Raw genomic sequence first — 111,594 nt, forward strand, 5'->3', positions numbered from 1 at the left:
GCCGCGGCCTGGGCATCGCCGTCGAGGCCTACAGCCCGCTGGGGCAGGGCGGGGACCTCAACGGAAACGCGGTTACCGAAATTGCCGCTGCCCACAATGCCAGCACGGCCCAGGTGGTGCTCGCCTGGCACCTCGCCAATGGAAACATCGTCATTCCCAAGTCCGCGAACCCTGACCGCATCCGCGAGAACTTTGCGGCCTCGTCCCTGACGCTGTCCCAGGACGAACTGGCTGCCATCACGGCGCTGGAGTCCGGTGCCCGCATTGGTTCCGATCCCGCCGTCGCCTCCTTTACCCAGATGTAGGTTCCAGCAGGCCCAACCAGCGGTTGGCAGGCTTCCCCATTGAAAGGATTTTCCATGCAGTACACCCATCTGGGCCGCTCCGGCCTGAAAGTCTCCCGCCTTTGCCTGGGCACCATGAACTTCGGGCCGCAGACGGAGGAAGCGGACGCCCACAGCATCATGGACTCCGCCCATGAGGCCGGCATCAACTTCTTCGACACGGCCAACGTGTACGGCGGCGCTGACCACCGCGGCTGGACCGAGGAGATCATTGGGCGCTGGTTCGCCAAGGGCGGCGAGCGCCGCGAACACACAGTCCTGGCCACCAAGCTCTACGGCACCATGACGGACCGGCCCAACGAGTCCAAGCTTTCGGCACTGAACATCCGCCGTGCGCTGGACGCGAGCCTCAAGCGTCTGCAGACGGACTACATCGACGTGTACCAGTTCCACCACGTGGACCGCGATACGCCATGGGACGAGATCTGGCAGGCCATCGAGGTTGCCGTACAGCAGGGCAAGATCCTGTACTCGGGCAGCAGCAACTTCGCCGGCTGGCACATCGCCCAGGCACAGGAAGCAGCACGGCGCCGGAACTACACCGGCCTGGTCAGCGAGCAGTCCATCTACAACCTGTTCATGCGCCAGGTGGAGCTGGAAGTCATCCCGGCTGCCCAGCAGTACGGCTTGGGCCTCATTCCGTGGTCGCCGCTGCAGGGCGGCCTGTTGGGCGGCGTGCTCAAGAAGGAACGCGAAGGGGTCCGCCGCACGGAGGGCCGGGCCGCGGAGACGCTGAAGAAGCACCAGGACCAGATCCGCCAGTACGAGGACTTCGCCGACGAGTTGGGGCACGAACCCGGCGACGTCGCACTGGCCTGGCTCCTGCACCAGCCCGCGGTGACCGCGCCGATCGTGGGGCCGCGCACCCAGGAACAGCTCGATGCCGCCATCCGCGCCCTGGACGTCTCCCTCGATGAAGACGCGCTCAAACGGCTGGACGACATCTTCCCGGGCCACCGTACGGCACCGGAAGACTACGCGTGGTAACGCCACAACCGGCAGATACGGTGGCGCCGAGGAGCATCCTTTTCATCGGCGGCACCGGGGTCATCAGCGCGGCGGCAGCAGAACGTGCCGTCGCGCTGGGCCACCGGCTGACCATCGTGAACCGGGGCCAGTCCACCCGGCCCATCCCGGAGGGGACGGAAGTGCTGCACGCCGACGTCCGTGATGCAGCGGCTGTGCGGGAGGTGCTGGGCGGCAGGGAGTTCGACGCCGTTGCGGACTTTATCTCCTACACCCCGGACCAGGCGCAAACCAGCATGGAGCTGTTCAGCGGGCGGACCGGACAGTACGTCTTCATCAGCTCCGCCTCCGCGTACCAGAAGCCGCCCACCCGGCTTCCAATCCGCGAGTCCACGCCGTTGAAGAACCCCTTCTGGCAGTACTCACGGGACAAGATCGCGTGCGAGGAGCTGCTGTTCCGGGCCTACCGTGAGGACGACTTTCCCCTGACGGTGATCCGGCCGTCGCACACCTACGACCGCACCAAGATCGCCATGGTGGGCGGCTGGACGGACATCCACCGGATGCGCAACGGACTTCCGGTCATGGTCCACGGCGACGGCACCTCACTGTGGACGCTCACGCACAGCAGGGACTTCGCCAAGGCCTTCGTCGGCCTGCTCGGAAGGCCGCAGGCAGTGGGCGAGAGCTACACCATCACCTCCGACGAGTACCTGCCTTGGAACCAGATCTACCAACTCTTCGCAAGGGCCGCGGGGGTCCGGGAACCGGAACTGGTCCATGTGGCGTCCGAAACCATCGCCGCCCACGACCAGGAACTGGGGTCCAACCTTCTGGGCGACCGGTCCCATTCGGTGGTCTTTGACAACACCAAGATCAAGTCCCTGGTCCCGGACTACGCCGCTACCATCCCCTTTGCCGACGGTGCCCGGGAGATCGTGGAGTGGTACGACAGCCACCCGGAGCTGCAGCAGGTGACGGAGTCCTACATGCAGCTTTCCGACAAGCTCACCAGCTGGTCGCGGCAAGGCGCCTGACCTGCCGTCTCCAATAGGGCTGGCCTGCCGCTGCACGGCGCCAGGCCAGCCCTCAGGCTAGCTGCTGTGCTACATTTCGGCGCATGACTTCGCCCCCTTCCAGCCGTCCCGTCGACGGACATCCCGCCGACGGGCCGGTTGCGGCAGCCATTGGCCTCCTGGCCAGGCAGGGTTTCGATGCGACGTCCGTTGAAGAACTCGCGGAAGCTTCCGGCATGAGCCGCAGCACGTTCTTCCGCAGGTTCGGGTCCAAGGAGGACGTGGTATTCGCCGATCACGAGCGGATCCTGCACCAGGTCAAGGAACGGCTCGCGGAATCCAGGCTCGAGCCGCTCGCCGCCGTGACGGACGCCGCCATGCTGGTCTTCGAGCACCACCTGCGGAATCCCGAAACCTCCCGCGCCCGCTATGGGCTGCTGCAAGCGGTCCCGGCGCTGCGGGACCGGGAGCTGGTCACTTCACACCGCTACGAGCGGGCGTTCCTGCACTACCTGACCGACAAGCTGCCCCGGGAGGGCCGGCGTGAATACATGGCCGTCGCCTTCGCGGCAGCCGTGGTGGCAGTGCACAATGCCTTCCTCCGGAAGTGGCTGCGCGCAGCTACTGGGCCCGGGGACACGGCGGCGACGGACCCGACGCGGGCAACGGCACTTGCCAGCGAACTCCAGGCATTGTCCGAAACGTTCCGGACCGCACTCCTCGGTGTCCAAGCCACCGCCCAACCCGCGCCGACCGTCGTCGTGACCGTCCTTTCGGGCCCCGCCGACAAGGACGCTATTGCCCAGGCGGTCCGGGACGCGCTGCCTTAGGCGCAGCCGTGCAGGCTTGGTACGCAGTTTCTTGACGTGGAACTGCGTTTCATTGCATCCTTAGACCGTGTGGTGCAAGCCACACCGTCCCGGCCTCCGCCGCCGCTGATTCAAAGGATGCAGATACATGACGACGACGTCGCCAAGCCTCGTGCCCACCCGCACCGGAGACCCCACCGGCTTTCCCGCCGGCACCGTTGAGCCGGACTACGTTTTGACCGAGGCCCTCGGGACAGACCCGGCGTCCATCCTGGCCGGCATCGGCAACGAGGACCGGGCGTACTGGGACCGCGCCCGCAGCTTCGTCCAGGATGAGATCCTCCCCGTCATTGACGGCTACTGGGAACGCGGCGAATACCCGCTGCACCTCCTCCGCCGCCTCGGCGAGCTCGACCTGCTCCGCGATGGCGTGCCCGTAGAGGGTTTCACACCCATGAGCAGCATGGCCGCCGGCCTGGTGAACATGGAGATCAGCCGGGGCGATGGTTCCGTGGCCACGATGATTGCGGTCCAGGGCGGCCTGGCCCTGCGTTCCGTGGCCGAATGTGGGTCCGCGGCCCAGAAGGAGCGCTGGCTGCCGGCGATTGCCACGGGCACGGAATACGCGGCGTTCGCCCTTACGGAGCCCACCCACGGCTCCGACTCGGTGGCCCTGGAAACCATGGCGATCCCTGCGGAGGGAGGGTTCGTGCTGAACGGTGAAAAGAAGTGGATCGGCAACGGCTCCGTGGGCGGCGTCAGCATCGTATGGGCCCGGGGCGGGGACGGCCAGGTCCACGGTTACCTGGTTCCGCAGGACTCCCCCGGCTACACCGCAACCAAAATTGAAGGCAAACTGGCCCTCCGCGCCATTTGGCAGGCCCATATCCGGCTCGAGGACGTCTTCGTCCCTGAAGCGAACGTCCTGCCCGGCGCCCGCACCTTCAAGGACACCGCCCGTGTCCTGCTGGCGACCCGGCTGGGCGTGGCCTGGTCCGCCGTCGGCCATGCAACGGCCTGCTACGAAACCGCCGTCCAGTACGCCAAGCAGCGCAAGCAGTTCGGCCGGCCGCTGGCCGCGTCCCAGATCGTCCAGGAACGGCTGGCCCGGATGCTCAGCGAGCTGGCCACCATGCAGTTGATGGTGGTGCAGATGACGCAGCTGGATGAGGCCGGAACCCTCACTCCCGAACAGGCCTCCCTTGCCAAGTTCACCTGCACCCGGACCGCACGGGGAATCGCCTCCAACGCCCGCGACCTGCTGGGCGGCAACGGCATCCTGCTGGAAAACCGTGTGGCCCGGCACCTTGCCGACATCGAGGCCATCCACACCTACGAGGGCACCGAGACCATGCAGGCCCTCATCATCGGCCGCGGCATCACCGGCACCTCCGCCTTCGCCTGACCCCTGCCGCCTGAGCTCCGCCCATCATTTTTTGAAAGGACTGTTCTTGAACCAGAACGCCAACATCCCCGTCATCCTGGGCGGCGCCCGCACCCCGTTCGGCAGGTTCCGCGGCGGCCTCACGCCCTTCTCCTCAAGCGAACTGGGCGCCCACGCCATCAGGGCCGCCCTGGAACGCACCGGCGTGGCACCGGAGCAGATCGGCGCCGTGATCGTGGGGCAGGTCATCCAGGCCGGCGCCGGGCAGGGTCCCGCACGCCAGGCCAGCCTGGCCGCCGGCATCGGCTGGGACGTCCCCACCATCACCATCAACAAGCTCTGCCTGTCCGGGCTGACCGCCGTGATCGACGCCGCCCGGATGATCCGCACCGGGGAAGCGGACTTCATTGTTGCCGCCGGCCAGGAGTCAATGACCAACGCACCGCACCTGGTCCCCGGGCTGCGCGCCGGCGTCGTCATCGGTGATGCCCCCATGCTGGACTCCCTGAACCACGACGGGCTGCAGGACCCGGTGAGCGGCAAGCTGATGGGCGAGGCCACCGACGCCGGCAACGCCGAACGCGGCATCCGGCGCGAAGAGCAGGATGCCGTGGCAGCCCGCTCCCACCAGCGTGCCGAGGCAGCCCGCGCCGCCGGGGTGTTCGCGGAGGAAATCGCGCCGATCCAGGTACCGCAGCGCAAGGGCCCGGCCGTGACGCTTGAACATGACGAGGGCATCCGCCCGGAAACCACTGCAGAATCGCTCGCGCAACTCCGCCCGGCGTTCTCCAAGGCGGAGACAGCAACCATCACGGCCGGGTCGTCGTCGCCCCTCTCCGATGGCGCTGCGGCGCTGGTCATTGCCAGCAAGGCAGCGGCGGAAGCTGCAGGGCTGGAGTGGATTGCCGAGATTGGCGCCCACGGGCAGACCGCAGGCCCGGACGGATCCCTGCACTCCCAGCCAGCCCGCGCCATCGAGCGCGCCCTCAAGGACCAGGGGCTCACCGTGCGGGACCTGGACCTGGTGGAAATCAACGAGGCTTTCGCCTCGGTCCTGATCCAGTCCGCCAACGATCTTGGCATCGAAACCGAAGCCGTGAACGCCGAAGGCGGTGCCATCGCCCTGGGCCACCCGGTGGGGGCTTCGGGCGCACGCCTGGTGCTGCACCAGGCACTGGCCCTGAAACGCCGCGGCGGAGGCACCGGCGTCGTAGCCCTCTGCGGGGGCGGCGGCCAGGGCGACGCCCTGATCCTCACAGCATGACCATCCCAACGAAGAAGCAGGCCATGACCAACACCAACTCCGCCGACGGTTTCGCCACTATCTCCGTCGCAGCAATCCTGGCTGAATCGACCAAGAGGAATCCGGACAGCATCGCCCTCGTGGTCGGTGAGGACCAGGTCAGCTACGGAGACCTGTGGAACCAGACCCGCGCCTACGCCGGCGCGCTGCGTGCCCGCGGCATTGGCCCCGGAGACGCCGTCGCCGTCCTGATCCCCAACGTCCCGGACTTCGCACGGGTGTACTACGCCATCCTGGCGCTCGGCGCCATTGTTGTTCCGGTGCACGCCCTGCTCAAGGCCCGCGAAATCGAGTACGTCCTGCAGGACAGCGGTGCCAAGCTGCTGGTGTGCGCCGCGCCGCTGCTCGCGGAGGGTGCCGCAGGCGCCTTGGCTACCGGAATAGACGTGCTGACCGTCATGGCTCCCGACGACGACGGCGGGTTCCCACGGCTGGAAGCGGAAGCCGCCGGCGCCGAGCCGATCCGGACGTACGAACCGTGCCGCCCCTCGGACACGGCCACCATCCTTTACACCTCTGGCACCACGGGCAAACCAAAGGGCGCGTTGGGCACACACTTCGCCCTGGTGGAGCAGACCAGCGTCCTGCTGACCAGCGTGATGGACTTCCGGCCCGGTGACGTCCTTTTCGGCGGCCTGCCGCTCTTCCACACCTTTGGCCAGACCGTCGTCCTCAATACGGGGCTGCGCGCCGGGGCCACCATCGTCCTGATGCCGCGCTTCACCGGCCCGGATGCCCTGAAGTTGCTGGCCCGGCACAACGTCAACATCTTCCTGGGGGTGCCCACCATGTACGTGGCGCTCCTGGAAGCCGCCAAGACCATGCCGGACCGGCCAACGGCGCTGCGGTACGGCATCTCCGGCGGCGCAGCCCTTCCCCTGGCCGTGCTGGACAAGTTCCGCGATGTCTACGGGGTGGAGATCCATGAAGGGTACGGACTGACGGAGACTTCGCCGGTGGCGGCCTTCAACCACGTGGGCACGCAGCCCCGGCCGGGGACCATTGGGGTTCCGATCTGGGGCGTTGACATCGAAATCGCTCGCCCTGAGGTGACAGAGCGGATCGAGCTGCTGCCCAACGGGGAACTGGGCGAGCTGGTGATCCGGGGCCACCTTTTGATGAAGGGTTACCTGAACCGGCCCGAGGCCACGGCGGAGGCGGTAGTGGACGGCTGGTTCCGCAGCGGTGACCTTGGAACCAAGGACGACGACGGCTACCTCACCATCGTGGACCGCAAGAAGGACATGATTATCCGTAACGGGTACAACGTGTATCCCCGGGAAGTGGAGGAAGTCCTGCTGAACCACCCAGCGGTGGTCAGCGCCGCGGTCTACGGCATCCCGGATGACGTCCATGGGCAGGAAATCGTGGCCGCCATCGTGCTGGACGCGGGGGCCAGCGTCTCCGAGGTCGAGTTGGTGGACTTTGCCAGCGCCCAACTCGCTGCGTACAAGTACCCCCGGGTAGTCCGGATCCTCTCCGAATTCCCGCTGGGTCCCAGCGGAAAGATCCTGAAGCGGAAACTGGCCGAGGACCCAACTGAGGCGGGGACCGCCGGGCGCACGGCATGAGAAAACACATTCGTTCCGTGCTTCGGAAAGGACCCAACCTGTGAGCCTGTCCAGCGGTACCGACTACACCACCGTTGACGTTCCGGTGCGGGGCGGGCTTCTCCGAGCCGCGATCTGGGGGCCCCAGGACCCCGCGGTGGCCACCGTCCTTGCCGTGCACGGCGTGACCTCGTCGCACATGCAGTGGGCTGTCCTCGCCGACGCCCTCCCCGGCATCCGCATCATCGCCCCTGACCTGCGCGGACGGGGCCGCAGCAGCAGCCTGCCCGGGCCGTACGGCATGGCCACCCACGCCCAGGACCTGGCAGACCTCCTCGACGCCGTCGCCGTCGGACAGGTACTGGTGTTGGGGCATTCCATGGGCGCTTTCGTGGCAGAGGTCTTCGCCCACCTCCAGCCGCACCGCGTGAGCTCACTCGTGCTGGTCGATGGCGGGCTGCCGCTCCCGGTACCGCCGGGCGTCACCATCCCCCAAGCCATCCAGGCGATCCTCGGGCCAGCCGCGGCAAGGCTCTCCATGACGTTCCCTGACCACGAAACGTACCTGGATTTCTGGCGCAGCCACCCGGCCTTCGCAGACAACTGGAACGACGCCGTCGAAGCCTATGCACGCTATGACCTGCTGGGCACGGCTCCGCAGCTTCGCCCCTCCACCGCCGTCGAGGCCATGACCGAGGACTCCACAGACCTTCTGGCAGGGGAATCAGTTCCCCGCTCACTGGAGAGCCTGTTGCATCCGGCCGTGTTGCTGTGGGCGCCGCGAGGCCTCCGCGACGAGTCCCCCGGACTGTACACACAGGAGACGGTGGACGCCCACCTTCAAGGCCGGCCGTCCGTGCGGGCTGAACTGGTCCCAGACGTTAACCACTACACAATCGTCATGGGCGGTCGCGGAGCGGCGAGGGTTGCCGCAGTGGTCGGTGACGTGCTGGACCAGGAGGTCGTTACGTCCCCCTGACGTACCGGGCCGTTCAGGAATACCGGAAGATTCTCCGCGCGTTCGAGGGGCCGGGACGGCCCGATCCGGGGCAGACTGATGGCATGACACTTGCACCGCTCATCGAACTCAATGACGGCAACAGGATCCCGCAGCTGGGCCTTGGCACTTGGCCGCTGGACGACGAACAGGTGGCGGCCGCCGTCGTCCAAGCTGTGGAAGCCGGGTACCGGCACATCGATACCGCAGTGAAGTACGGCAACGAACGCGGCGTGGGCAACGGCATCCGGGCCAGCGGCGTGGACCGCACCGAACTCTTCATCACCACCAAGCTTGACGGCGAATTCCAGGGCCACGACCGTGCGGTAGCGGGCCTGGAAGGGTCGTTGAAGCGGCTGGGGCTGGACTATGTGGACCTGTTGCTGATCCACTGGCCGCTGCCCGGGAGGGACCAGTACGTCTCCACCTGGCAGACGTTTGAACGGCTGCAGGCGGAGGGCAAGGTCCGCTCCATCGGGGTGTCCAACTTCAAGCCGCCGCACCTCGAACGGTTGATGGCGGAGACCAATGTGGTGCCGGCGGTAAACCAGGTCCAGCTCAGCCCGGCCATCACCCGGTCCGCAGAGCGGGAATTCCATACGCGCCACGGAATTGTCACCGAATCGTACAGCCCCCTGGGCGGCTCGGGGGCAGGTTTGCTGGGCGCCCCTGTCCTTTCCCAACTGGCGGAAAAACACGGGAAAACCCCGGGCCAACTCGTCCTGCGGTGGCACATACAAAACGGATTGGTAACGATTCCAAAGACCGCCTCCCCGGAGCGGATGGCGGAAAATTTGGACGTGTTCGATTTCGCCCTCGACCCGCAGGATCTAGCGGAAATTTCGGTCCTGGACGAGGGCCCCGGGGCAGGCAACGACTCGGACAAAACAGGACACTAAAACCAGCCTGAACTGCACTTTTTCCCGATATGGGGTTGGCATAAAGATAGTAAGCATGATTACTATTAGGGCAGAAGGATGAAGTGCCTCCGGACCTGGAGGCCTCCTCTACTTAGGAAGAGAGCATTCAAATGGGATTTATTGCATTTCTGATTCTCGGACTTATCGCTGGTGCGATCGCTAAGGCGATCCTCCCGGGCAGGCAGGGTGGCGGCTGGGTCATCACCCTGATCCTGGGCGTCGTTGGCGCGTTCCTCGGCGGCTGGCTTGGCGGGATGATCTTCGGCAGTGGACTGCAGGAGTTCTTCTCGATCCAGACCTGGCTGCTGGCGATCGTCGGCTCGCTGATCGTCCTTGCCATCTACGGCATGGTCACCAAGCGCAGCGTTCGCGGATAACTTCGCGGGCAAGCCAGGAAGCCGGCCTGGGGACATCATCCCCGGGCCGGCTTTCATTTTCTCCGGCGACGGGCGCCAGCTGCCCCAGCCGGGACAGATAACCTTCTCGCAGAGCAGGAGTTCATCGTGAAAAACAAGCTTCTTTTGGGTGTAGGCGTTGCCGTTGGTTACGTCCTCGGCTCGCGGTCAGGCCGTGCCGCTTACGACAAGCTGAAGGCCCGCGCTGCCGGTGTTTGGGACAGCAAGCCGGTCCAGGACAAGGTTGCCGTGGCTACGGAAACCATCAAGGGAAAGGCTCCCGAGGTGGCAGACCAGCTTGGGGAAGCCGCGCGCAGGGCGGGCACAGTGATTGGCTCCGCAATCCACCGTGACGGAGCATCCGGCGGGGGCCCTTCCACGGCCGGCGAATCCGGCGGCCTCGGTGGGGACCACATTCCCGCCCACAGCACCCACCCGGAAACCACCAACCTTGGTACTTCCGATGGGAACGGCACGAAGCCCTGATTACCGCTTTCGTTACGAGGTATAGCCGCGTGACAACTGAATGATCGGCCAGTGTGCTACAACTGAATCGCCTTGCCGGCCGTCGCGATCCTTGGGGGACGCGGCGGCTGGCAGTGCTTAAGCCGCCGCTCAGGTTTTCCACATAGGGGTTTTGGGACAGCCATCCTCAACCGCCCCGGCACAACCGGACGTAACGGCTCATGCGCCGGGGGCGCCGTGGAAGGACCCGAACCCAGGAGCCACCAGTCCGGCGGTGAACCGGATCGCCGGAACGCTACCGCCGCACGCTCTCAGCCACTCGTCGCCCGACGACCACAGTCCCATCCAGTTCTTCCGAACGGACCGTCCGGACAGCGAATCCGGCCGCGGCCAGGATTTCGGCGGTGCCGTGTGCCTGACGTGCACTGGTTTCGATGAGTAAATGACCATGGGGAGACAGCCACTGGATGCCCCCAATGGCAACCCGCCGGTGGAAGTCCAGGCCATCAGGACCGCCGTCGAGCGACCCAACAGGTTCGTACAGACGGGCTTCCGGCGGCATGGTGCGGATGGCTTCCGTGGGCACATACGGCGCGTTGACCGCGAGCACCCCCACGCGGCCACGCAGCGCGGGCGGAAGGGCTGCGAACAAGTCCCCCTCATGGACCTGGCCGCCCAGGGGTTCCAAGTTCCGCCGTGCACACCGAACGGCCCCTGGTTCGATGTCCGCAGCATGCAGTTCCACCCCCGGCACCTGGTGCATGATTGCCGCTCCCACGGCCCCGGATCCGCAGCAGAGGTCCACCACGACCGGAGGCGGCAGCTGGGGTCCGTCCGCCAGCAGGGCCAGGGCCTCGTTGACCAGCAGCTCGGTCCGGCGGCGCGGCACAAAGACGCCGGGTTCGACCACAACGCGGCCACCGGCGAATTCCGCCCATCCCAGGATGTGCTCCAAGGGAACGCCCTCCATCCGGCGCTGAACGTTCCGGGAAAGTTCCGGGGGAGTGGAAGCCTCAGCAAGCAAGAGCGAGGCTTCCTGCTCGGCGAAAACACAACCTGCAGACCGCAAAAGAGAGACGATCCGGTCGAAGTCCCGCGGCGGGGACTGGCCGTGAACATCCCGTAGTCCAAGAGGACGCGGAGCAGCGCCTTCCGGGTAGCGGATGGGTGCCTCCACGCCGGCTAGGCCCAGGTCTCCGGAGGGCGCAGGGAGGGGTTCAACGTGGATACAGCCATGACCGCGCCCATCTCCCTTCTGCAACTGCCGGAAATCCCATGCTAATCGGCGGCCCGGCGCACGGGAATGGGGGCAAACCCTTGACAGGATGGGACCATGACCACCGGCACAGCGACCAAAAGTGCAGCCAGCAACATCATTTGGATCGGCACCTACACCCCCGACGGTGGCGGCCGCGCCCAGGGCATCGGCGCTGTCCGCAGCCATGAGGACGGCAGCCTCGAATGGCTGGGTACGGCAGTCGAGGCACAATCGCCGTCGTTCGTAGCCGTCCACCCCACACTGGCGATGGTGTACGCGGCGGCCGAGCAGCGCAGGAAAGTCCAGGGGTACCGCCGGCGCGGCGAATTCGCCCTGGAACCCGCCGGGGAACCGCAGTCGGCAGGGGAGGCCACCTGCCACGTCGCCGTCGACCCGCACGGCCGCTTTGTCACCGCCGCGTGCTGGGGCGACGGGCAGGTCCTCCTCTACGAGCTGGATGCAGACGGCGGCCTGAGCGGGCGGTTCCCCGCCGCACCATCGGTTGATCCCCACGCCGCCCTTGCCCCGGGCAGCCCGAGGCAGAGCCGGGCCCATGCCAGCCTGATGCTGCAGGATGGCCGCATCATGACCACTGACCTGGGTCACGACACCTTGCGCATCTGGACCTACGTGCCGGGCACCGGACTGGTGGCGGACCACGAGGTGGTCCTCCCTTACGGCAGCGGTCCCCGGCACCTGGTGGAGCACCCCACCGGGAACGTCTTCATCGTGTCGGAGTACTCCGTGGAAGTCTTCGTGGTCCGCCCCGAGGCCGGCACCTACGAGCTGGTATTCCGCGGACCCGCGACGGCGGGCGGCAGCAAGGAAGGCGACTCCGCAGCCGAGATCTGCCTGGGTCCCCAGGGAACCTTTGCCTACGCGGGCGTCCGGCTCCAACCTCATCAGCGTCCTGGAAGTTGCCGGGGATGGCACCGAACTGATTCCCGTCAAAGACCTTGCCAGCGGCGGGGACTGGCCGCGGCACCACCTGGTCCGGGGAAATTGGCTGCACGTGGCCCATGAACGCTCCGACAACATCGCCACCTTTGAGTTGGATCCCATCACCGGCCTCCCCGGGCCCCCGGTTTACAACCTGCATACCCCGTCGCCCACCGCCCTGGTGGCCGCTGACTAGCACTGCCGGCCCGCAGAACACCCGGACAGGAGTACCTTCCCAAAACACTGGAGTAATCCAGTGCAAGCGCTTACAGTTGTGACTCGGTTCACAAGGCAGCAGGCTGCCCTTCGAACCCTCCTGCCGCATCCCCATGTCAACGGCACGCCTGTACAGCAGCGCTGCTTCCCAGGAAGGTCTCACCTTGGTATTCCGCACCCCTCCCGGCGCGCCCCCACGCGCCCACCTGCCGGCAAGTCCGGCAGGAACACCGCACCCCTCACGCACCCGGCAATCCCGCAAACGCCTTGCTGGCCGGTCCGCGGCGGGCCTCCTGGCTGCCGCACTCGCCGTTTCCGCAACAGTCCTCCCGGCGCACGCTGCCCCGGCTCCCAATGGTCCAGGTTCCAAGGATCCTGGCGGAAATGGCCAGGCATCCGCATCGGCCCTGCATTCGCTCCGCGGCCCGGTAACGGATGAGAACTTCTACTTCGTCATGGCGGACCGGTTCAGTAACGGCAGTACTGCCAACGACCATGGCGGCCTGGGCCCCGACCCCATGGTTTCCGGCTTTGATCCCACAAAAAAGGGCTTCTACAACGGCGGGGACCTGGCCGGCCTCCGCAACAAGATCGACTACATCCAGGGCCTGGGCACCACGTCGATCTGGCTGACGCCCAGCTTCAAGAACAAGGCAGTCCAGCCTGAGGACAAGTCCGCCGGCTACCACGGCTACTGGGTCACCGACTTCACCCAGATCGACCCGCACCTGGGCACCAATGACGAACTCAAGGCCCTTATTGACGAGGCCCACGCGCGCGGCATGAAGGTGTACTTCGACATCATCACCAACCACACGGCGGACGTCATCGGGTACCAGGAGGGCGACCGCAAAGGCTACGTGTCCAAGGACGCCGTCCCGTATAAAACGGCCACCGGTGAAGCGTTCGATGACCGCGACTACGCCGGCACCGGAACCTTCCCCAAGCTGGACGCAAACACGTCGTTCCCCTACAAACCCGTCCTGGCACCCGGCGAAGAAAACCTGAAGGTCCCCGCATGGCTGAATGACCCCACGCTGTACCACAACCGAGGCGACACCACATTTACCGGCGAGGACTCCATGTACGGGGACTTCTTCGGCCTCGATGACCTGTTCACCGAAAACCCCACAGTGGTGCACGGGATGGAGGACATCTACAAATCCTGGATCGGAGACTTCGGCGTGGACGGCTTCCGGATCGATACCATGAAGCACGTCAACAACGAGTTCTGGCAGGAATTCGGCCCCAACGTCCTCAGCTACGCCAAGGAACACGGCAAGGACGAGTTCTTCATGTTCGGCGAAGTCTTCGACACCAGCAAGAGCTTCACCTCGCAGTTCACCACCCGCAACAAGATGCAGGCAGTCCTGGATTTCCCCTTCCAGGACGCGGCCCGGAACTTCGCGTCCAAGAGCCAGGACGCCAAGGCGCTGCAGACCTTCTTCGCCGGTGACGACTGGTACACTGATGCCGACTCCAACGTCTACGAACTGCCCACCTTCCTGGGCAACCACGACATGGGCCGCATTGGCAGCTTCATCAGCCAGGACAATCCCGCCGCGAGCGACGCCGAGAAGGTGGCCCGGGATGAGCTTGCCCACGAGCTGATGTACTTCTCCCGCGGCAACCCGGTGGTCTACTACGGCGACGAACAGGGCTTCACCGGGCCGGGCGGCGACCAGGATGCACGCCAGACGCTGTTCGCCAGCAAGGTGCCGGACTACCTCGACGATGACCTGCTGGGCACGGACGCCACCCACGCCACCGACAACTTCAACCCGGACCACCCGCTCTACGCCAAAATCAAGGAACTGGCCGCCCTCACCAAGGAGCACCCGGCACTGCGGAACGGCGCCCACCAGCACCGCTATGCCTCCGACGGGCCCGGCATCTACGCCTTCTCCCGCACCGATGCGCAGGACCAGCGCGAATACGTGGTGGCCCTGAACAACAGCGCACAGCCGCAGACCGCACAAGTCCCCACCTACATCGCCAAGCGCAGTTACACGCGCATCTATGGCCAGGGCGCGGACGAGGAAAAGACGTCGGACGACGCCAAGCTGACGGTGACCGTGCCGCCGCTCTCCGCCGTCGTCTACGAATCCTCGGGACGGATACCGCACTCAAAGGCGGCTCCCGCCGTCGCCCTCCGACAGCCGGCCGCAGCGCCCGGTGACAATGGGCGCATCAACGTGACGGCCGACGTCGACGGTTCTTCGTTCTACGAGGTCACCTTCGAAGCAAGGACGGCAGGCGGCGCATGGCAGCCAATCGGCACGGACGACACAGCGCCGTACCAGGTGTTCCACGACGTCGCGGCACTGGATGCCGGCACCCCTTTGGAGTACCGCGCCACCGTGCTGGACAACGGCGGACATACTGCCACAAGCCCAACACGGCCAGCCAGCGTCCCGGCGCCCCTACTAACCCTCCAGAAGCCCGCCGAGGGCAGCAGCGTCCAGGGCAAGGTGGAACTGAGCGCCACCGCCGATCCGGAGAAAGCCAGCAATGTGGTGTCTTTCCAGCGCAGCGTCAACGGCGGGGACTGGACCGCTGTAGGCACCGACTCATCGTCGCCCGTGTATTCCGCAACCGATGACGTTACCGGGCTCGCCGACGGCACGAAGGTCCAGTACCGGGCCGCCATGACCGGCACCAGCTTCAACGTCACCAGCGATATCAGGACCGTCACGGTGGGCCAGGCGCCGCAGCCCGACTCGGTCACGGTGGCGGGATCGCTGAACCAGCCGATGGGCTGCAGCGCGCAATGGGATCCTGCCTGTTCGCAGGCGCGAATGGTCCTGGATCCGGTGGACCGCATCTGGCGGCTGACCGCGGACCTGCCCGCGGGGAAGTACGAATACAAGGCAGCGCTCAACGGCGGCTGGGATGAAAACTACGGTGCCGACGGCCAGTTCAACGGCCAGAACATCGTACTGGACCACCCCGGCGGCCCCGTCACGTTCCGCTACGACAACAGCACGCACCTGCTCAGCGCCGCCTACGCTTCACAGCAGCCCTCCGCTGTGGCGGCAGCGGGAAGCATGGACAGCGAGCTTGGCTGCGCCTCGGACTGGGAACCGACCTGCGGCCGGGCGCAGCTGGCGCTGGACCCGGCAGACCTCGTGTGGAAGCTCACCGTACCGGACCTGCCGGCCGGAAGCTACGAGTTCAAGGCGGCCCTCAATAAGTCATGGGACGTGAGTTACGGGGCCGGCGGGGCTTCTCCCGGGGCCAACATTGTGCTTGAGCACGACGGCGGTCCGGTCACCTTCCGGTACGACCACTTCACACACGTGATCACTGCGGGCTAGGTTAGCTGCCCGAACAGGCACCATGGCCCCGCCGCTTACGGAAGCGGCGGGGCCATGGTGTTTCAGCCGTGATGTTATCGAAAAGCGCTTGGGACCTGCCGGATCACGACTTGCGCAGTGCGCCCTGCACCGCGGCGAGCAGCGCGTTGAACCGCTTGTTGCCGGGAAGGTCGTCCAGGTAAACGGGCCTGCCGTCCGGACCACCCAGCGGCACCTGCCAGTTGGGATACAGGGCCTCGGTGGTTCCTGGCTGGTTCTGGACCCGCCGCTCCCCCACGGCGTCCACCAATGCCACGCCCAGCAGTACCGACGGTGCCTGGGCCAGCAGGAGGTGCAGCGCCTCGATGGTGTGTTCCTCCGCCGACGGCCCCCCTGCTCCGGCCGCGTTCCCCTCAGCGAGGAAACCGCGTTCGCGCAGCAGGGCAAACATCTTCTCCAGCGAGGCGTTGTGCTCGGCGCGTTCCTCCTCTTCAGGCCGCTCCAGCAGCCCCAGCCGGCTCCGCAGGCCCACGTGGTCCCCGGCAAGGTAGCCGGCCGTGGGTGGAAGGTCGTGGGTGTTCACGCTGGCGAGCGCCTGCGTGCGGTACTTTTCGGGCGCAAGGGGCGAATCGCCGTCGTACTCAAACCAAAGGATGGACGTGCCCAGGATGCCGCGGGCCGCGAGGTAGTCACGCACCCATGGTTCGAAGGTGCCCAGGTCCTCCCCGATCACCACGGCACCTGCACGGTGCGCCTCGAGGGCCAGGATCCCGATCAGTGCCTCGTGGTCGTAGCGGACGTAGGCACCGTCCCCCGGCGCATTCCCCTTGGGGATCCACCACAGCCTGAACAGGCCCAGGATGTGGTCCACGCGGATGCCGCCGGCATGCCGAAATACGTTTGCCAGCATGTTGCGGAACGGTTCATAGCCGGCTTCAGCCAGGCGGGCGGGGTGCCACGGCGGCTGGCCCCAGTCCTGGCCCTGCTGGTTGTACATGTCAGGCGGCGCACCCACGCTGGTGTTCGGGGCCAGCACGCCGCGCAACGTCCAGGCGTCGGCACTGTTGTGGTCCACGCCGACGGCGAGATCGTGCACCACACCCAGCCTCATGCCGGATCCGAGCGCGGCACGTTGGGCGTCTTCCAGCTGCTCGTCACAAATCCACTGCAGCCAGCGGTGGAACCCGATCCGGTCCGCCAGCTTCTCCCGGAGGCCCTCCGCGGCCGGTGTTCCGATGGCGCACTCCGGATCCGTCCACAGCGGATCGCCGGGTGCCAGGTCCTCACGGATGGCGGACCACAGCGCAAAATCCTCCAGACCCTTGCCGGAGATGCGGCAGAACTCGTCGAACGCGGCCTGCCGGGCGGGCGAACGCCGCGTGTGGTACAGCATCTCCAGGGCCTGCAGCTTCGCAGCGTAGACGGCGTTCCGGTCCAGCCGCACACCGTCCTTGTTCAGCCCTGCCACTTCCTCGTGCAGCTTTTCCAGGGCCGCGCGTTTCCGCGGCCGGAGGTACGCCAGCTCGGGGACGGCCTCGATGCGGATGTACAGGGGGTTGAAGAACCGGCGGGTGGACGGTGAGTAGGGCGAAGGCTGGACGGGCGGAATGGGCTCGGCGGCGTGCAGCGGGTTGACCAGGACGTAATCGGCGCCCCGCGAGCCGCTGATTGCGGCCAGGTCCGCCAGGTCCGCGAAATCTCCGATGCCCCACGACCGCCTTGAGCGGACCGAATACAGCTGCGTGGCCAGCCCCCAGCCGCGCCGCTCCTCAAAGGGTTGTGCAGTAGCCAGCCGGGCCGGCGTGACCACCAGGGTGGCTGTGGCCGTGGCGCCTTCCGATGCCGCGTGCAGGGTATGCCAGCCCAAAGGCAGGTCCTCAGGAAGCGAGAACGTGGCCCGTCCGGTGGAGACGCCGTCCACCTCCCGGGGCTGGATCCAGACATCCTGCTGGAGCGCCTCCCGGGATCCGGCGCCCCCTTCGAGGGTGATTTCCAGGCTCGCGATGGCCCCATCCCGTACATGGACCGGGACCTGCGCCGGTTCGCCCTGCCTGATGACGACGGCGGGCGGGAGCATCCGCCGCCAGGGCGCCAGTTCGGCCTCGGCCAAGGCAGCCTCGATGTGCTGGTTGGTGTGCGCCTCAACTCCCAGCGCGGCCAGCACCTTGATCAGCGTCGACTGGGCGACGGAGTGGGGAAGGCCGTCCCAGCCCTGGAACGACGTGCCCACGCCATGGGCGTCGGCCAGCTGCTGCAGCAGGTGCGGATCCACCGGGCCGGGGGCAGCGGCTGGGGGGTCAGCGGGCATCGTTGGCCGTGCTGCGTGCTGCTGGTCTGAAGCCGTCATGGGTGTCCGCCTCGTCTGTGATGGTCCCGGAACTTACAGTGCTGCCTGTCATGCCGGGCGCTCACACCCCAGTGCACAACCGTTGGTTCAGATTATTGCAGTGCGGCGCAGAGGCGAAACCCAGCCGGCATACGGGCATGTCAGGACAGGTTTTTGGAGTGGATCCGGGCTCCTACGGATCGAAGTGCGTGCCCGGCCGTCCTGTGGCCTTGCCGGCCGGGCGCCACAAAACGTCATCCCCCGCCGCACCGGTTACTCCATGCGACGAAAAGAGAAGGACTAAAACGGAAATCTGCTGCGGCCGGCCGGATCTGTGTAGCGTCGTGACGATCCAGGGCACGGCAACTAAATGGAGGAGACCGGAGATGAGCCTGAGCGAACTGCGGGTGTTCGGACGGTCGGGAACCCCCATCAGTCCACTCACCCTTGGGACCATGAATTTCGGCGAGGGAACCGGCAACGGCCAGGGCGCCCCCACCGGGCCGGATGAGGGCATCCGCATTATCCATTCAGCATTGGACGCCGGCATCACGGCGATTGATACAGCTGACGTCTACTCGCAGGGCGAATCGGAGCAGGTGGTGGGCCGCGCACTGCGCGGCCGCCGGGATGACGTCTTCCTGGCCACCAAGTTCCACGGCCAAATGAGCCCCAACCCAGCGCACTCCGGCAACTCGAGGCGGTGGATCACCCAAGCAGTGGAGGGCAGCCTCCGCCGGCTGCAGACGGACCGCATCGATCTGTACCAGGCGCACCGGCCGGACTACAACACTGACGTCCTGGAAACCATCACCACCCTGAATGACCTGATCCGCCAGGGAAAGATCTTGTACTACGGAACTTCGGTATTCACGCCGGCGCAGCTCGTCGAGGCGCAATGGCTTGCCACCACCAACCACCTGATCCCTCCGCTGGGAAACCAGGTTCCGTATTCCATGCTGGTCCGGGGCAATGAGCGCGATGTGCTGCCCATCGCCCAGCAGTACGGCTTGGGCGTCCTTGCCTATGGCCCCTTGGCGGGCGGGTGGCTTTCCGGCAGCTTCGCCCTGGAATCAGGCAAGCCGCGAACGCGGGTGCACACGCTGCCGGGCCGGTACGACCTGTCCGGGCCATCCAGCGAGCGGAAACTGCTTGCCGCAGACTCGTTGGCCCGTCTGGCGGACAAGCTGGAGATGTCCCTGGTGGACCTGGCCGTGGGGTTTGCCCTGGCCCACCCCGCCATCAGCAGCGTGATCATTGGCCCGCGCACCGAGGAGCACCTCCAGGCGTACCTCCGCGCGGCGGACGTCCACCTGGGCGAGACGGTACTCGACGCCATCGACGACCTGGTGCCCCCGGGCACCAACTTCGTGGAGCGGGACGCGGGCGCCATTGTGCCATCCATCGAGTTCGCGGAATTACGACGACGGTAGCCGGCTTCTGCGGGTCACAGGACCCAGGTGCCATGCATCGACTACCGCTGGGAGAAACGGCTGGGCGGCTTCCGCAAACTGCTTCCGGGCTCTCCGGATACGGCCCTCCGCAATGAGTCGTTCCGCGCGTATGTCGGCTATCTGCGCAGCGAGGATTTTGCGGCTGCCGCTGCTGAGCTGGTTGTACTACGACGTCCCCGAGTGAACGTGGGATTGGTGGCGTTGAGGCTATTGACTAAGCGATAGAAGGCTCCTACGGTCGATACCGTTACAGCCTCCCAGGGAAAACAGGGGCCCGCCATGCCAATGTCCGATGAGGAGCGACGCCTGCTCAAGGAGCTGGAACTGGGGTTGATCGCGGACGATCCCCACCTGGCCATGGAGCTGCTGTCCGGGTACCCGGCGCGGCGATTCCCCGCGGGCCTGCTCCCGGGGATGGCGGCGGCGCTGGTTGGCGTAGTGCTCATCGTTGCAGGTGCCGGGATCCCGGCGCCTGGCGCGGTGGTGCTAGGGATTCTTCTGCTGGGGCTGGGCGCCTGCCTGCTGCTGGGCCAGACGGTGTTGGCCCGGAGCGCGGGGCGGCAACACACCGGCTGATCCTGCCGTGGTCCATGGCGTTGGACGGGTACGTGGAGCCAGGATGAAGAGGCTGCCCAGGACGACGGCGGCGCCAAGCCAGCCAAGTGCGGTCAGACGTTCGCCCACCACGAGTACGGCCAGTACAGCAGCCACCACGGTTTCCAGCAGGGAGATGCTGGTGGCTGTGCTCGCCCCCACCCGGGCCAGGCCCCAGCCGAACAGCACGTACCCGGCAAACATCGGCACCACTGCCATGTAGGCACCCACACTGATGTTGCCCCAGGAGTCCAGCAGCGGGGCGCCCGTCACGGCGAGGACAGGCATCAGGAGGACTCCGCCCAGTCCGAAAATGCTGCCCATGGCGGCCCTGGAAGTGACGCCTTGGCCGGTCAGGCGGTGTGCCGTCCAGGAGTACAGGGCGTAGGTGGTGCCTGCCAGGAGCCCAAGGAGGAGTCCCGCCGTCGAACTCCAATCCCCAGCCGCCGGCGCAGCGGTTGCCGGAGTTGATCCTGACGGCGCATGCCCGGCAAAGGACAGCAGCGCGGCTCCGCCGACTCCCAGCAGTGCCCCAAGCATCCATCGCCGACGCAGCGGTTTCCTGTCCACGAGGCGCTCAATGAGGGCTGCCGCGACGGGGGCAGAGCCGATCGAGACGACGGTTCCCACTGCCACGCCGGAAAGGTGCATCGAGCTGTAGAAGGCCAGGGGATAGACGGCCACCGCCGCAGCCCCGAGTGAAACCGGGCGCCAGCGGCGGAACAGGCTGCCTGACTGGGCGGCGACGTGCCGTGCGGCGAAGAGCGCCTGCAGCAGCCCACCCAGCCCCATCGCCACGGCTCCGACTGCCAGCGGGCTAACGCCGTGCGCGAAGGTGGCAGCTGTGCCCGTGGTGCCCCACAGGACCGACGCCGCCACCACCGACAATGCTCCCCACAGTTGCGCCTTCGGGTGGGTCTGGCTGGTGTTCACAGGGCGTCCAGCATCTGTCTGGCGATGCGTCTGGCCTCTTGAAGCGGACCGTCATTGCCTTCCAGGCCGGCCCTGGCCATGGCACCCTCCAGCAGGAACGCGAGGTGCGCGGCTGTTCCGGCGGCCTGTTCTTCCCGGCCCAGCAACAGCCCTGCCACGTGCCCCTCAAGGAGTTGCTGCACTTCTTCCTTGTGGCGGCGCACAGCGGCCCTGCCGGGGTCGCCTGCGGGCAGTTCCGCCGCGGCGTTGAGCAGCCCGCAGCCCCGGAAACCGTACTCGTAGGCGAAGTTGGCGTGGTCCAGGTACGCGTCGAAGACCGCCAGGACTTGGTCGCGCGGTGTCTGCGCCGTGTCCAGCCGCCGGCGGTACAGGCCCAGCCATTCCTCATGCCTGGCCTCAAGGTAGGCGGCCACCAGGTCCGCTTTGGAGCTGAAGTTGTTGTAGAGGCTCTTCTTTGCCACTCCCGCTTCGGCAGTGAGGGTGTCGATTCCCGTGGCGGCGACGCCGTGGGCGTAGAAGAGGCGCGCGGCAGCGTCGAGCAGGAGCTCGCGGGCAGGGCGGCGGGCAGAAGTCGGGAGGGCTGACGCAGCCACGGGCGCTCCTTTCAGGAGAGGGGTAGGTAGACCAGTCTACCTACCCCTCTCCTGTGCCCTGAACTCACGCGGTCCGGACATCCTCCGGTGGAGAAAGCGGTCCAGCCCCAAAGCCGAGGAGCACCTTGCCGGAGGTGGTGGAGTCTTTGGCGACCTCGAACGCGTGCAGGGCCTGGGCGAGGGGGTATTCGTGGGTGATGACGGGCCCGATGTGCAGGGAGCCGTCCGCGAGGGCGGCGATCACCTGGTCGATCTCGTCGTTGAAGCGGAACGAGCCTCTGAGGTCAAGTTCGCGGGTGATGGCCAGCGAGATGGGCACCGGCTGCATGCCGGTGGGCAGCAGGCCCACCATGACGACGGTCCCGCCGCGGACCGCACCGTTGATGGCGGAGGCGAGGCCGTGGTGGTTGCCGGAGGATTCGATCACGACGTCGGCCTCGACGGCGGCGATGGCTGCGGTGTCCGCGGCGTTGATCACCTCATCCGCGCCCACGGCCGTGGCGATCTCCAGCGGCCTGGCGTGGAGGTCGACGGCGGTGATCCGGGCCGCGCCGGCGCGCTTGAGGACGGCGACGGCAAGGGCGCCGATGGGCCCGGACCCGACGACCAGCGCGGTTTTCCCGCGCACGTCCCCGGCCCTGGCGACGGCGTGCCAGGCGACGGAGGCCGGTTCAATCAGGGCGGCGGTACGCAGGTTGATGCCGTCCGGCAGGGGCCGGAGCATCCGCACCGGCAGGTTCACGTACCGGCTGAACGCGCCGTCGGTGTGCGGGTAGCGGGCGGCGCTGCCCAGGTAGGTGCAGCCCGGGGACCGGTTGGGCCGGTCCGCCGGGTAGCGGGCCGCCCCGGGACCGGGAGTTGCCGGGTGGACGGCGACGGCGGTCCCGGCCGCTGGCCCTGCGCCGTTTGCGGCCGGGCGCACCACCACCCCGGAAATCTCGTGGCCCAGGACCAGCGGCGCCTTCAGGATGGACTCCCCCGCCGCACCGTGCAGCCAGTAGTGCAGGTCGGAGCCGCAGATCCCGCCGTAGTGGACCTCGACCACCGCTTCGTCGGGTGCGGGCCGGGGCAGCGGGACCTGGTCGATCCGCAGGTCACCGGCCGCGTGTGCCACCAGCGCCGGGCCGGTCGCGGGCAATTCAAGATCAAGGGCCGCAGCCATCAGACCACCACCGTCATTCCGCCGTCGATGAAGATGGTCTGCCCGTTCACGAAATTGGACCCGTCCGAGGCCAGCCACACCACGGGACCGGCAAGGTCCTCCACAGTGCCCCACCGGTGCGCCGGCGTCCGTCCCAGGATCCAGGAGTTGAACTCCTCATCATCCACCAGGTTCTGCGTCATCTCGGTATGGATATAGCCCGGCGCAACAGCATTGATCTGCAGCCCGGATGCCGCCCACTCGGCCGTCATCGCACGGGTCAGGTTCCGCAACCCACCCTTAGCAGCTATGTACGGGGCGATGGTCGGCCGGGCCAGGTCGGCCTGGACCGAGCAGATGTTGATGATCTTCCCCCGGCCCCGGGTGATCATGTGCCGGGCAGCCTCCCGGCCCACCAGGAACGCACTGGTCAGGTCCGTGGAGAGGACCCGTTCCCAGTCCGCCACATCCAGATCCAGCATCGGCACCCGGTGCTGGATCCCGGCGTTGTTCACCAAAATCTCCAGCGGACCCACGTTCTCCTCGATCCAAAGGATGCTGCGGGCGGCAGCGTCGTCGTCCGTGACGTCGAACGCCACACTGTGGACCCGGCCCGGCGGGAAATCAACTCCCAACGCGGCCTCGGCGTCCTTGAGCCGCTCCTCATTGACGCCGTTCAGCACCACCGTCGCGCCGGCGTCGGCCAACGCCCGGGCAAGCGCCGAACCGATACCCCGGCTGGAACCCGTCACCAGGGCAACGCGCCCCGTCAGATCAAAAAGCCCTGTCATGTCCTGGTTACTTCCTCTTCATCGTTGATTCGTGCCACGGCCTGCATCAGATCCCGGCGACCCTCAAAACGGCCCCCGCTGGAACGGTCCCTGCTGCACCAGGTTGGCCGGGGTCTGGCCGGCGGCCAGCGCCCCGAGCTGCTGTTTCAGGAGGTTCAGGATCCGGGGCTCGAAGGCCGAAGCGTTCCCGCCCACGTGCGGGGTGATAAGCGCGTTCTCCGCGGACCACAGCGGGTGCCCGGCGGGCAGCGGCTCGGGATCGACCACGTCGATGGCGCACTGCAGCCGGCCGGACACCACTTCCCGGGTCAGGGCCTCCGTGTCCACCACGGCGCCGCGGCCCACGTTCACCACCAGCGCACCGTCGGGCAGGGCGGCCAGGACATCCCGGCCCACCAGGTGGTGCGTGTCCTCGTTCAGGGGCAGGACGGAGACCAGGATGTCGTGCTCCGCGGCCAGGGCCGTCAGTTCCTCCGGGCCATGGACCGGTCCGTCAGCGTCCGTGCGGGCCGTGCTTCCCACCCGGGTGATGCTGACTTCGAAGGGCTCCAGGCGTCGCGCGACTTCCTTGCCGATCCCGCCGACGCCCAGCAGCAGGACCTTCCGGTCCGCCAGGGACTGGCGGCGCTGCGGCTTCCAGCTTTCAACCTGCTGGTCCTTGACGGCCTGGTCGATGCCCCGCAGCCTGGCCAGGATCAGGCCCACGGCCAGCTCGGCGGTGGCAGCTGCGTGGACGCCTGAGGCGTTCGCCACCGCGGCGCCCGGCCCGGCAGCCTCGCAGACGCCGTCGTACCCTGTCGACTGCGTCTGCACGAACCTAAGGCCCGCGACCTTGCCCAGGGACCCCAGCACCGCCCCCGCGTTGAGGTAGGGCAGGATGACGCCGTCGATGCCACCCAGCTCCTCCCCCGGCTCGTCCTTCATCTCCCACACCACGCCCCGTAGCCCTTCGGGAAGTGGCGAGAGGTCGGCCAGGAGCTGGGAATCCGGGAAACTGACGGTGTGCACGGGCTGCATTGGTTGGGACCTATCGGTTGTAGCGGAAATGTGGTGCTGTCCGGGGTGTCAGCCGTTCTGCCCGCGGCGGTCGAAGATCAGGCCGCCGGGACCTGGAAGGTGGGCATAAGCTCAAGCATGCCAAAACTCACGTGACGCGGGGTCTCAAAAGCGTAATCAAGGGCTTTAACAATGTCATCAGTCAGTAAACCCGAACCATGTCCGCGATACTGGCCAGCACTGCCAAACAGTGCTGGGATAGTCCTTGGGCAGGGACTATGAACGCGGCTGGAGGCGATGGGCATGGCTTCACTCGAAGGACGGATTGCGCTGGTGACAGGGTCGGGAGGCGGCATTGGCAGCGCCATAGCCGCCGGACTTGCGCGTGAAGGTGCCCTCGTCGTCGCGGTGGGGCGCTCCGCCGCGCGGGCTGCGGACGCTGTGCAGGCCATCCGCGCCGCAGTCACGGCGGCCCCCGTGGAGCCCCTTGCCTGTGACCTGTCCGACCAGGCGTCCCTCAGGGCCGCCACGGCAGAATTCCTGTCACGCCATGACCGGCTTGACGTACTGGTGAATACGGCCGGCGTCTTCCGCAGGGAACGGCATGTAACCGCGGACGGCCTGGAGCTCACCTTCGCCACGAATGTCATGTCCTATTTCCTGCTGACCAATCTCCTCCTCGACGCGCTCAAGCGTGGCGCGGCCGCAAACGGAACGGCGCGGATCGTGAACCTCGCTTCGAAGTACGGCAACGTCCGGCTCAACTTCGACGACCTCCAGACCGCTACCGGCAAGTACAGTTTCCTGCGCTCCACGCCGCCCACCATGCTGGGCCGGGTGCTCCTCACGCAGGAGTTCGCCGAGAGGCTCCACGGTTCAGGAGTGGTGGCCAACGCCGTCCATCCGGGACTCGTGAAGGACACGTCGCTGCTGTTGGATATCGGGGGCCCGTTCCGCTGGCTCACCAACACGTTTGGCAAGAGCACGGAACAAGCAGCGGACACGCCCCTGTGGCTGGCCACGGCGCCCGAAACGGCGGCGGTATCGGGCAGGCTGTGGTCCAAGCGCAAGCAGCTGCCAACCCCCGGCATGGGTTCTGACCCGGAGGCACGACGGCGGCTCTGGGCTGAGTGCGCGCGTCTCGCCGGCTTCGGGTGACTCCGCGGAAGGCCTGTCGTGCGGCGCGTGGGGACCCTCCGTCGTCGAAAATTCTTGCCGGGAATTAGTTGCGCCCATCCGGCGTTGTCGATCTGTCCGGAACATTCTGGACATCAGCAGCTGGACAGGAGAACACACCACATGTCAGTTGACTACGACGCTCCGCGGGTGGCTCCGGAGGAAGAGCCGAACGTCGCCCTGGAGGAGCTGAAGTCCGATAAGTCCGGCCGACGTGAGGCCGCTCCCGACATGGACGAATCGGACCTCGCGGACGGCTTCGAGCTGCCCGGCGCAGACCTCTCCAACGAGGAACTCCTCATCCAGGTGGTCCCTGTGCAGGCAGACGAATTTACGTGCATGTCCTGCTTCCTGGTGCACCACCGCAGCCAGTTGGCCCGTGAGAAGGACGGCAGGAAGTACTGCAAGGAATGTGAGGGCTAGCAGGGGGACCTTGGCCGGCCAGGTTCGGTTTTCAACTAATGGAATCCGGCCTCGTGGCCGGAGCGCGCGCCAGCCATGATGTAGGTCACGCTCCGGCAAGGGCCGGCCGACTGGCAAGAAGTAAACCATGTCCCTCAGCGTTAAGGAAATGAACAAGCAGCTCCTGGTGGCCAACGCGCTGCCCGGCGAGGCGGTCCCGTATTACATGGCCTCGGGCGGAGGTGCGCGAATGAAACTGGTTCGGCGGCCACGGCACGCTGGCTAAGGAATTAGGGCACCGGGCTTGAACCTGACGTCGCGTCAGGTCCTACGGTTGGCGGTATGGAGGATTTCGAAGAACCCCGCTGGAGCATCGGCGAGCTGGCCGCGGCAACGGGCGTTACTGTCAGGGCGCTGCACCACTACGACAGCATCGGGCTGCTCCGGGCAGGCGAGCGGACCGCGGCCGGCCACCGTCGCTATACGGAGCAGGATCTGCGGCAGCTCTACAGCATCCGGTCCCTGCGCAGCCTGGGAATGCCGCTTGGCGACATCGCCATGGTGCTGGGCGGATCGGACCGGGGTCCGGAGTCCCTGCAGAAGCTGCTGCTGCGGCAGCTTGATGCCTTGGGCGGACAGGCCCTGCAGCTGGAGCAGCTCCAGCGGACCATCCGGGAACTGCTGGACCGCCTCAACGGAAACGGGGACGCTGAGCCCGCCTACTTCATGACCGTACTGGAAAGGATGAGCATGTTTGAGAACTACTTCACGGAGGACCAGCGCCGGGAACTCGACGGGCAGCGTGCCCGCTTGGGCCAGGAAGCCACGGAGGACTCACGGAACGAGTGGGTGGGCTTGGTTGAGGAGGGCCTGCGCCAGGTCGACGGCGGTGTCCCCGCCACCAGCGTCGAAGCAACGGGACTGGTGAGCCGCTGGGATGAGCTGGGCTCCCGTTTTCACAGCAGCGAGGGCACCAAGGCGGCAGCCCGCTCCATGTGGAGCGAGAACAGCGCCGAGCTGAGCAGCGCGTTGCCCTGGACCGCTCAACAAATGCAGGCGCTGCTGGCGCACCTGCAGGAAGCGCGGAAGGCAGCCCAGGACAGCGCAGCCCAGGACACGGCGGAGGGCGGGGACGTCAGCTGACGACCCCGCCTTGCCTGGCAGTTCCCCTCAGCTGACCAGCACCTGGGTGGCCGATTCCTTCAGCTTGCCGTTGGCCCACTTCATCTGGCGGATGGTCTGGGGATGGCACTTTTCGGCCAGGGCCAGCAGGTCCTTGTCCTTCATCCCCTGCGCGGCCTGGGCCAGCAGTTCCCAGTCGGCCGACACCCCGCAGGCCTTCAGGTAGAGCTCGCGGAGATCCCGCAGCAGCAGCAAACCGGTTTCAGGGCGCCGGCCCGCCATTTCGCTGCCCTTCTCCCGCATGGTTTCCATCAGCCCCATTTCGCCCCGCGGTTCAGGGTCAAGGTCCAGGCCGTAGTTCTTGCCCATGGCCGCGATATCCCGCACGTGCTGCTGGGACCAGCGGGCCAGGTCCCGCGCCAGGTGGTAGATCTCGTGGTCCACCTTGTGCCGCTCCGAGATGGTCAGCAAGTGGTGCGCCAGGTCATTTTCGGATCGGTGCATTTCCTCAAGAACCAGACCGAACTTCATCGTGCCCCTCCTGCCGTACCGGTCGCTTCGTCTGCCAGGGCAGTGGCAATTCCCCTGGTCCTGGCGTCTTCCGGGAAGTCGCCAACAGGGGCGGACGCGGTGTTGGTAGGCGCCGGGGACGGCGCGTCACCGCCGGAAACCCGCGTGATACGCGCAGCTGCCGTCTTGAAGATGGGTTGCTTGGATGCCGCATCCCAGTCCGTGATGGTGAGCTCATTCGCTGCCCTGCCCGCCCCGTCCGGCTGGTGGCCGCCGTCGGTGTCCCAGTAGCCGTAGTGGAAGGGCAGGAACAGCACGCCGTTCCGGATGCCGCTGATCCGCACCTTGGCACGGACGGACCCACGGGGTGTCTCCACCTCCGCAAGGTCACCTTCGGCAATCCCGTACGCGCCGGCGTCGTCCGCTGACAACTCCACCCACACGTCCGGTGCCGCCGCGTTCAGCTCCGGCGCCCGGCCGGTCTTGGTGCGGGTGTGGAACTGGTAGAGCGTGCGGCCGGTGATGAGCTGGAGCGGGAAGTCCTGGCTGGGCAACTCGTGGGGCGGCATGTACTCGGCGGCCTTGATGATGGCCTTGCCCTCCGGGTTGAGGGCCTTGTACTCGGCCGGGTCCACAGGGGCACCCGTGATCAGGTCGCGGCCGTAGGTTTCGCAGTACTCGGGGTGTGCCCAGAACTTGCCATCGGCGTAGATGCGTTCCGTGCCGTCCGGGTTCTCCTCGTTGCACGGCCACTGGATGCCGGAGCCGCCGCGCAGCTTATCGTAGGTGATGCCCGTGTAGTCGCAGGGGCGCCCTCGGGTGCATGCCTTCCAGGCTTCGAAGGCGGATTCGGAATCGTGCCACTTGATCAGGGGCTGCCCGTCCTTGTCCTGCAGGCCCATCCGGTGTGCGTAGTCGATGAAGATGTCCAGGTCAGCTTTGGCCTCGCCGGGAGGGTCCACCGCCTTCTCCGAGAGGTGGACGGTGCGGTCCGCGTTGGTGAAGGTTCCGGTCTTTTCGCCCCAGGTGGCGGCGGGAAGGACGACGTCGGCCAGCTGGGCTGTCTCGGACAGGAAGATGTCCTGCACCACCAGGAACAGCCGGTCCTGCTCCAGGATGCCGCGGATGCGCGCCAGCTCGGGCAGCGAGACGGCGGGATTGGTGCCGCTGACCCACAGCATCCGGATGGAGCCGTCCTCCGCGTACCGCATCATCTGCATGACGTGCGTGGGCGGGGAGTAGTGCGGGATGGACATAGGGTCCACGTTCCATACCCGGGCCAGGTCCTTGATGTGGGCATCGTTGGACCAGTTGCGGAAGGCGGCGAGGTCGCCGTCGGCCCCGCATTCACGGGTGTTCTCGGCGGTGGGCTGGCCGTTCATCTGCAGGATGCCGCAGCCGGGCTTGCCCAGCATGCCGCGGATGATGTTCACGTTGTTGACCTGGACGGCGGCCGCGGTGGCCTGGTTGGACTGGTAGAAGCCCTGCAGCACCGTGGACAGCAGCCGCTCGGCATGGCCGATGATGCTCGCTGCCTCCTGGATTTGCTCCGCCGGGACACCGCAGATTTCCGCCACCAGTGCCGGCGGGTAGTTCCTGACCTCTTTTTCGAGCTCCGGGTACCCCACGGTATGGGCCTGGATGTACTCCTGGTCAATCCAGCCGTTGCGGATGATTTCGTGCAGGATGCCGTTCATCAGGGCCACGTTGGTGCCGGGCCTCGGCGCCAGGTGGAGGGTGGCGGCCTTGGCAACGGGCGTCATCCGTGGATCGACGCAGATGATTTTGGGCGGGTTGGGTCCCGCCAGCCGGTCCAGCATCCTGGTCCAGAGGACGGTCTGCGTCTCTGCGACGTTGTGCCCGTACAGTGCGATGACGTCGGCGTGGTCCACGTCCGTATAGGAGCCGGGCTGGCCGTCGCAGCCGAACGATTCCTTCAGCGCCTCCCCCGCCGTGGCCGTGCACAGCCGCGTGTTTCCGTCCACGTGGTTGGTGCCGATGCCGCCGTGCGCCATGGTGCCCAGGGTGTAGTACTCCTCGGAAAAGAGCTGGCCGGTGGTGTAGAAACCGATGGCGCTGGGGCCCTGCTCCGCCAGCAGCGACTTCGACCTGTCCACGACGCGCTTCATTGCGGTGTCCCAGTCCGTCTCCACCAGTTTTCCGCCCTCGCGGATGAGGGGTTTGGTGAGCCGGTCCGGTGAGGCGTTCGCCTGCCACCCGTAGAGGTCCTTCGGTCCCAGCCGGCCGTGGTTGACCCGGTCCGAGGCGCGCCCGCGCACGCCGACGATCCGTTTGTCCTTGACCGCGATGTCCATGGCGTCGCCGTTTGAGTGGAGGAGCGACGCCGTCTGGACCCACCGGTCCACGTCCTCCGGCGCCACCCCCTCGGCCAGGTGGGTGTCCACCCGGACCGGCCATTCACCGCCGCTTCCGTATGGCGTCCGTGTCCCCCATGGTTCAGCTATTCGGTCAATCCGAGTCATCTGTCCATCTCCTCGCAGGAACTGGCGGACAGCGCCGGAACGGCGTTGTCCCTACCGGCTCCCGTACCCAAAAAGGGCTGGCGGAAACTGACGGGTTGGTGGCTCTGGAAAGGTGGCGGCGCTGGTCAGGCCTGTTTTCCGGGCGTGGCCGGCTCGTCCTGAAGCACGCGCTTGTCCTGCAGCGGCCGCCGGGCCAGCCAGGCCGCCACGATGGCACCGGAGATGTTGTGCCACAGCGAGAAGACCGCGGAGGGCAGTGCGGCCAGGGGCGTGAAGTGGGCCGTGGCAAGGGTCGCTGCCAGGCCGGAGTTCTGCATGCCCACTTCGAACGCGAGGGCGCGGCGGGCTTTGTCGTCCAGGCGGCCCAGCTTGCCGGCGAGGTAGCCCAGGCCCAGGCCAAAGCCGTTGTGCAGCACCACCGCGAGGAACACGATAGCCCCGGCATCGATGATCTTGTTGGCGCTTCCGGCCACCACGATGGCCACGATCAGGGAAATCACGACGGCGGACGCCCACGGCAGTGCGGGCAGCACCTTGGCCACGAGTTTCTTGAGGAAGAGCCGGGCGAGGAGGCCGGCGACTACGGGAAGCAGGACGGTCTTGACGATGTCCAGGACCATTCCCGCGGCGTCGATCTGCAGGTAGGAACCCGCGAGGAACAGGACCAGCAAAGGGGTGACGATCGGGGCGATCAGGGTGGAGACGGAGGCCACCGCCACGGACAGGGCAACATCGCCCTTGGCCAGGAAGGCCATGACGTTCGAGGCCGTACCGGAGGGCGCGCAGCCCACCAGGATCACGCCGACAGCCAGTTCCGGCGGGAGGTTGAGGGCGCCGGCGATGAGCCAGCCGGCGCCGGGCATGATGACGTAGTGCGCCACGATGCCCAGCGCCACCGCCCACGGGCGTTTGGCCACCGCGGCGAAGTCCGGCGGAGTCAGCGTGAGGCCCATGCAGAACATGATGATGCCCAGCAGATAGGGCACGCTGGGGGCCATGGGTTTGAAGACTCCGGGGAGCAGGAAGCCGAGGATGCCTGCGACGACCACCAGGATGGGGAACACCGTCACGGCGATGCGGGCGATCCTGCTCTCCGCTTGCAGCGCGGGGTTGACGGGTGTCCCGTCCGAATTCTGGGGTTTAGTTGCCTCAAGCATCCAATCATGGTGGCACCGGCTGGTACGGTTCCGCCAATTGATGACCGTGAACGGTAACAACGGCGGAACCATACTGCGCCCGGACTCCCCGTGACATCAGTAGTCAGAGCTGCTTACGGAGCTCCATCTTCCGGATCTTGCCGCTGGCGGTGCGCGGCATGTCCTCCACCACCACCAGCGACTTGGGGATCTTGTAGCGGGCCAGCCTGCCATCGAGGAAGCCGCGCAGTTCCTCCGCGGTCAGTGATCCGCCCTCGCGCAGGGTCACGATCGCCTGGGGAACCTCGCCCCACTTGTCATCCGGGACGCCGATGACGGCTACGCTGCCCACGGCGGTGTGCTCCGCGATGACGGCTTCCACCTCGGCCGGGTAGATGTTCTCCCCACCGGAGATGATCATGTCCTTGAGCCGGTCCGAGACGAACAGGAAACCTTCCTGGTCCCGGTAGCCCATGTCACCCGAGCGGAACCAGGCCCCGTCCGCGTAGCTGGCAGCTGTCGCCTCCGGGCGGTTCCAGTACTCCTTGATCACGTTGGGACCGGAAATCTGGATCTCCCCCACCTCGCCCGGTGCCACCGTTCCGCCCATGGGATCGGCGATCCGGACCTCCGTGAAGAAGTGCGGCAGGCCCGCCGAGCCGGCCTTGGCGCGGGACCGGTCCACGGGAAGCATGGTGACACCGGGGGCTGTTTCGGTCATGCCGTAGCAGCTGGTGAAGCCGATGCCGCGGTCCTCATAGGCGTCCAGGACCCGGCGCGGAATGGCGGAGCCGCCGCACGTGAGCTTGTCCAGGGAACTGAGGTCCGCAGTTGCCCATCCCGGATCCTCGCAGAGAAGCTGGAACGTGGTGGGCACCCCGTTCAGGGTGGTCACCTTGTGCTCCTGGATCAGTTCCAGGACGCGGGCGGGATCGAACTTGGCCTCAAGCACCACGGTGGCCCCCTTGAGCAGCATGGGCAGCAGCCCCATGTCCAGCGACGCCACGTGGAACAGCGGCGAGATCATCAGCGCCACATCGTTGCGGTTCAGGTCCATGTCCACGATGGTGTTGATGCAGTTCCACGTGATGTTCCCGTGCGTCAGCAAGGCACCCTTGGGCTTCCCCGTGGTCCCCGAGGTATAGAGGATCATGGCCGGGTCGTCGTGGCCCACCGGCACGTCGATCGGTTCGGGCGACGCTGCCTGCAGCGCCGCCTCGTAATGCGAAACCGCGGCGAAGCGTTCGACGGCGGCCGGTGCCATTACGGCGGAAGGTTCCGTCCCGCCGTCGGCCGCTACCACCAGGCGGTGGGCAATGCCGGTCCCCTCCAGTGCCGCGGCTGCGGAGGCCTCCAGGGCGGCCGCATTGACCAGGAGCCGGGCGCCGGAATCCTGCAGCTGGAACTGCAGTTCCGGCGGGGCGAGCCGGGTGTTGAGCGGCACGAAGATGGCGCCCAGGAGGCCGCACGCGAAGAACGTTTCCACGAAGGAAGGGTGGTTCTCCCCGAGGTAGGCCACCCGGTCCCCCTTGGCCACTCCCCTGTCGCGGAGCGCGTTGGCAAGGCGGTCGGTCCGTTCGGCAAGCTCTTCGTAGCTCAGGGTGCCGGCTCGGGACACGAGGGCTGCCTTGGAACCCGACTTCCGGCGGCGGCGCTGCAGCCAGGATCCAACTCCGTTGTTGTCCATGGTTCTCCTAACGGACCGTGGTGAGGTCGTTGTTCTTAGATTCCCGCGTCAGGGCGATGAAGACAATCGAGACGAGGGCCATGACGGAGAGGAACACCACCACAGGAAGGATGTTCTGCCCGGAATCCTTGTAGAGCCCGGCGAGGATGCCCGGGGTGAAGCCTGCGCCGATGAGCGTGGCGAGCTGGTAGCCCACGGCGGCGCCGGTGTAGCGGGACGTGGTGCCGAACTGTTCGGAGACGAACGCTGCCAGCGGCCCGTAGAGGGACGAGTGCAGGATCAGCGCCACGGTGAAGGCCAGGAAGACCATGCCAACATTGCCGGAGCCGAGCATGCCGAACATCGGGAAGAGGTACACGATGAACAGGGCCAGGCCCGCGATCATCACCGGACGGCGGCCGAAACGGTCGGACAGGCGGCCGCCCAGGAGGACGAAGATGATGGAGATGGCCGAGGCTCCCGCGAACGCATACAGCACTCCCTGCTGCGGTGCGCCCTTGGAGACGGCGTAGGTCACCGAGAACGTAGGCAGCACCACCTGCAGTCCGAATCCGGCGGCACCGGCGAACATGATCATGATCAGCGCCTTGGGGCGGCGAAGCACCTCCAGCAGCGGAATCTTTCGCTTGGTCCCTTGGGCGCTTTCCTTGGCCACGGCCTCGGCGAAGATCGGGCTTTCGGACACTCTGAGGCGAACGAACATGCCCACGATCAGGAGGACGAAGGACAGCAGGAACGGCACGCGCCAGCCCCAGGCCAGGAACGCATCCTGCGGCAGCGCCGAGAACGCGCCCATCACAAGGGTGCCCAGCACGGCGCCGGTGGGGGCGCCGGCGTTGACGAAGGAGGCCGCAAAGCCGCGCCGCTTGGGGTCGGAGTGTTCCAGCGCCATCAGCGCGGCCCCGCCCCATTCGCCGCCGACGGCGATGCCCTGGCAGACCCGCAGCAGCACCAGGATGACGGCTCCCCAGGGTCCGATCACGCCTGCACCCGGAATCAAGCCGATGAGCGTGGAGGCGATGCCCATTACGGCCATGGAGATGATGAGCATTCCCCTTGCGGCCCACCTTGTCACCGAAGTGGCCGAAGATGACGCCGCCCAGCGGCCTGGCAACGTAGCCGGCGGCGAAGGTGGCGTAGGCGGCCACAACGCCCACCCAATCGTCCATGCCGGCAAAGAAGACCTTGGGGAACGCTACTGCTGCGGCTGTGGCGTAAAGCAGGAAATCGTAGAACTCGATGGTGCTGCCCAAATAGCTGGACAGGATGACCGTGCGCGCTTCCTTGCGCTTGGCGGCCGTGCCCGCGGGTGCGAGCGTGGTGTGTCCGGACATGGCTGTTCCTAGGGACGGAGGGAAGGGGGTTTTGGGGTTGCCGGAGGAGGCGTCGCCGCGGGGGTACCGCCGGTTTGCTGATGGTGCTGCTTCTGGGTGGGCCCTATTTGTAGAAGTGGCTTACTTGTAGAAGCGGCTACTTGTAGAAGCGGGCGAGGAATTCTGCGACGACGGCGGGGCGTTCCTGGCCTTCGATTTCGATGGTGGCGTTGACCTTGATCTGGGCGCCGCCCTTAACCTCGGTTACGTCGGCGATGGTGGCCTGCATGCGGACTTTGGAGCCCACCGTGACCGGGGAGGTGAAGCGGACCTTGTCCAGGCCGTAGTTGACCTTGGTGGTGACGCCATCGACGTCGAACAGCTCGCCCCAGAAGGGGATGATCAGGGAGAGCGTGAGGAAGCCGTGGGCGATGGGGGCACCGAACGGGCCGTCCTTGGCGCGTTCGGGGTCGGTGTGGATCCACTGCTGGTCGTCGGTGGCGTCGGCGAACAGGTTGATCTGTTCCTGGGTGATCTGGCGGTAGTCGGTGGTGCCAAGGTCCTTGCCGGACAGGGTGAGCAGGGTGTCGAAATCGACCACGAGATTGGGCATCGTTGCCTCCTGGTTTGGGTTTGTGGTTGCTTGCGGTGTTGTTGCTGGGTTTAGCGGGTGAAGCGGGGTTCAGCGGGTGAAGGCGCTTTCGCCGGTGAGGGCGCGGCCGATGATGAGGGCGTTGATGTCGTGGGTGCCTTCGTAGGAGTAGACGGCTTCGGCGTCGGCGTGGAAGCGCGCGACGTCGGCCGCGAGGGTGATGCCGTTGCCGCCCACCACTTCGCGGGCCAGGGCTACGGTGTCGCGCATGAACAGGGACGTCTGCATCTTGGCCAGGGCCGAGTCCTGGTCCCGGTAGATGCCTTTGGTTTGCTGCTCGGTCAGCCGGACCACCAGGGACAGGCTGGCCGTGACGTTTCCCAGCATGCGGGCCAGTTTCTCCTGGACCAGCTGGAAGGAGCCGAGGGTGCGGCCGAACTGCCGGCGTTCGTTGACGTAGGCCAGGGCGGCTTCGAAGGCGCCGGCGGCAATGCCGGTGGCGATCCAGGCCACGTCCGATCGCATGGCCCGCAGCATCGCGGCAACGTCCTTGAACGAGTTCACGTTCTGCAGGCGCATCGGCTCGGGGACGCGGACACCGCTGAGGGTGATGTGGGCGTTCTGCATCATCCGCAGCGCGGTCTTGCCGTGGATCTTTTCCAGGGTGACGCCCTGCGCCTTACGGTCAACGAGGAAGGCTTTGACCTGCCCGTCAGCGGCATCCCTGGCGAACACCGCGAGGACGTCCGCGGTGGCGGCGCCGCCGATCCAGCGCTTCGCGCCGTCCAGGACCCATGTGTCGGCGTCCGGGTCGAAGCGGGCAGTGGTGGACAGGCCGCCGGCGATGTCCGATCCGGACTCGGGTTCGGTCAGCGAGAACACGCCCTTGAGCGAGAAGTCGAGGACCTTGGGCATCCATTCGGCCTGATGGTCCTCGGAGGCACCCACCCGGATGGCCGTCCGGAACAGGCCGGCCTGGGCGGTGTACCAGGTGGCCAGCGACGCATCCGTGCGGGCAAGCTCGAAGATCCGAAAGCCCTGGTAAATGCCGCGGGCCGGGCCGTCAGCCGTGAGTTCGGCAGGTTCCATCAGGTCCAGGTCGATCAGCGGCCGGGCGAGCTGCTCCGGGAACTCCCCGCGTTCCCAGTACTCGGCCAGGAGGGGCCTGGCTTCTGTGTCCAGGAACGACCGGAGGCGGGAAAGGACCTGGCGCTCCTCGGGAGTGAGTAGGGACTCGGCGTCGTACCAGTCCGCTACTTCGTACAGCCGGGCACCCAGGGCGGCATCCGCCGTCGTCAGCGTGCCCATCTCAGGCCCCCAGCCCAAGGAGGCGGACCGCGTTGTCCTTGAGGATCTTGGGCCGGACGTCGTCCTTAAGGGGCAGGTCGGCGAAGGCGCCGAGCCATTTTTGCGGGGTGATCAGCGGGAAGTCGGTGCCGAACAGCACCTTGTCCTGCAGGTAGGAGTTGGACGCCTTCACCAGGGATTCCGGGAAGTACTTGGGCGACCAGCCGGAGAGGTCGATGAACACGTTGGCCTTGTGCGTGGCAATGGAGTTGGCCTCGTCCTGCCACGGCACCGAGGGGTGGGCCATGATGATCTGCAGGCCCGGGAAGTCGGCGGCCACGGCGTCCAGAAGGAGCGGGTTGGAGTAGGCGAGCTTGATGCCGTAGCCACCCGGAAGGCCGGCGCCCATGCCGTTCTGGCCGGTGTGGAAGATGGCGGGCAGGCCCAGTTCCTGGAGGGTTTCCCAGAGCGGGTAGAAGCGCTCGCTGGAGGGGTCGAAGCCCTGCAGCGAGGGGTGGAACTTGAAGCCGCGCGCGCCGAGTTCGATGGCCTGGTGCTTGGCCCCGGCGATGGCGTCCTCGCCGGTGCGGGGGTCAACGCTGCCGAACGGGATCAGGACGTCGTTGTTCCGGGCGGCGCCGGCGATGAGTTCGGGGATGCTGTTGGGTTCGTGCTTGAGCTGGGTGCGGGCGTCAACGGTGAAGACGACGGCGGCCATGTTCAGTTCGCGGTAGACCTCGGCGATCCGGTCCAGGGATGGGGTGCGGTCCTCGGCCTTGAAGTACTTGGCCGAGGCTTCGGTCAGTGCCTCCGGCAGGGAGCCGTGCCCGCAGCTGTCCACCTCGAGGTGGACGTGCATGTCGATGGCGTCGAGTTTCGCCGGGTCGATGTCCAGTTCGTAACGGTCGGCCATGGTCAGCGGGCCTCGGCAGGCTGTGCCGGCTTCAGGTCCTCCGGCAGCGGCAGGAATTCCTCGCCGTAGCTCTGGAGGGTTTCGGCGTTGAACAGCTGGCCCGCGTTTTCCTTGAGTGCCTGGTAGCTCCAGCCGCCCTCGCGGTACTCGGTGGTGGCTGCTTCCGGGTGGGTCCAGACCTGCAGGCGGTCACCGCCGGCGCCGATGGCCTGGCCGGTGATGCCGGCTGCCTCGGCGGAGGCGAGGAAGGCAACCAGTCCGGAGACGTCGTCGGCCGTTCCGAAGCCCAGGTCGTGGCGGAAGAAGGCCGGCATGGCCTCGCCGCGCTCGTCCGCCTCAACGGCCTTCTGGAAATAGGGGACGGTCTTGGTCATGGCGGTGGCGGCCACCGGGATGACGCTGTTGACCGTGACGCCGGTCTTCGTCATTTCCAATGCCCAGGTGCGGACCATGCCCACGATGCCGGCCTTCGCGGCGGCGTAATTGGTCTGGCCGAAGTTGCCGCGCTGGCCTGTGGGCGAACCGATGGTGATGATGCGGCCCTGGACGTTGTGTTCCTTGAAGTAGGCGTAGGCCTCGCGGACGCAGGTGAAGGTGCCCTTGAGGTGGACGTTGATCACCAGGTCGAAGTCCTCGTCCGTCATCTTCAGCAGGGACTTGTCCCGCAGGATCCCGGCGTTGGTGACCAGGATGTCCAGCCGGCCGAAGGTGTCCACGGCGCCGGCCACCAGGGCCTTGGCAGCGTCTGTGGTTCCCACCGGGACCACCACGGCGGTGGCGCGGCCGCCGTCGGCCTCGATCTGCGCGACTGCCTGCGCGGCGGTGTCGGCATTGACGTCATTGATGACGACGGCGGCACCCTGGCGGGCGAGTTCCCTTGCGTAGGCGAGGCCGAGGCCCTGCCCGCTGCCGGTGACGATTGCAACCTTGCCGTTCAAGCTCATGGCCTGCTCCTTCGCATGCGCCGGCCGAAGCCGTTGGGGTGGTCCCACTGCCGTGTGAGATCCTTGTTGAGATCAATGAAAATACGGATCATTGAAAAAGTCAACGATTGTTTTTTACACCGGAGTTGTGATGGCCACCTTGGGCACAGACGTTCAGACCCCCCGCCTTGCGGCCGCCAGGATCGGCAGTGATGTGGGCCTGCTGCTGGCCAAACTGCATGCCGCGGGCTCGGTGCTGAACAACAAGGCCCTGGCTGACTTCGGCCTGCGGGAGCGCTCCTTCTCCATCCTCACGCTGGCGTGCAGCGGACTGGAGCCGACGCAGCGCGAACTGGCGGATTTCCTCAGCCTGGACCCCAGCCAGGTGGTGACCCTGGTGGACGACCTGGAGCGCCGTGGCCTCGTGGAGCGGGCGCAGGGCAAGCAGGACCGGCGCGCCAAAATCATTGTTTCCACGGCCGAGGGACGAAAAATGCACACCAAAGCGCGCGCTTCAATGGACGCGGCGGAGCTAACACAGTTGGCCGGGCTTTCTGACGATGAGTCGCAGGAATTGAAGCGGCTGCTCCGCAAGGCGCTGTGGGGCGCGGCGGAGTAACTGCCCCAGCTTGGGTTTCTTGTACAAGAGGCTTGCGAGGGTCTCTTAACGGGAATTGCCTACCCATACGTGGTACGGGCAGGCATTTCCTGTTTGATGCAGCGTCTGAATAGCTACAGGAGGCTTCTTCCGATGTCCGTCCCGATCCTGCGCAGCAGTGAGGCAGAAAGTTCGGGGTCTTTCGAAGAGTCCTGATCGGTGTATTCGGTCAGTGTGTAAACCCGGGTCAAGGGCATTTCGGACCAGCGCTCCTTCGGGAGGAGGGAGCGTCCGGCGACGGCGATGATGGGGCGGTTTCCTGACCGCCGCGCGACCGCTGCGGGGAGTTTGCCGGCCAGGGTCTGTTCGTCGATGCTGCCTTCGCCGGTGATGACTATGTCGCAAGAGTCCTTGCGGGTGTTGAAGTCCAGCAGGTCCAGGAAGTAATCGGCGCCGGAGACCTGCCGGGCCCCGAGCAGGAGGCAGGCGTAGCCGATGCCGCCGGCGCTCCCGGCGCCTTCGTGCTCCGCCAATGCAGCGGCGTCGGCGAAACCTGCTTTAGCCAGTGTCGACACGTAGTGCTCCAGACCGGCGTCGAGAATTTCAAGATCCTCGGCCTTCGCGCCCTTTTGTGGGCCGAAGACCGCCGGAGCTCCGCTGTAACCGAGTAGTGGATTAAGCACGTCGCTGGCAACGATCAACTCTGTATCGGTGAGTTCCGGCAGCGCTGTGCGGTGGACGGAATAAATTTGGACCAGTTCACGCCCGCTGCCATAAAGCCGACGCCCGTCGGCATCCCGGAAGCTGTAACCCAGGGCAGCGAGCATTCCCATCCCGCCGTCGGTGCTGGCGCTTCCCCCGAGGGCCAGCACGATCCGGGCCGGGGCGAGGCTGAGTGCGAACAGGATGGCCTCACCGAAACCGCGGCTGGAGGCTTTTAGGGCCTCCAGCTTACCCTCGGGCAGGAGCGCCAGTCCGCAGGTATTGGCGACCTCGACCACGGCGGTGGTGCCGTCGAACGCGATGCTTGCCAGGACGGGCTGGCCGGTGGGACCTGCAACCGTGTAGGTGCGGCGGGTGAAGCCGGCGGCGACGGCGGCGTCAACACTGCCGTCGCCGCCGTCGGCCAGGGGAAGAAGTTCGCACTGGACCGCCCCGGCCGCACCGGGCACATCAGCGGCGGACCGAAGCCCCGCTGCCAGGGCCCGCGCCACCTCGCCGGCGGTGAGGCTGCCTTTGAACTTGTCGGGGGCGATGAGGGTACGCACGGTTTTCGGGACAGCGGTGCTGGTCATGTCAGGCATTTTTCGAGTAGGCGGGCCGGCGTTCGGCATCAGCAACGTGGTTGGGCGCCAGATCCCCGGATTCGTGGGCTTGCTTGGGGGAATGGTGCCCGTATTTAGTCAGGTCGTCGTCAAGGTCAGTGACGTCGTCAAGATGGACCGGGTCTTCAGCAGGGAGGGGCTCCACGGTTTCGCCACGGAAGGCGCGGCGGACGCGGTCGGCGTCCAGGGTGCGGTCCCACCAGGCAATGAAGAGAGTGGCCACGGCGTTGCCGGTGAAGTTCACCAGGGCACGGCATTCGGACATGAACTTGTCGATGCCGAAGATGAGCATTATGCCGGCCGCGGGGATGGTGCCGATGGTGGCAAGGGTGGCGGTCAGGGCGATGAAGCCACCGCCGGCTACGCCAGCCGCGCCCTTGGAGGTCAGGAGCATGACGGCGAGCAGTCCCAGCTGCTGGCCGAGGCTCAGGTGCGTGTTGGTGGCCTGGGCGATGTAAAGGGCGGCAAGCGAGAGGTAGATGGCGGCGCCGTCGAGGTTGAAGCTGTAACCGGTGGGGACGACGAGACCGACGGTTTCCTTCTTTACGCCGGCGTTTTCCAGCTTGCGCATCAGGCCGGGCAGAGCGGGCTCGGCAGTGGAGGTGCCGAGGATAAGCATGTATTCCTCTTTGAGGTGCCGGATCATGCTGAAGATGTTCAGCTTCAGGAAGGCCATGACCGAACCGAGGACCACCACGACGAACAGGATGGACGTGGCGTAGAACAACGCGATGAGCCCGCCCATGCTGGACAGGGAAGAAACTCCATACTTGCCCACGGCGAAGGCCATGGCCCCGAAGGCGCCCAGCGGGGCCGCTTTCATGATGAAGTTCAGGATCTTGAACATGACCCCGGTGAGGCGCTGCACTCCGTCAAGAACGGGGGCCCCGACCTTGCCCATGGCGTTCAGGGCGATGCCGAAGACGACGGCGATGAAGATGATCTGCAGGATGTCGCCCGCGACGAACGGTTGGACAACGCTGGTGGGGATGATGTTGGTAATGAACTGCCACCATTCCTGGTGGGCCCCGGCGTCGATCAGCTTGGCGGCCGAGTCGGAGGTCTTGATGGCCCCCGGGTCGGCGTTGACGCCCTCTCCAAGGCGGAAGACGTTGATGGCGACCAGCCCGAATGCCAGAGCGCAGATGGTGCCGATTTGGAAGTACGTGAGGGCTTTCAGCCCGGTCATGCCGACCTTTTTCAGGTCCGCGACACTGGCGATGCCGCCCACGATCGTGAGGAACACGATAGGCCCGATGAGCATCTTCATCGCGTTGACGAACGTAGTGCCGATCGGTTCCATGGCGATCCCGGTCGCGGGGGCGAGCCAGCCGACCAGAATGCCGATGACAATCGCGGTAAGTACCCAGAAATACAACTGGTGGTACCAACGCGCTTTCGGCGCTTTCGCGCCGGCCGCTGTGCCGCTGGCGGTGGTGATGTGGTCCATGATTCCTACCTCATTGTGGAATGTCTGTGGAGAAGTTGAGTGCACGGGACGGGCAGGAACTTGTACAGAGCCGCCCGTCCCGGGCGTTTGTTGCGGCGGCCGGTGGCCGGGGCGCGCCGGCAGTGTGGCTAGACGGCTGCCAGCGTGCTGGTCAGGGCCTTGATGATGGCTTCGGTGACGTCTTCGGTGTTGGCTTCGCCGCCGATGTCGCGGGTCAGGTAGCCGGCGCCGGTGGTCTGCTCAATCGCGGTTTCCACCTTGCGGGCTTCCTCGTGCAGGCCGAAGTGGTCCAGCATCAGGGCAGCTGAGGCGATGGCACCGATCGGGTTGCTGATGCCCTTGCCGGCGATGTCCGGGGCAGAACCGTGGACCGGTTCGAACATGGACGGGAAGCGGCGCTCCGGGTTGAGGTTTGCGCTGGCCGCCAGGCCCAGGCTGCCGGCAAGAGCCGAGCCAAGGTCCGAGAGGATGTCAGCGTTGAGGTTGGAAGCCACCACCACGGAGAGGTCTTCGGGTTTGAGGATGAACTTAGCGCTCATGGCGTCCACCAGAACGCTTTCGGTCTGGACGTCAGGGTAGTCCAGGGCCACGCGGTTGAAGACTTCGTCCCAGAGGACCATGCCGTATTGCTGGGCGTTGGATTTGGTGACGGAGGAGACCTTCTTAACCGTGCGGGTCCGTGCCAGATCGAAAGCGAAGCGCATGATGCGTTCGCAGCCCTTCTCGGTGAACAGTGCGGTCTGCAGGGCAACCTCGTTGCCGGGACCGCGTCCGGACAGGTTCCGGCCGCCCAGTCCGGCGTATTCGCCTTCGCTGTTCTCGCGCACAACTACCCAGTCGAGTTCAGTGTTGTCAGCTTTGCGGAGCGGGGACTGGACTCCCGGCAGGAACTTCACCGGGCGGATATTGGCCCACTGGTCGAAGTTCTGCGTGATGTTCAACCGCAGGCCCCAAAGGCTGATGTGGTCGGGGACGTTTTCCCAGCCGACGGCGCCGAAGTAGATGGCGTCGAAGTCCTTCAGGGCATCCAGGCCTTTGGGGTCCATCATCAGGCCGGTCTTTGCGTAGTACTCCGAGCCCCAGGGAAACTCGGTCCAGTCGAAGGCGAACCTACCGCCGGAGTTTTCTGCCAGGGCGTCCAAGACCCGTCGGCCGGCGGAAACAACTTCCTTGCCCACGCCGTCTGCGGGGATGGATGCGATGCTGAATTTCTGGGTGGCGCTCATGTGCCATGTCTCCTCGTTGAGTGTTGCGTGGTGATTTCCCTTGTTAGCGGGTCACACCGTTCCTTCCTCTTCAAGTAGACGGGCTGCCGTTCCGCGGCGTCCAAGACCAAGATTGAATCCGCTAGATAGGCGAAGCCTATTGATTAGGCATCGCCTGCCTTGGACCCCTCTACGACGTGCAGTGCCGCGACTTCCAGAAATGCCCTCGCGGCTGGAGTGAGGTCTTCCTTGCGGCTCAGGATGGCCACGTCGAGGTGGGAAACCGGCTCGATCAGAAGGGTCCGCAGCCCGGATTTATGAGCCAGCGGCGCCCATGAGGAGGGCATGACAGCGTGGCCGACGCCAGCTAAGACCAGCGGCAAAATCGACGTCCGATGCGCGACCTCAACCACGATTTCGATGTCGACGCCCTGGGCCAAGGCATCATCGACCAGCCAACGCATCAACGATCCCCGCTGGCTGGCAATCAGCCGGTGCCCGCTCAAGTCTTCCCGCTCAATTGCCTTCCCGGGCCGGAAGCTATCGGTGTGCGGGTTCACGATCAGGATCAAGGGCTGGCGTTCCAGCTCCAGAACGCGAACGCCGGGTACCCGGATCGGATTGGGTGAGCCCGCCAGCCCGATCTCTGTGCTGCCGCTGCGCACGGATTCAATGACTTCTTCCGGCGTGAACGCGGCACTGACATTAAGCCTGACGGAGGGATGAAGCCTGGTATAGCCGGCAATCATCGAGGTCAACGGCTCAATGCCCGGGGACGGCATCGTGATGATATCCAACCGGCCGCTCCGAACACCCCTCAGCGCCCCCACCACCGACTGAGCCGCGTCCAGGTCCCGCATCACCAGCCGGGCAGGCCCAACCAACGCCTGACCTGCTTCACTGAGAACAGCGCGCCGTCCGATCCTGTGGAACAACGGCACCCCTAGTTCCCTCTCCAGACCGGCAATCGTCTGCGAAAGGGACGGCTGCGCAATCAGCAGGTGCTCCGCCGCGCGATTGAAGCCATCGTGGTCTACGACGGCCAGAAAATACTTCAGCTTCCGGGTATCCACTCGAACTCCTAAATCACCCGCTCATGGGTTTCTGCACGCGGTCGGCTACAGGGCTCAAAGACCCGCCGCCAGCCGTCGATAGCCTACGCCTATTAGACGGATCACAACCGGCGCCCTCTCAAAATAGAGGCCGTAACGGGAAGCACATGATCGGTACCAACAAAGTTGCCCTCCTGTGTCAGAGGCACCTCCCACCTCTGACGGACGCCACCAGGTGGCTGCTTTCGCTCTGGGTCCCATCTGTCCGACGTGACCCGGGAGTTACTTCATGAACATTGCCCAAACCGCCACATCGTATCCGGGTGGCTTGGTTTCCTCGCGCAAGGATGTCGCAAGCGACTTAGCGACATGTGTAGCGTTTAGGGCACCTTCACCGGGCAGTTTTGCGGGCGGGGTATACGGGACAGCGCAAACTGCTGTCCCTCAGAACCGCACGTCAGAGCGGGTTGTCGCGGTGAGGGACCGTCTTGCGGGCGCCCGTACCGTTGCAGGCTTGGTTCTCAAACTGCGATCAAGAGTTGTAGCCTCGGCAGATGAGCGGGGGCAAGAAGGGTCCGAAAAGACTGCAGCCGAAGATGACGCGCGGCGCCTTCCGCTGGCAGTTCGTCATATGGTCCTTGTGGACAGTTCTGCAGCTCGTTCCAGTAATCATGCACTTGGCGTCGGCAACCGTCTGGGCTTCGAAGGACTATTGGACCCTCACAGCTTTGATATTTGGTGTGACAGCCTTGGTCTACCTCTTATATGTTCGCCACCACGATGGCAGGTTCTGGGAGGAAGAAGAGGCTGCGAGAGCTGATTGGGAGCGGCGTGGGCGCGCTCTGTAATCTGACAAAAGCGGAGGCAAAGGAATGTCCGATGGGGGATCCCCAAGAGTGCACCCGCCACGTGAATGGTGACGACACAAGACGCGGTCCGGCGTGGTCGCCCGGCCGAAATGTGGGACTTGTCCGGTGAATATCCCTCAGCCTGGTGAAGCGCCTAGTTGTACTGTCCCGGCAGGTTGGTGACACGGGAATTGATTTGACGCAATAAGAGGACCTCCGGGTGTTGTGTGTTGCTTGTCGAGAGCGAACACAAACCAGGAGGTCCTCGTGTCCCACCGTAACGCGTTTTTGGCTTATTCGGGGCGTCTGCAGCTGGCCCGCTGCATTGTTGTTGATGGGTGGCCGTTGCGCCGGGCTGCTGAGCGGTTCAACGTTTCTGTCCCAACGGCGGCGCGCTGGTCCCGCCGCTACCGGGAGTTCGGTGAAGCTGGCCTGGAGGATCGCAGGAGCCGGCCACTGACCTGCCCGCACCGGACCCGGATGCGCACTGAACGGCGTGTGTTGGGGTTGCGCGTGAGCAGGCGCTGGGGCCCGGCCAGAATTGCCTACCACCTTCACCTGAACGTCTCCACCGTCCACCGCATCCTCACCCGCTACCTCTGTCCGCCGCTGCGGTTCACAGATCCGGCAACAGGGATCCGGGTCCGCGGCCGGGACCGGGCCCGCCGATACGAGTACGGCTGGCCAGGGGAAATGATCCACGTGGACATCAAGAAGCTCGGACGTATCCCCAACGGTGGAGGGCACCGCATCCACGGGCGGGTGCAGGGCGAGGCGAACTCCCGGGCCAGGAACCTCGCCGAAGGCCGGCCCAAGGACCGTGGTCAGGTCAGGGGCTACACATTCCTTCACCACGCCGTGGATGACCATTCCCGGTTCGTTTACTCCGAGATCCTGCCGGACGAAACCAAGGAGACCGCGTCGGCCTTTATGCGCAACGCCATCACCGCGTTCGCCGCCCAGGGCGTCAAAATCCAGAGAGTGCTCACGGACAACGGGGCCTGCTACCGTTCCCGGGCCTTCGCCGCCGTCCTGGCCGAGGCCGGGATCAAGCACAAACGCACCCGTCCGTACAGGCCCCAGACCAACGGCAAGGTCGAGCGCTTCAACCGCATTCTGCAAGAGGAATGGGCCTATGCCAGAGCCTATGGCTCAGAGACCGAACGCCAAGCCTGCTGTCCTGGACTTCATCGACTACTACAATCAGAGCAGGCCCCACACCGCACTCAAAGGCGCCTCACCCGCCAGCCGCGTCACCAACCAACCGGGTTAGTACACCTAGTCCTGAAACAATGCGGGCATTCGGGTTGAGCGGGCCCGCTCGTCCGATCCCCGGTGGGCAGGGGACTTCATGGGCCTCGGGTGGGGTGGTGCTCAAGCCCGGCGCCGATCCTGAGTATCAGGCGTGGCTCGGGTCTGCCCTGGGTAGGATCGCCGGCGAAGGCTTCCGCCTCGCACGGGCTGTTCCCACCCTGGACGGTGCGTGGACGCACGAGGGCTGGTCGGCGACCTTCTTGGTTGCAGGGAAAGAGCCAGACCACGCTAGGAACGCGGCATGGCGAGAGATCATCGAGGCAGGACGGGCCTTTCATCGAGCCACCTCCCGGCTTCCGAAGCCACCGTTCTTGAATCGGTCAGACACCTGGTGGTCTCGCGCCGATCGACGGGCATGGGACGACCACGACCTGAATGCCTCGCCCGCCCTGCGCCCAATCGTCATGCGGCTCCGTGAAGGGTGCACGGACTTAGGCCCTGCCCAGTTGGTCCATGGTGATCTGACCAGGAACGTGCTGCTCGCCCCAAAAATGGCTCCAGCGGTCATCGATGTGTCGCCCTACTGGCGCCCGCCCTCGTATGCCGAGGGCGTCGTCCTCGCCGATGCGCTCTGCTGGCACCGTGCGCCCGCTTCCTTGCCGGATGAACTGGGTGTGCGTGTCGCTGCTGTAGCGCGCGCACTTCTGTTCCGGGCGTTCACGACTCAGGAACGCGCAAACGATGGAATAGGCCTTGACGCATTCCCCGGCGAGATCGCCCGTTACGATACAGCAGCCGCCGCGATCGGCCTCTGAGCACGCAATCCGCGCCTCGGACAACGCGTGTCCCGGTTAGCGATCCCCATACGGGACAGCTGAACCCGCGTCGTTACCCCATCAGCTGCCTCATAACCGATGTGGAGTGAAACGCTGGAGATATCAGACCCTTTGCCCTGAACCGTGTTGCCTTGATCCATTTCGTGCTGCCAAATTAGCTGGAAAATTTAAGTCGTACCCGCCCGGAAGTTAGACGACGGGTTAATCGTTTAAGGCCTGCCTACCTTGTGCTGCTTCGACTGGGCCCGCGTCATAGACTCACCTGAGCAACTACCAATTGGGGGATTGATGTTCGGTAAGAAGCGCTCGTGCGGGATGTGCGGGCAGGCTCTGGCGGCCCACGACAGAGATGTCCGGTTCCGGCTCCCGGATCCGGTGCTTGAGAGCCCTGAACAGCACCGCGCGGAGGACAGCTGGCTGAGCGACCCGGACCCCAATAAAGCCACGCTCATGCAAATCCCGAATATCAGTCCTTTCGTCCGTGCCCTGCTTCCGATCAAGCTGCAGGGCGGCCACGAGTTCCGGTTTGGGGTCTGGATTGCCATCCACCCCAGTGACCTCCAGCACGCCTTCAGAGTCTGGAACGCGCCCCAGTACGCCGATCTGGAACTCACCGGGTACCTGGCTAACAAGATTCAGCCCTGGGGCCTGTTCGCGGTGCCAGTGGATTTGGCTGTCCTCAACGTGGACCAGACTCCGTACTGCGTGTCCAGCTCGGACCAGGAGCTGCACGATGTGCTAATCAAGGAGTGGCCACATAACATTTTGGCGTCACTGCCGTGATTCAGCAGCGGCCAGCCGGCCGCCCATGGACGTTCGCCGCAGTCCGCGTCATGGTCCCCGCACTCACCCTCTTGGTGTTCGGCCTCACGCAGGTGCCCGTTTGCCCGGGTACGTGGCCGCCTACCTGCTTATCGGGGTGTGCATCTTCGGTCCACCCGGCAAACTCCCGTTACTGCGGCAGGCCGCGGCGTTCCTGCTTCCCGGCGCCCTGCTCGTGGTCCTGGCACTGCTGGACCTGGGTTTTTGGTGCGGCGGCTGGCTGCTCGGGCTCCCGGCCTGGGGGCTGCTGCTGAGCCGATCGACGACGGGAACCCCGCTCCGGGCCGTGGACGTTCTGAAATTCCTTGGGCTGCTGGTGCTGGGCCTGGTGGTTTTCGCGTTTAACACCATCTGGGTGGTCTTCAGCCTCGGCCTGTTCCTGTTCCCGGTAGTCCCCCTGGTCCGGCTGGCCTACCCTAAATACCGGGCCAGGCCTCTGCAAGCGGCCGTGGAGGTACTTCTGGCCGTGGCGAGCATCTTGATTGCCTACGCTATTCCCACACCAAAAGCCTCATGGTCCTTGCAGCTAAGTAACGGAGCCATCGTCTAGCGTCCGGTATCAGCCTGAACTGCTACCAGTCGTGCACCGTGCCGTCGACGAGGCGGTTGTAGGGCAGGTAGGCCTGCTGGTACGGGTACGCGGCGGCGGCTTCTTCGTTGAATTCGACCCCGATACCGGGGTTGTCGCCCGGGTGCAGATACCCGTCCACGAAGGTCATGGACTGCTCGAAGACCTCGTTGGTCTTGTCCGAGTGCTGCATGTACTCCTGGATCCCGTAGTTATGGATCGCCAACCCCACATGCAGCTGCGCCGCGAACCCCACCGGGGAAATATCCGTCGGCCCATGGAAACCTGACTTGATCTGGTACTGCGCGGCGAAATCCATCACCTTCTTCAACGGGGAAATCCCGCCAAAGTGCGTGGACGCGGCCCGGACGTAGTCGATCAACTGCTCCTTGATCAGCGTCTGGTAGTCCCACACCGTGTTGAAGACCTCCCCGATCGCCAACGGCGTCGTGGTGTGCTGCCGCACCAGCCGCAGCCCTTCCTGGTTCTCCGCCGGCGTGCAGTCCTCCAACCAAAACAAGTCATACGGCTCCAACGCCTTACCCAGCTTCGCCGCCTGGATCGGCGTCATCCGGTGATGCCCGTCATGCAGCAACGGGATCTCCGGACCAAACTCATTCCGCACCGCCTCGAACACCGTCGGCAGATGCCGCAAATACGCCCGGGTGTCCCAGTCCTCTTCCTGCGGGAACGCACCGCGCCCGGCCGGCTCATAGTCATACCGCTCCCCCGACGCCTGCGCCTGCGCCGCGACACCGTACACGGCCTTGATCCCCGGAATCGCGGTCTGGATCCGGATCGACTTGTACCCCAGCTCGAGGTGCTCCCGGACCGAATCAAACAGCGAAGGAATATCGGACCCGGACGCGTGCCCGTACGCCCGCAACCCGTTCCGCGACGCCCCGCCCAGCAACTGGTACACCGGCAACCCGGCCACCTTGCCCTTGATATCCCACAACGCCATGTCCACCGCAGCGATCGCCGCCATCGTCACCGGACCCCGCCGCCAATACGAGGACCGGTACAGGAACTGCCACGTATCCTCAATCCGGTGCGCATCCTTGCCCACCAACAGCTGCGCCACATGCTCCTTCAGATACGCGGCGACCGCGAGCTCACGCCCATTCAAAGTGGCATCACCAATACCCGTCACCCCATCCTCCGTAGTAACCCGGAGCGTCACAAAGTTCCGGGACGGACTGGTAACAAACACATCGGCGGCAATAATTTTCACGGCTGGCTTTCGGTCGGGATTTCTTAAGGTCTGGAATGTCAAGGGCTGGAGTCAGCGCACGGTGCTGCCCCGGGCGGAATCAAGCAGGGCAAGCTCCTCGCGACGGGGCAGCCCCTCCCAGTCGCCGCGGGTGCTGACGGCGAAGGCGCCTGCCAGGACGCCCCGGTGCAGGCGGCCGGCGGTATCGACGCCGTCGAGCAGGGCCGAGAGGTATCCGGCAGTGAACGCGTCGCCTGCCCCGACGGTGTCCACACAGGTCACGGCGAGGGCCGGTGCTTCCAGGCACCCTTCCGCTGTATAAACCGCCGCGCCCGCTGCGCCGCGCTTCACCACCACTTCGCTGACTCCGGTGTCGAGCAGCCGGGCCGCGGCGGAAGCTTCGTCCATAGCCGCCGCGTTCCCCTCCTGTGGCGGGGCAATCAGGTCCAGCTCGTCGTCGGACGCTATGACGATGGTGGCGTGCCGCGCCAGGGGGCCGAGCACCGCCCTCGCCTGGTCCCGGGACCAGAGCTTGCTGCGGTAGTTCACGTCGAGGCTCACCGCTACACCGTCACCGGCCGCCCGTTCCGCGGCATATTCCACGGCGTCCCGGGCTTCCGGGCTGAGCGCTGCGGTGATGCCGGTCAGGTGCAGGATCCGGGCACCGCAATCCAGTGCCGCAGCCACGTGCTCACGTGAGATGGTGGCCCCCGCGGACCCGGCGCGGTAGTAGAAGGCCCGGCTGAGGTCGGCCGTGCGCTGCTCCAGGAACATCACCCCGGTGCTGCGCTCCGGATGCACGCTGTGGTGCAGGTGCACGCCCTCGCCCCGCAGTTGCTTCACGATGAACTCGCCCTGGGGATCGGCACCCACGGACCCTACCCAGACCGAAGTATGGCCGAGGCGTGCAACGCCGATGGCAACGTTCGATTCCGCCCCGGCCACCTGCATGTTCAGCGCGCCGCCGCTGGCCAGGGGGCCGGTGGACCGCAGGGAGACCATTGACTCCCCGAAGGTCAGCAGGCCCACCGGGTCCGGGGCCGGGGTGTTTCGGGGACCAGCAGTCATGAGGCGGTCCCGGTACGGGCTGCGAACTCGGCGGCGAGGCGCAGGAAACCGTGGGCGCGCTCCCGCATCTCCGCCAGGTCCCCGCCGGAGGCCGCGCTGCCGAACAGGGGCCCGCCCAGTCCAACAGCGATGGCTCCGGCTTCCCAGTAACCGGTTGCCTCGCCGAGGCCCACGCCGCCCACGGCGATGAAGGGAATGTCCGGGAAAGGATCCCGGACGGCCTTCAGGTACCGGGGCCCGCCGATGGACGCCGGGAAAAGCTTGATGGCGGTGGCACCGCGTTCCATCGCTTCATAGGCTTCACTTGGCGTCAGCGCCCCGGCCAGGACGGGAATCCCGGCACTGGCCGCCTCGCTGATCGAGGGGGCCAGTGAGGGGGTGACGATGAATTGGCCGCCGGCAGCGGTGACGCGTTCGACGTCGGCTGGCGTCATGACGGTGCCGGCACCCACCAGGCAGCCGGCCGGGGCAGCCGCGCGGACCTCGCGGATCGCCTCCAGTGCGTTGGGCGTGGTGAGGGCGATCTCCACGTACTGGAAGCCTTCCTCCATCGCCGCCAGCGCGGCCTTGGCGGCAGCACCGCCGTCGTTCCCGCGGACGATGCCGACGAGGCGGGCCTGCCGGATTCCGGCCAGAAGGCTGGCGGAGGTAACAGCTGAATTCTGGGACGTCATGGGGTTCACCATTCTGCGAAGGATCCGTCGGGGTGGCGCCATACGGGGCCGCGCCAGGCATGGCCGCGCTTGTCCGCTGCACGGACCACGGCTTCGTCGATGTCAACGCCCAGCCCGGGCCCGGTGAGCCGCTCGATGTGGCCGTTCACGAACTTGAACGGTGTCTTGTCCACCACGTAGTCGAGCACTTCGGCGCCCTGGTTGTAGTGGATGCCGATGCTTTGTTCCTGGATGAGGAAGTTGGGCGTGGCAAAGCCCACCTGGAGGCAGGCGGCGAGTGCCAAAGGGCCCAGCGGGCAGTGCGGTGCCAGCTGGACTTCGTAGACCTCGGCCAAGGCTGCGATCTTGCGGACTTCGGTGATGCCGCCGGCATGGGAGAGGTCCGGCTGCGCCACGGCGATGCCTGCCTGCAGGGCGGGCAGGAACTCCTGCCGGTTGTAGAGCCGCTCCCCCGTGGACACGGGTGTAGTGGTGGATGCAGTGAATTCGCGGAGCAGATGGGTGTTTTCCGGAACAACGGGCTCTTCCAGGAAGAAGGGCCGGAACGGTTCCAGCAACGGGGCCACCCGCCGGGCGCTGGCCAGGCTGAAGCGGCCATGGAAGTCGACGGCGACGTCGCGGTGGTCGCCCAAAACCTGGCGGGCCGCGGCGACACGCCGGATGACGCCGTCGATCTCCGCGACAGACGCCACCGGGCTCATTCGGCCGCTGGCGTTCATTTTGACGGCAGTGAGCCCCACGTCCAGCTGCGCACTGATTTGGTCCGCCACCTCGTTCGGCTCGTCGCCGCCCACCCAGCCGTACATCCGGATCCGGTCCCGGACATGGCCGCCCAGGAGCTGGTGCACCGGGGTGTTGAAGTGCTTTCCGGCGATATCCCACAGCGCCTGGTCCAGGCCGGAGACGGCGCTGGCGAGGATGGGGCCGCCACGGTAGAAGGACCCTTTGGTCATTACCTGCCAGTGGTCTTCGATGCGGAGGGCGTCCCTGCCGATGAGCAGTTCCGAGAGTTGTTCGACGGCGGCGCGCACCGTCTCACTGCGGCCCTCGCAGGTGGCCTCGCCCCACCCCACGATTCCGCTGTCTGTCTCGATGCGGACAAAGAGCCAGCGGGGTGGAACGAGGAATGTTTCGATCCTGCTGATGACGGTCACGCGGCGGTCCTAACCCTTGGTGGCGCCGGCGGTCAGGCCGGAAACGATGTACTTCTGCGTGAAGAGCGCAATGATCATGATGGGGATGGTGACAACGGTCGCCGCGGCCATCAGCCCGCCCCAGTCAATGCTGGCGTAGGAGACGAAGTCGAAGATCGCCACGGGCAAGGTCTTGGTCTTGGCGCCGGAGAGCACCAGCGCGAACATGAAGTTGTTCCACGAGAAGATAAAGGACAGGATGCCGGCGGTGGCGATGCCGGACACGGCCAGCGGCAGGGTGATCAGCCGGAACGCGCCGATCGGCGTGAGGCCATCCACCTCGGCCGATTCCTCCAGTTCGAGGGGCAGCGAGTCAAAGTAGCTCATCATGATGTAGACGATCAACGGGAGGGCCACGAACATGTGGCTGAGGATCAGCACCTCGAACTTGCCCACCATGCGCAGGTTCGAGAAGACGTAGTACCAGGGCACCAGGAGTGAGACGCCCGGGATAACGCGGGCCATCAGGACCACCAGCGCGGAGCGGTGCATGCTGAAGCGACTCATCGCGTAGGCCGCAGGAACGCCCAGGACGATCGACAGCGCGGTGGAGACGAAGGCCACCCAGAAGCTGTTGACGATGAACACGAAGTAGTTGTTGCGCTGCAGCACGTTGGCGTAGTTCTCGAAGGTGGGCGAGAACACGAAGGCCTTGCCGGTGTCGTAGATGTCCACGTTGGTCTTCAGCGACGCCAGGAGCATCCAGAACAGCGGCGCGAGCAGGAACAGCACCACCAGAATCAAGGCCACCACGCGGAACACCTTGTAGGCGCGGGTGCCCAGGGGCTTGCGGCGGCGCGTGGGCCGGCTGTCAGCGACGGTGGTGGCGGAATCTGTCATGACGGTCATTTGCTTACCGCTTTCTTGCGCATGGTGAGCAACCACATGGAGCCGATGATGATCATGAAGAACAGGATCAGCACCGCCGAGGAGAGCCCGTACTGGTTGTAGTCGAAGCTCAGTCCGTAGGCGTAGACGTTCAAGGTCTCCACTTCATGGAACGAGCCGCCGCCCTTGCCCTTGGTGGCGTAGAGGATGTCGAAGGTCTTCAGGGCATCGATGCCGCGCAGCAGGATAGCCACGATCACTGTGGGCATCATGAGGGGCAGTGTGATGTAGAAGAACCGTTGGAAGGCGTTGGCGCCGTCCACGCGGGCGGCCTCGTCGGGTTCGTCCGAGAGTGAGGTCAGGCCGGCCAGCAGGATCAGGACCACCATGGGGGTCCACTGCCACACGTCCATGAAGATGGTGGTGCCCAGGGCGGTGTCCTGCCCGGACAGCCACGGCTGGGGCGGAATGCCCACCATGCCCAGGAGTTGATTAACGAAGCCGATGTTGGGGTCGAAAATGAGCCGCCACATCATGCCGACGGCCACGGGCGTGGCCACCAGTGGCAGCAGGATGGCCACCCGGACCCACTTTTCGCCGCGGAAGGGCCGCCACAGGAGCAGCGCAACGCCCATGCCCAGCATCACTTCGAAGGCCAGCGCGACGCCGGTGAAGGCAAGGGTGCGGCCCACGGCGGGCCAGAAACGCTCCATGTCGCCCAGGACCGTGAGGTAGTTCTTCAGTCCGACGAACTCCGTGGCGGCCCGGACTGAGCCCTGGGAGTCGGTCAGGCTCAGGTACACGGTCCAGGCGAGCGGAAAGATGATCAGGACGCCGACGAAGATCATGGCCGGCGCGGCGAAGAGCCATTTGCGGTGCCGGTTGGCCCAGGCGGAAAAGCTCCCCCCGGCGCCGGCGGGTCCGCCGGCCCGGCGTGTGCGGGCACTGCGGGGAGGGTTCATTACAGACATGGTTCACCTAAGAGTTTGGGGGTGAAGTGGGCCGCGCCGGGACGGCTGCGAAGCCGTCCCGGCGGGATGTTCAGGCGTGTTTGGCGCCCTGCGTCCTACTTCTTTTCGCTGTCCAGGAAGCTCTGGAAAGCAGTCTGGGCGTCGTTGGCCGCGGCGGCGGGGTCCGCACCGGTGATGGTGGCAACAATCGGCCCGCCCACGATTTCCCGTGCCTTGCCTACCGTGACGACCTCGGGGCGGTCGTGGCCCACACCGGTCTTGGCGCTGGCGGAAATCGCGTCGGCCAGGTCCTTCGGGTAGGTGGATGTTCCGTCAGGGTTGGCCCAGACGGACGCGCGGGGGCCGGGGACGCCGGCCTTCTGGGCTTCCAGCGTGCGTTCCTTGCTGGTGGCCCACTGTATGAACTTCCAGGCGTTCTCCTGGTTGCTGGAGTTCTGGTTCACGCCAAGTGCCCAGGAGGGGATGTTGTACGGCTTGGAACCGGCTGGGCCTGCGGGCAGCGCGGCGAATCCAACCTTGTCTGCCACCTTGGACTTGGCGGGATCAGTGGCGTTCTTGTAGAGCGAGTCGGCCTCGGTGTAGAAGGCTGCGCCGCCCTGGGTGAAGATAGCCATTGCCTCCGGCCAGCTCATGTCCGTGCTGACGTTGGCGGGGCCGTAGTTCTTGATCAGGCCGCCGTAGAAGGAGTAGGCCTTCTTGGCGGCATCGGTGTTGACGGACGCCTTGCCGCTGGAGTCGACGAAGTCGCCGCCGAAGCTGTAGAGGAAGCTGGAGAACTGGGTGACGGCGGCGGACTTGCCGGTGCGGGCCACGAAGCCTGCGGTGTCCGGGGAGGAAGCCTTGATGGCCTTGGCTGCCGCTTCCAGCTCATCCATGGTCTTGGGGACCTGGAGTCCTGCGGCCTGGAGCAGGTCCTTGCGGTAGTACAGCACCTCGCGTTCGGTGATGATCGGCACGCCAACCACCTTGCCGTCAACGGTGGTGGCCTTGACGGGGCCTTCCTGGTAGTCCTTCCAGTCCCAGTTGGAGTCCGACGAGACGTTCTTCGTCAGGTCCGCCAGGTAGCCGTTCTTGGCGAAGGCTTTGCCTTCCTGCAGCGGGCGGTACATCATCACGTCGATCTCATCGCTGCCTGCGTTGAGCTTGACGTTGTACTGGTCCGAGAGCTGGTCTTCGCCCAACTGGGTGAGCTCGACCTTCAGTCCGGTGGACTTTTCGAACTCCGGGATGGCGGCCTTGATGCCGTCAGTCCAGACGTGGTTGGCGAGGGTGACGCGGACGGTGCCGGACTGCTTGGCCTCGTCGCTGCCACCTCCGCCGCCGCTGCAGGCGGTCAGCCCCAGCGACATCGCCGCGGCCACGGCCGCGTACTTCACAATTGAACGCCGCTTCATTACGACTCCCTATGCTCAAGGCCACGGATAGACCGGGCCGGTTGCATGACGCCTCGTTACGTCTGCTCTGTTCAGCGAGCATAGACAAATAAGGCAGACATATACAAGACCTTGCCTTGCGCCCATATGATTTATTCATGACCATCCCAAAGGCGGCGTTGTCCCCCGACCTGCATTCATCGCTGGTCGAGAACCTGGGCCTGGCCATTGCCGCGGGAACACTCGCGCCGAATTCCATCCTGCGGCTGGACGAGCTGGAGGCGCAGCACAAGGTGTCCCGCTCCGTGATCCGGGAGGCCACCCGCGTCCTGTCCTCCATGGGAATGCTCGAATCCCGGCGCCGCCTCGGCACGGTGGTCCAGCCGGAGGCCAGCTGGAACCTTTACGATCCCCAGGTGATCCGCTGGCGGCTGGCATCGGCCAAGCGGCTGGAGCAGCTGCGGGCCCTGAATGAATTGCGCGGCGCCATTGAGCCGCAGGCCGCGCGCCTGGCAGCGGAACGCGCTTCCTTGGACGCCGCCAGCGACTTGGTGTCCATGGCTGCGAGGCTGTGGGCTGCCGGGCAGCGGGGGGACCAGGGCGAGTTCCTGCGCCTGGACATAGAGTTTCACGCCGCCGTCCTCAATTCCTCCGGCAACCTGATGTTTTCGCAGCTTCACAACCTGGTGGCTGAAGTGCTGGCCGGGCGGACCCAGCACGGCCTAATGCCGCATCTTCCGGACCACGAAGCGCTGCAGTTGCATGTGGACGTGGCGAGCGCCATTCAACACCGCGATGCAGGTGCCGCGCACGCCGCCATGAGCAGGATCGTGGAGCAGTCCACCGAAGAGATGGGTGATATCTGGTCCAGCAGCCACGCGGGCGGAGAGACTCCCGGAAACCCCTGACGCCCCGGCGCAGTCCGGCGCCAGAGCTGCCTATCCCGGCCGCGCCGGGGCGGGACGAGTGAACGTGCGGGCAGCCCGTGAACCTGCCGCGGCGCTTGCCCCGATGGTGATAAGGGCGCCCAGGATCATGGCGGAAGCTTCTCCGGGCGCCAGCAGATCCAGTTGGGAGCCGATGGCGGCGGCGGCAACCGGCACGCCCAGCTGCGATGCCGAAAGCACTGCGAGCGGCAGCGGCTGGCCGAGCAGGCGCAGGCTTCCGTGGACCAGAAGGGTCCCCGCTCCAAGGCAAATCCCGAGGAGCACCATGCCTGGAGTGGTGGCGAGCGCGCGCAGGTTGAGCGATGCACCCAGCCAGACGAAGAACACGGGCCCGAGGAAACCGTCGCTGACCGCGAACAGCTGGTGCGCCAGCCGCCGGGGTTCACCCACTGCCGCCACCACCAGCCCAAACGAGAATCCCGCGAGCATCACGGACACGTGGCCTGCGACGGCAAGCCCGGAAAGCGCGAAGAGCAAGGCAAGCTGGACCCGCAGTTCCAGGGCGAACTTCCGTTCCTCGGACACGTCATGCACCCGCCCGCGGGTGCCGCTGAGCTCCAGCCACCGGAGAACGAAGAACAACACCACGGAAGATGCCGCGACGGCGGCCGCACCGAGTGCAGCCTTCGGGGCATTGGGCGGGTCGACGGCGAGGGGGAGCGCCACAATGCAGGCGATATCCGCCACCGCCACCTGCGCCGTCGTCGTGAGGACCTTGGGCCCCGCCAGCCTCAGGGAATCAATGATCGGCAGGACAAGGGCCGCCGACGACGACGCGAGCAGGACGATGTAGAGCGGAGCGTGCCCGGTGCCGAAGGCGAACGCAATGGCGCTTCCGACGGCGGCCGCGAGCGCCGCGGCGATCGCGGCCCGCAGCGCACCGCCGCCCAGGGCTGGGCGGATGGCCCGGTCCCGCACCGGCACATGCGTTCCGGCTACGAACATGATGAGGGCGAATCCGACGTCGGCAACGAACGTGAAGGTCGGATCGGAGGAATCCACCAGTCCCAGGCCGGTGCGTCCGATGGCGATGCCGGCGAGCAGTTGCCCGAGCACCATGGGCAGATGCCAATTCCGGGGGAACGCCAGCAAGGGCCCAAGAAGCGCGACAGTGGCGATCAGCGAAAGCTGGAAGAACGACACCTGCCTCCTTTTGCCGCCGCGCCCGGACCAATGCCCCGCCGCAGGCACAGGCAACCGGTCAACGCCGGGACGGATAGTGGGCCCACAGTACTCACGCCCATGCACGGGGTCAACGGCGCCTGCGCTGAAGTCCCACGGTGGCACGGTGGTGACGACTGCAAGTTCGATGTCACCCAGGAACAGTTACTTCCCCTGAGCGCTCAAGCCCGCGACGACGACACGCGGGGTAATCCTGACGGCGCCGCCGTCCTCGATCCGCTGGAAAGTGTGCTCAGTATTCGCCCTTGATCACGAAGTAGGAGCCGCGGATGGTGCCGGCGAGCTTGGACTTCTGCCGGGCGAACTTGAAGCTGGAAGCCAATTCCTCCGGGACCTCCATACCGTCCGAGAGTTTGAAGCCCACCGCCCGTTTGCCACCCTCCTCAATGCCGTACATGACGTTGATGGACAGCCCGGACTCGTAAAACACGTAGGCCATGCGCAGCCCAGCCACCTCAAAGGAGGACACCTCAAGGGGCTTGGACTTGATGACCAGGTCCCGCTCCGATTTGAGGATCTTGTTTACGTAGTCGAGCGTTTCCGGGGCATCCCGCGCCGGCGTGGTGGTGAACTCGTGGTCGTACTTGTTCTTGTAGTAGCGCGCCTCGTTGGCGCGCAGCCCGGCCAGCGCGTCGGCAACTGGTGATGATTCCAGACCAACGGTTGAGACGTCCTTAAAATCCACGGTGTATGGCATGAGTCCTCCTGGGAATGATGTTTTGGACATCCTTGCAGATCCGAGCCCCCTGCCGCACCGGGCGGGGCGCTACTTCATCAGCCCGCCCGACACACTAGGAACAGGCGGCGGCTTTCATTCACGGGAATGATCCGGAGGGATCCGTGCCGCGCTTGGTCCTGTGGGGTTTGGGCGAGTGGAGTTTGGTGGAACTACGTTGTCCGGCCCTTGGAAGAAGCCGACCTGGGGGGGCGCTTTGGCGAGAGGTTCCAGCAGTACCGTGAGGCGGTATGCTGCTGCATCCCCCCGGTCTGCGGAGCCTGCCGCCTGCCCTAATCCGTGCCCGGTTCGCGGATCACCAGCACCGGGCAGTGCGCGTGGTGGATGGTCTGGTGGGATACGGAGCCGAGCAGCATCCCGGTGAATCCCCCGTGGCCGCGTGAACCAACCGCCACAAGGTCGGCATTCCGGGAAGCGTCGATAAGCGCCGACGCCGGATTGCCCTCCACGACGCGTCCTGTAACGGTCACGCCCTGGTCCTTTATGCGTTCGAGCTCAGCCTCCAGGATGGCCTGGGCGTCCTTCTCGAAAATCTCGTAGTCCCACGCAGTGCCCATAGCATCGCTGACGTAAGGGAAGCTCCACGCCGTCACGGCCTGCACCTCGCCCTTGCGCAGCCTGGATTCTTCGATTGCCCAGTCCATCGCCGCCCGCGACTGGTCGGAACCGTCCACACCAACCACTATTTTGAAGCTTCCGTTACCGGACACGGGGGCCCCTTTTCCTGTCGTGAGGCTTCTGGCGGAACTAGCCCTGGCCTGTTGCGGTGCCCTGCGCCGGCACGGCCACGGTGGAATGCTCCGTTTTGGCTGCCTGGTGCGGGTTTCCCGCTTCCTTTGCACAGTGGAGGCAGCAGTAGATGCCTGCTTCGCTTTCAACAGGGTGGCCCAGGATTCGGCAGCCGCAGTGCTCACAGGCCGGAGCCATCATATGAATGGCGCATTCGAAGCTGTCGAACGTGCCGGTCTGGTTTCCCATACTGACGGTGAACATGCGGCCCTCGCTGCTGCCGCAGACATCACATGCGCCCATGACCCTTGCCTCCTGTGGTCCTCGCCTGTTCCAGACACTCAAGTTGACTGCTTGGGCGGGTGCAATGCCTAGGGGCAAAGGTCCCACGGCGCTGGATGTGGCGGAGGTAGCGTTCAGGCGAATCCATGTATCGCCGCCAGTTCGCCACGAGCTCCAGTTCCTCCCAGGGCCGGGGCCGTAACCCCCAAGGCCCCACGTCAAGGATCAAAACTCCGGGAAGGGCGGCCAGCAGCGGGAAGCGGGCGCACATCACCACTTGGGATTTTCCGTCTGCCAGCAAAAGTTTTGCCTCTTTTCCAATCCGCCGCACCGGCCGTACCGAATCGCAAATGTAGGAGTGCAATTCAAGGGCAGGACGGGATGATGGATGCCGTTGACCAGCAAGCACTGACCGGCGCTGTCATCAAGGAGCACCGGCTGGATCTGGCGCAGCTGTGGCTGGAGTTCGTTGGGCTGGGCGGGGACGCCTCGGAACAGCTCATCCGGGACTACTGCGCGGGCCAGGGAACCCTTGCACCGAAGGAGCGGGACGCCCTGGCGCAGGCGGTCAATGAACATTGCGCTGCCGAGGGCCTGCCGCTGCGGGCTCCGCTCAGCAGCTATTCCCTGTTCCTTCTGCAGCCGGAGCCGCATGATCCGGAGCGGAAGGGACCCTACTCGTCGAAGTAGGTAAAGGTCTCCCCGGCACCGGCAACGGACGCCACCACGGCGGCCGCAACATCACGAAGTTTCATGTTCCGGGTGCTTGATGCGTCCCGCAGCAGTTTGAAGGCAGCAGCCTGGCTGCAGCGGTTCTGCGCCATGATGGCCCCGGTGGCCAGGTCAATCACGGTGCGTGTTTGCATCGCCGCGCTCATGCCGTGCTTGGTCTCCTCCAGCTTCAGCATCCGCAGGGCAAGGGTCAGCCCTTTCGATGCCCGGCGCACGAAGGCCTCGGCAGCGTTGACACCGCTGCTGCCGGGCGCAACCGGCTGCGGGCAGTAGAACGTCAGCGCACCCTGCGCGTCACCCTCCAACACGGCGGGGATGCTTAACACCGAAAGGAATCCCTGGCCCCGGGCGGCGTCGACATACTCCGGCCAGCGGTCTTCCCGCCTCAGGTCAGCCAACAGAACGGTACTGTCAGTCCGCATGGCCGTATGCCCCGGACCGTGGCCCAGATTGAACTCCACCTGGTGCATCATCCTGGCACGTGGGTTGCTGCCCGCAGTTGCGGCAGCCTTCTTGGGCCGGAGTACGGTGATCCCACAGCAGCACTCCCGGCCCTGGCTCCCAAGCCTGGAGGAGGCATAAGCAGCGAGATCCTGGAGAAGTGCGTCAGCTTCGGGGTTGTGCAGGAACGACTCCTGGAGGCGCAGGGCAACGTCTGCAAAATCCTCATCGTTAGGGACGCCGCTGTCTAGCACGCGCCATACCTCCTGGACAGTAATCAAAAACCACGGAACTGTGGCCGCTCACTGCCAAACGGTGATGCCAGCCTACCTGCGCCCACGCCGTAACCTGTCAATCATGACGCACCTCTCCACCCCCTGCGGGTCCGTCCGCGGCAGCTCCCTGGAGACTGACGGGACCACCGTCCAAAGGTTCCTGGGCATCCCCTACGCCGGGCCGCCGTCGGGAGCCAATCGATTCCGGCCGCCAGTCCCGGCGTCGCCTTGGAGTGGCGTCCTTGACTGCACTGCCCCCGGCCCCGCGGCACCGCAGAACCCCGAAGATCCTGCGCCTCCGGGCACCAGGCCGCGCATCTGGAGCGAGGAGGGCTGCCTCAACCTGAACATCTGGACCCCCGCGGTCGACGGCCCCGGCCGGCCCGTGATGGTGTGGATCCATGGCGGCGCCTACCTTCTGGGCGCCAACAGTGACGGGATGTACGACGGCGCCCGGCTCGCCTCAGCGGCAGGCGTGGTGCTGGTGTCCATCAACTACCGCCTGGGCGCCCTGGGCTTCCTGCACCTGGCGGACCTGCTGGGCCCTGCGTACGGGGACTCGTCAAACCTTGCCCTGCTGGACCAGCTTGAGGCCCTCCGCTGGATCCGGCGGAACATCGGCACCTTCGGCGGCGACCCGGACAACGTGACTGTCTTCGGTGAGTCGGCAGGAGCGGCAGCGATCGGCACCCTGCTGGGCATGCCGGCGTCGGAAGGGCTCTTCCACCGGGCCATCATGCAAAGCGGAACGGCCGAACGGTACCGCCCGCCCGAAGATTCCGCCCGCATCACGACGCTGTTCCTTGAATTATGTGGCCTGGACGAATCGTCCGCGAAGGAACTGCTGACCCTCCCGGTGGAGCGGCTGCTCGAGGCCCAGGCCGCCCTGGAACGGCGCATCGCGGCGGAATCCTTCGCCGTCCCGCTGCCTTTCCAGCCGAAGGTGGGGACGCCATCACTGCCGCTGCCGCCGCTGGAATCTGTCCGCAACGGGGTCAACCGCGGCGTTGACCTGCTGATCGGGACCAACCTCAACGAGGGATCCTTCGCCGTGGAAATGCGGCCGTCCGCCGCCACGGATCCGGACTACCCTGACCGCGCCGCCGCGGTACTGGCAGGGGCGGGGATTGAGCCGGCGCAAGCCGCGGGCTACACGGCGGCGCTCACACAGGTGCTCTCCCGGGAGCCTACCGGCAAGGAACTCCTGGAGGCGGCCATCGCAGATTCCGTGTACCGCCAGCCCAGCAACAGCCTTCTGGCCGCACGCCACGCAACCGCCGCTGCTGCAGGGCAGGGGGGCGACGCACCCGGGAAGAACTTCGCCTACCTGTTTACGTGGCGGAGCCCTGCAATGGGAGGCAAGCTGGGCGCCTGCCACGCCCTGGACATACCCTTCGTCTTCCGGCACCTTGACGCGCCGGAGGCTGCCTTCCTTACCCGTGGCAAAGCGCCGCAGCCGCTCAGCGACGCCATGTGTGGAGCCTGGGCGTCCTTCGCGCGCACGGGAACGCCGGGCACGGCGGAGCTGGCCTGGCCCGAATACGGGCAGCGGCGCAACACCATGGTGCTCGACGCCGAACCCCGGCTTGAGGCCGACCCCCGGCAGGAGATCAGGGAGTTCTTTGAAGCGGTCAGGCTGCTGCCAGCGAGTTAAGGGTGTCCCGGATCCCGTTGAGCGCTGGATCCCGCAGGGAATTGAAGGCGGGCTTCAGGAGCGGCTGGATGATCTTCGCCGGCCCGTTGATGCTGAACTCGGCCGTGTACTTGACCACCGAGCCGGTGCCGTTGGGGCTGACGTCGATTGAATCAAAGGCCGTGACGGTCTTGTTCTCGCCGCGCAGCTTAATGTGGTTCTCCCTGAGCTCGATGACCTCGTAGACCAGGGTCTGGCGCTTTCCGCGGAACACGGACTCGGCGTGGTACTTGTGTCCCACGGCTACGGGCCCCGGGGTGATTTTGTCCATGACGGGGGTGTTGGGGTCCCACTTGCTGGTGTTCTCAAACTCACTCATGAAGGCAAAGGCCTTCTCCGCGGACAGGCTGGTTTCCACACTTCCGGTGACTGTGATCATCACCTCAGTGTAGGAGCACGGTGCAACTGGGCGGCGGCCATCTTGTAGCAGAGCTTTCCTTCGAGCGCCTGCGGCTTAATCCACACCTGGTACCCCTCAGCGGCGGTGAAGAGCTCCCGGTGGCCGGCGGCGTCGGCCGCCAGCCACAGGGCTGCGGGCTCCGGCATGGCATCATCCACCACGCCGGAGCGAACAACGGCAGAGTCCCGCCGGATCTCCACGGGGACGCCGATCAACCGGTTCCAGGCGTAGTGCGGGTAAGGCTGCATGGCGTTCCCTGCTTCCAGCTGGCAGTCAGGAGCTGTTAGTGGATGTGGCTGCCACCGTTGATGTCGATGGTGGTGCCGGTGAGGTAAGCCGAGTCCTCCGAGGACAGGAAGGTGATCACGGAGGCCACTTCTTCGGTGGTGGCGTTGCGGCCCAGCGGGATGCCGGCGTTGATGGCGGCCTCCTGTTCCTCGGTGCTGCCCACGCGGATGTTGGTATCCACCGCGCCGGGGGTGATGGCGTTGACGGTGACACCGGTGGCACCCAGTTCGCGGGCCAGGGCCTTGGTGAAGCCGAGGATGGCTGCCTTTGCCGCGGAGTAGGGAACCTTGCCGAAGACGCCGCCGCCGCGCTGGGCGGACACCGATGACATGTTCACGATCCGGCCCCATCCGTTCTCCAACATGTCCGGCAGGAATGCCTTGGTCACCAGGTAGGTGCCGGTGGCGTTGACGTCCATGATCTTGTGCCACAGCTCCAGGGTGGTTTCCAGGAACGGGAGGGGCGAGGTGATGCCGGCGATGTTGGCCAGGGCGCCGACGGGCGGGAGGTTGCCGGCGGCAACTTCTGTGGCAACGGCGGCCTGGGCGGCGGTGACGGAGGCTTCGTTGGCGACGTCGATCTCGTGGCCGAAGGCGGGGACGTTGAATTCGTTGCCGATCTCAGCTGCGACCTTGGCGGACTTCTCGCCGTCGAGGTCCAGGATGACGATGCCCCAGCCTTCGCGTGCGTAACGGCGGGCGGTGGTGACGCCGATGCCTCGCTCCGAGGTTGCTCCGGTGAGGACGGCGGTGCACTGGGTGGTGGTCATGGTGGTGCTCCTTGGTTTGTTTTGGTGAATCGATTGCTCCGTAGCTGCCGTTATGAGGGGCCATAACGGCAGCTACGGAGCAATCGATGGTTAGAGAAGGTCGGTGATGAAGCTTGCTGCCTTGGCGGCGGCGGCCGGGCGTTCGTCATTGGGGACGTCCCGGGTTTCCAGTTCGAGCGAGAAGTGGCCGGTGTAGCCGTCGGCGGCGAGCCGCTTCAGCCCGCCGGCGAAGTCCGCAGCCCCGTTGCCGATGCTGAGGTTGATATTTCCCGGCACGGCGTCGCGAAGGTGGACGTGGCTGATGCGGCCCTGATGCCGGTCCAGGTAGGACTGGAGGTCCCCGCCGGCCGCCACGATGTGGCTGAAGTCCATGACGATTCCGACGCCGGATCCGGCCAGGCGGTCCGCCAGCAGTCCTGCGCGCTCCAGGTTCCAGCAGAACCGGAGGAAGTGGAGGGATTCAGTCCAGAGTTCGACGCCGAATTCCGCCGCCCGCTGGCCGGCACCAATGAGTTGGGCGGCAATGAGGTCCAGGTCCTCATCGGGGCTCCGGACCGGCGTGTGGTCCAGCGCGCCGCACGGCAGGACGAGCGCCTTGGCCCCGACGTTGGAGGCAAGGGTGAGCAGGGCAGCAAGGTGACGCTCGCGCGCGGCCCGGCCCCCGCCGTCGAGCACCTTGTTCAGGTCCCCGATATCGCCGTTGACGGAGCGGACGCGCAGCCCGGAAGCGTTGACGTCAGTCGAAACTGCGGCGACGGCGGCAGCATCCAGGACGTACGGGACGTGGTCACATACGCCGGGCAGCGCCCCCAAGTCGATTTCTTCGAAGCCCAGCCCCTTCATGGTGCGCAGGGCGTTGCCCAGGTCCTGGTGCCGGAAGCTGATGGAAGAGCACCCGAGTCTGGAGTGGAACATCATTGATCCTTTTGGTCCGGGACGAACTTTAGTGATGGTGACCACAGTAGTTGCGTTAACTGTCAACAGTCAACTCTCAAAGTTGACTGTTGACATTGGAGCATGATGGAGGTCACACTGGGACGTACCATTTGTTAACAGTCGACAGCGGCACCTCCTACAGCCGCTTTTCGAAAGGGAACCACCATGAGCAAAGATGCTCTGACCATGCGCGGCCCGGTCCACGGCACCAAGGACGCCCGGCGAGTTGCCATCGGATCCGGCGTTGGGGCCGTCATCGAGACCTATGACTTCATCGGCTTCGGAACCGCTGCCGCACTGTATTTCGGCACTGCCTTCTTTCCCGGAAGCGATCCCGTCACGGGTACCCTCGCTTCCTTCGCCACCCTGGGCGTCGGCTTTGCAGCCCGCCCCCTCGGCGGGATCATCGGGGGCCACCTCGGCGACAAAGTGGGCCGCAAGCCCGTCCTGGTCGCCTCCCTCATCCTGATGGGCCTGGCCACCTTCGCCATTGGCCTGCTGCCCACCTATGCGGCAGTTGGGCTGCTGGCGCCCGCACTGCTGGTGTTTGTCCGTATTGTCCAGGGCCTTGCCTTCGGCGCGGAATGGGGCGGCGCCATCCTGATGAGCTATGAACACGCCCCGTGGAAGAACAAGGGCAAGTACACAGGCATCGTCCAGGCCGGCTTCCCCGTGGGCCTGCTGCTGGCCAACCTGACCTTCCTGTTCAGCGTCCAGCTGGGCAGCGAGCTCGCCTGGCGCATCCCGTTCCTTGCCAGCATCCTGCTGGTGATCGTGGGCCTGATCATCCGTTCCAAGGTCCCCGAATCCCCCGTCTTCGACGAGGTCAAGGACAGCGGCACCATCGTGAAATCACCCATCGCGGAGGTCATCAAGACCGACTGGCGCAACATCGTGAAGGGCATCGGCCTCCGCATTGCCGAGACCGCCGGCTACGCGGTGTCCATCACCTACATGATTTCGTATATCAACAGCCAGCACCTGGCGGACAAGAGCCAGACGCTGATCGCCCTGTCCATCGCTTCGGCCATTGGCATCTTCGCCACCCAGGCCTGGGCCGCGCTGACGGACCGCATCGGCCGCCGCCCCCTGTACATCTGGTCCACCGCGTTTGCAGCCCTGTTTGCCATCCCGATGTTCCTGCTGGTCAACACCGGCATGTTCATCTTCATCATCGTTACCATCGTCATCTCCTACGCGGTCTGCCAGAACTCCCTGGCAGGTGCCCAGGGCCCCTGGTTCCCCGAACTCTTCCAGGCCAAGACCCGCGCCTCCGGCGCCAGCCTGGCCTACCAGATCTCCGCCATGGTGTCCGGCTTCACCCCCTTCATCACCACCCTGCTGTTCGTCAGCTACGGCTGGATGGGCCCCGCGCTGCTCTTCGGCGCCTACGCCCTGATCGGGCTCTGGGCTGCCGTCGCCACCCGCGAAACCTGGGGAAAGCGCGAACGCGAACTGGCCGATGAAGCCACCAAAAGCACCCCCAACACCGTCAACGCCTGAATGACCACCACGCACGAAACGAACACGGAGCAAGTGATGCCTACAGATACCGTCCAGGACGCCGCCCCGCAGGGACAAACACTGCAGACCGCAGTGACCCCGGAGCGGGTGGACAAGATCAGCGCCGCCGCCTACCGGATCCGGCACCACGCCCTGAACATGGGCGAGGTCCAGGGCCAGGGCTACGTGGGCCAGGCCCTGGGCGCGGCGGACATGCTCGCCACCGTCTACGGTGACCAGCTTCGGTTCCGCGCCGAGGATCCCCACTGGGAAGCCCGCGACCGGTTCCTGCTCTCCACCGGCCACTACGCCATCGGCCACTACGCGGCCCTCGCCGAGGCCGGCATCGTCCCGGTTGAGGAGCTCGAGACCTACGGTTCGGACGATTCGCGGCTTCCGATGTCCGGGATGTCCACTTACACGCCGGGCATGGAAATCTCCGGCGGTTCCCTGGGGCACGGCCTGACCATCGCCGTCGGCATGGCCCTGGGGCTGCGCTACCAGGGCTCGTCCGCCCGGGTGTTCAACTTCCTCTCCGACGGTGAGCTGGACGAGGGCTCCACCTGGGAAGCGGCCATGGGTGCGCACCACCACCAGCTGGGCAACCTGACGGCCATGGTGGACATTAACGCCCTGCAGGCAGACGGCAAGACGGACACGGTCCTGCGCACCGAGCCGGTCACGGAGAAGTGGGAAGCGTTTGGCTGGTATACCCAGCGGGTGGACGGCAACGACGTCGGCGCGCTGCTGGCAGCGTTCGACAACGCAGCTGCCCAGGCCGCCGCCGTCGGACGCCCCTCAGTCATCCTGTGCGACACGAAGGTGGGCCGCGGCGTTCCGCTGCTGGAAAACCGCGAAAAGGCGCACTTCATGCGCATCGAAGAGAACGAATGGCAGATCTGCCGCGAGCAGCTAACCGCCGGTTACGAAGGAAAGGCTTCAGCATGAGCACCACCACCGAGGCCCCGGACACCGCAGCAGCGGCCAAGCCGAAGCTGAAGACGTCGGCGATGATTGCATCGTTTGCCGACCCCGGCCAGAAGACCTCCAACGCGCCGTTCGGGCACGCCCTGGTCAAGGCCGCGCAGGAGAACGACAAGATCGTTGGCCTGACCGCGGACCTGGGCAAGTACACGGACATGCACATCTTCGCCAAGGCCTTCCCGGAGCGGTTCTTCCAGATGGGCATGGCCGAGCAGCTGCTTTTCGGCGCCGCAGCCGGCCTGGCCGAGACCGGGCTGGTGCCGTTCGCGTCCACCTACTCAGTGTTCGCCGCCCGCCGCGCCTACGACTTCCTCTGCCTCGATGCCGCCGAACCGAACCTGAACGTCAACATCGTGGGCGGACTGCCCGGACTGACCACCGGGTACGGGCCCAGCCACCAGGCCACCGAGGACATGGCGATCTTCCGCGGCATGCCCAACCTGACCATCGTGGACCCCTGCGACTCGATAGATATCGAACAGGCTGTCCCGCAGCTGGCCGCCTCCGAAGGCCCCACCTACCTGCGGCTGCTGCGAGGCAACGTCCCCACGGTGCTGGATGAGTACGGCTACACGTTTGAGCTCGGCAAGGCCAAGGTCCTGCGCGGCGGCAACGACGTCGTGTTCATCTCCTCCGGCCTGATGACCATGCGCGCCCTCCAGGCAGCAAAGGCGCTGGAGGCACACAACGTGGACGTCGCCGTCGTGCATACTCCCACCATCAAGCCCTTCGACGCCGAAACAGTCCTCAAGGAAATCAATACGGACCGCCTGGCCGTCACCCTGGAAAACCACTCCGTGGTGGGCGGCCTGTTCGAAACCGTCGCGTCCGCCGTTGTGGCGGCCGGCGTGGGCAAGCGCGTGGTGCCCGTGGCGCTGCCCGACCAGTTCCTCGACGCCGGCGCCCTGCCCACCCTGCACGACCGCTACGGCCTGGCCGTGGACCGCATCGTGGCCAAAGTCCTCGCCGAACTCGGCTAAAGGCTCTTGGACATGCAGAAAGCACGGCACCGGTCCCGGCCGGTACCGTGCTTTCTGCCGTACTATCGAAACCAAAACCGACTGTAAACAGTCGACTTATGACATTGAGGACAAGCCATGGCCGGACTGACCGCCCCGCTGCTGGGACTGGAAAAGAAAAGCTTGCGCGAGCAGGCGCTCTCAGCGCTGAGGACCGCCATTACCAGCGGTGAGCTGGCGCCCGGACGGCACCTGGTGGAAACCGAACTGTCCGAGATGCTGCAGATCAGCCGCGGTACGCTGCGCGAAGCCCTCCGCCAACTGGAACAGGAGGGACTGCTTTCCGCGGGGCCCCGCGGCCGGCTCTCCGTCCGCCACCTGGACGAGAAGGAAATCCGCGACATTTTCGCAGTCAGGGCCGCCCTGGAATCGCTGGCCGCACGGACCCTGTGCGAACTTCCGGACCGGCAGCACGTCACCGAATCGCTGCACAGCGCCATCGACGCGATGAACGAAACCACCAAGGGAACCCTCAAGGAACGCATCGAATCGGATCTCGAATTCCACCGGACCCTCTGCCGGCTCACGGGCAATGAGACGCTCCTGCACTCCTGGGAATCGCTGGAGGGCTCCATCCGGATGTCCATTATGTTCGCGGGACTGGAGAAGGGGGTCAGCAACATGAGCGTGGACCGCCACCGGGAAATCGTTACCGCCATCGACACCGGGGACGCGGCGCTGGCCCGGAAAACCATCCTTGAACATATGGACACCGCTGCCGCCAACCTGGTGGCGTAGCTACCCTTTCCGGTGCTCGTTCGGGAATCCCAGCACGCTCCCGGCCGTTAACTTACCGAGCGGTAAATAACCGCGGCGTTAACGAGGGATGGTATGACCGCAAAGTTTGTGTCAGTTGAGGACGACGCCGGGAAGGTCACCCGGTACGCGCGCCACGACAACGGCGGCGGGCTCATTGCCCCGGGAGCCAGCGTTGCGGACAGCGCCCGCATCGGCCCCATGACCTATGTGGAACACGGCGCGCAGGTGGGCTCCGGCTGCAGGATCGGACACGGCACCTGGATCGACCGCGGGGCCACGATCGGTGACCGGACGGTAATTGGCGACGGCGTGCGCATTGGCCGGGGCACCGTTATCGGCAACCGCGTCCACATAGGCAGCCACTCGCGCATTGGCTCCAGCGTTCTCATCGAGCACGGCGTCCACCTGGACAGCGACAGCGCAGTACCCGACGGCAGCGAGGTTCTCGCCGGGGCGCACTCACGCCTTGCACCGGCCAGGCACAGGCCGCACCGGAAGGCGAAGGGCGGCCTGGCCGCCTGAGTTCGCCCCATGAGGCGCGCCCGGAAGCTTGAGGGTCAGCCGGCGGTACTCCCGCGGCTTTCTACCGCCGGTTACCGCACCCTTCGATTGACCAGCGATGCTCCGCCCCACACACCCAGCAGCAGCACAACCAGCAGCAGGCCGGCGTCGCCCAAGTCGATCGATGAAAGCCATGCCGTCACCGGATCATTCAGGCTGAAGGCGGCGTTGAGGAAACCGCCCAGCGTGATCACCGCGATGACCAGGGCCGAGACTGCCGAAATGCCGGTCACCAGCGCGTTGAAGCCAAGCCTCCGCCGGGGGTCGTCCAACGCCGAGCGGTACATCCGCATCATCGCCACACCGTTCAGGGAATCGCACAGCGTCATTGCGGCAGCGAAGGCAAGCGGCAGGGAAAGCAGGGCAAACGGCGGCACCCCGGCGAGCGAGGCCGCCGTCGTTACCATCAGCAGACCGATGGTGGTGGCAGTATCGAAACCCAACCCGAAGAGGAAGCCGATCACATAGATGTTCCGCGGCCGCCGCACCCTGGCGAGGGGCTTGGCGAGGAGCCGCGCCACCAGTCCCTGCGGTTCCAGGTCCCGGGCATCGATGGCGGCGCCGTTGCGCCCCCGGCGGTAGGCCCCTGCCGAGCGGGCGAAGGCGGAGCCGTTGAATAAGCCCATGGCCAGCAGGAACATCCCGGACACACCGCTGCCGATGAGGCCCAGCACCAGGTTTCCCGCAGTCCCCTCCTGCATCAGGCCGCCAACCATCGACGCACCGGCGATCACCAGCACGCCGGCCAGGGTCACTACGGAGCTGTGCCCCAGGCTGAAGGCGAAGCCCACACTCACCGGGTCCTGCCGCTGTGCCACGAACTTGCGGGTGGAGTTGTCGATCGCGGCAAGGTGGTCCCAGTCGTAGCTGTGCTTGACGCCCGCCAGGTAGGCGGTGAGGACAAGCCCCTCCGACAGTGTCACGCCGCGCCCGTTGACGGCCCCTGCAAGCAGGAGTACGACGGCGGCGGCATGCAGCGCGGCCACGGCACCGAAGGTGAACAGCGCCCGGGTCCGGAGCGGCAGCGTGTCCCGGTCCCGGTAGAGGGCGGCGATAGTGGCCATCAGTGCTTCCTTAGGTCCAGCGGGCCCTGCCCGTACCAGCGGCCGCGCAGGAAGTTTGTGCAGGACCTGAGCAGATGGTTCAGCTCATCCGTGCTGTTGGAGAGGCTTCGCAGCACCAGCCCAGTAGTCCCCCCGACAGTGCGGGTCAACGAGATGCCGGTCAGCGCGTGACAGCCGGCCGTGAGCCCATGCAGTTCGTCGGCGAGCGCCTGGTCCACCCGCGCATCCACCACCACGAGCGAGCCCAGGTGGCTGTAGCCCTCCATGAATCCGAGTCCGGTGACGTCGTGCAGCGGCGGCCGGATCAGCAGGTTGTCGAGAACCAGCAGTTCGGTGCCCGCCTCCGTTTCGACGTGAAGGTCGTTCCGCAACCGCACCTCCTCATACCGGAAGGCGGCTCCGTCGGGCGACCAGCCAGGCGTCACCACTTCGGCCATGACCAGGGACGACGACGGCCGCAGCGTCACGGAGGTCCGCTGCCGGTAGCTGGCCTCCCGGTAGGCGATGAGCTGGTCGGGCATGAGCTCCAGCCGCGCCCCCTCCCCCAGCCGCACAGTCATCCGCTGCTCGGCAAAAGACCCCGGCGTCCGGTACACCTTGGTAGCCGATTGGGTCGTCAGGAGAAGCGAAGCAAAGTCACTAACCTCCACATCAAGGACAAAGAGATCGGCTCCAAGATAAGCCCCGCCAGGATTGACGACGACATAGCAAACCTGCCCGGAATCATCGAGGTAATGAGGCCGCATAACCCTCAAAGCACCCCGATGGTACTGATGGGAGGCCACTGAGCGCTGACCACGATCGGCGACCACGAGCTCCAGCTCGCCCATGGGTGACGTGGGCACTGAGGCGGCGGAGCCGGAGGTAAGGGCCCGCGGCGTGGCGGGCCTCGCGGGGGGCCCACTGGCGCGAGGGCCCCGATCCGAGCTTGCGAGGATTGGGAGCGCCAGGGGACGGGCACGGCCCCTTACATTCGGTGAAGCCGCTGGTGGCGCTCCCGCCGTCGTACTCATGCGAGGTCAAGCATCAGGACGTCGTGGCGGATCCAATCGATGACCTGGTCGAGTCCTTCGTCAGTTTTGAGGTTGGTGAAGCAGAACGGCTTGTTGCCGCGGAACTCTTTCGAATCCCGCTCCATGACGGCGAGGTCCGCCCCGACGTGCGGTGCGAGGTCGGTTTTGTTGATGATGAAGAGGTCGGACTTGATCATGCCCTGGCCTGCTTTGCGGGGGATCTTCTCGCCTTGGGCCACGTCGATGATGTAAATGGAGAAGTCGACCAGTTCGGGGCTGAAGGTGGCGGAGAGGTTGTCGCCTCCGGACTCAACGAAGATGACTTGCAGGTCGGGGTGCCGGGCCTTGAGTTCTTCGATGGCGGCGGTGTTCATGGAGGTGTCTTCGCGGATGGCGGTGTGGGGGCAGCCGCCGGTTTCGACGCCGATGATCCGGTCCTCGGGCAGGATGCCGTTGGCGGCGAGGATTTTGGCGTCCTCGATGGTGTAGATGTCGTTGGTGATGGCGGCCATGGAAATATCCCCGCTCATGTGCCGGGTGAGCCGCTCCACGAGTTGGGTTTTGCCGGCGCCGACAGGCCCGCCGATGCCGATTTTGATGGGTTCAGTCATGGTGTTCCTCCTACTAGCTCATGAACATCCGGGCACGCTGGCGTTCGTGCCGCATTTGCGAGATTTCCAGTCCGGGGCTGACGGCGCCAAGGTCGTCCGGCGTAAGGTGCGCGATGTGTTCGATGGCGGCAGCGACGTCGTCGTGCGCCTTCCGCAGAACGCGCTGCCCGGCGTTCTGGCCGAGTGGGATGGCCCGCACAGCGTTCTGGGTGAGGGAGGTGACGGTGGCGAAAAGATAGGCGGCCAGCGCCTCCGGGAGCGGCACCCCCAGTGAGCGGGCGACGACGGCGAACGCCAGCGGCTGGTGCCCGGCTGCCCGGCCGGTGGTCACCAGGTCCCGGTACAGTTCCAGCGCAGGCGAGGGAAATACTTCACCCCCAATCTCCAAAAGACGTCCGCCCATCTTCACACTGGCCTCCCGGACCTGCCGAGGCAACAGAGAGGCAGACAAAAGAGAATCGAGCTCCCCCAGATCGCCACCCTCATACAAGAACCGGATAGCCAACCCATCAGCATAAGTAAGCGACTGGGAGACAAAAGCAGAAAGCCAGATTCCCAAGGACCCTTCATCAAATACGAGCGCCCGGTCGATGTACGTCTCAAACCCAAAAGAGTGAGCAAAGGCGCCAGTAGGAAGCGCAGAGTCAGTGAGCTGCTGTAAGGCAAGCTGGTAGCTCATAACCGCGCTCCCAAGGCGACGTACCCGCACAACTCGGCGGAGGCGGGTGATGGGGGCCGCGGCGTGGTGGGCACCGCGAAGCGGGCACGGCCCCTATCACCCGCCGAAGCCCCCGCGACTGGACCCGCCGCACCCAGGGTGACCCTAGTGGCTGTGTTCGGCATGGCGGAAAGGTACAGGCATGACGCGTTCCTGGCGGGTGTAGGGCACTCCTGCATGTTGGAGGTAGTCCTCGACGGTGTGGTCGTAGGCGCACACCATGACGTCGTCTTCGTACTCCGACGCCGCATCGAAGAACTGTGCCTGGAGGTGCCGGTTGCCGAGGGAGTGTGCGGTGACGCCCATTTCGTGGATGGTCCTTGGCGCGATGACCAGGACGTCGGTGGGCAGGACGGAGACCACGATCATGTTGGTTTCTTCCACGTGGAGGATGTCGCCGTCGCGGAGGTCGCCGGAACCGGAGGGAAGCCGGATGCCGATGTCCTTGCCGTGGTCCGTGGTGGCGCGCTGGATGCGTTTGACCAGTTGGGTGCTGGGCAGCACCACCTTCTCGCGGTGGAGGCCGGCGTAAGCGGCGAGGTCGGTTTCCGGCAGGTCGTGGAGATTGCCGAGGACTCGTTCGATGATCACGTGGTTTCTTTCAAGGGTCTGGAATTCGAGGGGCTAGAAGAGGAAGTAGCGCTGCGCCATGGGCAGCACGTCGGAGGGCTCGCAGGTGACGTCCTCGCCGTCGACAGTCACCTGGTACGTTTCCGGGTCCACCTGGATATCGGGGGTGGCGTCGTTGTACTTGAGGTCCGCCTTGCTGAGTTTGCGGATCCCGAAGACCGGCCGGATGACCTTCTCCAGCCCCAGTTCCTGAGGGACTCCGGCGTCGATCGCAGCTTTGGACAGGAAAGTGATGGAGGACTGTTGGACGGCCTTGCCGAAGGTGGCGAACATGGGCCGCATGGTTCGTGGCTGGGGGGTGGGGATGGATCCGTTGGAGTCACCCATGAGCGCGTAGGCGATCTGCCCGCCTTTGAGCACCAGTTCCGGTTTGACGCCGAAGAACGCCGGATCCCACAGCACCAGGTCCGCGAACTTGCCCACCTCCACGGACCCCACCGAGCCGGCAATGCCCTGCGCAATGGCCGGGTTGATGGTGTACTTGGCCACGTAGCGCTTGAGCCGGAAGTTGTCGCTGCCTGGCGAACCGTGGGCACCCGGGCCTGTCCCGCCGTCGGGTTCTTCCAAGACCCCGCGCTGCTTCTTCATCTTGTCCGCCACTTGCCAGGTGCGCGTGATTACCTCGCCCACCCGGCCCATGGCCTGGGAGTCGGAGGAGGTGATGGAGAAGATGCCCAAATCCTGCAGGACGTCCTCGGCGGCAATGGTTTCGGCCCTGATCCGGGAGTCGGCGAAGGCCACGTCCTCCGGAATGTCCGGGTTGAGGTGGTGGCACACCATCAGCATGTCCAGGTGCTCTTCGATGGTGTTGCGCGTGTACGGGAGGGTGGGGTTGGTGGAGGCGGGCAGGACGTTGGGCATGCCGGCGATCTTGATGATGTCCGGGGCATGTCCGCCGCCGGCGCCTTCGGTGTGGAAAGTGTGGATGACGCGGCCGGCGATGGCGCGGATGGTGTCCTCCACGAAGCCGCACTCGTTCAGGGTGTCGGTGTGGATGGCCACCTGGACGTCATACTCGTCGGCGACCCTCAGTGACGTGTCGATCGAGGAGGTAGTGGCGCCCCAGTCCTCATGGACTTTCAGCCCGATGGCACCGGCGCGGATCTGCTCGGCGAGGGGTTCGACGGCGGACGCGTGGCCTTTGCCGAACAGGCCGATGTTCATGGGGAATGCCTCGGCCGCCTGCAGCATCCGCTGGATGTGCCATTTTCCGGGGGTCACGGTGGTGGCTTTGGTTCCTTCGGCGGGGCCGGTGCCGCCGCCAATCATCGTGGTCACCCCGCTGGCCAGCGCCGTGGGGATCTGGTCCGGGGAGATGAAGTGGATGTGGGTGTCGATGCCGCCGGCGGTGAGGATTTTCCGCTCGCCCGCGATGATCTCGGTGCCGGCGCCGATCACGATGTCTACGCCGTCGGTGATCTGCGGGTTGCCGGCCTTGCCGATCCGGAAGATGTGCCCGTCCTTCAGCGCCACGTCCGCCTTGTAGATGCCGGTGTAGTCCAGGATGACGGCATTGGTTATCACGGTGTCCGGAATGTCTTCCTCCCTGACGGCCTGGCCGTTCTGCCCCATGCCGTCGCGGATTACCTTGCCGCCGCCGAACACGACTTCCTCGCCGTACACCGTAAGGTCTCCCTCGATCTCGAGGAACAGTTCGGTGTCGGCCAGGCGGATTTTGTCCCCGGTGGTCGGTCCGTAAAGGTCGGCGTATTGCCGGCGGGGTATCTCGAAGCTCACTTGCCGTCCCCTTCCGCTGCGGCGCCGGGGTGCGCCGGGCCCGTAAGGCGGGCGCCGCCGTCGAGTTTTCCATTGACTGCATTGCTGAGCCCGTACACCTCGCGGGTCCCGGCCAGCTCAATGAGCCTCACGCTCCGCGAATCCCCCGGCTCAAACCGGGCCGCGGTTCCTGCCGGGATGTCCAGGCGCCGGCCGTAAGCCGCCTCCCGGTCGAAGTCCAGCGCCGCGTTGGCTTCGGCGAAGTGGAAGTGCGAGCCCACCTGCACGGGCCGGTCGCCGGTGTTGGTTACGGCAACCTCGATTGCCTCCCTGCCGGCATTCGCGGTCACGGGCTCGGGCCGGAGGACGTATTCGCCTGGGATCATTGCGCCGCTCCTTAACGGATGGGGTTGTGGACGGTGACCAGCTTGGTGCCGTCCGGGAACGTGGCTTCGATCTGCACGTCGTGGATCATCTCCGGTACGCCTTCCATGACATCTTCGCGGCTCAACAGCGTGGTCCCGTAGCTCATGAGGTCGGCCACGGTCCTGCCGTCGCGGGCGCCCTCGATCAGTTCGTAGCTGATGATGGCCACGGCCTCGGGGTAGTTGAGCTTGAGGCCGCGGGACTGCCTTCGGCGGGCGAGGTCGGCGGCCACCACGATCAGGAGCTTTTCCTGCTCACGCGGCATCAGATGCATAGGGGTTCCCTTCGACGGCCTGGGGCGTGCTGCCAGCGTAAGCGGGTCACGTTTCCGCCAGGTTTCAGGACTGTCAGTGACGGCTGCGCAACAGGCTAGTTTTCGCCGCTGAGCCGGGCGAGGATCTCTTCGCTGGACTGGATCGGCTGGCGGTAGGAGGCGGAAAGGATGCGAAGCATGTCGGCAGCATCCTGGTCGGCTTCCGAAGCCATCGCGTCCCTGGCATAGGTGACCCGGATGTTGTGGGCGAACGCATCCGCGGCGGTCTGGGCAATGCAGTTGTGCGTTGAGACACCGGCAAGCACCACCTCGTCAGCCTCCCAGTTGCGAAGCCGGGCCAGCAGGTTGGTTCCCACGAAGGCGCTGTCCCTCGTCTTGTTCAACTGGGGCAGGTCCTCCTTGATGAGGCCGGGCACCGACTGGGCCTGCTGGCTGCCGCGGAAGATGAAGCCCTGGTCGTCGTCGAGCATGCTGAGGGTCCAGGTGGACTTGTCCCGCTCGTGTTCGGTGCCTACCAGAAGGGCCGCGTGCCCGGCGGCCTTGAACCCTTCCAGGAGCCGGTTGCACTCGTTGACCACCCGCTCCTGCTGGGCTGCCAGTTCGGGCGTTTCGAAGAATGCGTTCTGCATGTCGATGACCAGGAGGGCGATCATGGGGGCACCTTTCCTCGTTGAGCCGGTGCGGAAAAGTTACCCGTCTGGAGGGCACCGAAACCTCAGGGCGCGGATTCCCTGACCTTCAACTCGAACCCTGCTTCCACGTGCACACCCTGCTCCGACGGCTCGCGGCCGGCGATCCGGTCCAGCAACAGGTTGATGGACCGCTCCGCGATCTCGTCCATGCCCGGTGAGACCGTGCTCAGGGAAGGGGACGCGAACCGGGCCTCGTCGATGTCGTCGAACCCGGCCACCGCCACGTCCTGCGGCACTTTGACGCCACGGATCAACAGTTCGTGCATGGCCCCTAGCGCCAGTACGTCATTCAGCCCGAAGACGGCGTCGAACTCCACGCCGGTTTCCATAAGGCCGGCGACGGCGGCTGCACCCGCGTCGCGGCGCCATTCCGCGGGTGCGACGAGCGCGGGGTCGAAGGGGATGCCCGCCGCTGCCAGCGCCCCCCGGTACCCCTTCAGTCGCAGTCCCGCAGTCCCTGCAGATTCCCCAGTGTTCGCTCCCACCACGGCAATGCGGCGGCGGCCGCCGGCCAGCAGGTGCGTGGTAAGCGCAGCGGCGGCTTCCTCGTTCTTCATGGTCACCAGGTCGAAGCGGGGATCCATGATGTGCTCACCCAGCATCACCAGCGGCTTGGTGCCGGCGCGTGCGGCAATGGCATCCGCGTCAGCCACCAGCGGCGTGAACAGCAGTCCGTCGGTGAGCTGGCGGAAGGTCCCCTGGAGGGCGCCAAGTTCGGCGGACGCTTCGGCGTCGGACTGCTCCACCATCACCCGGTAGCCGTGGCGGGCAGCAGCCTTCATCAGCCGGGATGCCAGCTCCGCGTAGTACGGGGCGGAGAGGTCGGACAGGACCAGGCCCAGCATGGATGTCTTGCCGGACCGGAGGCTGCGGGCGGTGAGGTTGGCTTCGTAGCCCAGCTCCGCGATGGCATCCTGCACCCGTTGCTTTGTGGCGGGGCGGATGAATTCGTAGTCGTTCAGGACGTTCGAAACTGTCTTGAGGGAGACGCCTGCCGCCCTCGCGACGTCATTCATGGTGACTGCCATTAACGTTCTTTTCCTGCCTTTGCCGCCGCCTTGGCAGCCTGCTTGCTGGCCCGCACCCTGGCCAGGGATTCCGGGTCCACAATGTCAGCCACTGACAGGTAGGCGCCGTCCTCACCGTAGTGGCCTGCGGCTTCGCGCCAGCCGGGCGCGTTGAGGCCGCGCTGTTTGCCCAACAGGGCCAGGAAGATCTTCGCCTTCTGCTCCCCAAATCCGGGCAGCGCCTTGAGCCGGCGCAGCACCTCGGCGCCGTCCGGGGAGCCCTTGGTCCAGATGGCGGCGGTATCGCCGTCCCATTCATGCTGCACCGCCGCGGCGAGCGCCTGCACACGCCCGGCCATGGAACCCGGGAAGCGGTGGACGGCGGGCCGTTCCTTGAACATCTCCACGAACGCCGCTGGATCATGCGATGCAACGGCCTCGGGCTTCAGCGACCCGATCCGGGCCCGGATTTTTTCCGGCCCGGCGAAGGCGGATTCCATGGTCACCTGCTGGTCCAGCAGCATGCCGGTCAGGAGGGCAAAGTCGTCCTCGCTCAACAACTTGTCCGCGGCGGGATCGCCCGTGATGTGCAGTTCCATGCCGTCCATCCTCCCACCTGCGGGCCGCCGTCGTCATAAGCGCCCGCATGCCCTCCCTGCAAGCTGGGTCAGGACTCCACGGCGAGCCGGATCATGGACCAGGACACTGCCGGGAGCTCCGCGGTGAGCCGGCCGCCGTCCACCGTCACCGTGCCGTTATCCGACGGCAGGACCGAGGTGGAATCGTCAGCGCTGGCCTGCCAGTAAGGGTCCTTGTTGGCGTAGGTCAGCGCTTCCACAACGCGGACATCGCCCAGGGAGGCCACGGCAGCGTCCAGGGTGAGCGCCTGCCCGGCAGAGCGGTTCACGGCGAACACCACGGCCTCACCCTTGTGCGCGTCATACGTGGCGACGGCGGACAGGGCGGCGAAGTCGGCCGTCTTGCCGCCGCTGACCAGCGGGGATTCGACGGCGAGCTGCAGCACCGTGCCGGACGCGTGCCGGGAGGTCAGGGCGAAGGGGTGGAAAGTCGTCTGTTTCCAGGACCGCCCCCGGGGTTCGGTCATGATGGGCGCGATGACGTTGACCAGTTGGGCCAGGCTGGCCGAATGGACGCGGTCCGTGTTCCGGAGCAGCGTGACCAGGAGGTCACCCACCACCACGGCGTCCGCCACCGTGTATGTGTCCTCCAGCAGGACGGGGGCTACCGGCCAGTCCTTTCCGGTGGGCACCTTGGATTCGTCCCGGCTCATGTGCCAGACGTTCCACTCATCGAAGGAGATGTTCACCTGCTTGCTGGATTTCTTCACCGACTTCACGTGATCGATGTGGCTGACGATGTCGCGGATGAAGGCATCCATCTTGTGCCCGGCCGCCAAGTATTCCTGCAGGTCTCCGAAGTCCTCGAAGTACTGGTGCGCGGAGATCAGGTCCACCAGTTCGTAGGTTTCGGACAGCACTACCCGCTCCCACTCGCCAAAGGTGGGCATGGTGGGCCCGGAACTGCCGCAGGCCACGAGCTCCAGGTCCGGTTCGATCATGCGCATGCCGCGGGCGGTGTCCGCTGCCAGCCGGCCGTACTCCACCGCGTTCTTGTGGCCGATCTGCCAGGGGCCGTCCATTTCGTTGCCCAGGCACCACATCTTGATGCCGTAGCCGCTGCCCGCGCCGTTGGCACGGCGCTGCTCGGACAGTGCGGTCCCGCCGTCGATGTTGCAGTACTCCACCAGGTCCAGTGCTTCCTGGACGCCGCGGGTGCCCAGGTTCACCGCCATCATGGGCTCCACGCCGGCTTTGGCGGACCATTTGGCGAATTCGTCCACGCCCACCGCGTTGGGGTCGGTGGAGTGCCATGCCAGGTCCAGGCGGACGGGACGCTGGTCCACGGGGCCCACGCCGTCCTCCCAGCGGTAGCCGGAGACAAAGTTGCCGCCCGGATAGCGGACGGTGGACACGCCCAGCTCACGGGTCAGTTCCAGGACGTCCTTGCGGAAGCCGTCCTCATCGGCGTCGGGGTGTTCCGGTTCAAAGATGCCGGTGTACACGCACCGGCCAAGGTGCTCAACAAAGGCGCCAAACGTACGACGACGGACGGGCCCCACGGTGAACGACGGATCGACGGTGATTTTTGCTGCGGCGGGTTCTGGATGGGTCACGAAGGTATCCTCGAGCTAGTTTTTACAACGTTATAGAAGACATTGTTTGCTGTGTTGCTTCGGGAGTCAAGTGTCTGGCTGGGCTACGGCCCACAGGGTTCCAGCCCGGGCCGGATGGCCCCGTGGCGAACCCACCTGCGGCAACGCCCAAAATGCCACAGGACCAGGAACCGCCAAGTACTACCTAATCGAAAAAACAGGTACCAGCTACGCATTCACCGGACACTGGACGGCCATTAGGTTTTTCACAGAGACAAGACCTTCAGGCTCGCGGTACTTGGCTCACTAGGGGGGTTTGAGACTGCAATGCATCATTCACCACATATAGGCCCAGGCTTCCCGGTCCAAAGGACACGGGTTATAGGCGGGGCCGGCGACGAGGAGTCCTTCGAGACCAAGGGCTCTCCCCCAGCCGTCGCCGGCCCTCTGCTCCCTCCGGCCTCCCGGAGGGGCCACGCACCGCTGCCCCCGGCAGCAAGCCATGCACGGGCCACGCCCAGGAACTCGGCCCTCCTGCTGGACCTGGTCAACGGCGCCCAAACCCTGGCCGACTCCCTGGATCTGCTGGTGGCCGCTTCGGCCAGCCACGTGGTCAGGACCGCCGGAATCGACGTTGGCTGCGGCTTGGTGCTGCACCAGCCCAAGCGCAGCCCGGCCGTCACCGGCACCACCGATGAAGTGGTCCGCCTGTTGGACTGGGAACGGGATGCTGCCGAGGGTCCGGTGAACGACGTACTGTCCGGCGGGCACCCAGTTGCGGTCCTCCAAAGGAACGGAGACTTCCGCTGGCGGCACTACTCCAGCGAGCTCCAGTCGGCCGGATTCGGCAGCGCCCTCGCGGTAAGGCTCCGCGTTGACAGTGACGTTCCTGCCGACGACGGGATCCCCGGCAGCAGTGAACTCGGCCAGTCACGGGCCGCCCTCGCCTTTTTCGCCCAGGATTCAAAAGCCTTCCCGCTCCAGGTCATCGCGGAAGCACGCACCTTCGCGATGCTGGCGACGAAAAGCCTGCAGATGGCCATCAACCTTCACACCGCCCGCTCGCTGGCCGCCGACCTCCGCTCGGCGCTGGATAGCCGCACCTCCATCAATGTGGCCTGCGGAGTGATCATGGCCCAGAACAGGTGCTCTTACCAGGAGGCATTCTCCATCCTCGCCAAGGCCTCAAGCCACCGGAACATCAAAGTGCGCAAAGTGGCCGAAGACATCCTGGAACACCTGCCGGAAGGTGCACCCCGCGCCCACTTCGGCCGCTGACCCTCAGTTGGTTCCCGACGGTTCACCGGCCCTTGAGTGGGTAGGAAACAATATAGGACCAGCAGCGCGGGAGGGCCGGACGGATGGAAAGCACGCAGCCGGTCGCCCGGCGCACCCGCGGGGGTGCAGCCGTCTGGCTGGCCGGTCCGCTAAGCACCGCGCTGGGCCTGGCCGCGCATGTTGCCGGCGGGGGCCAGTCGCCCGCCGTCGTCATCGTGGTTGCGCTGGCAGCGCTGCTGGGCTTGGGCGCCGTGCTCGTGGAGCGGCTGGCGCCCCCGCAGCTTCCGGGCTGGGCTGTCCTGGTGGCCTCGGCCGTCGCGCAGCAGCTGCTCCACCTCGCCTTCGCTGCTTTCTCAACCTCCACCACTGTTTCGTTGCCGGGCCATGACCATGGCGCCGGGAGCACCCCGGCCGTGCCGTCGTCCGCCGGTGCCGCGGCTGCGCACTCCCTCCACCTGATGCTGTACCTGCACTCCGGCGCCGCCCTGGCTGCCGCTGCCGCCGTTGCCCAATGGAGCAGGATCTCCACGTGGTTCCGGGCACGGATCAGGACGTGAGCGTTCCCCTGGCGATGCTCACGGTGGAGTGGGCGGGATTTCCGTCCATGGGCTCGTCCGATACATCAACCAACGGGTACTGGGAGATGTCCAGGCCGGCAGGCACCTGGAACGTTCCTGACGTGGAATTCATGACGCCGAGGCTGACCAGCTTGGAAAGGTCCGGGGCGATCAGCCACACCTCCTGGTAGCCCTTGGCTTCATCCTTGTCCAGGCTGACCTCCAGGCTGCGGGAACCATCCGCCGCCGCCACCACTTTGGCGGATCCCGCCGCGGAGTACTGAGCCAATGGGGCCAGCTGCGCAGCGGCCAGCTCCCGGGGCTGGGGCGGGCGGCTCAACGCCCAGACGGCACCGAAAACCACCAGGACAGCAGCGGCCGCCGCTGCCAGCCACGTGCCCGGGCGCTGCCACCAGGCGGCCTTCGCCCGGGTACCCTTCGTTTTGGCACCTTTCGTTCGGGAACCCAGAGGGATAACGTCCGACGGCGGAACGTCCTTGGGTGCGTCGGTGGTGGCAGGACCCGCCCCGTCTTGCCCGGCCGCGGCTTCGTTGGACGCTTCGACCGCCAGCGGGTCCTCCCGGACGGACTCCCCCAGGCCAAGCCCGCGATGGATTCCCTCCCAAACCTGGGGCCCTGGGACGGACAGGCGGCTGGTGTCCGGCGTTGTCTTCACCGCTTCCACGGTGCGGCGCAGGGCGGCGTAGTCGGCGGCGCATTCGGGACAGGCCAGGAGGTGCTCGCGGGCCGCCGGGTCCTCCCAGTCGTCGTACAGCGCCAGGAGGCTCAACTGTTCCGGATCAAGATGCGGCATGGTCCACCTCCAATCTGCTTCTCAGGTGCGTCAGGCTGCGCCGGATGTGGCTCTTGACGGTACCAAGGGGCAGGTCCAGTTTCCGTGAGATCTGTTCGTGCGTCAGGTCCTCGTAAAAGGCAAGCTTCATGATGGAACCCTGGGGCTCGCCCAGCCTCTCCAGTTCGCCGTCCAGGAGCAGCCGGTCCGCCAGGGTTTCCGCGGCCTCCGTTCCCGGACCCGCATCCCCGGCCATACCGGCCCCGGCAGCAGCATAAGCCTTGCGTGCTTCACGCGAGGCCGCCTGCTGGGCATCCGTGATGGCGTTGCGCGTAATGCCCACGATCCACGCCGGCAGCCGCGCCACCTGCGGGTTGAAGGTGCTCCGTGAGCGCCATACCCGGATGAAGACCTCCTGGGTCACGTCGTCCGCCGCGGCGCGGTCAGCCAACGACCGCAGGGCCAGCGTGTGCACCAGGGGCGCGAACTCCCGGTATGCCGCTGCCAGCGCACGCTCATCGCCGGACTGGAACGACTCGGTCAGCTGGTCGTCCCATCCCTGGGAGGCGTGCCCGGGAAGCGTCACAGGCGGCTCCCTCCCGGCGCTAGCGACGAGATACATGGCTGGCCACCGGCCGTGCACGAATTGGTTCACGCAGGGACCACTTCATGCAGGGACTGCGGTGACAATCACATTGTCGCTGTAGTCCATCCGCTCGTCCAGCGATTTGCCGCCGCAGGTGACCAGCTTGAGTTCATGCGGCCCCGGCCTCCTGAACAGGGAGGCGCCGTCGGACGCATCCTTTGCCATCAGCTCCACCCCACTGCCCGGCAGCTGACGGCGCGGTTGTTATGCGGAGGCGGGGGCAGCGGTGCTGGCGCGGAGGACCAGTTCCGGCGGGACCACGGTGGCACTTACCGCGGCGCCCGACTCGATTTCCTTGAGCATGATGTCCATGCAGCGGCGGCCCAGCTCCTCGAAGTCCTGGCGGACGGTAGTCAGCGGGGGCGTGAAGTACCCCGCCTCCGGTTGGTCGTCGAAGCCCACCACGGAGACGTCGTCGGGCACCTTGACCCCCGCCTCGGTGAAGGCCCGCAGCAGGCCCAGGGCCATCTGGTCGTTTCCCACGAAGATGGCCGTCGCCGTACGTCCGGACGCCAGCTCGCGGCCGATCGCATAACCGCTGCCGGCACTCCAGTCCCCTTCCACCAGCAGGGAGTCGTCCAGCCCTGCCTCGCGAAGCGCCGCACGCCACCCCTCCGCGCGCTCGGCGCCGTCTGTCCAGCCCGGTGGGCCTGCGATGTGCCCGATCCGCCGGTGGCCCTCCTTAATGAGATGTTCGACGGCGAGCCTGGCACCCGCGCGCTGGTCCACCATCGCTCCGCTCACCGAAGCACTGCCTGCTGAGCCCACAGCCACCACGGGCACGGGGAGATTCATCTGTTCCAGCACCGCAAGAGTGTCTGTGTGCGGCACCAGCACCGCGATTCCGTCCACGGCCTGGTCCATGAAGTGGCCAACGGCGTCGGAGAGGGCGTCCCTGCTGACTTCCCGCAAGGCGGCGATGCTGACAAAGTAGCCGGCGTTGCGGGCGGCATTTTCAACGCCTACCAAGGTGTTGGCCGGGCCGTACTGGGACAGCTCACTGGCCAGCACGCCGATGGTCTGCGAGCGCCGCGTCACCAGGCTCCGGGCAGCCGTGTTGCGCCGGTACCCCAGTTCCGCAATGGCCCCTTCGACCTTTTCCCGCGTCGCCTTGCTGACGTTGGGGTGGTTGTTCACCACGCGGGACACGGTCTGGTGGGAGACCCCGGCTATCTTGGCCACGTCTTCCAGGCGCGGCATCCGGCCCTTGCTGGTTCTTACCATGTGCCTATTGTGCCTGCTGCGGCCCTTGCGCCTGCCTGTGTTGCGGGTATGAATCGTGCGCATTGCGTGGATGACGCTTGCCCTGCCCCTGTGTGATGGGCAGGATGAGGTGATCCGCGTCTGCAACGAAGGAGCCGGCCGAATGACCAAGTATCTGATTTCGTTTCCCAGCGGCGTCATGGACATCCCCGACGGGGGCCTGCAGGAGGTTGCCGACGCGGCCCATGCAGTGGTCCTGGAGGCAAAGGACGCGGACGTCTGGGTGTTCGGCGGCGGCATCGACGAGGGCGTCCCGCCGGTCATGGTGGACGGCGGCGGAACCGTCACGGCTGGAACCTACCCCCAGACGGCGCAGATCGAGGGCGGCTACACGGTGCTGGAACTGCCCAGCTACGACGCCGCACTGCACTGGGCCGCGAAGATCGCCGCCGCCTGCCGCTGCGCCCAGGAAGTCCGGGCATTCCAGTACGATCCCGCCAGCTGAACTGTGAAGCCGGCAGCGCCGGTTGACCTGGCGTATCCCTTCACGGGGCCCTGGCTGGTGCAGAACTCCCCTGCGGACCGCGTCCCCAGCCACGGCACACGGCTCCTTGCCACGAGCTATGCCATCGACTTCACGCCAGTGGACGGAAACGGGCGGTCTGCGGGGATCACCTTGGCTTCGCTGTTCCGGCCCGAGCCGCCGGAATACTTCGTGGGGTTTGGCAGGGCAGTCACGGCGCCGGTGTCCGGACTGGTACGGGCCGCCCACGGCGGCGAGACTGACCACGCCGCTTTCCGCGGCTTTCCCTCCATCGGCTATGCCGCCACCCAGGCCAGGCGGGCCCGGGAAGGCTGGCTGGGCCTGGCGGGCAACCACGTGATCATCGAGAGCGGAGGTCTATTCATCGCCCTGTGCCACCTCCAGTTCGGAAGCGTCAGCGTCCATCCGGGTCAGTTGGTACAGCAGGGCGAAGTGGTAGGCCTGTGTGGCAACTCCGGCAACAGCACGGAACCGCATCTGCACGTCCAGGCAATGGACGCCGCGGACCCCGAACGGGCTTCCGCTGTGCCCATCGCGTTCCCCGGGGGGCTGCCGCGCAACGGTACGGTTGTGACTGCCTGACGGGGCCCCTGGACCTTGGCAAACGAGGCGCTGGGAGGGTCCTGGGTTAAAGCAGAAAACCCGCACGTCCTTGACTCGATCCGTGAGGGTCTTCCTTTAGCTGCTGCGCACTCTGGGGGAAGGTGCGTTCTCGCTTCGCTAAAAGTAGTAGCAGGAATGCTACTTTTCCAACTCGACACGCCATTAAGCCCCTCGGCGTGAATGAACTGCGCCTGTTGACGCCTCACGAAACTCCGCGTGCCCGTGAGCCAGCAAAGGGTTGGGTCTCTCGTTGAGGGGCCCGGAAACAGCAGCAGGCCAGACGCTGCAAACGTCTGACCTGCGAAAGGGTGGGCCCTGTGGGGCTCGAACCCACGACCCACGGATTAAAAGTCCGATGCTCTACCAACTGAGCTAAAGGCCCCTGCCGGCCGGTCAAACACGCTGTGCCTGCCCGTACGGCCCAATCCATTTCTGGACGTTAATACTCTAACCCATGGTTCCGGCAACCCCGCACAGCGTCCCGGGCGCCGTCGTCGTGCGCCTAAACCAACTGGTGAAGGCCCTTTTCGGCGGAACCGGACGAACGCAAAGGTGCTCGATTTCCGCGGCGGCACAGGAGTAGCGTGGGGGCATGAGCGAGCAAGCAGGAACCAGTCCGTACGGCGGCAGCAACCGGCACCACAAGCCCAAGCCCTTTGCTCCGATGGACTTCGAGCCCTTCGCCGGGGGCGCCGATCCCGCCCGCGTGTCAGAGGCGGCCCACCTTGCCGCGCAGGCCCTGGTGCGCCATGGCCGCGACAGCGACGATCCCGTGATCACGGAACGCCTGGTGAAGCTCGCTGACGAACAAGGCCTGGACGCCATCGCCGAGATGTGGGCAGAGAGCCCCGCCCGTTCCCTTCCCGGGGCACTGTGGCGGCTCTACGCACTGCGCGCCGCCACCGTCCAGGACCCCGAACGCATCTCCGTCTACTTCCGCGCGGGCAGGGACACCGCGCAGGTCTCCAATGTGGTGGCCGGTGCCGCCGAGCCGCCGGGCGCTGACGAAATGCGCGCCATGGCGGATGCCATTCTTTCCGGCGCGTTCGACGGCGATTTCGACGTGGCGCTGGAACGTTCCGCCGCCTTCTGCCGCGTAGTGGCGCTCGGCCAGGCCACCCTTGCCGACGGCGCCGATCATGCCAACGAGGCGCACGCCAGCAAGCTGACCCGGAACTCCCATCAGCTGGTGAAAACGGCCGAGGACCTGGAGCACGCTGCCAACGCATGGCGCCTGGGCGAACTGGATTGAGCCCCTTTTATGCCGGCTTTTAGAGCTGGCGGACCGGATTTTCCGGGACGAACAAGCCGCCGCTGTCAAGATTGACTTGGGCCCGATGAAGTAGAAGACTGAAACCGGTGCCGAGCCGCGAAACCCCCGGGCTTCAACAATTAGCCGCCTAGAGCGGCCTACCGCCGAGAGGCGTATCCGGTTCGGCACCATTTTTCTGCCCCCATGCAGGTGCCAATTCAAAGGGTGCTGTTACGGGCCGGTAGAGTAGGCGACAGTTGCGCGCCGGAGTCAAGTCACACGGCAGCAACCCCGCCTTGATAAGTCCCCGGAGACCGGTAAACACGTGAAGCTGCGCCTTTTTCCACAGGAGCCCGCAGGGCTGAACCTACTCTCACAGATGGCACAACAGATCGTGCTGGCCAGCGCCACCCTGGCCGAGATCCTTGGCGTACCCGCGGACGAGCACGGCAAACTCGTGGAGGACATGCACAACATTGATGCCAAGTCCGCCGAACTGCACTTCGCGCTGCTGACCCACATGCGCTCCAGCTTTGTGAACCCGCTTCCCCGGGAGGACATGTACGCACTGTCCCGGTACCTCAACGAAGCCATGGAGAAAATGGATGCCGCGGCGGAGCTGGTGGCGCTCTACCGGCTTGACCGATTGCCCAAACGCGCCGCCGACCAGCTGGAAATCATCAGCCGGCAGGCCGAGCTAACGGTTGACGCCATGCGCAGGCTCAATGACCTTGACGACCTCGAGGATTACTGGATCGAGATCCTGCGCCTTGCCAAACGGGCCGAGCGGACCCACCGCGTCTGGGTGGCGGACATGATCGCGGACATGAAGTGGGCGCAGTACTCCCGCAACCGGGACATCGCCAACCAGCTGGTGGAGGTCACCAAGGACATGCGGCGGGTGGCCACCCAGGTAGGCAGCATCATCGTCAAGGAATCCTGACGTGGCGGCAGTCATCTTCGCCATGGTGGTCCTGCTGGCCGCGGCCTTTGCCTTCCTGAACGGCTTCCGCGACGCGTCCACCTCTGTGGCCCTGGCCGTGCGGAACCGCGCCCTCACCCCCAGCGTGGGTGTGCTCCTCGCCGCTTTCTTCAACTGTGTGGGCGCCCTCCTGAGCGCCCTGCTCGCTGTCGCCGCCAGCCGGACCTGGATCAGCCTTCCGGACGGCACGGACGGCTTGGGCATCCTGGTGGCAGGCCTGGCCAGCGCCTGCGCCTGGGGCATCCTGATGTGGTGGCGCGGCATCCCCGCTTCCTCAACGCACGCACTGGTGGGCGGACTTGCCGGCGCGGGCCTCGCCAGCCTGGCCATCGGGGGCCCGGGGGTGGCCGGCGTGGGCCAGTCGCTTCTGTTCCAGGTGGTGCTGCCTCTGCTGCTGTCCCCGCTCGTGGCCTACAGCGGCTCTTTCCTCCTGGTGTATCCGGCCACGTGGGTGGCCCGCTACACCCAGCCCAATGTGGTGAACCAACGCTTCCGGCGCGGCCAGGCCATCGCCGCCGGCGCAGTTGCCTTTGGCCACGGCCTGCAGGACGGGCAACGCGTCAGCGCGGTGCTGCTGCTGGCCCTGCTGGCGGCAGGCTGGTCCGACGGCGGGATCCCCACCTGGGTGGCAGCGCTCTCCGCGGTGATGATGACTGCCGGGACGCTCTTTGGGGGATGGCGGATCTCCCACACCATCGGATACAAAATCACCAGGATCGATCCCTTGCGCGGGTCCGTGGCCCAGACCTTCAGCGCGCTCATGCTCTTTGTGGGTGCCATCGGCCTTCACTGGCCGCTCTCCACTACCCACACCGTCACCGCCGGCGCCCTGGGCGCGGGAGAGAACCAGCATTTTTCGGTCACCAACCGGAAGCTTGTCATCCGGATCCTGTGGCTTTGGGCCCTGACTCCCCTTGCCACCTGCGCCCTGGGCTTCGTGCTTGCGCTGGCCCTCTCACCTATATCCGTCTAGGGCTCCTGCCTGTCCGGGGCTCCTGCCTGTCCAGGGCGGAGCATCGGAGGGCGGCGCTCCCTTGTACAGGGCATCCACCGTGACGTAGATTCGGAAGTGCGCCCCTGGTCAATGGTGCCGGGGACCGGCGTCCGCGCCGTGTGCAGGGCTGCGGATGACGCGCCGCTGCAGCCACCCGGCGGCTTGGATGCACAAGGCGGAAAAGAGCAGGCGTAATGTCTCCCTCGTATTCCCGGCGCCCCCTCCCACAGCCACGGCAACCCCAGTGCGAGGCCTGCGGGACCGGGCACCAGTTGACCATCCACGCCATAACGGCCATTGGCGCCGCCGGCGGGGACCTGGTCACGGTCTCCTACACCTGCAACGACTGCGACCTTTTCCAGGAACACACCGCCTATGCCACCGACGTTGCGGCTGCGCTGAACCAGGTCCGCTGGATGGCGCAGGTGATCCTCTTCGGGGACGACTACATCCACTGCGGCTTCCCGATGGAGGAGGCGGAGTTTGAGGTTGAGCGGCTCTGCTACCGCAGCAACAGGCCAGGCAGCGGGCTCAACGCCGTATCGCTGCCCACGCGGGTGTTGCGCTGCCACTGCGGGTTCCAGCTGGAGGTCCCGGAATAACCGGGGGTACACGGGCCCCTGTACCGCGCCGCACCTCGGATTTTGCTAGGGCTCCAAGGCCAGAGGACTGACGGCGGGGGCCACAAGGACACCGGCGAGCTCGTCCAGGGTCAGGTTCGCCGCCGTGCACAGTTCGTTGTCCGCCACTCCTGCCGCAGAGGCTTTGCGGACTGCCTGCCGGAGGGACTCCTGGGCGGTGTCCAGCTCCCACTGCATGCTTTCAAGGCGCGAGCTGGTCCGCCACACCTCGGCCAGGACATCTTCTTCCTCAGCACCTGCCCCAGCCAGCACAAGGTGTGGTTCAAGCTCCGGTGCCAGGGGACCCGCTGCCAGGGGCCCCGCCAGGCTGGCCGCAGCAGCGAACGCCTGTGCCGGCTCAAGGGCGTCCTGCACGGCCGTCTCAGGTACGGAAACAGTAAGATCGGGGCCCGCGGGGTTACTGACCGTCTGCGTCATGGCACAACTCCTTATGCGGGCTTAATACTAGCTCCGAAAGTATCTCGATCAGCGTACTAAACCGGTCAGTAGATCGCGAACGGGAACGGAACTCACCCGAAGCGTCCGGAAACGTAGTCTTCGGTGGACTTCTGTACGGGATTGCTGAAGATGGTGTGGGTATCGCCATACTCGATCAGTTTGCCCGGCTTGCCGGTGCCGGCGATGTTGAAGAACGCGGTCTTGTCGGACACGCGCGCGGCCTGCTGCATGTTGTGGGTGACGATCACCACGGTGTACTGGTCCTTGAGCTCGTTGATGAGGTCCTCAATGGCCAGGGTCGAGATGGGGTCCAGGGCGGAGCAGGGCTCGTCCATGAGGATCACCTGCGGCTCCACGGCAATGGCGCGGGCAATGCACAGGCGCTGCTGCTGGCCGCCGGAGAGGCCGGAACCCGGCTTCTCCAGCCGGTCCTTGACCTCATTCCACAGGTTGGCGCCCTTAAGCGAGCGTTCCACCAGGACATCGGCCTCGCCCTTGGAAATCTTCTTGTTGTTCAGCTTCACGCCCGCCAGCACGTTGTCCCGGATGGACATCGTGGGGAACGGGTTTGGCCGCTGGAAGACCATGCCGATCTGCGAGCGAACGGTTACGGGGTCCACGCCGGGACCGTAGAGGTTGTCGCCGTCCAGCAGGACCTCGCCCTCAACGCGCGCGCCGGGGATGACCTCGTGCATGCGGTTCAGGGTGCGGAGGAAGGTGGACTTTCCGCAGCCGGACGGGCCGATGAACGCGGTGACGGACTTGGCCTCGATGTTGATGCTGACGTCCTCCACGGCAAGGAAATCGCCGTAGTACACGTTCAGGTCCTTGACGTCGATGCGCTTAGACATGGTGTTCCTTCACTTGCTGGGTATGGATTGAAGTCTAGGATCCGCTGCGGGTCGGCGGAAGCTGCGGCGGGACCGGTTACCGGCCTGCTTTGGGGGCGAAGATCCGGGCCACCAGGCGCGCCACCAGGTTCAGGACCATCACCAGGATGATCAGCACCAGGGCCGCGCCCCAGGCCCGCTGCGATGACGGGTCCGGGTTGGACGGCGACGTGGGGTTGAGGATCTGCGTGTAGATGAACGTGGGCAGCGAAGCCATCCAGCCGCCGAACACGTTCGTGTTGATGCTGGTGGCAAAACCGGCGGTGACCAGGATGGGCGCCGTCTCGCCGATGACGCGGGCGATCGCCAGGGTGACGCCGGACGCGATGCCGGAGATCGCCGTCGGAATAACCACCTTGAGGATGGTCCGCCACTTGCGCACGCCCAGGGCGTAGGCGGCCTCACGGAGTTCGTTGGGGACGATCTTGAGCATTTCCTCGCTGGAGCGCACCACCACGGGGATCATCAGCACCGAAAGCGCGACGGCGGCCACCGCGCCGGTCTTGGTGCCCGGGCCCACCACCACGAAGAAGAACGCGGCAGCGAACAGGCCGGCCACGATGGAGGGGATCCCGGTCATGACGTCGACAAAGAAGGTGATGGCCTTGGCAAGACGGCCGTCATGGCCATACTCCACCAGGTAGATGGCCGTCAGCAGCCCCACGGGAACGGAGATGACGGTGGCCAGCAGTGTGATCTGCACGGTGCCCAGGAGGGCGTGGTAAATGCCTCCCAGCACCGGTCCGCCGCTTTCCACTGCCTTGTTGTCGAACGCGCCCGTGACGCCGTTCATGGAGTTGGTAAGGAAGCCGGGGTTCAGGAGCCCCGGGATGCCGTTGACCAGCACGGTCCAGATCACTGAAACGAGGGGCAGCAACGCCACCAGGAACGAGCCCACCACCAGGCAGGTAGCCAGCTTGTCCTTGGCCTTGCGGGAGCCTTCCACCACCGCGCTCCAGGACACCAGGCCGATTGCGAACAGGATCGCAGAGACCACGCCCCAGCCGAACGGGTTGAAGCCGATCAGGGCAAGGATTGCGGCGCCGACGATCAGCGCCGCCCCGAGCACGGCATAGGGCGCGTACTTGGGCAGCTGGCCCTTGGTCAGCGCCGACCGCTTGCTGCGGACGGGGGTAAGCGTGGAGGTCATTTAGTTGGCTCCCGAGAATTCTTTGTGCCGGGTGATGACCCAGCGGGCGATCATGTTCACGGCCAGGGTGATGACGAACAGCACCAGCCCGGCGGCGATCAGGGTGCTGACTTTGAGGCCGCTGGCTTCGGGGAAGTTCAGGGCAATTTCAGCGGCGATGGTCTGGTTGCCGGATTGGATCAGGCTGGCGGTCAGGGCGCCGGAGGAGAGCACCAGGGCAACGGCCATGGTCTCTCCCAGGGCGCGGCCCAGGCCGAGCATGATGGCGCTGATGATGCCGGGACGGGCGAAGGGCAGCACGGCCATCTTGATCATTTCCCAGCGCGTGGCGCCCAGCGCCAGTGCAGCTTCCTCATGCAGTTTGGGGGTCTGCAGGAAGATCTCGCGGGACAGCGAGGTAATGATCGGCAGGACCATGATGGCCAGGACGATGCCCGCCGTGAGGATGGTCTTGCCGGTGGTGGAGGCCGGGCCCCCGAAAATCGGCAGCCAGCCCATATTTGCCGCGAGCCAGCCGTATGCCGGCGAAATCTGCTTGGCCAGGAAGGCCGCTCCCCAGGCACCGTAGACCACCGAGGGGATGGCGGCGAGCAGGTCCACGACGTAGCCCAGTCCGGAAGCCAGGCGGCGGGGCGCGAAGTGCGAAATGAACAGCGCAACTCCGATGGCGATGGGGGTGGCGATCACCAATGCGATGACGGCGGCGATGAGCGTGCCGATCACGATGGGCCAGATGTAGGCGAAGAAGCCCTGGCCGCCCTGGATCTTGTCCGCGGGCGCGGTCAGCGCGGGAATTGCCTGGACTACCAGGAAGAGTGCGACGCCGAAGAGGACGGCGAGGATCAGGCACCCGGCTGCCAGCGTGGCGCCGGAGAACACTTTGTCCCCGGCGCGCCCGGCGCCCTGGGTACTGGTCAGGGAGGTGGCGGTCATTCGACGGCCCTTCGATTCGTTGCTGGATTAAGGAAGCAGGGTGCAAAGCCAAGTTCCCCGCACTGCCTTCCGGCAGGCGGGGAACCCGGTTTTACAGCGGTAGTTAGGACTTGACCTTGATCGAGTCGATGGCCTTGACCGCCTTTGCCGCGAGGTCCGAGGACAGCGGAGCGGACTTGGCCGAGTCCACAGCAGCCTTCTGGCCGTCAGCCGAGACTACGTAGTGCTCGAAGGCCTTGACCAGGTCAACGGTCTCCTGCTTGTCGTAGGTGGTGCACAGGATGTGGAAGGACACCAGGACGATCGGGTAGGCGCCCGCGATGGTGGTCTTGCGGTCCAGCTTGATGGAGAGGTCGTTGGCGGCGCGGCCTTCGACCGGCTTTCCGGCGTCCACTGCCTTGGCGGCGGCGTCAGCGGAAATCTTGGTGAAGGAATCGCCCACCTTGATCTGCGCCACGCCCAGCTTGCCGCTCACGGCGGAGTCGTCAGCGTAGGTCACGGCACCGGGGGTGTCCGTAACAGTCTTGACCACGCCGGACGTGCCCTTGGCGTTTTCACCCTGGAGGCTGGCGGGCCACACGCCGGCGGACGCGTCGGTCCAGACGTCGGATGCCGCGGCGGCCAGGTAGTCGGTGAAGTTCTGGGTGGTGCCGGAGTCGTCGGAGCGGTTCACCGGGGTGACCTTCAGGTCGGGCAGCGAGACGCCGGCATTCAGGGCGGCGATGGCGGGGTCGTTCCACTTGGCGATCTGGCCACGGAAGATCTTGGCGACGGTGGAGGCGTCCAGCTTCAGGTCGGTGACGCCGGGAACGTTGAAGGCCACGGCGATCGGGGAGATGTAGACGGGGACGTTGATGGCGCCGTCGGGTCCGCAGACCGACTTGGAGGAGGCGTACTCGTCATCCTTCAGGTAGGCGTCCGAGCCGGCGAACTGGGCCGAGCCGTCGAGGATTGCCTTACGGCCTGCCCCGGATCCGTCCGGGGAGTACTGCACGGTGGCACCGGCGTTGGCGGAGGCGAAGTTGGTCTTCCAGGCGTCCATGGCGGCGCCCTGGGCGGTGGAACCGATGCCGGTCAGCGTACCGGTGACCTTGGTGCCGCCGGAGGACTGGCTGCCGGCGGGCGTGGTGCCAGTGGCGTTGTCTGAACCGCAGGCGGAGAGCGCGAGTGCGCCGGCTGCGATAACAGCAATAGCCGCGTGGCGGCCGAAGCGGAGTGCCTTCACTAGATGTACCCCTTCCAGGGTTATTCAGGTGCGGGACAGGGACGGAGAACCCTGCTGCGCGATGCGTACGTTGTGTACTTTCAAGAAAGGTATGGGCCGCAGGTAACGGGATGGGCTGTCCAAAGTGAACGGAGGATTAACGACTGCGGGACATTGGCTGACAAATGCCGGGTCACCATTGCGCAGGTCACGTGCCCGGCCGTAGTGCACCTGCGCCGGGTAGTGGATCGGCACTGAATAGACTTGAACCCATGGCCATCCCAGCAGGACTATCAACAACCAGGCGGTTCCTGCGCAGCCGGGTCCGGACCGGATTGATCCGCAGCCGCAACTCCTTTGTCCCCGCCATCCAGATGACCGTGTGCGCGGTTGGCGCCTACGCCTTCGCTGAATACGTCCTGGGCCACTCCGGCCCCCTGTTTGCTGCCACCTCGTCACTGATTGCCCTCGGGTTTTCCCGCGAGCCCCGGCTGCGGCGCGTGATGGAAGTGGGTCTCGGCTGCACACTCGGGATCGCCGTGGGCGATTTGCTCCTGCACTGGCTGGGCGGCGACATCTGGGTTGCCGCCGTCGTGCTTCTCTTCTCCATCCTGCTGGCCCGGTTCCTGGACAGCGGGAGCATCTTCACCACGCAGCTCGCGCTGCAGTCGCTGCTGGTGGTGCTGCTGCCGGCACCGTCCGGTGGCCCGTTCACCCGAAGTATCGATGCGGTGGTGGGCGGCCTGTTCGCCCTGCTGGTGACCATCCTGGCGCCAAAGGACCCCCGCCAGGAGCCGCGCCGGGATGTCCAGAAACTGCTGCATGAGCTGGCCGAGGTCTTGCGTGAATGTGGTGGCGCACTGGCCAGCAACGACTCCACCCAGGCCTGGCATGCGCTGATCCGTGGCCGGAACTGCCAGCCGCTGGTGGATGCGATGCGCCAGTCGCTCCGGGCGTCCGGCGAGGTCGCAACGCTGGCGCCGGCGTACCGCCGGCACCGTGATGAGCTGGACCGGCTGAAGCAGTCGCTGGATTTCATCGACCTCGCGCTGAGGAACAGCCGCGTGTTTGCGCGGCGGTTGACCAGTGCCATCAACCACACGGCGCTCTCCGACGAGGCAACTGACAGCCTCGCGGGGGTGCTGCAGGAGACCGCTGCCGCCATTGACGAGCTGACGCTGGGCCTGGCGGAAACACACGAAGGTGTCCGCCGCGCCCACCTGCGCACCGCCCGTCGGGACCTCAGCGAGATCGCCCTTCGCCTGCATCCCAAGCTGCTGGACGTGACGCGGCTGGAGGGCGAAACCGTTGTCATGCTGTTCCGCCCGCTGATGGTGGACCTGCTGGAAGCTACCGGCATGGACGCGGCCGAGGCCAGGGACGTGCTGCCCGCGCTGTAGTGTCGGTGCCCGCCACTAGGGTTGAACGCATGGCAACAAAGACTTCCCGGGCGTCCAAGGCGCCCGCTTACAAATGCGCCGAGTGCGGCTGGACCACCGTCAAGTGGGTGGGCCGCTGCGGCGAGTGCCAGGCGTGGGGCACGGTTGAGGAAACAGGCACGGCCGTGGCGCGGACGACGGCGGCCACAACAGTCGCGGAGCCGGCGCGGCGGATTGCCGACGTTGACGCCACCACGGCGGCATTCCTGCCCACCGGCGTGGACGAACTGGACCGGGTGCTGGGCGGCGGCCTGGTTCCGGGTGCCGTCATCCTGCTGGCCGGTGAACCCGGAGTTGGCAAGTCCACGCTGCTGCTGGATGTTGCCGCGAAGTTCGCGCGGACGGCCCAGGACGTCCTGTATGTCACCGGCGAAGAGTCGGCCGCCCAGGTGAAGCTGCGCGCGGAGCGGATCGACGCCGTCGCGGAGTCCCTGTACCTGTCAGCGGAGACGGACCTTGGCCAGGCGCTGGGGCAGGTGGAGAAGATCGAACCGCGGCTGCTGATCGTGGACTCGGTGCAGACCCTCAGCAGTGCGGACGTAGACGGCAGCGCCGGCGGCGTGTCCCAGGTCCGCGAGGTGGCGGCCTCCATCATTGCCGCGGCCAAGCGGCGGAACATGACCACCCTGCTGGTGGGGCACGTCACCAAGGACGGCTCCATCGCGGGCCCCCGCCTGCTGGAACACCTGGTGGACGTGGTGTGCCAGTTCGAGGGCGAGCGGCACTCACGGCTGCGGCTGCTCCGGGCCGTGAAGAACAGGTACGGGCCCACTGACGATGTAGGCTGCTTCGACCTCAATGAGAACGGCATCGAAGGACTGGCGGATCCCAGCGGACTCTTCGTAAGCCGCACCAAGGACCCGGTTTCCGGGACCTGCATTACGGTCACCATGGAGGGGCGCCGTCCCCTGCTGGCCGAGGTGCAGTCGCTGCTCGCCGAAAGCCCCAACTCTCAGCCGCGCCGGGCCACCAGCGGCCTGGACAGCTCGCGCGTGTCCATGCTGTTGGCCGTGCTGCAGCAGCGGGCAGGGACCCTCCTGCACAAGGACGATTCGTACGTTGCCACCGTGGGCGGGGTGAAACTCAGTGAACCGGCAACGGATCTTGCTGTGGCCCTTGCCGTGGCCTCGGCCAAGGCCCGCAAGCCACTGCCCATCCGGCTCGTTGCCTTCGGTGAGGTGGGCCTGGCCGGCGAGGTCCGGCCCGTGCCGGGCATCAACCAGCGCATCCAGGAGGCCCACCGGCTGGGATTCACCCACGCCGTAGTTCCGGCCAGCCACACCGGACCGGGGCCGGTACCGGCAGGATTCTCGGTGCGTGAAGTGGAGCATCTCACGGAGGCCCTCAGCCTTCTGATTGGCTAGCAACCGGTTATTACCGGCACCTGGGGACGTTTGACCCCGGCGCGGGCCCGGCGGGTACTGTGGGTGCAGAATCTTCACGCAGACGGAGGTTTTCGATTTCTTGGCCGGGGGAAGCTTGGTAATCCACGAACAGCAGGGCGCCACGGACGTTGCGGGCCATGCACGCAAGGCACCTGTGCAGCCGGTCGTATCAGACCGCCTTGACGGTTTGTTCGGAGCGCTCAGCCCCCGGAAACGCGTTGTGGCAAGCCAATTGCCGGTCACGTTGACTGTTGCACTCATGGTGATCGCCGCGGTTATCTTCAGCCCCGAAACGCTGGCCAACAACATGTTCCTGGCAGCGCTGCTGTTCCACCTGGCAATCTTCGCAGCCTGCATTTCCATCCAGTGGGCAAGGCTCCCGGCAGCGGCCTTCGCCGTGATCCCCCTTCTGGATTGCCTTGCCATCGGATTCACCCGCCAGGCCGGAGGCCCTGCCTTCAACGTCCTGAGCATGATGCTGGTATTCCCGGTTATTTTGCTCTCGGCGCAAGTCCAGCCGTACATGCCGGTCCTGGCTATTGCCGGGACGGTCCTCAGCACAGTTGCGCCTTCTGCTGTCCAAGGGTCGCCGCCAGCGGGGGAATCCATGATCCGCACCCTCATCCTCCCCCTGGTCATGTCCGTTATTGCGTTGACCGCGCACGTGGTGGCCACCACAATCCGCCGGCATCGCGTCAGGCTGGTCGAAAACGAGCAGGACCTGGCCCGCACGCTGGACCAAAGCGTCCGCCGGCAGGCGCTGCTTGACGCAGTGCTGAAGGCTGTTGGTGTGGGCGTCTGGGTGGTGGACGTCCGCGGCCACACCGTGCTGGCAAACAGGGCCATGCGGCCGGATCCGGCTCTCGCCGTCGTCATGGATGCGGCCGGTGCGCAGAGTGAACTGTTGATGGCAGACCGTTGCACCCCGGTACCGGCAGGCCTCCTCCCCGCAGCCCGCGCCGCAGCCGGGGAAGCCTTTACCGACGAGTTGTATTGGGCGGGTCCTGCAGGCCGCCAGCGCGCCTACTCCGTGAGCTCGCACGGCTTTCCGCCGGCCGGCGGCCAGGAAGGTGGCGCCGTCATCACCTGTGTGGACGTAACCACCCTGATCAATGCGCTTGCGGCCAAGGACGACTTCGTTGCCACCGTCTCGCACGAGCTGCGGACACCGCTGACGTCCATCCTTGGCTACCTGGAACTGGTCCTGGACGAACCCGGGCATGAGGACATCCAGGCGGAGCTCCTGGTGGTGCGCCGGAACGCCGACCACCTGCTGAACCTGGTCAATGACCTGATCGCTGTGGCATCCGAGCAGATGGACCTCTCACTGGCGGAGGCGGATCTGGCCCGGGTGCTGGCCCTGGAGGTGGATGCTGCCTTACCCAAGGCTGCCGCAAAAGGACTGCAACTGGTGCTTGATGCCAGGCAGCCGCTGCCTGGCAGGCTGGATCCTGAACGAATCGGGCAGGTGGTCCGGAACCTGCTCTCAAACGCGATCAAGTACTCCCCCAACGGCGGCCTGATCAGGGCCAGCGCAGTCAGGACTGACGCGGGCCTGGTCTGTTCCATCACCGACACCGGCCTGGGGATGACAGAAGAAGAGCAGGAACAGGCGTTCACCAAGTTTTTCCGTTCGGCGCGGTCGCGTGAAACGGCCATTCCGGGCGCAGGCCTGGGGCTGCCGGTCAGCAAGACCATCGTTGAAGGCCACGGAGGATCCATCAGGCTGGACAGCGCACCGGGAGTGGGCACCACGGCGACCTTCGTCCTGCCGGAATCCTGACCGGTCCGGGCAGTCCCGAACCTTGCCTTCCCCCAGTGGCGGACACAGGGTAAGGCCGTGCATTCAGGAAGTGGCGGCGGCCAGCCAACTGGAAACGTCGCTGCGCAGTACCAGCAGCGGGCCGCCGGTGGCGCTCACGTTGCCGTTTGCCACGTAGTACCCGCGGCCCGACCCCGTTCCCCCGGCCGCGCGGTCCAGGGCGTCCACCAGATGCCGTGGCAGGTGGCCCTGCGGACCAAGACTGCGGAGCTCATCCACTTCTTCCGGCGTGAGCCGTCCCAAAACCTCAGCAATATTGGCCATGAGTGGTCCTTTCGAGCAGGGTGCCTGGCAGAGTGCCTGAAGGAATAACCTAGAGCAGCGCCGTGAACTCCACGTTAACGGCGGACGGCAACTGCACTTCCTGACGATCTGGAGATCCAATGCCCATTCGAAGCGCAGGCATCCTGCTGTACCGGCAGGACCCCGCCCACGCCGCCGGCCGGGACGGGCTGCAGATATGGATAGCCCACATGGGCGGCCCCTTTTGGGCCCGCAAGGACGCGCACGCATGGTCCATTCCCAAGGGCGAGTACGCCGATGGAGAGGACCCGCTGGCCGCCGCATTGCGGGAGTTCGCAGAGGAGATGGGGACTGCTGCCCCGGAGGCTGAATACCGGCTGCTTGGCGAGTTCCGGCAGTCCTCGGGAAAGCGCATCACCGCCTACGCGGCGCATGCTGATTTCGCCCCGGAGGTGATCACCAGCAACACATTTCCGCTGGAATGGCCCAAGGGGTCCGGCAGGATCCAGCACTACCCCGAAATTGACGACGCCCGCTGGTTCCCGGAGCAGGAGGCCAGGCTCAAACTTGTTAAGGGCCAGCTGCCTATCCTCGATTCGCTCGTGGAGCAGCTTGCCGGCAACTGAAGGAGGGCTGCCTGCAGTTAACCGGCGGTGAGCACCAAGGCGACGCTGTGGCCGCCGAATCCAAAGGCATTCACCAGCCCGGCGGGGGCATAACCGGACGCCAGCTGGTGGACGCTTTCGGTGATGACGTTCAGGTCCACCTCCGGGTCCAGCTCCTCCACGTTCAGCGTCCCGGGCACCTGGCCGGTGCGCAGGACTTCGAGGACCACGACGGCGCCCAGCGCACCGGCCCCGCCCAGCAGGTGGCCGGTGTGGCCTTTCGTGGACGTGACGGGAACGTCGGCGCCGAAGACGGCATGAATGGCTTGGCCTTCCAGCCGGTCTCCCACGGGGGTGGAGGTGGCGTGGGCGTGGACGAACCCGATCTCCCCCGGCTCCATTCCGCTCAATTCCAGCGCCTTCTGCATGACGCGCCGCTGCATCGCAGGATCCGCCGCCACGATGTCGTGGGCATCGGACATCACCGCTCCCCCGGCCACGGCCCCGAGGATGGCAGCACCGCGGGCACGTGCGTGTTCTTCGCTCTCCAGCACCACCACTCCGGCGCCTTCAGCGAGCACAAAACCGTTCCGGGCGCCGTCGAACGGGCGCGAGGCCCGCTGCGGATCACCGGGATAGGTGGACAGGGCACGGATCTGGGAAAACCCGCTGATCACCAAATCATTGATCGAGGCATCCACGCCGCCGGCAATCACGACGTCGGCAGCACCGGAGCGGATCATCTCGGCTGCCTGGACAATCGCCTCGGCCCCGGAAGCACAGGCGCTGACAGGGGTCCGGGCGCCGCCGCGGGCACCCAGGTCGATGGACACCCAGGCGGCGGGGCCGTTGGCCATCAGCCGGGTCAGGGTGTGCGGCGAAACCTTGCGCGGTCCGGACTGGTTCAGTGTGCGGTCCTGCTCGATCGTGGAGCCCAGGCCGCCGTAAGCTGACCCGATCACCACCGCGAACCGCTCGGGGTCAACCTCGGGACTGCCGGCCTGGGCCCATGCCTCCCGGGCTGCAATCAGCGCCAGCTGGCCGCAGCGGTCCATCCGCTTCATCTCGCGGGTGTTAAGGTGCTCCGAAAGGTCGGACGTAACCTGCCCGGCGATCCTGACCGGCAGCTGCTCAGCCCAGTCCTGGTTGATCGCCGTGATCCCGGAGCGCCCGGCAACCAAGGCCTCCCAGGTCTCCTTGACCGTGGATCCAAGGGGATTTATGGTGCCGGATCCGGTCACCACGGCGCGGGGCCGGGCAGGCGCAACAAGCACGGTGGCCTCCTACTTCGCCGGGTTGTGCGTGCCGATGGGCACGAGTGTCAGGTCCGGATGGTTCTTCTCGATCCGCCGCAGCGCCCAGACGTCGTTGAACAAGGCGAGGTATTCGCCGTCGGACCGCAAAAGCACTTCTGCGCCCGGTACGTTGGCCAGCGCAGGCATGGCATCCGCCGTCGAAATCCTGGCCAGCGAGTACGGCAGGCGTTCCAGGCGCATGGGGGCGCTGAAGTCGTGCGCCATGCGGTCCTCCACCACCTCGAACTGCATGGGCCCGACGGCGGCAAGCACCGGCGCCTGGTCGCCGCGGACGTCGGAGCGGAGCACCTGGATGACGCCCTCGTGCTCGAGCTGTTCGATGCCGCGGCGGAACTGCTTGAACTTGCTGGGGTCCTTGGACCGGGCCACCTGGAAGTGCTCGGGGGCGAACAGCGGGATGGCCGGGTATTCCACGGAATCCTCGAGGAACAGGCTGTCACCCACCCGCAGCGAGGAGGCGTTGACCAGGCCCACCACGTCCCCTGGGTACGCCTCGTCGATCACTTCGCGTTCCCGGCCGAACACCTGCTGCGCGTACTTGGTGGCGAAGGACTTGCCGGTGCGGGTCTGGGTCACCACCATGCCGCGTTCAAAGACGCCGGAGCAGACACGGATAAAGGCCACGTGGTCGCGGTGTGCCTTGTTCATGCCGGCCTGCACCTTGAAGACGAAACCGGAAAACGGTGACTCAACCGGGCGTTGGTTGCCGTCCACGTCGGGGCGCGGGGCCGCCGGCGGCGCGAAGTCCACCAGTGCGTCCAGCAGCTCCTTGACGCCGAAGTTCAGCGCCGCGGAGCTGAACAGGATGGGGGTGGCTTTGCCGGCGTGGAAGGCGTCGACGTCGAATTCGAGGTTGGATTCGATCACCAGGCCAGCCTCGTCCACGGCGTCCGTCCAGTTGCTGCCCTGGCTCTCGGCGGCCTCTTCCGGCGTGAAGTATTCGGTGATGGCGATCTGCGCGCCGGCGTTGTTGCGCTGGAACCGCGCGAAGCGGTCGTTCCGCAGGTCCCAGACGCCGCGGAAGTCCCCGGAGATCCCTACAGCCCAGGTCAGCGGCATGGGCTGCAGCCCGGTGCGTTCGGTAATCTCATCCATCAGCGCCAGGGCGTCCAGTCCGGGCCGGTCCCACTTGTTGATGACGGTGATGATGGGCAGGTTGCGCTGCTTGCAGACCTCGAAGAGCTTCATGGTCTGGGTTTCCAGGCCCTTGGCGGCGTCCACCAGCATCACGGCGCAGTCGACGGCGGCGAGCACGCGGTAGGTGTCCTCGGAGAAGTCGGCGTGGCCGGGAGTGTCCAGGAGGTTGATGACCGTGTCGCGGTAGGAAAACTGAAGTGCCGCCGAGCTGATGGAGATGCCGCGGTCCTTCTCCATCTGCATCCAGTCCGAGACGGTTTCCTTGCGGTTGGCCTTGCCGCTGGAAGCACCGGCGGTGCCGATTACCTTTGCATGCAGGGCCAGCGCCTCGGTGAGCGTGGACTTGCCGGCGTCCGGGTGGGAAATGACGGCAAAGGTCCTGCGGCGGCCCGCCTCCTTGTGAATCTCGGAGATCCGGGCGGGGGTCAGGACATCTTGGGACACGGTGCTACTTTCGCTGCGGTTGTGGCTGCCCAGGGGCCTTTCGGGTACTGCGCTGCGACTCGAGGGCGGGGAAATGAGTTTGGCAAACGGCCAAAGTACAAGTTTATCGCAGGGCCGCAAACCGGCATGGGCTGCGCCTAACGCCGGTTAGGGAGCGCTGGTGTTAGGTCTGCCCGCGCAAGGGCTGAACTTTCCCGGACGCCACACCACCCGGCGGTAAGGGGCAACAGGTAATGCATGATGTGCGTATGCGCAGCATCGAACTGGTATTTGATGACTCCACCGATTCCCTGGTCAGGGCCGACTGGACGCGGCTCGAAGCAGCCGGCCTGCCAAGCCTGGCAGCACACACTTCCCCCAGCAACAGCCCGCACATCACACTTGCCGCAGGCGTGGACCTGCAGGCTGGCGGGGAAGGGCCGTGGCAGGCGCTGCCAATTGACATCGCGTTCTCCGGGGCAGTCGTTTTTCCCGCCGGCACCGGGAAGTATGTACTGGCCCGCTCGGTGCTGCTGACCGCTCCCCTGCTGGACCTGCACCGGCACCTGCACCAAGGTCTTTCAGGTGCATTGCCGCTGACCCTTCCGGGGGCCTGGACGCCGCACGTCACCATCGCCCGCCGCCTCCCCGGCCATCAGCCCGGGGCAGCAATGGACCTGCTGGACCTGCGCATCGAGGGCCGCTGCACGGCAGCACGGCTGTGGGACAGCAGCACCAAGGCGGTCACGCTCCTGGGAGGGCTGCCCGAGAGGCAAACCTGAGGCGAGGCCAAAAAGAGCGAAAGTGCCTGCCCCAAGCAGTGTCCAGACCGTATTTTTCCGTCCGTTCCAGCCACCCCCTAATGGGGTACTTTGGGGCTTGCCCGTGCGGAACTTGGGCTTCTAACCCCTATCATTGAGCTTGCGGGAATCAGAGCACTTTTTTGATCCTGCCGGCCAACTTCAGATGCCGGCATTCCTGCGGGCGGCGGTCCGCACCTTTGAAGGGAAACACCTATGGCGCGGAGCCCTGAAGAATCACTGCGGGCCACTCTGGGCAGGGTTGCACCCGGAACTCCACTTCGCGACGGTTTGGAACGGATCCTCCGCGGCCGCACCGGGGCACTGATCGTCCTGGGCTCCGACCGCACCATAGATTCAATCTGCTCCGGCGGATTCGATATTGGCATCGAGTTCTCCCCCACCCGCCTGCGGGAGCTGGCCAAGATGGACGGCGCCATCATCTGCGACAAGGACGCGGGCAACATCCTGCGCGCGGCGGTCCAGCTGGTGCCGGACTCAAGCATCGAAACACAGGAGTCAGGCACCCGCCACCGTACGGCCGAGCGCGTGGCCAAGCAGACCGGGGTTCCGGTCATCTCCGTGAGCCAGTCCATGCAAATCATCGCCCTTTACGTCAACGGCCTGCGGCATGTCCTGGAGGGCTCCGAGAACGTCCTTGCCCGCGCCAATCAGGCCCTTGCCACCCTGGAGCGCTACCGCGCACGGCTGGACCAGGTCACCAGTTCGCTGTCGGCGCTGGAAATCGAGGCCATGGTGACGGTGCGGGACGTGGCCGTTACCCTCCAGCGGCAGGAAATGGTCCGCCGGATTTCCGAGGAAATCTCACAGTATGTCCTTGAACTGGGCGAAGACGGCCGGCTTCTCTCGCTCCAGCTCGACGAGCTCACCGTGGGCAGGGGCCCCGGGAGCGACGTGATCATCCGCGACTACGCCAGCCCCAACGCCTCTGCGGAAGACATCGACAAGGCCGTCCATGAACTGGTCAGCCTGGGCCCCACGGAGCTGATCGACCTTGGCAGGATCTCGGCGATCGTAGGATTTGCGGGCGGTGAGGCCAACCTCGACGCCGTGGTCCAACCCCGCGGCTACCGGCTGCTGTCAGGCCTCAAGGCAGTCCCCAAGGCCGTGGCGGACCGCCTCGTTGACCATTTCGGCGGACTGCAGTTCCTGATGGCCGCCACCATTGACGATCTTATGACCGTTGACGGCATTGGCGACCAGCGCGCACGGACGGTCCGCGAAGGCCTGAGCCGGATGGCCGAGGCAAGCCTCCTGGACCGCTTCCTCTAAGCACCACCGAACCAACCCCTCCGCGCCTGCAATTCTCATCGACTGCTGTGTAACTGCCGTTCTCAGCCGCGAAAACGGCAGCTACGGAGCAGTCGATGGAGGGCGGGCAATCAGTTCAGTTGGAAGACGGCCTTTGGGCTGGCCCGCGAACCCAGCTTGGCCGTGAAGATGTAGTACGCCCCGCCGCCGCCGGGGGCTACAGCCACGGCTTTGCAGCCATCGGCGCTGCGGTTGCGGCTCCACGGGAAGTTGGCGGTTTCGCTGGCGCCGGGCGCGATCACCTTCACCAGGTCCTCGCTCGATGCCTGGCAGTCCTTCGAGGAGAAGATCCGGTCAGAGCCGCTGGTCACCAGGAACTCCATCTGCGAGGTTCCGATGTTGACTTCACAGGGGACAGTGCCGCCGTTGGTCACCTTCAGGGTGAGCAGCGGGTTTTCCCCCGGGCCGTAAGCGGGCTTGTCCGTGGCGGCCGAGACGGTTACCAGGTTCTGGTTGCAGGTGGGCGTCGCCGGGGCACTGGGCGACGGCGTGGCGGAGGGAGTTGCGGAGGCAGAAGCGGTGGTGGCAGGAGAGGGGGAGGCAGCCGGGCCCGTGGACGGGGTTCCAGCGGAAGTGGCCTGGCTGGATGAAGCCTGCTGCGACCCGCCGCGGAAGGCAGCGGCCAACGCGAAGCCGCTGACCACGAGCGCGATGACCAGCAGGAGCGCGCCACCAACAACCAGCCGGCGCCGGCGGTACACGGCGGCACTTGGTTTCCGGACGCTGCTGGAACCGGATGCCGTGCCGCGTGCTGGTGAATCGCCTTGCCTGCCCATCCTCCTAGGCTAGGGAACGCCGCCGTTTCTGCGCTGCCACCACGCCGCCGCGCCGGCATCGCTCTGGTCACAACCGGTTTGCGGCCCGCCGGAACCCATCCATTACAGTGTTGGCATCGACACTCAAACCTCCCCCGCAACGGACACACCAGCAGGCACCGCAAACCTGGAGCTGCTCCACCACAGGATCAACGGCTGGTTCGCCGGTATTGCCCGCGACCTGCCCTGGCGCGATCCCGGCTGCTCCCCCTGGGGCGTCCTGGTCAGCGAGGTCATGCTGCAGCAAACCCCGGTGGTCCGGGTCCTTCCCGTCTGGCATGAGTGGCTCAAGCGCTGGCCCACCCCCGCCGGGCTGGCCGGGGAACCGGCAGGGGAAGCTGTCCGTTCGTGGGGCAGGCTGGGCTACCCCCGCCGGGCGCTCCGACTGCACGCCGCAGCCACGGCGATCGTGCAGGACCACCGCGGCGAGGTCCCGGACACCTATGCCGAGCTGCTGGCCCTTCCCGGGGTGGGCAGCTACACCGCCGCCGCAGTGGCAGCGTTCGCGTATGGCCGCCGGGAAACGGTGGTGGACACCAACATCCGCAGGGTGCACGCCCGGCTGGTCTCCGGCGTCGCGCTTCCCGCCCCGGCGCTGACCGAGGCGGAAATGCGGCTGGCAGCTGCCCTGTTGCCGGACCACGACGAAACTTCCGTGCGCTGGAATGCTGCAGTCATGGAGCTTGGGGCTCTAGTGTGCACCGCCCGGGCGCCCAAGTGCGCCGCCTGCCCGGTGAGGGATTCCTGTGCGTGGCTGGCGGCGGGCGAGCCCCCGCCGTCGTACGTTCCCAAGGGACAGTCGTGGCACGGCACCGACCGCCAAGTCCGTGGAGCCGTGCTGGCCGTGCTCCGGCTGGCGGAAGCGCCCGTACCGCCGGACATGTTCCAGCGTGAACCCGCGGACCTTGGCTTTGCCCCGGAAGGAATCGGCGTGCCGCTGGCCGCACTTCACCGCCTCAACTCCGCCCCCGAACAGCTGGGACGGGCACTGGCCGGGCTGCTGGCGGACGGGCTGGCAGAAATGCACGACGGCGGCTACCGGCTTCCAGCCTGACCCACCGGCCGCGCGGGCCGGGGATGGCATACTTCTTGGGGACTGGAACCGGGGGAAGCCATGAAGACCATTCTGTACATCGTATGGGTGCTGTTCGTTGCCGGTGCGGTATTTTCGCTGCTCTACGCGGGGCGCAGGACAAAGCGGCAGGAACAGCTGATGGCGTCCTGGCCCAAGGTGCAGGCAACCGTCACCGGCAGCGCTACCGGCTGGACCAGCGGCGTGGGCGGCTCCAGCCGGAACCTCCGCTACTTCCCCGCCTATCAGTTCACGGACCCGCAGGGCACCCTCTTCATGGGCAAGTCCGAAGTCTCCGGGGTGCAGCAGCCCGTGCCGGGTTCGCTGATCGAGGTAGCCTACAACCCGGTGAACCCCAATGAGTCGTTTCAGGTGTCCTCGGAGCCGCGACGGGGCATGGGCTGTCTGATCGCGTTTTTCGCCGTCTTTGCAGTGGCGTCGTTCTGGTTCATCGGCATTTTCCCAACGGGCTGACTATCCCGCTGGGGCGGTAGCCTGAAGACATGCGGAAGCCCGGGCTGCTCCTGGCATTGATGATGACGACGGCGTCGCTCATCTCTGCCTGCGGGCCGGCCGGCAGTGCCTGTCCCGCCATTGCCCAGGCCACCGCCGTCGCCGTGACGGTCACCGCCGGCTACTCGCCACGGGTGGCGGCCCTGCACCTCCGGGCCTGCCAGGACGGCACCTGCACGGAAGCCGACGTAATACTGCGCCCGGGCAGCCCCTCCATCGGTCAGGGATGCTCCGTTGAGGGCGCCTGTTCGGCCACTGCCTCGCCCGATGGCACCAAAGTGGGGACGCTGATGTTGCCCGCCCTTACGGAATCACCCATGACCGTCACCGCTTCGGGCACGGCTCCGGATGGATCCGCCCTGCCAGCACGGTCAGCGGCGTTCCACCCAGCCGTGGGTTATCCGTTCGGGGAGCAGTGCGGGAAGGTCCTGTCGGCAGCTGTCATTCTGGACGACACCGGGCTGAACCAAAAGCCCGGCGCCGGGACAGCGTCAAGGGAAACCCCGGGCTAGAACAGGGCGGGCTGGGTGAAGATATCGCCTTCGGCAGTTCCGGGCAACGGGCCGCCGCTGACCGGTTCGGCACTCCAGTTGAAGCCAAGTTCGGCGAGCAGTTCCTCCACGGAAATTTGGCCGTCAAGCACTTCGATTTCCTGGGAGTCTTCTGCAAGCGGCCGTTCCATGGCACCGAGCTTATTCGCAGGAAGCGGGATGGGGCTTAGGGCTCGCCGAAGCCGGCCTCCACCAGGCCGCCAACGTACTCCACCGCCCGTTCAGCGTCCTTGCCCCACGCTTCCACATGCAGCACAGTACCTTTGCCTGCGCCCAGGGTCATCAGCCCCGTCATTGACGCGCCGTCCACCCCGTTGATAGTCACCTCCGCGTCAAGGGAGGCAAGGCCCCCTGCCACTTTCGCGGCGGGCCGGGCATGCATGCCGGCCTGGTTCACCAACTCAAAGTCGGCCGTGAAGTCCGGTGCGGCACTGCTAACGGACCCTGGCTCCAATTCCGAGCCTGCCGGCTCGGGCTGGCCGGCCCCGCCCCGCGCGCCTTCAGCCGCCTTACGAACCGCTTCCACGTCGGCTCCGCCTTGTGCCGCAACGGCGGCGGCCACCAGGCCTTCTACCAGGGGTGCGTCCGCGAGCAGGACCCCGGCAGGACTTTCCAGGAACTCAAGTGCGGATTCGGCGGTCATCACGGCTGATCCCAGGTCCGTGAGGACCACCGTGCCTTCCGCTCCGGCCCCGGCTGCCCGGCCCGGGGCCTGTCCACTTGCCTGTCCGCTCGCCTGCTCGATGGCGGCGAGGACCTTCTCCAGGCTGGTGCCGATCCTGCCGTCGTCGGTGCCCCCGGCCGGCAGGATCACCACATCGGGTGCCATCTGCGCGGCAAGCTCCACCGCGCCCTCGGCAATCTTTTCGCTATGGGACACCACCACGATGCTTACGGTCACGCAGCAGCCCCAACGGCGGCACGCAGGATCAGCGCGCTGGACACTGCTCCGGGATCCCGGTGGCCGGCACTGCGTTCACCGAGGTAGCTGGCGCGGCCCTTCCTGGCCACCATCGGATCTGTGGACACCGCCCCTGCCTCGGCAGCCTCAGCGGCAGCCACCAGGACACCCAGGACGTCCGTACTGCCGCCATCGGCTGCCGCGCGGGCAGCATCAACTGCCGGCGTCCACGCATCCACCATGGTCTTGTCCCCTGGCTCCGCCTTGCCGCGCGCCACAATCCCGTCCCGGGCCGCCGCCAAGGCGGCGGCCCACGCGGCAGGATCGATCTCGGCGGAATCACCCAGCGCGGTAGCGGCGCGAAGGAACGCCGTCCCGTAAAGGGGCCCGGCAGCGCCGCCCACCTTGGACATCAGGGTCATGGCGGTCATCTTCAGCGCCGCCCCGGGCGTCTCGGGCGTGGATTCGCCGAGCTTGGCAAGGACCGCCTGGAAGCCGCGGTCCATGTTCTCGCCGTGGTCCGAGTCCCCGATTGCGCGGTCGAGTTCGATGAGTTCAACGCGGTGTTCAGCCATGGCCTGCGCGCACAAGGTCAGCCACTTTACGGCCCAGTTGGCGTCCAGCACCACGGCTACATGCCCCAGCGCAGCGCGGGGGTGTGCACGGGGGCGTCCCAGAGTTCCGTAAGCTCCTCGTCGAGCCGGAGCACCGAGATCGAGCAGCCCTGCATCTCCAGCGCGGTGATGTAGTTGCCCACCAGCGAACGTTCCACCGTGGCACCTGCGTCCGCCAGCACCTGCACCGCGCGGCGGTACACGATGTAGAGCTCACTCAGCGGAGTGCCGCCCATGCCGTTGACGAACAGCAGCACCTTGTCCCCGGAACTGACCTTCAAATCGGCAAGGACGGGTTCCAGAAGCCGGTTGGTGATGTTGTCCGCGTTTTCCATGGGAATGCGGTGCCTGCCTGGTTCGCCATGGATGCCGATGCCAATCTCGATTTCATCGTCCGCAAGGTCGAAGCTCGGCTGGCCCGCATGCGGCACGGTGCAGGCGGACAGTGCCACCCCCATGGTCCGGACGTTGGCGTTGACCCGTTCGCCGATGGCGGCCACGGCGTCGAGGCCGTCCCCGCGCTCGGCGGCGGCGCCGGCGATCTTCTCCACGAGCACTGTTCCGCCTACCCCGCGTCGGCCTGCGGTGTAAAGCGAGTCCTCAACGGCAACGTCGTCGTTGACCAGCACGGTACGGACGCTCACTCCCTCCGCCTCGGCCAGTTCGGCCGCCGTCTCAAAGTTCAGCACGTCGCCCGTGTAGTTCTTGACGATATGGACGACGCCGGCACCTGAGTTGACTGCGAGGGTGGCGGGCAGGATCTGGTCCGGCGTAGGTGAGGTGAACACCGCCCCCGGCACGGCGGCGTCGAGCATTCCCCGCCCCACGTACCCTGCGTGCAGCGGCTCGTGCCCGCTGCCGCCGCCTGAGACGAGGCCCACCTTGCCGGCCACTGGCGCGTCCTTGCGGGTGACGTAGATGGGGTCTTCATTGATGGTGACGAGGTCTGCGTGTGCCAGGCCGAAGCCCTGCACCGATTCTGCGACGACGGATTTGGGATCGTTGATGAGTTTCTTCATGGCGGTGCTCCTGGCTGTGCTCCTGAAGGATGTGTTTCCGACCCTACTACCGGGATCGCAGCTGGCGGTAGGTTCCTCCGGCCCGGGTTTTTCGGCCCCTCCCTACGTCACGGGTCCAGGATGCAGCAAAGGGACAGCCCCCAATGACTGTCCCTTTGCTGAGGCCCCCCACATACCGGCCGCCAAAAGTTTATCCATCAATTCGAATAATGCCAAGAGGGGTCTGCCGTATTCTCGTCGGGGCTGCTTGCTGCTAGAGAGCGCGGATCATCCGGGTGTTGCCCAGGGTGTTCGGCTTGACCCGCGCCAGGTCCAGGAATTCAGCCACTCCTTCGTCGTGCGAGCGGAGGAGTTCTGAGTACACTTCGGGGTCCACCGCGGACTGGTCAGCCATGACTTCGAAGCCGTGGCGCTTGAAGAAGTCCACCTCGAAGGTAAGGCAGAAGACCCGCGACACTCCGAGCGCGCGTGCCCCATCCAGCAGGCTTTCCACCAGGACGTGGCCCACCCCCCTGCCGCGCCACTGCCCGGACGCCGCGAGGGTTCGGATCTCTGCCAGGTCCTCCCACATGACGTGCAGGGCGCCGCAGCCGATCATTTCACCGTCGCTGGACTCCGCGATACGGAACTCCTGGAGGCTCTCGTAGTACGCCACCGTCTCCTTCGCCATGAGGATGCGCTCCTCGGCCAGGGGCGCCACCAGCTTCTTGATGGCAGGGACGTCACTGGTGCGTGCTGGGCGGATGTGGAAGGAGTCGGTCACAGTGCAATCCTACGAGGGGAAGGGCTTTCGGCTCGGTGACTGCGACATTTACCGCGTGCTCGCTCGTTCCCCGCTTAGACGCACGCTACGTAAATGCCCCAGCCCCCTTCGCCTGTACTCTGCCCCTCTGCCCCATCGAGCGATGCCTTGTACCGGTTACCGGAAAAATTAAAGTCCCAATTCGGCTGGCAGTTCCGTCTCCTGGCCCAGAACGTTCTTCGCCAGGAACCACTCCACCACCTGGTACCAGACCTTGGCGTGCTGCGGCTGGAGGACCCAGTGGTTTTCGTCCGGGAAGTAGAGGAACCTGTGCGGGGTCTGCCCGTCCTGGTCCGCCGCCAGCCGGGACTTGGACAGCAACTCGTACCAAAGCCGCAGACCCTCGCCGATGGGCACCCTGTAGTCCTTGTCGCCGTGGATCACCAGCATGGGCGAACTGATCTTCTCGGCGTGCAGGTGGGGCGAATTCTCCAGCGCCATCTCTTCGGTCATTTCCTTCAGCCAGTACTGCGAGGCATCCGTGGTGGGTCCGAACTGGTCGAGTGCCCACAGGCTGGCATGGGTGACCACGGCCTTGAACCGGTCCGTGTTGCCGGCCACCCAGTTGGCCATGTACCCGCCGAAGGAGCCGCCCATGGCTGCTGTCCGCGTCCCATCAATGTCCGGCC

At 65.9% G+C, this 111,594-nt stretch carries 114 protein-coding genes, 1 tRNA gene and 3 pseudogenes (2 of these 118 only partly in view); 50 read left to right on the forward strand and 68 right to left on the reverse strand.

What is annotated here, in order from left to right; translation table 11 throughout:
- The 11 genes from J7I84_RS15855 to J7I84_RS15905 form a co-directional block, all read left to right on the forward strand.
- Positions 1-305, forward strand: the end of a protein-coding gene (locus tag J7I84_RS15855) for an aldo/keto reductase (protein ID WP_214945507.1). 517 nt of this gene lie to the left of the window's left edge; 305 of the gene's 822 nt are visible here — the last part of the coding sequence; its start codon lies beyond the left edge, outside the window; its stop codon occupies positions 303-305.
- Positions 306-359: 54 nt separating this feature from the next.
- A complete protein-coding gene (locus J7I84_RS15860) occupies positions 360-1,331 on the forward strand; it encodes an aldo/keto reductase (RefSeq protein WP_214945508.1) in 972 nt (323 codons plus the stop codon).
- Complete coding sequence (locus J7I84_RS15865) at positions 1,325-2,347, forward strand: SDR family oxidoreductase (protein WP_214945509.1); 1,023 nt, start codon at positions 1,325-1,327, stop codon at positions 2,345-2,347. The genes J7I84_RS15860 and J7I84_RS15865 overlap by 7 nt, the downstream gene beginning before the upstream one ends.
- 83 nt (positions 2,348-2,430) lie before the next feature.
- A complete protein-coding gene (locus tag J7I84_RS15870) occupies positions 2,431-3,156 on the forward strand; it encodes a TetR/AcrR family transcriptional regulator (RefSeq protein ID WP_214945510.1) in 726 nt (241 codons plus the stop codon).
- A 127-nt stretch (positions 3,157-3,283) separates the two neighbouring features.
- Positions 3,284-4,540, forward strand: coding sequence for an acyl-CoA dehydrogenase family protein (locus J7I84_RS15875; RefSeq protein ID WP_214945511.1), 1,257 nt, complete (start codon positions 3,284-3,286; stop codon positions 4,538-4,540).
- A 46-nt stretch (positions 4,541-4,586) separates the two neighbouring features.
- Positions 4,587-5,783 carry an acetyl-CoA C-acetyltransferase gene (locus tag J7I84_RS15880; RefSeq protein WP_214945512.1) on the forward strand — a complete coding sequence of 399 codons (1,197 nt, stop codon included), beginning with the start codon at positions 4,587-4,589 and terminating at the stop codon, positions 5,781-5,783.
- Between the two features lie 23 nt (positions 5,784-5,806).
- Complete coding sequence (locus J7I84_RS15885; protein WP_214945612.1) at positions 5,807-7,393, forward strand: long-chain fatty acid--CoA ligase; 1,587 nt, start codon at positions 5,807-5,809, stop codon at positions 7,391-7,393.
- 40 nt (positions 7,394-7,433) lie between these two features.
- Positions 7,434-8,351, forward strand: a complete 918-nt coding sequence (locus tag J7I84_RS15890; RefSeq protein ID WP_311381153.1) for an alpha/beta hydrolase — start codon at positions 7,434-7,436, stop codon at positions 8,349-8,351.
- A gap of 83 nt (positions 8,352-8,434) precedes the next feature.
- Positions 8,435-9,268: an aldo/keto reductase gene (locus tag J7I84_RS15895; RefSeq protein WP_214945513.1), complete on the forward strand. Its 834-nt coding sequence runs from the start codon at positions 8,435-8,437 to the stop codon at positions 9,266-9,268.
- Between the two features lie 131 nt (positions 9,269-9,399).
- Positions 9,400-9,666, forward strand: coding sequence for a GlsB/YeaQ/YmgE family stress response membrane protein (locus tag J7I84_RS15900; RefSeq protein WP_214945514.1), 267 nt, complete (start codon positions 9,400-9,402; stop codon positions 9,664-9,666).
- Between the two features lie 126 nt (positions 9,667-9,792).
- A complete protein-coding gene (locus tag J7I84_RS15905) occupies positions 9,793-10,170 on the forward strand; it encodes a YtxH domain-containing protein (protein WP_214945515.1) in 378 nt (125 codons plus the stop codon).
- A 274-nt stretch (positions 10,171-10,444) separates the two neighbouring features.
- Here the strand turns inward: J7I84_RS15905 and J7I84_RS21625 are convergent, their stop codons facing one another.
- Positions 10,445-11,218 carry a putative protein N(5)-glutamine methyltransferase gene (locus J7I84_RS21625; protein ID WP_285291236.1) on the reverse strand — a complete coding sequence of 258 codons (774 nt, stop codon included), beginning with the start codon at positions 11,216-11,218 and terminating at the stop codon, positions 10,445-10,447.
- Between the two features lie 264 nt (positions 11,219-11,482).
- Between J7I84_RS21625 and J7I84_RS15915 the strand changes: the two are divergent.
- Positions 11,483-12,542 (forward strand): annotated as a pseudogene (locus J7I84_RS15915) (lactonase family protein).
- A 133-nt stretch (positions 12,543-12,675) separates the two neighbouring features.
- Positions 12,676-15,879, forward strand: a complete 3,204-nt coding sequence (locus J7I84_RS15920; protein WP_251046696.1) for an alpha-amylase family glycosyl hydrolase — start codon at positions 12,676-12,678, stop codon at positions 15,877-15,879.
- A 103-nt stretch (positions 15,880-15,982) separates the two neighbouring features.
- Here the strand turns inward: J7I84_RS15920 and malQ are convergent, their stop codons facing one another.
- A complete protein-coding gene (gene malQ, locus J7I84_RS15925; protein ID WP_214945517.1) occupies positions 15,983-18,205 on the reverse strand; it encodes a 4-alpha-glucanotransferase in 2,223 nt (740 codons plus the stop codon).
- A gap of 365 nt (positions 18,206-18,570) precedes the next feature.
- Between malQ and J7I84_RS15930 the strand changes: the two genes are divergently transcribed.
- Genes J7I84_RS15930 through J7I84_RS15940 form a run of 3 tightly spaced genes read left to right on the forward strand, consistent with a single transcriptional unit; the run spans position 18,571 to position 20,214 of the window.
- Entirely contained in the window at positions 18,571-19,617 is a 1,047-nt protein-coding gene (locus tag J7I84_RS15930; RefSeq protein ID WP_214945518.1) for an aldo/keto reductase, read from the forward strand.
- Positions 19,618-19,644: 27 nt separating this feature from the next.
- The gene (locus J7I84_RS15935; RefSeq protein WP_214945519.1) at positions 19,645-19,863 is read left to right on the forward strand and encodes a DUF488 family protein; all 219 of its coding nucleotides are present in this window, start codon (positions 19,645-19,647) and stop codon (positions 19,861-19,863) included.
- A gap of 54 nt (positions 19,864-19,917) precedes the next feature.
- The gene (locus J7I84_RS15940) at positions 19,918-20,214 is read left to right on the forward strand and encodes a DUF3040 domain-containing protein (RefSeq protein WP_251046697.1); all 297 of its coding nucleotides are present in this window, start codon (positions 19,918-19,920) and stop codon (positions 20,212-20,214) included.
- Here J7I84_RS15940 and J7I84_RS15945 read toward each other — a convergent pair.
- The 5 genes from J7I84_RS15945 to J7I84_RS15965 all read right to left on the reverse strand — a co-directional run bounded on the left by J7I84_RS15945 (position 20,125) and on the right by J7I84_RS15965 (position 24,707).
- Positions 20,125-21,165, reverse strand: a complete 1,041-nt coding sequence (locus tag J7I84_RS15945) for a DMT family transporter (RefSeq protein ID WP_311381154.1) — start codon at positions 21,163-21,165, stop codon at positions 20,125-20,127. The two genes, J7I84_RS15940 and J7I84_RS15945, sit on opposite strands and share 90 nt — an antisense overlap.
- The gene (locus tag J7I84_RS15950) at positions 21,162-21,758 is read right to left on the reverse strand and encodes a TetR/AcrR family transcriptional regulator (RefSeq protein WP_214945520.1); all 597 of its coding nucleotides are present in this window, start codon (positions 21,756-21,758) and stop codon (positions 21,162-21,164) included. Before J7I84_RS15950 ends, J7I84_RS15945 begins: the two co-directional genes overlap by 4 nt.
- Positions 21,759-21,822: 64 nt before the next feature.
- Complete coding sequence (locus J7I84_RS15955; protein WP_214945521.1) at positions 21,823-22,920, reverse strand: L-idonate 5-dehydrogenase; 1,098 nt, start codon at positions 22,918-22,920, stop codon at positions 21,823-21,825.
- The gene (locus J7I84_RS15960; RefSeq protein ID WP_214945522.1) at positions 22,920-23,690 is read right to left on the reverse strand and encodes an SDR family oxidoreductase; all 771 of its coding nucleotides are present in this window, start codon (positions 23,688-23,690) and stop codon (positions 22,920-22,922) included. Before J7I84_RS15960 ends, J7I84_RS15955 begins: the two co-directional genes overlap by 1 nt.
- A gap of 63 nt (positions 23,691-23,753) precedes the next feature.
- Complete coding sequence (locus J7I84_RS15965) at positions 23,754-24,707, reverse strand: 2-hydroxyacid dehydrogenase (RefSeq protein WP_214945523.1); 954 nt, start codon at positions 24,705-24,707, stop codon at positions 23,754-23,756.
- A 282-nt stretch (positions 24,708-24,989) separates the two neighbouring features.
- Between J7I84_RS15965 and J7I84_RS15970 the strand changes: the two genes are divergently transcribed.
- The 4 genes from J7I84_RS15970 to J7I84_RS15985 all read left to right on the forward strand — a co-directional run bounded on the left by J7I84_RS15970 (position 24,990) and on the right by J7I84_RS15985 (position 27,407).
- Complete coding sequence (locus J7I84_RS15970; protein ID WP_251046698.1) at positions 24,990-25,844, forward strand: SDR family NAD(P)-dependent oxidoreductase; 855 nt, start codon at positions 24,990-24,992, stop codon at positions 25,842-25,844.
- Between the two features lie 141 nt (positions 25,845-25,985).
- Positions 25,986-26,285, forward strand: coding sequence for a DUF4193 domain-containing protein (locus J7I84_RS15975; protein WP_214945525.1), 300 nt, complete (start codon positions 25,986-25,988; stop codon positions 26,283-26,285).
- Positions 26,286-26,412: 127 nt separating this feature from the next.
- Entirely contained in the window at positions 26,413-26,550 is a 138-nt protein-coding gene (locus J7I84_RS15980) for a hypothetical protein (RefSeq protein WP_214945625.1), read from the forward strand.
- A gap of 56 nt (positions 26,551-26,606) precedes the next feature.
- A complete protein-coding gene (locus tag J7I84_RS15985) occupies positions 26,607-27,407 on the forward strand; it encodes a MerR family transcriptional regulator (protein ID WP_214945526.1) in 801 nt (266 codons plus the stop codon).
- A gap of 27 nt (positions 27,408-27,434) precedes the next feature.
- On the opposite strand, the gene J7I84_RS15990 is transcribed toward J7I84_RS15985, so the two are convergent.
- The 9 genes and pseudogenes from J7I84_RS15990 to J7I84_RS16030 form a co-directional block, all read right to left on the reverse strand.
- Entirely contained in the window at positions 27,435-27,917 is a 483-nt protein-coding gene (locus J7I84_RS15990) for a hypothetical protein (RefSeq protein WP_214945527.1), read from the reverse strand.
- A complete protein-coding gene (locus J7I84_RS15995) occupies positions 27,914-30,379 on the reverse strand; it encodes a molybdopterin oxidoreductase family protein (RefSeq protein ID WP_214945528.1) in 2,466 nt (821 codons plus the stop codon). Before J7I84_RS15995 ends, J7I84_RS15990 begins: the two co-directional genes overlap by 4 nt.
- Before the next feature lie 125 nt (positions 30,380-30,504).
- A complete protein-coding gene (locus J7I84_RS16000) occupies positions 30,505-31,536 on the reverse strand; it encodes a bile acid:sodium symporter family protein (RefSeq protein ID WP_214945529.1) in 1,032 nt (343 codons plus the stop codon).
- Between the two features lie 103 nt (positions 31,537-31,639).
- Positions 31,640-33,202 carry an o-succinylbenzoate--CoA ligase gene (menE, locus tag J7I84_RS16005; protein WP_214945530.1) on the reverse strand — a complete coding sequence of 521 codons (1,563 nt, stop codon included), beginning with the start codon at positions 33,200-33,202 and terminating at the stop codon, positions 31,640-31,642.
- 7 nt (positions 33,203-33,209) lie between these two features.
- A pseudogene (locus tag J7I84_RS16010) lies at positions 33,210-34,536 on the reverse strand (MFS transporter).
- A 136-nt stretch (positions 34,537-34,672) separates the two neighbouring features.
- Complete coding sequence (locus J7I84_RS16015; protein ID WP_214945531.1) at positions 34,673-35,128, reverse strand: MaoC family dehydratase; 456 nt, start codon at positions 35,126-35,128, stop codon at positions 34,673-34,675.
- A 69-nt stretch (positions 35,129-35,197) separates the two neighbouring features.
- Positions 35,198-36,415: an acyl-CoA dehydrogenase family protein gene (locus J7I84_RS16020; protein ID WP_214945532.1), complete on the reverse strand. Its 1,218-nt coding sequence runs from the start codon at positions 36,413-36,415 to the stop codon at positions 35,198-35,200.
- 1 nt (position 36,416) lies between these two features.
- Positions 36,417-37,307 carry an amidohydrolase family protein gene (locus J7I84_RS16025; RefSeq protein WP_214945533.1) on the reverse strand — a complete coding sequence of 297 codons (891 nt, stop codon included), beginning with the start codon at positions 37,305-37,307 and terminating at the stop codon, positions 36,417-36,419.
- A gap of 2 nt (positions 37,308-37,309) precedes the next feature.
- Positions 37,310-38,251, reverse strand: coding sequence for an SDR family NAD(P)-dependent oxidoreductase (locus tag J7I84_RS16030; protein ID WP_214945534.1), 942 nt, complete (start codon positions 38,249-38,251; stop codon positions 37,310-37,312).
- A 130-nt stretch (positions 38,252-38,381) separates the two neighbouring features.
- On the opposite strand from J7I84_RS16030, the gene J7I84_RS16035 reads away from it, so the two are divergent.
- Complete coding sequence (locus J7I84_RS16035; RefSeq protein ID WP_214945617.1) at positions 38,382-38,849, forward strand: MarR family winged helix-turn-helix transcriptional regulator; 468 nt, start codon at positions 38,382-38,384, stop codon at positions 38,847-38,849.
- A gap of 113 nt (positions 38,850-38,962) precedes the next feature.
- Here J7I84_RS16035 and J7I84_RS16040 read toward each other — a convergent pair whose 3' ends face one another.
- The 4 genes from J7I84_RS16040 to J7I84_RS16055 form a co-directional block, all read right to left on the reverse strand.
- Entirely contained in the window at positions 38,963-40,123 is a 1,161-nt protein-coding gene (locus J7I84_RS16040; protein WP_214945535.1) for a glycerate kinase, read from the reverse strand.
- Between the two features lies 1 nt (position 40,124).
- Positions 40,125-41,603 carry a C4-dicarboxylate transporter DctA gene (gene dctA, locus J7I84_RS16045; RefSeq protein WP_214945536.1) on the reverse strand — a complete coding sequence of 493 codons (1,479 nt, stop codon included), beginning with the start codon at positions 41,601-41,603 and terminating at the stop codon, positions 40,125-40,127.
- Positions 41,604-41,731: 128 nt separating this feature from the next.
- Entirely contained in the window at positions 41,732-42,829 is a 1,098-nt protein-coding gene (locus tag J7I84_RS16050) for a tartrate dehydrogenase (RefSeq protein ID WP_214945537.1), read from the reverse strand.
- Positions 42,830-42,972: 143 nt separating this feature from the next.
- A complete protein-coding gene (locus J7I84_RS16055) occupies positions 42,973-43,881 on the reverse strand; it encodes a LysR family transcriptional regulator (protein ID WP_214945538.1) in 909 nt (302 codons plus the stop codon).
- Between the two features lie 1,094 nt (positions 43,882-44,975).
- Here J7I84_RS16055 and J7I84_RS16060 point away from each other — a divergent pair.
- The 4 genes and pseudogenes from J7I84_RS16060 to J7I84_RS16075 all read left to right on the forward strand — a co-directional run bounded on the left by J7I84_RS16060 (position 44,976) and on the right by J7I84_RS16075 (position 48,170).
- Positions 44,976-45,981, forward strand: a pseudogene (locus J7I84_RS16060) (IS481 family transposase).
- Between the two features lie 97 nt (positions 45,982-46,078).
- Positions 46,079-46,777: a TIGR02569 family protein gene (locus tag J7I84_RS16065; protein WP_214945539.1), complete on the forward strand. Its 699-nt coding sequence runs from the start codon at positions 46,079-46,081 to the stop codon at positions 46,775-46,777.
- A gap of 336 nt (positions 46,778-47,113) precedes the next feature.
- Entirely contained in the window at positions 47,114-47,581 is a 468-nt protein-coding gene (locus J7I84_RS16070; protein WP_214945540.1) for a DUF2199 domain-containing protein, read from the forward strand.
- A gap of 100 nt (positions 47,582-47,681) precedes the next feature.
- Positions 47,682-48,170, forward strand: a complete 489-nt coding sequence (locus J7I84_RS16075; protein ID WP_214945541.1) for a hypothetical protein — start codon at positions 47,682-47,684, stop codon at positions 48,168-48,170.
- Positions 48,171-48,192: 22 nt separating this feature from the next.
- Here the strand turns inward: J7I84_RS16075 and manD are convergent, their stop codons facing one another.
- The 7 genes from manD to J7I84_RS16110 form a co-directional block, all read right to left on the reverse strand.
- Positions 48,193-49,422: a D-mannonate dehydratase ManD gene (gene manD / locus J7I84_RS16080; RefSeq protein ID WP_214945542.1), complete on the reverse strand. Its 1,230-nt coding sequence runs from the start codon at positions 49,420-49,422 to the stop codon at positions 48,193-48,195.
- Positions 49,423-49,473: 51 nt separating this feature from the next.
- Positions 49,474-50,469: a sugar kinase gene (locus J7I84_RS16085; RefSeq protein WP_251046700.1), complete on the reverse strand. Its 996-nt coding sequence runs from the start codon at positions 50,467-50,469 to the stop codon at positions 49,474-49,476.
- Positions 50,466-51,143 (reverse strand): bifunctional 4-hydroxy-2-oxoglutarate aldolase/2-dehydro-3-deoxy-phosphogluconate aldolase, encoded by a 678-nt coding sequence (locus J7I84_RS16090; RefSeq protein ID WP_251046701.1) that lies wholly within the window; start codon positions 51,141-51,143, stop codon positions 50,466-50,468. Before J7I84_RS16090 ends, J7I84_RS16085 begins: the two co-directional genes overlap by 4 nt.
- A gap of 5 nt (positions 51,144-51,148) precedes the next feature.
- A complete protein-coding gene (gene dgoD, locus J7I84_RS16095) occupies positions 51,149-52,297 on the reverse strand; it encodes a galactonate dehydratase (RefSeq protein WP_214945544.1) in 1,149 nt (382 codons plus the stop codon).
- A 9-nt stretch (positions 52,298-52,306) separates the two neighbouring features.
- Complete coding sequence (locus J7I84_RS16100; RefSeq protein WP_214945545.1) at positions 52,307-53,185, reverse strand: carbohydrate ABC transporter permease; 879 nt, start codon at positions 53,183-53,185, stop codon at positions 52,307-52,309.
- Positions 53,182-54,126, reverse strand: a complete 945-nt coding sequence (locus J7I84_RS16105) for a carbohydrate ABC transporter permease (RefSeq protein WP_251046702.1) — start codon at positions 54,124-54,126, stop codon at positions 53,182-53,184. Before J7I84_RS16105 ends, J7I84_RS16100 begins: the two co-directional genes overlap by 4 nt.
- A 104-nt stretch (positions 54,127-54,230) precedes the next feature.
- Positions 54,231-55,529: an ABC transporter substrate-binding protein gene (locus J7I84_RS16110; RefSeq protein WP_214945546.1), complete on the reverse strand. Its 1,299-nt coding sequence runs from the start codon at positions 55,527-55,529 to the stop codon at positions 54,231-54,233.
- A gap of 137 nt (positions 55,530-55,666) precedes the next feature.
- On the opposite strand from J7I84_RS16110, the gene J7I84_RS16115 reads away from it, so the two are divergent.
- Positions 55,667-56,416, forward strand: coding sequence for a FadR/GntR family transcriptional regulator (locus J7I84_RS16115; protein WP_214945547.1), 750 nt, complete (start codon positions 55,667-55,669; stop codon positions 56,414-56,416).
- 30 nt (positions 56,417-56,446) lie between these two features.
- Here J7I84_RS16115 and J7I84_RS16120 read toward each other — a convergent pair whose 3' ends face one another.
- The 4 genes from J7I84_RS16120 to J7I84_RS16135 form a co-directional block, all read right to left on the reverse strand.
- Positions 56,447-57,598, reverse strand: a complete 1,152-nt coding sequence (locus J7I84_RS16120) for a cation:proton antiporter (RefSeq protein ID WP_214945548.1) — start codon at positions 57,596-57,598, stop codon at positions 56,447-56,449.
- A 271-nt stretch (positions 57,599-57,869) separates the two neighbouring features.
- On the reverse strand, positions 57,870-58,334 hold the full coding sequence (locus J7I84_RS16125; protein WP_214945549.1) for a phage tail protein: 465 nt from the start codon (positions 58,332-58,334) through the stop codon (positions 57,870-57,872).
- A gap of 311 nt (positions 58,335-58,645) precedes the next feature.
- Entirely contained in the window at positions 58,646-59,083 is a 438-nt protein-coding gene (locus J7I84_RS16130) for a universal stress protein (protein WP_214945550.1), read from the reverse strand.
- Positions 59,084-59,120: 37 nt separating this feature from the next.
- Complete coding sequence (locus J7I84_RS16135) at positions 59,121-59,405, reverse strand: hypothetical protein (protein ID WP_214945551.1); 285 nt, start codon at positions 59,403-59,405, stop codon at positions 59,121-59,123.
- A gap of 363 nt (positions 59,406-59,768) precedes the next feature.
- Between J7I84_RS16135 and J7I84_RS16140 the strand changes: the two genes are divergently transcribed.
- Positions 59,769-60,074 (forward strand): hypothetical protein, encoded by a 306-nt coding sequence (locus J7I84_RS16140; protein ID WP_214945552.1) that lies wholly within the window; start codon positions 59,769-59,771, stop codon positions 60,072-60,074.
- On the opposite strand, the gene J7I84_RS16145 is transcribed toward J7I84_RS16140, so the two are convergent.
- Positions 60,059-60,811 carry a GAF and ANTAR domain-containing protein gene (locus tag J7I84_RS16145; protein ID WP_214945553.1) on the reverse strand — a complete coding sequence of 251 codons (753 nt, stop codon included), beginning with the start codon at positions 60,809-60,811 and terminating at the stop codon, positions 60,059-60,061. The two genes, J7I84_RS16140 and J7I84_RS16145, sit on opposite strands and share 16 nt — an antisense overlap.
- A gap of 103 nt (positions 60,812-60,914) precedes the next feature.
- Between J7I84_RS16145 and J7I84_RS16150 the strand changes: the two genes are divergently transcribed.
- Positions 60,915-62,486 (forward strand): carboxylesterase/lipase family protein, encoded by a 1,572-nt coding sequence (locus J7I84_RS16150; protein WP_214945554.1) that lies wholly within the window; start codon positions 60,915-60,917, stop codon positions 62,484-62,486.
- Here the strand turns inward: J7I84_RS16150 and J7I84_RS16155 are convergent.
- The 4 genes from J7I84_RS16155 to J7I84_RS16170 form a co-directional block, all read right to left on the reverse strand.
- Entirely contained in the window at positions 62,464-62,904 is a 441-nt protein-coding gene (locus J7I84_RS16155; protein WP_214945555.1) for an SRPBCC family protein, read from the reverse strand. The two genes, J7I84_RS16150 and J7I84_RS16155, sit on opposite strands and share 23 nt — an antisense overlap.
- Complete coding sequence (locus J7I84_RS16160) at positions 62,904-63,173, reverse strand: hypothetical protein (protein ID WP_214945556.1); 270 nt, start codon at positions 63,171-63,173, stop codon at positions 62,904-62,906. The genes J7I84_RS16155 and J7I84_RS16160 overlap by 1 nt, the downstream gene beginning before the upstream one ends.
- A 35-nt stretch (positions 63,174-63,208) precedes the next feature.
- Entirely contained in the window at positions 63,209-63,982 is a 774-nt protein-coding gene (locus J7I84_RS16165; protein WP_214945557.1) for an SDR family NAD(P)-dependent oxidoreductase, read from the reverse strand.
- 90 nt (positions 63,983-64,072) lie between these two features.
- A complete protein-coding gene (locus J7I84_RS16170; RefSeq protein ID WP_214945558.1) occupies positions 64,073-64,897 on the reverse strand; it encodes a sugar phosphate isomerase/epimerase in 825 nt (274 codons plus the stop codon).
- Positions 64,898-65,083: 186 nt separating this feature from the next.
- Between J7I84_RS16170 and J7I84_RS16175 the strand changes: the two genes are divergently transcribed.
- From J7I84_RS16175 to J7I84_RS16195, 5 genes are all read left to right on the forward strand, one after another.
- Entirely contained in the window at positions 65,084-66,421 is a 1,338-nt protein-coding gene (locus J7I84_RS16175; RefSeq protein ID WP_214945559.1) for an MFS transporter, read from the forward strand.
- 36 nt (positions 66,422-66,457) lie between these two features.
- Positions 66,458-67,369 (forward strand): transketolase, encoded by a 912-nt coding sequence (locus J7I84_RS16180; RefSeq protein WP_214945560.1) that lies wholly within the window; start codon positions 66,458-66,460, stop codon positions 67,367-67,369.
- Positions 67,366-68,385 (forward strand): transketolase family protein, encoded by a 1,020-nt coding sequence (locus J7I84_RS16185; RefSeq protein WP_214945561.1) that lies wholly within the window; start codon positions 67,366-67,368, stop codon positions 68,383-68,385. The genes J7I84_RS16180 and J7I84_RS16185 overlap by 4 nt, the downstream gene beginning before the upstream one ends.
- A gap of 117 nt (positions 68,386-68,502) precedes the next feature.
- Positions 68,503-69,162, forward strand: coding sequence for a GntR family transcriptional regulator (locus J7I84_RS16190; RefSeq protein WP_214945562.1), 660 nt, complete (start codon positions 68,503-68,505; stop codon positions 69,160-69,162).
- Between the two features lie 93 nt (positions 69,163-69,255).
- Positions 69,256-69,705 carry a transferase gene (locus tag J7I84_RS16195; RefSeq protein ID WP_214945563.1) on the forward strand — a complete coding sequence of 150 codons (450 nt, stop codon included), beginning with the start codon at positions 69,256-69,258 and terminating at the stop codon, positions 69,703-69,705.
- Positions 69,706-69,776: 71 nt separating this feature from the next.
- Here the strand turns inward: J7I84_RS16195 and J7I84_RS16200 are convergent, their stop codons facing one another.
- The 12 genes from J7I84_RS16200 to J7I84_RS16255 all read right to left on the reverse strand — a co-directional run bounded on the left by J7I84_RS16200 (position 69,777) and on the right by J7I84_RS16255 (position 80,089).
- The gene (locus J7I84_RS16200; RefSeq protein WP_214945564.1) at positions 69,777-70,808 is read right to left on the reverse strand and encodes a HoxN/HupN/NixA family nickel/cobalt transporter; all 1,032 of its coding nucleotides are present in this window, start codon (positions 70,806-70,808) and stop codon (positions 69,777-69,779) included.
- Complete coding sequence (locus tag J7I84_RS16205) at positions 70,808-71,638, reverse strand: urease accessory protein UreD (protein WP_214945620.1); 831 nt, start codon at positions 71,636-71,638, stop codon at positions 70,808-70,810. The genes J7I84_RS16200 and J7I84_RS16205 overlap by 1 nt, the downstream gene beginning before the upstream one ends.
- A 179-nt stretch (positions 71,639-71,817) precedes the next feature.
- Entirely contained in the window at positions 71,818-72,432 is a 615-nt protein-coding gene (gene ureG, locus J7I84_RS16210; RefSeq protein ID WP_214945565.1) for an urease accessory protein UreG, read from the reverse strand.
- A gap of 13 nt (positions 72,433-72,445) precedes the next feature.
- On the reverse strand, positions 72,446-73,111 hold the full coding sequence (locus J7I84_RS16215) for an urease accessory protein UreF (RefSeq protein ID WP_214945566.1): 666 nt from the start codon (positions 73,109-73,111) through the stop codon (positions 72,446-72,448).
- 144 nt (positions 73,112-73,255) lie between these two features.
- A complete protein-coding gene (gene ureE, locus J7I84_RS16220; RefSeq protein WP_214945567.1) occupies positions 73,256-73,741 on the reverse strand; it encodes an urease accessory protein UreE in 486 nt (161 codons plus the stop codon).
- Between the two features lie 33 nt (positions 73,742-73,774).
- Entirely contained in the window at positions 73,775-75,517 is a 1,743-nt protein-coding gene (gene ureC / locus J7I84_RS16225) for an urease subunit alpha (protein WP_214945568.1), read from the reverse strand.
- On the reverse strand, positions 75,514-75,882 hold the full coding sequence (locus J7I84_RS16230; RefSeq protein ID WP_214945569.1) for an urease subunit beta: 369 nt from the start codon (positions 75,880-75,882) through the stop codon (positions 75,514-75,516). The genes ureC and J7I84_RS16230 overlap by 4 nt, the downstream gene beginning before the upstream one ends.
- Positions 75,883-75,893: 11 nt before the next feature.
- Positions 75,894-76,196 carry an urease subunit gamma gene (locus J7I84_RS16235; RefSeq protein ID WP_214945570.1) on the reverse strand — a complete coding sequence of 101 codons (303 nt, stop codon included), beginning with the start codon at positions 76,194-76,196 and terminating at the stop codon, positions 75,894-75,896.
- A 95-nt stretch (positions 76,197-76,291) separates the two neighbouring features.
- Positions 76,292-76,849: a cysteine hydrolase family protein gene (locus tag J7I84_RS16240; protein WP_214945571.1), complete on the reverse strand. Its 558-nt coding sequence runs from the start codon at positions 76,847-76,849 to the stop codon at positions 76,292-76,294.
- A gap of 62 nt (positions 76,850-76,911) precedes the next feature.
- Positions 76,912-77,916: a LacI family DNA-binding transcriptional regulator gene (locus J7I84_RS16245; RefSeq protein ID WP_214945572.1), complete on the reverse strand. Its 1,005-nt coding sequence runs from the start codon at positions 77,914-77,916 to the stop codon at positions 76,912-76,914.
- Positions 77,916-78,503, reverse strand: a complete 588-nt coding sequence (locus tag J7I84_RS16250; protein ID WP_214945573.1) for an HhH-GPD-type base excision DNA repair protein — start codon at positions 78,501-78,503, stop codon at positions 77,916-77,918. Before J7I84_RS16250 ends, J7I84_RS16245 begins: the two co-directional genes overlap by 1 nt.
- A 59-nt stretch (positions 78,504-78,562) precedes the next feature.
- Positions 78,563-80,089 carry an alpha-N-arabinofuranosidase gene (locus J7I84_RS16255; protein WP_214945574.1) on the reverse strand — a complete coding sequence of 509 codons (1,527 nt, stop codon included), beginning with the start codon at positions 80,087-80,089 and terminating at the stop codon, positions 78,563-78,565.
- 306 nt (positions 80,090-80,395) lie between these two features.
- Here J7I84_RS16255 and J7I84_RS16260 point away from each other — a divergent pair, with 306 nt between their 5' ends.
- Positions 80,396-81,346, forward strand: coding sequence for an ANTAR domain-containing protein (locus tag J7I84_RS16260; RefSeq protein WP_251046703.1), 951 nt, complete (start codon positions 80,396-80,398; stop codon positions 81,344-81,346).
- 83 nt (positions 81,347-81,429) lie between these two features.
- A complete protein-coding gene (locus J7I84_RS16265; RefSeq protein WP_214945575.1) occupies positions 81,430-81,903 on the forward strand; it encodes a hypothetical protein in 474 nt (157 codons plus the stop codon).
- On the opposite strand, the gene J7I84_RS16270 is transcribed toward J7I84_RS16265, so the two are convergent.
- From J7I84_RS16270 to J7I84_RS16285, 4 genes are all read right to left on the reverse strand, one after another.
- On the reverse strand, positions 81,893-82,717 hold the full coding sequence (locus J7I84_RS16270; protein ID WP_214945576.1) for an anti-sigma factor: 825 nt from the start codon (positions 82,715-82,717) through the stop codon (positions 81,893-81,895). The genes J7I84_RS16265 and J7I84_RS16270 overlap by 11 nt on opposite strands.
- Positions 82,704-83,282 (reverse strand): sigma-70 family RNA polymerase sigma factor, encoded by a 579-nt coding sequence (locus J7I84_RS16275; RefSeq protein ID WP_311381155.1) that lies wholly within the window; start codon positions 83,280-83,282, stop codon positions 82,704-82,706. Before J7I84_RS16275 ends, J7I84_RS16270 begins: the two co-directional genes overlap by 14 nt.
- An 81-nt stretch (positions 83,283-83,363) precedes the next feature.
- Positions 83,364-83,507, reverse strand: coding sequence for a hypothetical protein (locus J7I84_RS16280; RefSeq protein ID WP_251046704.1), 144 nt, complete (start codon positions 83,505-83,507; stop codon positions 83,364-83,366).
- A gap of 39 nt (positions 83,508-83,546) precedes the next feature.
- The gene (locus J7I84_RS16285; RefSeq protein ID WP_214945578.1) at positions 83,547-84,566 is read right to left on the reverse strand and encodes a LacI family DNA-binding transcriptional regulator; all 1,020 of its coding nucleotides are present in this window, start codon (positions 84,564-84,566) and stop codon (positions 83,547-83,549) included.
- 142 nt (positions 84,567-84,708) lie between these two features.
- Here J7I84_RS16285 and J7I84_RS16290 point away from each other — a divergent pair, with 142 nt between their 5' ends.
- Together J7I84_RS16290 and J7I84_RS16295 are read left to right on the forward strand one after the other, a co-directional pair.
- Complete coding sequence (locus tag J7I84_RS16290; protein ID WP_214945579.1) at positions 84,709-85,050, forward strand: YciI family protein; 342 nt, start codon at positions 84,709-84,711, stop codon at positions 85,048-85,050.
- Positions 85,051-85,107: 57 nt separating this feature from the next.
- Complete coding sequence (locus tag J7I84_RS16295) at positions 85,108-85,671, forward strand: M23 family metallopeptidase (protein WP_311381156.1); 564 nt, start codon at positions 85,108-85,110, stop codon at positions 85,669-85,671.
- A gap of 330 nt (positions 85,672-86,001) precedes the next feature.
- Here the strand turns inward: J7I84_RS16295 and J7I84_RS16300 are convergent.
- Positions 86,002-86,074: transfer RNA gene (locus J7I84_RS16300), tRNA-Lys, on the reverse strand.
- Between the two features lie 210 nt (positions 86,075-86,284).
- Here J7I84_RS16300 and J7I84_RS16305 point away from each other — a divergent pair.
- The 4 genes from J7I84_RS16305 (at position 86,285) to J7I84_RS16320 (ending at position 89,522) form a co-directional block, all read left to right on the forward strand.
- A complete protein-coding gene (locus J7I84_RS16305) occupies positions 86,285-86,944 on the forward strand; it encodes a hypothetical protein (protein WP_214945581.1) in 660 nt (219 codons plus the stop codon).
- A 325-nt stretch (positions 86,945-87,269) separates the two neighbouring features.
- Complete coding sequence (locus J7I84_RS16310) at positions 87,270-87,887, forward strand: DUF47 domain-containing protein (protein ID WP_214945582.1); 618 nt, start codon at positions 87,270-87,272, stop codon at positions 87,885-87,887.
- 1 nt (position 87,888) lies between these two features.
- Positions 87,889-88,899: an inorganic phosphate transporter gene (locus J7I84_RS16315; protein ID WP_214945583.1), complete on the forward strand. Its 1,011-nt coding sequence runs from the start codon at positions 87,889-87,891 to the stop codon at positions 88,897-88,899.
- A gap of 215 nt (positions 88,900-89,114) precedes the next feature.
- Complete coding sequence (locus J7I84_RS16320) at positions 89,115-89,522, forward strand: hypothetical protein (RefSeq protein WP_214945584.1); 408 nt, start codon at positions 89,115-89,117, stop codon at positions 89,520-89,522.
- A 45-nt stretch (positions 89,523-89,567) separates the two neighbouring features.
- Here J7I84_RS16320 and J7I84_RS16325 read toward each other — a convergent pair whose 3' ends face one another.
- From J7I84_RS16325 to pstS, 5 genes are all read right to left on the reverse strand, one after another.
- Positions 89,568-89,978, reverse strand: a complete 411-nt coding sequence (locus J7I84_RS16325) for a hypothetical protein (protein WP_214945585.1) — start codon at positions 89,976-89,978, stop codon at positions 89,568-89,570.
- Positions 89,979-90,070: 92 nt separating this feature from the next.
- A complete protein-coding gene (gene pstB, locus J7I84_RS16330) occupies positions 90,071-90,850 on the reverse strand; it encodes a phosphate ABC transporter ATP-binding protein PstB (protein ID WP_214945586.1) in 780 nt (259 codons plus the stop codon).
- Positions 90,851-90,926: 76 nt separating this feature from the next.
- Entirely contained in the window at positions 90,927-92,039 is a 1,113-nt protein-coding gene (pstA, locus tag J7I84_RS16335) for a phosphate ABC transporter permease PstA (protein ID WP_214945587.1), read from the reverse strand.
- Positions 92,040-92,972, reverse strand: a complete 933-nt coding sequence (pstC, locus tag J7I84_RS16340; protein WP_214945588.1) for a phosphate ABC transporter permease subunit PstC — start codon at positions 92,970-92,972, stop codon at positions 92,040-92,042.
- A gap of 103 nt (positions 92,973-93,075) precedes the next feature.
- Complete coding sequence (pstS, locus tag J7I84_RS16345) at positions 93,076-94,197, reverse strand: phosphate ABC transporter substrate-binding protein PstS (protein WP_214945589.1); 1,122 nt, start codon at positions 94,195-94,197, stop codon at positions 93,076-93,078.
- 251 nt (positions 94,198-94,448) lie between these two features.
- On the opposite strand from pstS, the gene J7I84_RS16350 reads away from it, so the two are divergent.
- The 3 genes from J7I84_RS16350 (at position 94,449) to J7I84_RS16360 (ending at position 98,783) form a co-directional block, all read left to right on the forward strand.
- Positions 94,449-95,576 carry an aromatic acid exporter family protein gene (locus J7I84_RS16350; RefSeq protein ID WP_214945590.1) on the forward strand — a complete coding sequence of 376 codons (1,128 nt, stop codon included), beginning with the start codon at positions 94,449-94,451 and terminating at the stop codon, positions 95,574-95,576.
- 29 nt (positions 95,577-95,605) lie between these two features.
- A complete protein-coding gene (radA, locus tag J7I84_RS16355) occupies positions 95,606-96,979 on the forward strand; it encodes a DNA repair protein RadA (RefSeq protein ID WP_214945591.1) in 1,374 nt (457 codons plus the stop codon).
- Between the two features lie 115 nt (positions 96,980-97,094).
- Positions 97,095-98,783 (forward strand): cell wall metabolism sensor histidine kinase WalK, encoded by a 1,689-nt coding sequence (locus J7I84_RS16360; protein ID WP_214945592.1) that lies wholly within the window; start codon positions 97,095-97,097, stop codon positions 98,781-98,783.
- A 63-nt stretch (positions 98,784-98,846) separates the two neighbouring features.
- Here the strand turns inward: J7I84_RS16360 and J7I84_RS16365 are convergent, their stop codons facing one another.
- Complete coding sequence (locus J7I84_RS16365; RefSeq protein ID WP_214945593.1) at positions 98,847-99,086, reverse strand: hypothetical protein; 240 nt, start codon at positions 99,084-99,086, stop codon at positions 98,847-98,849.
- A gap of 119 nt (positions 99,087-99,205) precedes the next feature.
- On the opposite strand from J7I84_RS16365, the gene J7I84_RS16370 reads away from it, so the two are divergent.
- A complete protein-coding gene (locus J7I84_RS16370; protein WP_214945594.1) occupies positions 99,206-99,691 on the forward strand; it encodes an NUDIX domain-containing protein in 486 nt (161 codons plus the stop codon).
- Between the two features lie 17 nt (positions 99,692-99,708).
- Here J7I84_RS16370 and J7I84_RS16375 read toward each other — a convergent pair whose 3' ends face one another.
- The gene (locus tag J7I84_RS16375) at positions 99,709-100,944 is read right to left on the reverse strand and encodes a beta-ketoacyl-[acyl-carrier-protein] synthase family protein (protein ID WP_311381157.1); all 1,236 of its coding nucleotides are present in this window, start codon (positions 100,942-100,944) and stop codon (positions 99,709-99,711) included.
- A 9-nt stretch (positions 100,945-100,953) separates the two neighbouring features.
- On the reverse strand, positions 100,954-102,567 hold the full coding sequence (locus J7I84_RS16380; RefSeq protein WP_214945595.1) for a peptide chain release factor 3: 1,614 nt from the start codon (positions 102,565-102,567) through the stop codon (positions 100,954-100,956).
- A 248-nt stretch (positions 102,568-102,815) separates the two neighbouring features.
- Between J7I84_RS16380 and J7I84_RS16385 the strand changes: the two genes are divergently transcribed.
- Both J7I84_RS16385 and disA read left to right on the forward strand, forming a co-directional pair.
- Entirely contained in the window at positions 102,816-103,328 is a 513-nt protein-coding gene (locus tag J7I84_RS16385) for a 2'-5' RNA ligase family protein (RefSeq protein ID WP_214945596.1), read from the forward strand.
- A 234-nt stretch (positions 103,329-103,562) separates the two neighbouring features.
- Positions 103,563-104,639, forward strand: a complete 1,077-nt coding sequence (gene disA / locus J7I84_RS16390; protein WP_214945597.1) for a DNA integrity scanning diadenylate cyclase DisA — start codon at positions 103,563-103,565, stop codon at positions 104,637-104,639.
- Positions 104,640-104,749: 110 nt separating this feature from the next.
- On the opposite strand, the gene J7I84_RS16395 is transcribed toward disA, so the two are convergent.
- Entirely contained in the window at positions 104,750-105,454 is a 705-nt protein-coding gene (locus tag J7I84_RS16395; protein WP_214945598.1) for a hypothetical protein, read from the reverse strand.
- Positions 105,455-105,728: 274 nt separating this feature from the next.
- Between J7I84_RS16395 and J7I84_RS16400 the strand changes: the two genes are divergently transcribed.
- From J7I84_RS16400 to J7I84_RS16410, 3 genes are read left to right on the forward strand one after another with little or no spacing between them, the layout of a single operon-like run.
- Positions 105,729-106,547, forward strand: coding sequence for an A/G-specific adenine glycosylase (locus J7I84_RS16400; RefSeq protein ID WP_251046706.1), 819 nt, complete (start codon positions 105,729-105,731; stop codon positions 106,545-106,547).
- A 60-nt stretch (positions 106,548-106,607) separates the two neighbouring features.
- On the forward strand, positions 106,608-107,039 hold the full coding sequence (locus J7I84_RS16405; RefSeq protein WP_214945599.1) for a DUF3592 domain-containing protein: 432 nt from the start codon (positions 106,608-106,610) through the stop codon (positions 107,037-107,039).
- 29 nt (positions 107,040-107,068) lie between these two features.
- A complete protein-coding gene (locus J7I84_RS16410) occupies positions 107,069-107,590 on the forward strand; it encodes a hypothetical protein (protein ID WP_214945600.1) in 522 nt (173 codons plus the stop codon).
- Here J7I84_RS16410 and J7I84_RS16415 read toward each other — a convergent pair.
- The 6 genes from J7I84_RS16415 to J7I84_RS16440 all read right to left on the reverse strand — a co-directional run.
- Complete coding sequence (locus tag J7I84_RS16415; protein WP_214945601.1) at positions 107,587-107,760, reverse strand: hypothetical protein; 174 nt, start codon at positions 107,758-107,760, stop codon at positions 107,587-107,589. The two genes, J7I84_RS16410 and J7I84_RS16415, sit on opposite strands and share 4 nt — an antisense overlap.
- 35 nt (positions 107,761-107,795) lie before the next feature.
- Entirely contained in the window at positions 107,796-108,530 is a 735-nt protein-coding gene (gene dhaM, locus J7I84_RS16420) for a dihydroxyacetone kinase phosphoryl donor subunit DhaM (protein WP_214945602.1), read from the reverse strand.
- Positions 108,527-109,159 (reverse strand): dihydroxyacetone kinase subunit DhaL, encoded by a 633-nt coding sequence (gene dhaL / locus J7I84_RS16425; RefSeq protein ID WP_214945603.1) that lies wholly within the window; start codon positions 109,157-109,159, stop codon positions 108,527-108,529. The genes dhaM and dhaL overlap by 4 nt, the downstream gene beginning before the upstream one ends.
- A gap of 2 nt (positions 109,160-109,161) precedes the next feature.
- Positions 109,162-110,163 carry a dihydroxyacetone kinase subunit DhaK gene (gene dhaK, locus J7I84_RS16430; RefSeq protein WP_214945604.1) on the reverse strand — a complete coding sequence of 334 codons (1,002 nt, stop codon included), beginning with the start codon at positions 110,161-110,163 and terminating at the stop codon, positions 109,162-109,164.
- A gap of 253 nt (positions 110,164-110,416) precedes the next feature.
- Positions 110,417-110,926 (reverse strand): amino-acid N-acetyltransferase, encoded by a 510-nt coding sequence (locus J7I84_RS16435; RefSeq protein WP_214945605.1) that lies wholly within the window; start codon positions 110,924-110,926, stop codon positions 110,417-110,419.
- A gap of 168 nt (positions 110,927-111,094) precedes the next feature.
- A protein-coding gene (locus J7I84_RS16440; protein ID WP_214945606.1) for a prolyl oligopeptidase family serine peptidase crosses the window boundary here: on the reverse strand, positions 111,095-111,594 show its end. 1,624 nt of this gene lie beyond the right edge of the window; the window shows 500 of its 2,124 coding nt (coding positions 1,625-2,124); its start codon lies off the right edge, out of view; its stop codon occupies positions 111,095-111,097.

This window comes from Arthrobacter sp. ISL-85 (assembly GCF_018613675.1).
Taxonomy (GTDB): domain Bacteria; phylum Actinomycetota; class Actinomycetes; order Actinomycetales; family Micrococcaceae; genus Arthrobacter.

What these genes read in the sequence shown, in the direction of transcription:
- J7I84_RS15860 (WP_214945508.1), top strand. Translation starts at nt 360, where the DNA reads ATGCAGTACACCCATCTGGGCCGCTCCGGCCTGAAAGTCTCCCGCCTT.
- J7I84_RS15870 (WP_214945510.1), top strand. Translation starts at nt 2,431, where the DNA reads ATGACTTCGCCCCCTTCCAGCCGTCCCGTCGACGGACATCCCGCCGAC.
- J7I84_RS15875 (WP_214945511.1), top strand. Translation starts at nt 3,284, where the DNA reads ATGACGACGACGTCGCCAAGCCTCGTGCCCACCCGCACCGGAGACCCC.
- J7I84_RS15885 (WP_214945612.1), top strand. Translation starts at nt 5,807, where the DNA reads ATGACCAACACCAACTCCGCCGACGGTTTCGCCACTATCTCCGTCGCA.
- J7I84_RS15895 (WP_214945513.1), top strand. Translation starts at nt 8,435, where the DNA reads ATGACACTTGCACCGCTCATCGAACTCAATGACGGCAACAGGATCCCG.
- J7I84_RS15900 (WP_214945514.1), top strand. Translation starts at nt 9,400, where the DNA reads ATGGGATTTATTGCATTTCTGATTCTCGGACTTATCGCTGGTGCGATC.
- J7I84_RS15920 (WP_251046696.1), top strand. Translation starts at nt 12,676, where the DNA reads ATGTCAACGGCACGCCTGTACAGCAGCGCTGCTTCCCAGGAAGGTCTC.
- malQ (WP_214945517.1), bottom strand. Translation starts at nt 18,205, where the DNA reads ATGACGGCTTCAGACCAGCAGCACGCAGCACGGCCAACGATGCCCGCT.
- J7I84_RS15930 (WP_214945518.1), top strand. Translation starts at nt 18,571, where the DNA reads ATGAGCCTGAGCGAACTGCGGGTGTTCGGACGGTCGGGAACCCCCATC.
- J7I84_RS15940 (WP_251046697.1), top strand. Translation starts at nt 19,918, where the DNA reads ATGCCAATGTCCGATGAGGAGCGACGCCTGCTCAAGGAGCTGGAACTG.
- J7I84_RS15955 (WP_214945521.1), bottom strand. Translation starts at nt 22,920, where the DNA reads ATGGCTGCGGCCCTTGATCTTGAATTGCCCGCGACCGGCCCGGCGCTG.
- J7I84_RS15960 (WP_214945522.1), bottom strand. Translation starts at nt 23,690, where the DNA reads ATGACAGGGCTTTTTGATCTGACGGGGCGCGTTGCCCTGGTGACGGGT.
- J7I84_RS15965 (WP_214945523.1), bottom strand. Translation starts at nt 24,707, where the DNA reads ATGCAGCCCGTGCACACCGTCAGTTTCCCGGATTCCCAGCTCCTGGCC.
- J7I84_RS15970 (WP_251046698.1), top strand. Translation starts at nt 24,990, where the DNA reads ATGGCTTCACTCGAAGGACGGATTGCGCTGGTGACAGGGTCGGGAGGC.
- J7I84_RS15975 (WP_214945525.1), top strand. Translation starts at nt 25,986, where the DNA reads ATGTCAGTTGACTACGACGCTCCGCGGGTGGCTCCGGAGGAAGAGCCG.
- J7I84_RS15980 (WP_214945625.1), top strand. Translation starts at nt 26,413, where the DNA reads ATGTCCCTCAGCGTTAAGGAAATGAACAAGCAGCTCCTGGTGGCCAAC.
- J7I84_RS15985 (WP_214945526.1), top strand. Translation starts at nt 26,607, where the DNA reads ATGGAGGATTTCGAAGAACCCCGCTGGAGCATCGGCGAGCTGGCCGCG.
- J7I84_RS15990 (WP_214945527.1), bottom strand. Translation starts at nt 27,917, where the DNA reads ATGAAGTTCGGTCTGGTTCTTGAGGAAATGCACCGATCCGAAAATGAC.
- J7I84_RS15995 (WP_214945528.1), bottom strand. Translation starts at nt 30,379, where the DNA reads ATGACTCGGATTGACCGAATAGCTGAACCATGGGGGACACGGACGCCA.
- J7I84_RS16000 (WP_214945529.1), bottom strand. Translation starts at nt 31,536, where the DNA reads ATGCTTGAGGCAACTAAACCCCAGAATTCGGACGGGACACCCGTCAAC.
- menE (WP_214945530.1), bottom strand. Translation starts at nt 33,202, where the DNA reads ATGGACAACAACGGAGTTGGATCCTGGCTGCAGCGCCGCCGCCGGAAG.
- J7I84_RS16015 (WP_214945531.1), bottom strand. Translation starts at nt 35,128, where the DNA reads ATGCCCAATCTCGTGGTCGATTTCGACACCCTGCTCACCCTGTCCGGC.
- J7I84_RS16020 (WP_214945532.1), bottom strand. Translation starts at nt 36,415, where the DNA reads ATGGGCACGCTGACGACGGCGGATGCCGCCCTGGGTGCCCGGCTGTAC.
- J7I84_RS16025 (WP_214945533.1), bottom strand. Translation starts at nt 37,307, where the DNA reads ATGGCCGACCGTTACGAACTGGACATCGACCCGGCGAAACTCGACGCC.
- J7I84_RS16030 (WP_214945534.1), bottom strand. Translation starts at nt 38,251, where the DNA reads ATGAGCTTGAACGGCAAGGTTGCAATCGTCACCGGCAGCGGGCAGGGC.
- J7I84_RS16035 (WP_214945617.1), top strand. Translation starts at nt 38,382, where the DNA reads ATGGCCACCTTGGGCACAGACGTTCAGACCCCCCGCCTTGCGGCCGCC.
- J7I84_RS16040 (WP_214945535.1), bottom strand. Translation starts at nt 40,123, where the DNA reads ATGACCAGCACCGCTGTCCCGAAAACCGTGCGTACCCTCATCGCCCCC.
- dctA (WP_214945536.1), bottom strand. Translation starts at nt 41,603, where the DNA reads ATGGACCACATCACCACCGCCAGCGGCACAGCGGCCGGCGCGAAAGCG.
- J7I84_RS16050 (WP_214945537.1), bottom strand. Translation starts at nt 42,829, where the DNA reads ATGAGCGCCACCCAGAAATTCAGCATCGCATCCATCCCCGCAGACGGC.
- J7I84_RS16070 (WP_214945540.1), top strand. Translation starts at nt 47,114, where the DNA reads ATGTGCGGGCAGGCTCTGGCGGCCCACGACAGAGATGTCCGGTTCCGG.
- J7I84_RS16085 (WP_251046700.1), bottom strand. Translation starts at nt 50,469, where the DNA reads ATGACTGCTGGTCCCCGAAACACCCCGGCCCCGGACCCGGTGGGCCTG.
- J7I84_RS16090 (WP_251046701.1), bottom strand. Translation starts at nt 51,143, where the DNA reads ATGACGTCCCAGAATTCAGCTGTTACCTCCGCCAGCCTTCTGGCCGGA.
- J7I84_RS16100 (WP_214945545.1), bottom strand. Translation starts at nt 53,185, where the DNA reads ATGACCGTCATGACAGATTCCGCCACCACCGTCGCTGACAGCCGGCCC.
- J7I84_RS16105 (WP_251046702.1), bottom strand. Translation starts at nt 54,126, where the DNA reads ATGAACCCTCCCCGCAGTGCCCGCACACGCCGGGCCGGCGGACCCGCC.
- J7I84_RS16110 (WP_214945546.1), bottom strand. Translation starts at nt 55,529, where the DNA reads ATGAAGCGGCGTTCAATTGTGAAGTACGCGGCCGTGGCCGCGGCGATG.
- J7I84_RS16115 (WP_214945547.1), top strand. Translation starts at nt 55,667, where the DNA reads ATGACCATCCCAAAGGCGGCGTTGTCCCCCGACCTGCATTCATCGCTG.
- J7I84_RS16125 (WP_214945549.1), bottom strand. Translation starts at nt 58,334, where the DNA reads ATGCCATACACCGTGGATTTTAAGGACGTCTCAACCGTTGGTCTGGAA.
- J7I84_RS16135 (WP_214945551.1), bottom strand. Translation starts at nt 59,405, where the DNA reads ATGGGCGCATGTGATGTCTGCGGCAGCAGCGAGGGCCGCATGTTCACC.
- J7I84_RS16140 (WP_214945552.1), top strand. Translation starts at nt 59,769, where the DNA reads ATGGATGCCGTTGACCAGCAAGCACTGACCGGCGCTGTCATCAAGGAG.
- J7I84_RS16150 (WP_214945554.1), top strand. Translation starts at nt 60,915, where the DNA reads ATGACGCACCTCTCCACCCCCTGCGGGTCCGTCCGCGGCAGCTCCCTG.
- J7I84_RS16155 (WP_214945555.1), bottom strand. Translation starts at nt 62,904, where the DNA reads ATGATCACAGTCACCGGAAGTGTGGAAACCAGCCTGTCCGCGGAGAAG.
- J7I84_RS16160 (WP_214945556.1), bottom strand. Translation starts at nt 63,173, where the DNA reads ATGCAGCCTTACCCGCACTACGCCTGGAACCGGTTGATCGGCGTCCCC.
- J7I84_RS16165 (WP_214945557.1), bottom strand. Translation starts at nt 63,982, where the DNA reads ATGACCACCACCCAGTGCACCGCCGTCCTCACCGGAGCAACCTCGGAG.
- J7I84_RS16170 (WP_214945558.1), bottom strand. Translation starts at nt 64,897, where the DNA reads ATGTTCCACTCCAGACTCGGGTGCTCTTCCATCAGCTTCCGGCACCAG.
- J7I84_RS16175 (WP_214945559.1), top strand. Translation starts at nt 65,084, where the DNA reads ATGAGCAAAGATGCTCTGACCATGCGCGGCCCGGTCCACGGCACCAAG.
- J7I84_RS16180 (WP_214945560.1), top strand. Translation starts at nt 66,458, where the DNA reads ATGCCTACAGATACCGTCCAGGACGCCGCCCCGCAGGGACAAACACTG.
- J7I84_RS16185 (WP_214945561.1), top strand. Translation starts at nt 67,366, where the DNA reads ATGAGCACCACCACCGAGGCCCCGGACACCGCAGCAGCGGCCAAGCCG.
- J7I84_RS16190 (WP_214945562.1), top strand. Translation starts at nt 68,503, where the DNA reads ATGGCCGGACTGACCGCCCCGCTGCTGGGACTGGAAAAGAAAAGCTTG.
- J7I84_RS16195 (WP_214945563.1), top strand. Translation starts at nt 69,256, where the DNA reads ATGACCGCAAAGTTTGTGTCAGTTGAGGACGACGCCGGGAAGGTCACC.
- J7I84_RS16200 (WP_214945564.1), bottom strand. Translation starts at nt 70,808, where the DNA reads ATGGCCACTATCGCCGCCCTCTACCGGGACCGGGACACGCTGCCGCTC.
- J7I84_RS16205 (WP_214945620.1), bottom strand. Translation starts at nt 71,638, where the DNA reads ATGGGCGAGCTGGAGCTCGTGGTCGCCGATCGTGGTCAGCGCTCAGTG.
- ureG (WP_214945565.1), bottom strand. Translation starts at nt 72,432, where the DNA reads ATGACTGAACCCATCAAAATCGGCATCGGCGGGCCTGTCGGCGCCGGC.
- J7I84_RS16215 (WP_214945566.1), bottom strand. Translation starts at nt 73,111, where the DNA reads ATGAGCTACCAGCTTGCCTTACAGCAGCTCACTGACTCTGCGCTTCCT.
- J7I84_RS16230 (WP_214945569.1), bottom strand. Translation starts at nt 75,882, where the DNA reads ATGATCCCAGGCGAATACGTCCTCCGGCCCGAGCCCGTGACCGCGAAT.
- J7I84_RS16235 (WP_214945570.1), bottom strand. Translation starts at nt 76,196, where the DNA reads ATGCATCTGATGCCGCGTGAGCAGGAAAAGCTCCTGATCGTGGTGGCC.
- J7I84_RS16240 (WP_214945571.1), bottom strand. Translation starts at nt 76,849, where the DNA reads ATGATCGCCCTCCTGGTCATCGACATGCAGAACGCATTCTTCGAAACG.
- J7I84_RS16245 (WP_214945572.1), bottom strand. Translation starts at nt 77,916, where the DNA reads ATGGCAGTCACCATGAATGACGTCGCGAGGGCGGCAGGCGTCTCCCTC.
- J7I84_RS16250 (WP_214945573.1), bottom strand. Translation starts at nt 78,503, where the DNA reads ATGGACGGCATGGAACTGCACATCACGGGCGATCCCGCCGCGGACAAG.
- J7I84_RS16260 (WP_251046703.1), top strand. Translation starts at nt 80,396, where the DNA reads ATGCATCATTCACCACATATAGGCCCAGGCTTCCCGGTCCAAAGGACA.
- J7I84_RS16265 (WP_214945575.1), top strand. Translation starts at nt 81,430, where the DNA reads ATGGAAAGCACGCAGCCGGTCGCCCGGCGCACCCGCGGGGGTGCAGCC.
- J7I84_RS16270 (WP_214945576.1), bottom strand. Translation starts at nt 82,717, where the DNA reads ATGCCGCATCTTGATCCGGAACAGTTGAGCCTCCTGGCGCTGTACGAC.
- J7I84_RS16280 (WP_251046704.1), bottom strand. Translation starts at nt 83,507, where the DNA reads ATGGCAAAGGATGCGTCCGACGGCGCCTCCCTGTTCAGGAGGCCGGGG.
- J7I84_RS16285 (WP_214945578.1), bottom strand. Translation starts at nt 84,566, where the DNA reads ATGGTAAGAACCAGCAAGGGCCGGATGCCGCGCCTGGAAGACGTGGCC.
- J7I84_RS16290 (WP_214945579.1), top strand. Translation starts at nt 84,709, where the DNA reads ATGACCAAGTATCTGATTTCGTTTCCCAGCGGCGTCATGGACATCCCC.
- J7I84_RS16305 (WP_214945581.1), top strand. Translation starts at nt 86,285, where the DNA reads ATGAGCGAGCAAGCAGGAACCAGTCCGTACGGCGGCAGCAACCGGCAC.
- J7I84_RS16320 (WP_214945584.1), top strand. Translation starts at nt 89,115, where the DNA reads ATGTCTCCCTCGTATTCCCGGCGCCCCCTCCCACAGCCACGGCAACCC.
- J7I84_RS16325 (WP_214945585.1), bottom strand. Translation starts at nt 89,978, where the DNA reads ATGACGCAGACGGTCAGTAACCCCGCGGGCCCCGATCTTACTGTTTCC.
- pstB (WP_214945586.1), bottom strand. Translation starts at nt 90,850, where the DNA reads ATGTCTAAGCGCATCGACGTCAAGGACCTGAACGTGTACTACGGCGAT.
- pstA (WP_214945587.1), bottom strand. Translation starts at nt 92,039, where the DNA reads ATGACCTCCACGCTTACCCCCGTCCGCAGCAAGCGGTCGGCGCTGACC.
- pstC (WP_214945588.1), bottom strand. Translation starts at nt 92,972, where the DNA reads ATGACCGCCACCTCCCTGACCAGTACCCAGGGCGCCGGGCGCGCCGGG.
- J7I84_RS16350 (WP_214945590.1), top strand. Translation starts at nt 94,449, where the DNA reads ATGGCCATCCCAGCAGGACTATCAACAACCAGGCGGTTCCTGCGCAGC.
- radA (WP_214945591.1), top strand. Translation starts at nt 95,606, where the DNA reads ATGGCAACAAAGACTTCCCGGGCGTCCAAGGCGCCCGCTTACAAATGC.
- J7I84_RS16365 (WP_214945593.1), bottom strand. Translation starts at nt 99,086, where the DNA reads ATGGCCAATATTGCTGAGGTTTTGGGACGGCTCACGCCGGAAGAAGTG.
- J7I84_RS16370 (WP_214945594.1), top strand. Translation starts at nt 99,206, where the DNA reads ATGCCCATTCGAAGCGCAGGCATCCTGCTGTACCGGCAGGACCCCGCC.
- J7I84_RS16385 (WP_214945596.1), top strand. Translation starts at nt 102,816, where the DNA reads ATGCGCAGCATCGAACTGGTATTTGATGACTCCACCGATTCCCTGGTC.
- disA (WP_214945597.1), top strand. Translation starts at nt 103,563, where the DNA reads ATGGCGCGGAGCCCTGAAGAATCACTGCGGGCCACTCTGGGCAGGGTT.
- J7I84_RS16395 (WP_214945598.1), bottom strand. Translation starts at nt 105,454, where the DNA reads ATGGGCAGGCAAGGCGATTCACCAGCACGCGGCACGGCATCCGGTTCC.
- J7I84_RS16400 (WP_251046706.1), top strand. Translation starts at nt 105,729, where the DNA reads ATGCTGCAGCAAACCCCGGTGGTCCGGGTCCTTCCCGTCTGGCATGAG.
- J7I84_RS16405 (WP_214945599.1), top strand. Translation starts at nt 106,608, where the DNA reads ATGAAGACCATTCTGTACATCGTATGGGTGCTGTTCGTTGCCGGTGCG.
- J7I84_RS16410 (WP_214945600.1), top strand. Translation starts at nt 107,069, where the DNA reads ATGCGGAAGCCCGGGCTGCTCCTGGCATTGATGATGACGACGGCGTCG.
- J7I84_RS16415 (WP_214945601.1), bottom strand. Translation starts at nt 107,760, where the DNA reads ATGGAACGGCCGCTTGCAGAAGACTCCCAGGAAATCGAAGTGCTTGAC.
- dhaK (WP_214945604.1), bottom strand. Translation starts at nt 110,163, where the DNA reads ATGAAGAAACTCATCAACGATCCCAAATCCGTCGTCGCAGAATCGGTG.